Origin of the sequence: Sphingobacterium sp. B16(2022) (assembly GCF_012030425.1) — a bacterium.
Classification (GTDB): Bacteria; Bacteroidota; Bacteroidia; order Sphingobacteriales; family Sphingobacteriaceae; genus Sphingobacterium; species Sphingobacterium anhuiense.
The window spans coordinates 230,686-346,028 of sequence record NZ_JAAUVN010000004.1 but is presented as its reverse complement, the minus strand read 5'-3'; the positions used below and the strand labels follow the sequence as shown (position 1 = coordinate 346,028).

At 36.9% G+C, this 115,343-nt stretch carries 99 protein-coding genes and 1 tRNA gene (2 of these 100 only partly in view); 63 read left to right on the top strand and 37 right to left on the bottom strand.

The genetic code is table 11. From position 1 onward, the window contains the following. Positions 1-175, bottom strand: the beginning of a protein-coding gene (locus HCX49_RS19805) for a helix-turn-helix domain-containing protein (RefSeq protein WP_168127957.1). Its footprint begins 722 nt before the window's first position; the window shows 175 of its 897 coding nt (coding positions 1-175); the start codon lies at positions 173-175; its stop codon lies off the left edge, out of view. A 166-nt stretch (positions 176-341) separates the two neighbouring features. Between HCX49_RS19805 and HCX49_RS19800 the strand changes: the two genes are divergently transcribed. Next, positions 342-3,395 carry a SusC/RagA family TonB-linked outer membrane protein gene (locus HCX49_RS19800; RefSeq protein ID WP_168127956.1) on the top strand — a complete coding sequence of 1,018 codons (3,054 nt, stop codon included), beginning with the start codon at positions 342-344 and terminating at the stop codon, positions 3,393-3,395. A 10-nt stretch (positions 3,396-3,405) separates the two neighbouring features. After that, complete coding sequence (locus HCX49_RS19795) at positions 3,406-4,917, top strand: SusD/RagB family nutrient-binding outer membrane lipoprotein (protein WP_168127955.1); 1,512 nt, start codon at positions 3,406-3,408, stop codon at positions 4,915-4,917. A gap of 102 nt (positions 4,918-5,019) precedes the next feature. On the opposite strand, the gene HCX49_RS19790 is transcribed toward HCX49_RS19795, so the two are convergent. Further along, entirely contained in the window at positions 5,020-5,367 is a 348-nt protein-coding gene (locus HCX49_RS19790; RefSeq protein ID WP_021190846.1) for a phage holin family protein, read from the bottom strand. Positions 5,368-5,570: 203 nt separating this feature from the next. Between HCX49_RS19790 and HCX49_RS19785 the strand changes: the two genes are divergently transcribed. The 10 genes from HCX49_RS19785 (at position 5,571) to HCX49_RS19740 (ending at position 21,394) form a co-directional block, all read left to right on the top strand. Next, positions 5,571-5,999, top strand: coding sequence for a DUF2147 domain-containing protein (locus tag HCX49_RS19785; RefSeq protein WP_132771687.1), 429 nt, complete (start codon positions 5,571-5,573; stop codon positions 5,997-5,999). A gap of 138 nt (positions 6,000-6,137) precedes the next feature. Continuing rightward, the gene (locus HCX49_RS19780; RefSeq protein ID WP_132771686.1) at positions 6,138-7,385 is read left to right on the top strand and encodes an ABC transporter permease; all 1,248 of its coding nucleotides are present in this window, start codon (positions 6,138-6,140) and stop codon (positions 7,383-7,385) included. A 115-nt stretch (positions 7,386-7,500) separates the two neighbouring features. Continuing rightward, positions 7,501-8,691 (top strand): glycine C-acetyltransferase, encoded by a 1,191-nt coding sequence (gene kbl / locus HCX49_RS19775; RefSeq protein ID WP_132771685.1) that lies wholly within the window; start codon positions 7,501-7,503, stop codon positions 8,689-8,691. A gap of 78 nt (positions 8,692-8,769) precedes the next feature. Continuing rightward, complete coding sequence (typA, locus tag HCX49_RS19770; RefSeq protein ID WP_132771684.1) at positions 8,770-10,569, top strand: translational GTPase TypA; 1,800 nt, start codon at positions 8,770-8,772, stop codon at positions 10,567-10,569. Between the two features lie 262 nt (positions 10,570-10,831). After that, complete coding sequence (locus tag HCX49_RS19765; RefSeq protein WP_168127954.1) at positions 10,832-12,436, top strand: M20/M25/M40 family metallo-hydrolase; 1,605 nt, start codon at positions 10,832-10,834, stop codon at positions 12,434-12,436. 143 nt (positions 12,437-12,579) lie between these two features. Next, positions 12,580-15,381, top strand: a complete 2,802-nt coding sequence (gene uvrA, locus HCX49_RS19760; RefSeq protein WP_168127953.1) for an excinuclease ABC subunit UvrA — start codon at positions 12,580-12,582, stop codon at positions 15,379-15,381. A 33-nt stretch (positions 15,382-15,414) separates the two neighbouring features. Further along, positions 15,415-17,055 (top strand): alkaline phosphatase PafA, encoded by a 1,641-nt coding sequence (gene pafA, locus HCX49_RS19755; protein WP_168127952.1) that lies wholly within the window; start codon positions 15,415-15,417, stop codon positions 17,053-17,055. Positions 17,056-17,219: 164 nt separating this feature from the next. Then, entirely contained in the window at positions 17,220-17,669 is a 450-nt protein-coding gene (locus HCX49_RS19750; RefSeq protein WP_021190852.1) for an RrF2 family transcriptional regulator, read from the top strand. A gap of 145 nt (positions 17,670-17,814) precedes the next feature. Continuing rightward, the gene (locus HCX49_RS19745; RefSeq protein WP_168127951.1) at positions 17,815-20,601 is read left to right on the top strand and encodes an outer membrane beta-barrel protein; all 2,787 of its coding nucleotides are present in this window, start codon (positions 17,815-17,817) and stop codon (positions 20,599-20,601) included. A gap of 1 nt (position 20,602) precedes the next feature. Further along, positions 20,603-21,394: a GLPGLI family protein gene (locus HCX49_RS19740; protein ID WP_168127950.1), complete on the top strand. Its 792-nt coding sequence runs from the start codon at positions 20,603-20,605 to the stop codon at positions 21,392-21,394. Positions 21,395-21,441: 47 nt separating this feature from the next. Here HCX49_RS19740 and metG read toward each other — a convergent pair whose 3' ends face one another. After that, positions 21,442-23,511 carry a methionine--tRNA ligase gene (gene metG, locus HCX49_RS19735; RefSeq protein WP_168127949.1) on the bottom strand — a complete coding sequence of 690 codons (2,070 nt, stop codon included), beginning with the start codon at positions 23,509-23,511 and terminating at the stop codon, positions 21,442-21,444. Between the two features lie 99 nt (positions 23,512-23,610). Here metG and HCX49_RS19730 point away from each other — a divergent pair, with 99 nt between their 5' ends. Together HCX49_RS19730 and HCX49_RS19725 are read left to right on the top strand one after the other, a co-directional pair. Next, positions 23,611-24,516: an LD-carboxypeptidase gene (locus HCX49_RS19730; protein WP_021190857.1), complete on the top strand. Its 906-nt coding sequence runs from the start codon at positions 23,611-23,613 to the stop codon at positions 24,514-24,516. Between the two features lie 5 nt (positions 24,517-24,521). After that, positions 24,522-24,929: a DoxX family protein gene (locus tag HCX49_RS19725; RefSeq protein ID WP_168127948.1), complete on the top strand. Its 408-nt coding sequence runs from the start codon at positions 24,522-24,524 to the stop codon at positions 24,927-24,929. A gap of 83 nt (positions 24,930-25,012) precedes the next feature. Here HCX49_RS19725 and HCX49_RS19720 read toward each other — a convergent pair whose 3' ends face one another. Further along, positions 25,013-27,523, bottom strand: coding sequence for a family 20 glycosylhydrolase (locus tag HCX49_RS19720; protein WP_168127947.1), 2,511 nt, complete (start codon positions 27,521-27,523; stop codon positions 25,013-25,015). Positions 27,524-27,649: 126 nt separating this feature from the next. Between HCX49_RS19720 and HCX49_RS19715 the strand changes: the two genes are divergently transcribed. From HCX49_RS19715 to HCX49_RS19705, 3 genes are all read left to right on the top strand, one after another. After that, positions 27,650-27,721 (top strand) — tRNA-Glu (locus HCX49_RS19715). Positions 27,722-28,052: 331 nt separating this feature from the next. Further along, positions 28,053-30,023 carry a beta-N-acetylhexosaminidase family protein gene (locus HCX49_RS19710; protein WP_168127946.1) on the top strand — a complete coding sequence of 657 codons (1,971 nt, stop codon included), beginning with the start codon at positions 28,053-28,055 and terminating at the stop codon, positions 30,021-30,023. Positions 30,024-31,325: 1,302 nt separating this feature from the next. Further along, positions 31,326-31,949 (top strand): hypothetical protein, encoded by a 624-nt coding sequence (locus HCX49_RS19705; RefSeq protein WP_168127945.1) that lies wholly within the window; start codon positions 31,326-31,328, stop codon positions 31,947-31,949. A 95-nt stretch (positions 31,950-32,044) separates the two neighbouring features. Here HCX49_RS19705 and HCX49_RS19700 read toward each other — a convergent pair whose 3' ends face one another. Further along, on the bottom strand, positions 32,045-32,851 hold the full coding sequence (locus HCX49_RS19700) for a LuxR C-terminal-related transcriptional regulator (protein WP_168127944.1): 807 nt from the start codon (positions 32,849-32,851) through the stop codon (positions 32,045-32,047). 215 nt (positions 32,852-33,066) lie between these two features. Here HCX49_RS19700 and HCX49_RS19695 point away from each other — a divergent pair, with 215 nt between their 5' ends. The 10 genes from HCX49_RS19695 to HCX49_RS19650 all read left to right on the top strand — a co-directional run bounded on the left by HCX49_RS19695 (position 33,067) and on the right by HCX49_RS19650 (position 39,142). Beyond that, positions 33,067-33,513, top strand: a complete 447-nt coding sequence (locus tag HCX49_RS19695) for a hypothetical protein (RefSeq protein WP_168127943.1) — start codon at positions 33,067-33,069, stop codon at positions 33,511-33,513. Between the two features lie 214 nt (positions 33,514-33,727). Continuing rightward, entirely contained in the window at positions 33,728-34,126 is a 399-nt protein-coding gene (locus tag HCX49_RS19690; RefSeq protein WP_168127942.1) for a hypothetical protein, read from the top strand. A gap of 35 nt (positions 34,127-34,161) precedes the next feature. Further along, the gene (locus HCX49_RS19685; RefSeq protein ID WP_168127941.1) at positions 34,162-35,445 is read left to right on the top strand and encodes a hypothetical protein; all 1,284 of its coding nucleotides are present in this window, start codon (positions 34,162-34,164) and stop codon (positions 35,443-35,445) included. 17 nt (positions 35,446-35,462) lie between these two features. Next, positions 35,463-35,903, top strand: coding sequence for a hypothetical protein (locus HCX49_RS19680; protein WP_168127940.1), 441 nt, complete (start codon positions 35,463-35,465; stop codon positions 35,901-35,903). A 9-nt stretch (positions 35,904-35,912) separates the two neighbouring features. Further along, entirely contained in the window at positions 35,913-36,521 is a 609-nt protein-coding gene (locus HCX49_RS19675) for a tetratricopeptide repeat protein (protein WP_168127939.1), read from the top strand. Positions 36,522-36,546: 25 nt separating this feature from the next. Further along, positions 36,547-36,753: a hypothetical protein gene (locus HCX49_RS19670; protein WP_168127938.1), complete on the top strand. Its 207-nt coding sequence runs from the start codon at positions 36,547-36,549 to the stop codon at positions 36,751-36,753. 11 nt (positions 36,754-36,764) lie between these two features. Further along, the gene (locus tag HCX49_RS19665; protein WP_168127937.1) at positions 36,765-37,169 is read left to right on the top strand and encodes a hypothetical protein; all 405 of its coding nucleotides are present in this window, start codon (positions 36,765-36,767) and stop codon (positions 37,167-37,169) included. A gap of 26 nt (positions 37,170-37,195) precedes the next feature. Continuing rightward, positions 37,196-37,678 (top strand): hypothetical protein, encoded by a 483-nt coding sequence (locus tag HCX49_RS19660; protein ID WP_168127936.1) that lies wholly within the window; start codon positions 37,196-37,198, stop codon positions 37,676-37,678. A gap of 41 nt (positions 37,679-37,719) precedes the next feature. Then, positions 37,720-38,310 carry a hypothetical protein gene (locus HCX49_RS19655; RefSeq protein WP_168127935.1) on the top strand — a complete coding sequence of 197 codons (591 nt, stop codon included), beginning with the start codon at positions 37,720-37,722 and terminating at the stop codon, positions 38,308-38,310. A 52-nt stretch (positions 38,311-38,362) separates the two neighbouring features. Next, complete coding sequence (locus tag HCX49_RS19650) at positions 38,363-39,142, top strand: helix-turn-helix transcriptional regulator (RefSeq protein WP_168127934.1); 780 nt, start codon at positions 38,363-38,365, stop codon at positions 39,140-39,142. A gap of 31 nt (positions 39,143-39,173) precedes the next feature. Here HCX49_RS19650 and HCX49_RS19645 read toward each other — a convergent pair whose 3' ends face one another. From HCX49_RS19645 to HCX49_RS19615, 7 genes are all read right to left on the bottom strand, one after another. Continuing rightward, entirely contained in the window at positions 39,174-40,535 is a 1,362-nt protein-coding gene (locus HCX49_RS19645) for a Gfo/Idh/MocA family protein (protein WP_168127933.1), read from the bottom strand. Positions 40,536-40,882: 347 nt separating this feature from the next. Further along, positions 40,883-41,848: a transporter gene (locus tag HCX49_RS19640; protein ID WP_132843454.1), complete on the bottom strand. Its 966-nt coding sequence runs from the start codon at positions 41,846-41,848 to the stop codon at positions 40,883-40,885. Positions 41,849-41,875: 27 nt separating this feature from the next. Further along, complete coding sequence (locus HCX49_RS19635) at positions 41,876-43,600, bottom strand: amidohydrolase (RefSeq protein WP_168127932.1); 1,725 nt, start codon at positions 43,598-43,600, stop codon at positions 41,876-41,878. Between the two features lie 241 nt (positions 43,601-43,841). Continuing rightward, entirely contained in the window at positions 43,842-45,287 is a 1,446-nt protein-coding gene (locus tag HCX49_RS19630; protein ID WP_168127931.1) for a TolC family protein, read from the bottom strand. Continuing rightward, positions 45,280-48,447: an efflux RND transporter permease subunit gene (locus tag HCX49_RS19625; protein ID WP_168127930.1), complete on the bottom strand. Its 3,168-nt coding sequence runs from the start codon at positions 48,445-48,447 to the stop codon at positions 45,280-45,282. Before HCX49_RS19625 ends, HCX49_RS19630 begins: the two co-directional genes overlap by 8 nt. A gap of 21 nt (positions 48,448-48,468) precedes the next feature. Next, the gene (locus HCX49_RS19620; RefSeq protein WP_132771647.1) at positions 48,469-49,557 is read right to left on the bottom strand and encodes an efflux RND transporter periplasmic adaptor subunit; all 1,089 of its coding nucleotides are present in this window, start codon (positions 49,555-49,557) and stop codon (positions 48,469-48,471) included. Positions 49,558-49,722: 165 nt separating this feature from the next. Next, positions 49,723-50,118 carry a hypothetical protein gene (locus tag HCX49_RS19615; protein ID WP_168127929.1) on the bottom strand — a complete coding sequence of 132 codons (396 nt, stop codon included), beginning with the start codon at positions 50,116-50,118 and terminating at the stop codon, positions 49,723-49,725. A gap of 337 nt (positions 50,119-50,455) precedes the next feature. Between HCX49_RS19615 and HCX49_RS19610 the strand changes: the two genes are divergently transcribed. Next, complete coding sequence (locus HCX49_RS19610; RefSeq protein WP_237682855.1) at positions 50,456-51,568, top strand: MBL fold metallo-hydrolase; 1,113 nt, start codon at positions 50,456-50,458, stop codon at positions 51,566-51,568. A 2-nt stretch (positions 51,569-51,570) separates the two neighbouring features. On the opposite strand, the gene HCX49_RS19605 is transcribed toward HCX49_RS19610, so the two are convergent. Then, the gene (locus tag HCX49_RS19605; protein WP_168127928.1) at positions 51,571-52,809 is read right to left on the bottom strand and encodes a glycosyltransferase; all 1,239 of its coding nucleotides are present in this window, start codon (positions 52,807-52,809) and stop codon (positions 51,571-51,573) included. 282 nt (positions 52,810-53,091) lie between these two features. On the opposite strand from HCX49_RS19605, the gene HCX49_RS19600 reads away from it, so the two are divergent. The 4 genes from HCX49_RS19600 to HCX49_RS19585 all read left to right on the top strand — a co-directional run bounded on the left by HCX49_RS19600 (position 53,092) and on the right by HCX49_RS19585 (position 58,250). Continuing rightward, positions 53,092-55,686: a phosphatidylglycerol lysyltransferase domain-containing protein gene (locus HCX49_RS19600; protein WP_168127927.1), complete on the top strand. Its 2,595-nt coding sequence runs from the start codon at positions 53,092-53,094 to the stop codon at positions 55,684-55,686. 64 nt (positions 55,687-55,750) lie between these two features. After that, the gene (locus tag HCX49_RS19595; protein WP_168127926.1) at positions 55,751-56,377 is read left to right on the top strand and encodes an AcvB/VirJ family lysyl-phosphatidylglycerol hydrolase; all 627 of its coding nucleotides are present in this window, start codon (positions 55,751-55,753) and stop codon (positions 56,375-56,377) included. Between the two features lie 169 nt (positions 56,378-56,546). Further along, positions 56,547-57,584, top strand: coding sequence for an LLM class flavin-dependent oxidoreductase (locus HCX49_RS19590; RefSeq protein ID WP_021189383.1), 1,038 nt, complete (start codon positions 56,547-56,549; stop codon positions 57,582-57,584). 84 nt (positions 57,585-57,668) lie between these two features. After that, positions 57,669-58,250: a tRNA-(ms[2]io[6]A)-hydroxylase gene (locus tag HCX49_RS19585; protein WP_021189384.1), complete on the top strand. Its 582-nt coding sequence runs from the start codon at positions 57,669-57,671 to the stop codon at positions 58,248-58,250. A gap of 58 nt (positions 58,251-58,308) precedes the next feature. Here the strand turns inward: HCX49_RS19585 and HCX49_RS19580 are convergent, their stop codons facing one another. Continuing rightward, the gene (locus HCX49_RS19580; protein WP_132771642.1) at positions 58,309-58,791 is read right to left on the bottom strand and encodes a GNAT family N-acetyltransferase; all 483 of its coding nucleotides are present in this window, start codon (positions 58,789-58,791) and stop codon (positions 58,309-58,311) included. A gap of 322 nt (positions 58,792-59,113) precedes the next feature. Here HCX49_RS19580 and rlmN point away from each other — a divergent pair, with 322 nt between their 5' ends. Then, positions 59,114-60,178, top strand: a complete 1,065-nt coding sequence (rlmN, locus tag HCX49_RS19575; RefSeq protein ID WP_021189386.1) for a 23S rRNA (adenine(2503)-C(2))-methyltransferase RlmN — start codon at positions 59,114-59,116, stop codon at positions 60,176-60,178. Between the two features lie 131 nt (positions 60,179-60,309). Further along, positions 60,310-61,005 carry a ComF family protein gene (locus HCX49_RS19570; protein ID WP_132771641.1) on the top strand — a complete coding sequence of 232 codons (696 nt, stop codon included), beginning with the start codon at positions 60,310-60,312 and terminating at the stop codon, positions 61,003-61,005. A gap of 72 nt (positions 61,006-61,077) precedes the next feature. Here HCX49_RS19570 and HCX49_RS19565 read toward each other — a convergent pair whose 3' ends face one another. Continuing rightward, the gene (locus HCX49_RS19565; RefSeq protein ID WP_132771640.1) at positions 61,078-61,461 is read right to left on the bottom strand and encodes a VanZ family protein; all 384 of its coding nucleotides are present in this window, start codon (positions 61,459-61,461) and stop codon (positions 61,078-61,080) included. A 180-nt stretch (positions 61,462-61,641) separates the two neighbouring features. On the opposite strand from HCX49_RS19565, the gene HCX49_RS19560 reads away from it, so the two are divergent. The 3 genes from HCX49_RS19560 (at position 61,642) to HCX49_RS19550 (ending at position 66,219) form a co-directional block, all read left to right on the top strand. Continuing rightward, positions 61,642-61,995, top strand: coding sequence for a PadR family transcriptional regulator (locus HCX49_RS19560; RefSeq protein WP_132771639.1), 354 nt, complete (start codon positions 61,642-61,644; stop codon positions 61,993-61,995). 12 nt (positions 61,996-62,007) lie between these two features. Next, positions 62,008-63,696, top strand: a complete 1,689-nt coding sequence (locus tag HCX49_RS19555) for a PspC domain-containing protein (RefSeq protein WP_132771638.1) — start codon at positions 62,008-62,010, stop codon at positions 63,694-63,696. Positions 63,697-63,819: 123 nt separating this feature from the next. Continuing rightward, complete coding sequence (locus HCX49_RS19550) at positions 63,820-66,219, top strand: TonB-dependent receptor domain-containing protein (protein WP_237682854.1); 2,400 nt, start codon at positions 63,820-63,822, stop codon at positions 66,217-66,219. 369 nt (positions 66,220-66,588) lie between these two features. Here the strand turns inward: HCX49_RS19550 and HCX49_RS19545 are convergent, their stop codons facing one another. After that, the gene (locus HCX49_RS19545; protein ID WP_132771636.1) at positions 66,589-68,025 is read right to left on the bottom strand and encodes an MFS transporter; all 1,437 of its coding nucleotides are present in this window, start codon (positions 68,023-68,025) and stop codon (positions 66,589-66,591) included. Between the two features lie 596 nt (positions 68,026-68,621). Here HCX49_RS19545 and HCX49_RS19540 point away from each other — a divergent pair. Further along, positions 68,622-69,923, top strand: coding sequence for a UDP-N-acetylmuramoyl-tripeptide--D-alanyl-D-alanine ligase (locus HCX49_RS19540; protein WP_132771635.1), 1,302 nt, complete (start codon positions 68,622-68,624; stop codon positions 69,921-69,923). A gap of 67 nt (positions 69,924-69,990) precedes the next feature. Here HCX49_RS19540 and folP read toward each other — a convergent pair whose 3' ends face one another. The 4 genes from folP to HCX49_RS19520 all read right to left on the bottom strand — a co-directional run bounded on the left by folP (position 69,991) and on the right by HCX49_RS19520 (position 72,766). Beyond that, positions 69,991-70,836, bottom strand: a complete 846-nt coding sequence (folP, locus tag HCX49_RS19535; protein ID WP_132771634.1) for a dihydropteroate synthase — start codon at positions 70,834-70,836, stop codon at positions 69,991-69,993. Between the two features lie 97 nt (positions 70,837-70,933). Beyond that, on the bottom strand, positions 70,934-71,341 hold the full coding sequence (locus tag HCX49_RS19530; protein ID WP_132771633.1) for a DUF4920 domain-containing protein: 408 nt from the start codon (positions 71,339-71,341) through the stop codon (positions 70,934-70,936). Positions 71,342-71,348: 7 nt separating this feature from the next. Next, the gene (locus HCX49_RS19525) at positions 71,349-71,927 is read right to left on the bottom strand and encodes an L-threonylcarbamoyladenylate synthase (RefSeq protein WP_132771632.1); all 579 of its coding nucleotides are present in this window, start codon (positions 71,925-71,927) and stop codon (positions 71,349-71,351) included. Positions 71,928-71,947: 20 nt separating this feature from the next. Further along, positions 71,948-72,766, bottom strand: coding sequence for a 2,3,4,5-tetrahydropyridine-2,6-dicarboxylate N-succinyltransferase (locus HCX49_RS19520; protein WP_132771631.1), 819 nt, complete (start codon positions 72,764-72,766; stop codon positions 71,948-71,950). Positions 72,767-72,881: 115 nt separating this feature from the next. Here HCX49_RS19520 and HCX49_RS19515 point away from each other — a divergent pair, with 115 nt between their 5' ends. Beyond that, positions 72,882-73,295: an RNA-binding S4 domain-containing protein gene (locus HCX49_RS19515; RefSeq protein ID WP_021191880.1), complete on the top strand. Its 414-nt coding sequence runs from the start codon at positions 72,882-72,884 to the stop codon at positions 73,293-73,295. A gap of 38 nt (positions 73,296-73,333) precedes the next feature. On the opposite strand, the gene ytxJ is transcribed toward HCX49_RS19515, so the two are convergent. From ytxJ to HCX49_RS19490, 5 genes are all read right to left on the bottom strand, one after another. Beyond that, entirely contained in the window at positions 73,334-73,666 is a 333-nt protein-coding gene (gene ytxJ / locus HCX49_RS19510; RefSeq protein WP_132771630.1) for a bacillithiol system redox-active protein YtxJ, read from the bottom strand. A 1-nt stretch (position 73,667) separates the two neighbouring features. Further along, on the bottom strand, positions 73,668-74,411 hold the full coding sequence (locus HCX49_RS19505; RefSeq protein ID WP_132771629.1) for a hypothetical protein: 744 nt from the start codon (positions 74,409-74,411) through the stop codon (positions 73,668-73,670). 200 nt (positions 74,412-74,611) lie between these two features. Next, positions 74,612-75,100: a 6,7-dimethyl-8-ribityllumazine synthase gene (gene ribH, locus HCX49_RS19500; RefSeq protein WP_021191877.1), complete on the bottom strand. Its 489-nt coding sequence runs from the start codon at positions 75,098-75,100 to the stop codon at positions 74,612-74,614. 238 nt (positions 75,101-75,338) lie between these two features. After that, entirely contained in the window at positions 75,339-76,016 is a 678-nt protein-coding gene (locus tag HCX49_RS19495; protein ID WP_132771628.1) for a tetratricopeptide repeat protein, read from the bottom strand. A 79-nt stretch (positions 76,017-76,095) separates the two neighbouring features. Beyond that, positions 76,096-78,021, bottom strand: coding sequence for a polysaccharide biosynthesis protein (locus HCX49_RS19490; protein WP_168127925.1), 1,926 nt, complete (start codon positions 78,019-78,021; stop codon positions 76,096-76,098). A gap of 128 nt (positions 78,022-78,149) precedes the next feature. Here HCX49_RS19490 and HCX49_RS19485 point away from each other — a divergent pair, with 128 nt between their 5' ends. From HCX49_RS19485 to HCX49_RS19475, 3 genes are read left to right on the top strand one after another with little or no spacing between them, the layout of a single operon-like run. Next, entirely contained in the window at positions 78,150-79,361 is a 1,212-nt protein-coding gene (locus HCX49_RS19485) for an alanine dehydrogenase (protein WP_021191874.1), read from the top strand. Positions 79,362-79,364: 3 nt separating this feature from the next. Further along, on the top strand, positions 79,365-80,216 hold the full coding sequence (locus HCX49_RS19480; protein ID WP_168127924.1) for an alpha/beta hydrolase: 852 nt from the start codon (positions 79,365-79,367) through the stop codon (positions 80,214-80,216). A 12-nt stretch (positions 80,217-80,228) separates the two neighbouring features. After that, entirely contained in the window at positions 80,229-80,744 is a 516-nt protein-coding gene (locus HCX49_RS19475; RefSeq protein ID WP_168127923.1) for a TlpA family protein disulfide reductase, read from the top strand. Here the strand turns inward: HCX49_RS19475 and HCX49_RS19470 are convergent. The 6 genes from HCX49_RS19470 to HCX49_RS19445 all read right to left on the bottom strand — a co-directional run bounded on the left by HCX49_RS19470 (position 80,734) and on the right by HCX49_RS19445 (position 85,980). After that, positions 80,734-81,774, bottom strand: a complete 1,041-nt coding sequence (locus tag HCX49_RS19470) for an ABC transporter ATP-binding protein (protein WP_183916349.1) — start codon at positions 81,772-81,774, stop codon at positions 80,734-80,736. The genes HCX49_RS19475 and HCX49_RS19470 overlap by 11 nt on opposite strands. A gap of 70 nt (positions 81,775-81,844) precedes the next feature. Beyond that, positions 81,845-82,639: an outer membrane beta-barrel protein gene (locus HCX49_RS19465; RefSeq protein WP_021191871.1), complete on the bottom strand. Its 795-nt coding sequence runs from the start codon at positions 82,637-82,639 to the stop codon at positions 81,845-81,847. Between the two features lie 22 nt (positions 82,640-82,661). Next, entirely contained in the window at positions 82,662-83,399 is a 738-nt protein-coding gene (locus HCX49_RS19460; protein ID WP_132771623.1) for a hypothetical protein, read from the bottom strand. Next, on the bottom strand, positions 83,396-83,848 hold the full coding sequence (locus HCX49_RS19455) for a sigma-70 family RNA polymerase sigma factor (RefSeq protein ID WP_231577178.1): 453 nt from the start codon (positions 83,846-83,848) through the stop codon (positions 83,396-83,398). Before HCX49_RS19455 ends, HCX49_RS19460 begins: the two co-directional genes overlap by 4 nt. A 154-nt stretch (positions 83,849-84,002) precedes the next feature. Further along, positions 84,003-84,413, bottom strand: coding sequence for a tRNA (adenosine(37)-N6)-threonylcarbamoyltransferase complex ATPase subunit type 1 TsaE (gene tsaE / locus HCX49_RS19450; protein ID WP_021191868.1), 411 nt, complete (start codon positions 84,411-84,413; stop codon positions 84,003-84,005). 13 nt (positions 84,414-84,426) lie between these two features. Beyond that, the gene (locus tag HCX49_RS19445; protein ID WP_168127921.1) at positions 84,427-85,980 is read right to left on the bottom strand and encodes a bifunctional response regulator/alkaline phosphatase family protein; all 1,554 of its coding nucleotides are present in this window, start codon (positions 85,978-85,980) and stop codon (positions 84,427-84,429) included. A gap of 295 nt (positions 85,981-86,275) precedes the next feature. Between HCX49_RS19445 and HCX49_RS19440 the strand changes: the two genes are divergently transcribed. The 7 genes from HCX49_RS19440 (at position 86,276) to HCX49_RS19410 (ending at position 92,752) form a co-directional block, all read left to right on the top strand. Further along, a complete protein-coding gene (locus HCX49_RS19440; RefSeq protein WP_168127920.1) occupies positions 86,276-87,526 on the top strand; it encodes an HD domain-containing protein in 1,251 nt (416 codons plus the stop codon). A gap of 33 nt (positions 87,527-87,559) precedes the next feature. Beyond that, the gene (lpxD, locus tag HCX49_RS19435) at positions 87,560-88,603 is read left to right on the top strand and encodes a UDP-3-O-(3-hydroxymyristoyl)glucosamine N-acyltransferase (protein WP_021191866.1); all 1,044 of its coding nucleotides are present in this window, start codon (positions 87,560-87,562) and stop codon (positions 88,601-88,603) included. A 40-nt stretch (positions 88,604-88,643) separates the two neighbouring features. Next, on the top strand, positions 88,644-90,038 hold the full coding sequence (locus HCX49_RS19430) for a bifunctional UDP-3-O-[3-hydroxymyristoyl] N-acetylglucosamine deacetylase/3-hydroxyacyl-ACP dehydratase (RefSeq protein WP_183916341.1): 1,395 nt from the start codon (positions 88,644-88,646) through the stop codon (positions 90,036-90,038). 8 nt (positions 90,039-90,046) lie between these two features. Next, positions 90,047-90,835, top strand: a complete 789-nt coding sequence (gene lpxA / locus HCX49_RS19425; protein ID WP_021191865.1) for an acyl-ACP--UDP-N-acetylglucosamine O-acyltransferase — start codon at positions 90,047-90,049, stop codon at positions 90,833-90,835. An 11-nt stretch (positions 90,836-90,846) separates the two neighbouring features. After that, on the top strand, positions 90,847-91,470 hold the full coding sequence (locus tag HCX49_RS19420) for an ATP-binding cassette domain-containing protein (RefSeq protein ID WP_132771620.1): 624 nt from the start codon (positions 90,847-90,849) through the stop codon (positions 91,468-91,470). Between the two features lie 75 nt (positions 91,471-91,545). Then, positions 91,546-92,106: an elongation factor P gene (gene efp, locus HCX49_RS19415; RefSeq protein ID WP_021191864.1), complete on the top strand. Its 561-nt coding sequence runs from the start codon at positions 91,546-91,548 to the stop codon at positions 92,104-92,106. 73 nt (positions 92,107-92,179) lie between these two features. After that, positions 92,180-92,752, top strand: a complete 573-nt coding sequence (locus tag HCX49_RS19410) for a 5-formyltetrahydrofolate cyclo-ligase (protein ID WP_237682853.1) — start codon at positions 92,180-92,182, stop codon at positions 92,750-92,752. A gap of 35 nt (positions 92,753-92,787) precedes the next feature. On the opposite strand, the gene HCX49_RS19405 is transcribed toward HCX49_RS19410, so the two are convergent. Both HCX49_RS19405 and HCX49_RS19400 read right to left on the bottom strand, forming a co-directional pair. Next, on the bottom strand, positions 92,788-94,080 hold the full coding sequence (locus HCX49_RS19405; RefSeq protein ID WP_021191862.1) for an HAD-IB family phosphatase: 1,293 nt from the start codon (positions 94,078-94,080) through the stop codon (positions 92,788-92,790). Positions 94,081-94,115: 35 nt separating this feature from the next. Continuing rightward, on the bottom strand, positions 94,116-95,081 hold the full coding sequence (locus HCX49_RS19400; RefSeq protein WP_021191861.1) for an NAD-dependent epimerase/dehydratase family protein: 966 nt from the start codon (positions 95,079-95,081) through the stop codon (positions 94,116-94,118). Positions 95,082-95,189: 108 nt separating this feature from the next. Between HCX49_RS19400 and HCX49_RS19395 the strand changes: the two genes are divergently transcribed. Both HCX49_RS19395 and rmuC read left to right on the top strand, forming a co-directional pair. Further along, on the top strand, positions 95,190-96,374 hold the full coding sequence (locus HCX49_RS19395; protein ID WP_021191860.1) for a formimidoylglutamase: 1,185 nt from the start codon (positions 95,190-95,192) through the stop codon (positions 96,372-96,374). A gap of 46 nt (positions 96,375-96,420) precedes the next feature. After that, positions 96,421-97,785: a DNA recombination protein RmuC gene (gene rmuC, locus HCX49_RS19390; protein ID WP_168127919.1), complete on the top strand. Its 1,365-nt coding sequence runs from the start codon at positions 96,421-96,423 to the stop codon at positions 97,783-97,785. Here rmuC and HCX49_RS19385 read toward each other — a convergent pair. Then, on the bottom strand, positions 97,687-98,808 hold the full coding sequence (locus HCX49_RS19385; RefSeq protein ID WP_168127918.1) for a DUF4407 domain-containing protein: 1,122 nt from the start codon (positions 98,806-98,808) through the stop codon (positions 97,687-97,689). The genes rmuC and HCX49_RS19385 overlap by 99 nt on opposite strands. A gap of 173 nt (positions 98,809-98,981) precedes the next feature. Here HCX49_RS19385 and HCX49_RS19380 point away from each other — a divergent pair, with 173 nt between their 5' ends. Then, entirely contained in the window at positions 98,982-101,093 is a 2,112-nt protein-coding gene (locus HCX49_RS19380; protein WP_132771618.1) for a M3 family metallopeptidase, read from the top strand. Between the two features lie 153 nt (positions 101,094-101,246). Continuing rightward, a complete protein-coding gene (locus HCX49_RS19375; protein ID WP_031286983.1) occupies positions 101,247-101,567 on the top strand; it encodes a hypothetical protein in 321 nt (106 codons plus the stop codon). Between the two features lie 205 nt (positions 101,568-101,772). Here the strand turns inward: HCX49_RS19375 and HCX49_RS19370 are convergent, their stop codons facing one another. Next, on the bottom strand, positions 101,773-103,158 hold the full coding sequence (locus tag HCX49_RS19370; protein ID WP_132771617.1) for a nucleotide sugar dehydrogenase: 1,386 nt from the start codon (positions 103,156-103,158) through the stop codon (positions 101,773-101,775). 136 nt (positions 103,159-103,294) lie between these two features. Between HCX49_RS19370 and dnaG the strand changes: the two genes are divergently transcribed. Genes dnaG through HCX49_RS19355 form a run of 3 tightly spaced genes read left to right on the top strand, consistent with a single transcriptional unit; the run spans position 103,295 to position 106,706 of the window. Then, on the top strand, positions 103,295-105,289 hold the full coding sequence (dnaG, locus tag HCX49_RS19365) for a DNA primase (protein ID WP_132771616.1): 1,995 nt from the start codon (positions 103,295-103,297) through the stop codon (positions 105,287-105,289). Between the two features lie 3 nt (positions 105,290-105,292). After that, a complete protein-coding gene (locus tag HCX49_RS19360; protein ID WP_132771615.1) occupies positions 105,293-105,655 on the top strand; it encodes a YraN family protein in 363 nt (120 codons plus the stop codon). Positions 105,656-105,668: 13 nt separating this feature from the next. Further along, the gene (locus tag HCX49_RS19355) at positions 105,669-106,706 is read left to right on the top strand and encodes a glutaminyl-peptide cyclotransferase (protein ID WP_132771614.1); all 1,038 of its coding nucleotides are present in this window, start codon (positions 105,669-105,671) and stop codon (positions 106,704-106,706) included. A gap of 639 nt (positions 106,707-107,345) precedes the next feature. Here HCX49_RS19355 and def read toward each other — a convergent pair. Beyond that, on the bottom strand, positions 107,346-108,572 hold the full coding sequence (def, locus tag HCX49_RS19350) for a peptide deformylase (protein ID WP_132771613.1): 1,227 nt from the start codon (positions 108,570-108,572) through the stop codon (positions 107,346-107,348). A 111-nt stretch (positions 108,573-108,683) separates the two neighbouring features. Between def and ruvX the strand changes: the two genes are divergently transcribed. Further along, entirely contained in the window at positions 108,684-109,097 is a 414-nt protein-coding gene (gene ruvX, locus HCX49_RS19345) for a Holliday junction resolvase RuvX (protein WP_132771612.1), read from the top strand. Position 109,098: 1 nt separating this feature from the next. Continuing rightward, entirely contained in the window at positions 109,099-109,533 is a 435-nt protein-coding gene (ybeY, locus tag HCX49_RS19340; protein WP_168127917.1) for an rRNA maturation RNase YbeY, read from the top strand. 59 nt (positions 109,534-109,592) lie between these two features. Here the strand turns inward: ybeY and HCX49_RS19335 are convergent, their stop codons facing one another. Continuing rightward, the gene (locus HCX49_RS19335) at positions 109,593-110,012 is read right to left on the bottom strand and encodes a nucleoside-diphosphate kinase (protein ID WP_132771610.1); all 420 of its coding nucleotides are present in this window, start codon (positions 110,010-110,012) and stop codon (positions 109,593-109,595) included. Positions 110,013-110,162: 150 nt separating this feature from the next. Here HCX49_RS19335 and HCX49_RS19330 point away from each other — a divergent pair, with 150 nt between their 5' ends. From HCX49_RS19330 to galK, 5 genes are all read left to right on the top strand, one after another. Continuing rightward, complete coding sequence (locus HCX49_RS19330) at positions 110,163-111,011, top strand: 4-hydroxy-3-methylbut-2-enyl diphosphate reductase (protein WP_168127916.1); 849 nt, start codon at positions 110,163-110,165, stop codon at positions 111,009-111,011. Between the two features lie 81 nt (positions 111,012-111,092). Beyond that, positions 111,093-112,121: a ferrochelatase gene (hemH, locus tag HCX49_RS19325; protein ID WP_132771608.1), complete on the top strand. Its 1,029-nt coding sequence runs from the start codon at positions 111,093-111,095 to the stop codon at positions 112,119-112,121. Positions 112,122-112,139: 18 nt separating this feature from the next. Next, the gene (locus HCX49_RS19320) at positions 112,140-113,414 is read left to right on the top strand and encodes a metallophosphoesterase (RefSeq protein WP_132771607.1); all 1,275 of its coding nucleotides are present in this window, start codon (positions 112,140-112,142) and stop codon (positions 113,412-113,414) included. Between the two features lie 181 nt (positions 113,415-113,595). After that, positions 113,596-114,645 carry a UDP-glucose--hexose-1-phosphate uridylyltransferase gene (locus tag HCX49_RS19315; RefSeq protein WP_132771606.1) on the top strand — a complete coding sequence of 350 codons (1,050 nt, stop codon included), beginning with the start codon at positions 113,596-113,598 and terminating at the stop codon, positions 114,643-114,645. 3 nt (positions 114,646-114,648) lie between these two features. After that, a protein-coding gene (gene galK / locus HCX49_RS19310) for a galactokinase (RefSeq protein ID WP_206368610.1) crosses the window boundary here: on the top strand, positions 114,649-115,343 show its 5' portion. 457 nt of this gene lie beyond the right edge of the window; the window shows 695 of its 1,152 coding nt (coding positions 1-695); its start codon is at positions 114,649-114,651; the stop codon falls past the right edge of the window.

The window sequence follows — 115,343 nt, the reverse complement described above, 5'->3', positions numbered from 1 at the left end:
TAAGCTCAATCTCTTGTTGGTCCAAAATTATAGTGCTGGTTTTAGCCATAGAAATAATGAGAACCGAACTGGTGTCATCAATTTTGAGACGAGAAAATTCATCATTTAAAGCTAAAAGCTTTACTTCATAATCTATGTTATTGTATAAGGAGATGTTTCTATCCTCTTGATTCATATTGTGCTTATTATTATAGTTGCCACTTAATTTCGGATTGTTAAGCTTGTTTTTCGGATCTCGTCACTCCACTATTTATAATTAATCTAATTTTGCACTCAGTTATTTAGACTGGTTCTAAAGACAAAGATATAAATTTTTACATGTATTAACTAAAAAGTGAAGGATGATAAAAAATTACTTTTCAATTTTACTGCTATTGCTGCTGGCCACATATTCTTTGGATTTGTTGGGACAGACTCATGTTACATTAGCTGGACGTGTTTTAGAACAAGAAAGTGACGAGCCTATTAGGGGCGTTTCTGTTTCTGTAAAAGGGAATGAACGTTCAGGAAGTGTGATAACAGGTTCCCAAGGTAGCTTTAGGATTCAGGCACATCAGGGACAAAAATTAATTGTTTCCCACTTAGGATATTTGCCGACCGAAATTTTTATTGATAAAGATTGGTCAGATCGTGTTATTTACCTAGCAAAAGATAACAAACAACTCTCAGAAGTAGTTGTGACAGGAGCACTTGGTATTAAAAGACAGTCCAGAGAGCTTGGCACTTCTGCTCAGTCTGTCAGTAATGAAGAGCTTAATCTAGGTAAAGTTGTAAACCCATTACTTGCTTTGTCTAGTAAAGTTGCCGGGTTGCGTATCAATGCAACAGATCTAACAACTGGTAAAACTGATCCAGGAATTCAGATCAGATTAAGAGGTACACGGTCTTTAAACAGATCTAAAAATGATCCTTTATATGTTGTAGATGGAGTTCCTTTACCAGATATAACACGTGTTAACCCAAATGATATACAGGATATTACTGTTCTTAAGGGTGCAAATGCTGCGGCACTTTATGGCTCTGAAGGTGTAAATGGTGCTATTATGATCACGACAAAATCTGGAAAATCAGATCGAGGTCAAATTAATTTTAGCAATAGCACAACTTTTTCTAATGTATTTTTATTACCTCCGGCACAAGTGGAATTTGGACAAGGACAGAATGGGATTTACAGTCCAGTAGCTAATGAATCTTGGGGTGATAAGTTTAATGGAGAAGAGAGAGACTTTGGTCTTCCAATCAATGGTGTACAACCGACTAAGCGATATGAAGCTCCAAGTAAAGATAATCGTTTAGGATTTTTTGATACAGGTATAACGACCCAAAACGACATATCGTTTTCGGGTGGAGATACTGAAAGCTCATATTTTATGTCCTTACAGGATGTTCGTATTAAGGGAATTATTCCAGGAGATAAATCCAGTCGTACTGGAGCACGATTTAACGGTTCTCGTCGTTTTAACAAACTAAATACTTCATTTAATGTGAACTATGTTTTTTTCAAGAACAATACTACGAGCGACGGACCTTGGCTTTCTGTTTATACTCAGCCAGCAAATATTGACTATAAAGACGCTAGAAATTGGCAAAATCCAAGTTCCCCAAATCATCCTTTAAATTGGTATAATCCTGTTGCAAGTACGAGAAACCCAATCTTCATGGCTGATAACAACAGAAATACATCCGATCAACATACCTTAAATTCAAAATTAGAGTTTAATTATGAATTTGCAGATTGGTTTGATGCGACTTATAGAACAGGCCTTTATTTCCAATCTGAGCCAGGTCGTATAACAAATCGGAAATTAACATCTAGCGTAGCAACAAGGAATATCAATGGATCTGTTAATGATACTCATTCCGGATTTACAAGATTTAATAATGACTTGATTTTAAATTTCCATAAGGATTTTGGTGATTTCACTACTAAATTACTAGTAGGTCAAAATGTCAGAATGGATGAAGGAAAACAAATAAATGTAAGTGCATCAAACTTATTATTTGAAGATATTTTTAATCAAGGATCTAGAACAGGAGAGTTGACAGGAGGCTCTACAATAACAAAATACCGATCATTGGCTACATATGGAGAGTTTACTGCAGGTTATAAAAATTATTTGTTTTTGACTTTGACTGGTAGAAATGATAAAGTTTCTGTGTTAGACCCCAATAATAATAGTTACTTCTCGCCAGGTATAAGTTCTTCCTTTGTATTTACAGATGCAATTGAAAGTCTGAAAAATAACAGCGTATTAAATTATGGACGTGTTTATTCATCTTATAATAAGACTGGGAATGTTACATTGGATCCTTACAGATTAAATTTAACATATAGTCAGACAGCAGGATTTCCGTATGGAAGTTTGGTTGGATTTACACCCTCTCTATCAGAACCCAATTTATTAATTAAGCCCGAATTTGTAAAATCTTATGAGGTAGGTCTTCAGCTGGGATTCTTTAATAATAGATTGAGTACAGATATTGCTTATGCACATTCAGATTCTGATGGACAGATTTTTAATGCCGGGATATCAAGTGCAACGGGATTTAACTCTACAATAGTCAATGCAGGACGGATGATCAATAAAACGCTCGAAGTTATGATCAATGGAACTGTAATTAAAAATGATAAAGTGAAGTTGGATTTGGGTTTTAACTTCAGTTATACAGACACTAAAGCTAAAGACCTATTTGCAGGAGATGAATTTAACATCTTTAGACAGGCTTATGCGCTTAAAGATCATCAATATCCGACGCTTAGAATGACAGATTTCTTAAAAGAAGGAGGTAAAATAGTACTAGATAAAGATGGTAATGTTATTCCTTCAGAAGAAGAAGTTGTATTGGGTACAATGGTTCCTCCATACCTTTTTGGTTTTTCAACAAAACTCTCCTATCAGTCCTTTACATTAGGTTTTCAAATAGACTCAAGATTAGGAAGCTGGATGTACTCAGAAGTATTTCCAAGAATGTATGCCGCAGGAACACATATTGAGACTGTGAAATATGATAGACAACCGTTTATTATGCCAAATTCGATGGTTCGACTTACGGATGGAAGTGTTGTAGAGAATACCGATGTATATTCTAAAGGAGACAAAGCTTGGTGGACCGCTTATGGAAATATTCAGACAACTACTGCTGCAAAAGCAGACTTTTTAAAATTAAGAGAACTTTATGTTGGATATGAATTGCCGGCAAAGTTTTTGGCCGGACAGAAATTGTTTAAAAAAGCAAGCATAGGTTTTGTTGGCAATAATTTGTTCATTATTAGACATTCTTCCAATAAAATTGGTGATCCCGAAGCCCTGTACAATCAAACGGATGGTTATGCGAGTTTCAGACAAATCCCAACCTCAAGGTCAATGGGCTTCAATATTAATATGACTTTTTAAAAATACCGTAATGAAATACAATATTAGAAAAATAGGATTAATGAGTTTTGCATTTTTCACATTGACTTCTTGCAAAGATTTTTTAGATGTAAATGTTAACCCCAATTCCCCAATAAAGGAAAATTTAAGTTTGAATGCTAAACTTCCTGCAGCATTGGTGACATCAGCGGCATATGAAGCTACTCAATTAAACCAGATAGGAGGTCTTTGGGGAGGATATTGGGGTACTTCAAATGAAGGAATTAATTCTTTTGGAGCTCTCAAGATATATAATGGCCCAGGAATTAGAGATACTCGTGATGGATTGGCTGTTTGGGAATCGACTTATAATAATTTGTTTTATTATAAAGAAATATTAGAACAGGCGGAAATAGAAGATGCTAAATTTTATTCAGGAATAGCAAAGATTATGATGGGATACCATTTTTTTATACTTGTTGATTTCTATAATAATGTGCCTTATGAGGACGCCCTAAAAGGGTCTAAGATTTTGCACCCAAGTTATGAGTCCGGAAAAGATGTATATAAAAAATCTGTAGATCTGATTACTCAAGGTATAGAAGAAATTAAAGTTGCCTCTTTGCTTCCTGCAAATGATGATGTTGTATTCAAAGGAAATAAAACGAAATGGGCAAAATTTGGAAATACGTTGAAATTAAGAGCATTGTTAAGACAGTCTGAAGTTTCGAGTCAAGCATCTTATATTACAGAGGAAATTGCTAAAATTACAAAAGAAGGTTCTGGCTTTTTAGAAGAAGATGCTAGTGTAAACCCAGGTTTTTTGAATACAGCATCTAAGATTAATCCATTCTACGAAACCTACTATCGTAATAATTCTGGAGTAGCTGTAGCTAATTATGCTAATATACGTCCTACTCAGTATCTTATTGGAAAATATAAAGAATTTAATGACCCGAGATTGGCTCAAAATTATGTGAGTATAAACGGAGACTTTAAAGGGGTTATTTTGGGAGAAAATATGATAAAAGATGAGTATGCAGCAGTTAATACTTCGTCTTTAAAAGGACCAAATGAGAATGGAAACCAACCAGCAGGAATAATTAAATCTTTCAATCAATCTATTGTTTTAATATCATTAGCAGAATCTAATTTCTTGCGAGCAGAAGCAGTTGAAAGAGATTGGATAACAGGTATAGCAAGTCAATTATATCAAAGTGGGATACAAGCATCATTTAATTATTTGTTCAATGTTAATAATTATAATGTACAATCTTATATCAACCAGACTAATGTGAACTATGCGACTGCAACGAATAAGATTGAGCGTATCATCACACAGAAATGGTTAGCTCTAAATAATATTAATAACATTCAGTCATGGAATGATTTTAGAAGACTCGGATACCCTAACTTTCCTAACTCTGTGTCTTCTCCAGTGCCTAATGGGTATCCATTGCGGTTTATGTATCCTGAAACAGAAATCAATACGAATAACCAAAATGTGGTAAGCCAGGGTGATAATGGAGTTTTAACCAATAGAGTATGGTGGGATGCTAATTGAGTTCTTTTGTTACAGAATCTTAATGAAACAAAAGACCTCATCATCAATACAAAAAAGCCAATCTTTTTGGATTGGCTTTTTTGTATTTTGAAAAGTTTTATTTTAATCTTTGCTAGGAAACATTTTTCCAATGATCATTTCTAGCACCGCTACTACAATTGCAAAGAGCGCTGCTGTCCAGAAGCCGGAAACATCAAATTTAGATCCGAGTAATGAATCTGTTAATAATATCATGAGCACAGTGATGATAAAAGAAACTAGTCCCAGTGTTAACCAATTTAATGGAAAAGTGAACAATCTTAAAATCGAACCAACGGTAGCATTAACAAATCCAATAACAAGACCTGTTATGATAGCCCAAAGAAAGCTGGCAACATGTACTCCTGGAGATATGTAGGCTGCTAGTGCAATCACTACACCTGTAATAAGTAGGCTAATAATGAATTTCATGATATTTATAATTTTAAGTTAATCTTACAAAATTATCATCAAATGCGGTGCCAAATTCTACTCCTAAACGATCGTTTGCTATTCGTCTCTCCCAAATTAAACTTTTGGTACTTTAATCTGTTTAATATAATTAATTGCATATATGTTATGCTTGCATAATATAAATTTTGTAAATTCACATAAACAATTATAACAGAGACAATATGAAAAAGATGATCATGACACTGATGCTGGTATTTACGTCAGTATTAATTTTTGCACAATCTGACCCTATTATTGGAAAATGGCAGAATCCTAGTGGAGAGGGTAGAATAGAAATCTACAAAAAAGGTGAAAAGTATTTTGGTAAACTATATTGGTTGAAAGAACCAAATGATGCACAGGGTAATATTAAAAAGGACGTTAAGAATCCCGATAAAAGTTTGCAAAGCAGACAGGTTCAGGGCTTAGAGATTTTGACTAACTTTTCAAAAGATGGTAATGTCTATCAGGACGGTAAAATATATGATCCAAAAACAGGAAAAACCTATAGTTGTAAAATGACCTTACAGGGAACAGATAAGTTAGATATCAGGGGCTATGTGGGCGTCAGTTTATTCGGACGTACTGAATCATGGAAAAGGGTGAACTAAAGCTTTGGTAAAAAAATGGAAAGCGCTACTTATTTATAAGGGCGCTTTTTCTTTTAGGGTCTTTAATTATTAAAAACATTGTAAAATTAATTTAATAGCAGTAATTTCAGCAATCTAAATATTAACGATAGAATTGCTATGGCTGTTAAAATGTCCTATTCAGAGAATATAAAACTTGCTCTCCAATCCATTGTAGGCAATAAGTTGCGCACATTTCTGACAGCACTGATTATCGCAATAGGCATTACGGCACTTATAGGTGTTTTAACATCTATAGATGCGATTAAATCGTCTTTAACAGACTCCTTTTCTTCAATGGGATCCAATTCATTTAATATTCGGAATCGCGGTCTGAATGTCCGCATTGGAAATAGCGGTGAGCAGTCGAAGGTATATTCATCCATTACATACCGTGAAGCGGTCAGCTTTAAAGAACAATATAAGTTTGACGCCGTCACCTCGCTCAACGTGAATGTTTCATGGGCAGCAACCGCAAAATATAAATCAGAAAAAACAAATCCTAATATCGGTGTCATCGGATCAGATGAATCCTATTTAAAAACATCCGGATATAACTTGTCTATTGGTCGTAATTTTACGAATCAGGAAGTTTATAAAGGAAGTCCTGTTGTCATTATCGGTGATGAAATATATCAAAAATTATTTAAAGGCACCATCAATCCGATAGGTGAATTTATGACAATCGGTGGGGTGCGTTATCAAGTAATCGGAGTATTAAAAAATAAGGGATCAAGCGCTGGTATGGGCGCTGATAAGGCCTGTTTGATACCTTTGGTAAAAGCAAGAACAGTAATGGGTGGTGTTGAGCCTTCTTATACCATTACGATATCGGTTAATGATCCGGTCCGCTTAGAAGCCGCAGTAGGGGAGGCTACTATTGTGTTCCGTAATATACGTGGGTTGACAGCTAAACAAACATCTGATTTTGAAATCACGAAATCTGATGCGGTTGCGCAGATCTTACTTCAAAATATGGTTATCATTACAATGGGAGCAATCGTGATTGCATTAATAACATTAATAGGAGCTTCCATCGGTTTAATGAATATTATGCTGGTTTCTGTAACAGAGCGGACGCGCGAGATTGGAATCCGTAAGGCAATTGGAGCAACCCCTTCGGTGATACGTAAACAGTTCTTAATAGAAGCAGTTGTTATCTGTTTAATTGGTGGGGCAGCAGGAATTATATTGGGTATCGTTATCGGCAACCTGCTGGCATTACAATTGGGTGCATCATTTATTGTTCCTTGGAATTGGATCATATTAGGTTTTACTGTATGTGTTCTGGTGGGTATGCTCTCAGGCTATTACCCTGCATCAAAAGCTTCAAAATTAGATCCTGTAGAAGCATTACGTTATGAATAGTAAAATTGTGCAAACGGTTTCACATACTTTTGAGGCATTAATAACATAAACTTCATTTATAAGTGGAGTAAATGCTCTTATAAAATCTTATTATTGTAGAAAATTTTGAATTATTATGTATAAAACTCTTCAACCTGCATTGCAGAAAGAATTAGCAGCTATCAAAGAAGCTGGTTTGTATAAAGAAGAACGCGTAATTACTACGCCTCAAGGTGCTGATATTAAAGTAAGCACTGGTGAAGAAGTCATCAATTTTTGTGCAAATAACTATTTAGGATTATCATCACATCCTAAAGTAACTGAAGCAGCAAAAAAAGCAATTGATTCACATGGATATGGAATGTCATCAGTACGTTTTATTTGTGGAACACAGGATATTCACAAAGAGTTGGAAGCAAAAATTTCTAAATTTTTAGGAACAGAAGATACTATTTTATATGCGGCGGCATTTGATGCCAATGGCGGAGTATTCGAACCTTTATTAGGTGCAGAAGATGCGATCATTTCAGATGAATTGAATCATGCATCTATTATCGATGGTGTCCGTTTGTGTAAAGCACAACGTTTCCGTTATAAAAACGCGAATATGGCAGATTTAGAAGCTCAGTTACAAGCGGCTTCTGGCGCGCGTCACCGTATTATCGTTACAGACGGAGCATTCTCTATGGACGGTTCCGTAGCCCCATTAGATCAGATCTGTGATCTAGCAGATAAATATGAAGCATTAGTGATGATCGATGAGTCACACTGTACAGGTTTTATTGGTAAAACTGGACGTGGAACACATGAATTATATAATGTAATTGATCGCGTTGATATCATTACTGGAACGTTAGGTAAAGCATTAGGTGGTGCATCTGGAGGTTTTACTTCTGGTCGTAAAGAAATTATCGATATGTTACGTCAGCGTTCCCGTCCATACTTGTTCTCCAATACTTTAGCGCCAGCCATCGCAGGAGCTTCTGTAGCAGTCTTAGACATGCTAAGTGAAACGACAGACTTACGCGATAAATTAGAAGCAAATACAGCTTATTTCCGTGAAAAAATGACAGCAGCAGGTTTTGATATTAAACCGGGATTTCACCCTATTGTGCCTGTTATGCTGTATGATGCAAAATTAGCACAAGAATTTGCAACCAGAATGTTGGCAGAAGGAATCTATGTAATTGGTTTCTATTACCCTGTTGTTCCACAAGGAAAAGCACGTATCCGTGTTCAGATTTCGGCAGGTCATGAGATCAGTCATTTGGATAAAGCAATAGCAGCATTCATAAAAGTTGGAAAAGATTTAGCTGTAATCAAATAAAATACACATAGTTATATGAATTTATGATGCAAAATACTTATCTTTGCACCCTGAATTTAAAACAAATTTACTTGCTGGATGCAAAATATTAGAAATATAGCGATTATCGCTCACGTCGATCACGGTAAAACTACGTTGGTAGACAAAATCTTACACTTCACAAATCTTTTTAGAGATAATGATGGTACAGGTGATTTAATTTTAGATAATAACGATCTAGAGCGTGAACGCGGTATTACAATCGTTGCTAAAAACGTTTCTGTTCAATACAAAGGTGTGAAAATCAACGTTATTGACACTCCTGGTCACGCCGATTTCGGTGGTGAGGTTGAGCGTGTCTTGAAGATGGCTGATGGTGTTGTGTTATTAGTAGATGCTTTTGAAGGTCCTATGCCTCAAACTCGTTTCGTTACACAAAAAGCTTTAGCTTTAGGCTTGAAACCTTTGGTAGTTGTTAATAAAGTAGACAAAGAAAACTGTCGTCCTGAAGAAGTATATGAAAATGTATTTGATTTATTCTTTAGCTTAGATGCTACTGAAGAGCAATTGGCGTTTCCAGTATTATACGGTTCTTCTAAAAATGGTTGGATGTCAACAGATTGGAAAGAGCCTAAAGAAGATGTATCTGAATTGTTAGATGCTATCATCTCTCACTTCCCACCATCTCCTTTTAATGAAGGTACTTTGCAAATGCAAATCACATCTTTAGATTACTCTACTTTCGTAGGTCGTATCGCTATTGGTCGTGTTGCACGTGGAACAATCAAAGAGAACCAACCTATTTCATTGATGAAACGCGATGGTAAAATCGTTAAATCTCGTGTAAAAGAGTTACATACGTTTGAAGGTTTAGGTCGTCGTCGTGTTACAGAAGTTGCTTGTGGTGATATCTGTGCTGTAGTTGGTATCGAAGGTTTTGATATCGGTGATACTATTGCTGATTTCGAAAACCCAGAGCAATTAGAGGTTATTCATATTGATGAACCTACAATGAACATGTTGTTCACGATTAATAACTCTCCTTTCTTTGGTAAAGAAGGTAAATTAGTTACTTCTCGTCACATCCATGATCGTTTACAAAAAGAATTAGAGAAAAACTTAGCATTACGTGTAGTTCCTACTGAATCTCCTGATGCATGGTTAGTATATGGTCGTGGTATTCTCCATTTATCTGTATTGATCGAAACAATGCGTCGCGAAGGTTACGAATTGCAAGTAGGTCAGCCACAAGTTATCTTGAAAGAAATTGATGGTAAGAAATGTGAGCCAGTCGAAGTATTGGTCGTAGATGTTCCTGCTGAAGTTTCTGGTAAAGTAATCGAATTGGTAACACAACGTAAAGGTGAGTTATTGATTATGGAGACTAAAGGTGAAATGCAACACTTAGAGTTCGAAATCCCTTCTCGTGGTATCATCGGTTTGCGTAACAACGTATTGACTGCTACTGCTGGTGAAGCTGTTATGGCTCACCGTTTGAAAGGTTACGAGCCTTGGAAAGGTACAATCCCTGGACGTCAACATGGTGTATTGATCTCTTTAGATAAAGGTACTACAACAGCTTATTCTATCGATAAATTACAAGATCGTGGTAAATTCTTCGTTGATCCAGGAGTAGATATCTATGAAGGACAAATTTTAGGAGAGCATATCCGTGATAACGATTTAACAATCAATATCGTTAAAGCGAAACAATTAACGAATATGCGTGCTTCTGGTACTGATGATAATACGCGTATTGCACCAGCGATCAAATTCTCTTTAGAAGAATCAATGGAGTATATCCAAGGTGACGAATATATTGAGGTTACTCCGCAGTCTATCCGTTTACGTAAGATCTACTTAACAGAAGGTGAACGTAAAGTGAACAAAAAAGTTTAATGATCTCATTAGATTTAAAATAATATAGAAGCCTCCGATTTATCGGAGGCTTTTTTTGTAATATCCCTTTTTCAAACAGTGATTGTAAATTCTCCTTTATCTGTTTTGAAGAATTCTTTTTGGAATTCTTTTTAGATTTTCCAAATCATTTGGATCGTTAATAATCTGTCTTTTTTGTAATAAAATCAGTGCAAAGTCGTGAATGTCAATATAAATTTCGATTTTTAAGTGGCCTTATTAAAATCCTTACATATTATATTTTATGAAAAGAACTTATCTCACGTATATTTTCTCAAAAAGAGTCTTAGGTTATACCTTGTTTTTTAGCTTTTTTACGCTAGATCATGGATTTGCACAAAATCGATCACAGCAGGGATCGCAGGTATTAGAGCCTATTGTGCAAAAAATTGTAGCAGAAGCCAATCATAACTCTCAGCTGGAATCACTCGCGTTTGAACTGTTAGATGTAGTTGGTCCCCGCTTAGTGGGAACTCCAGGTATGACCCGTGCAAATGAATGGGCAGTTGCTAAATTTGAAAGTTGGGGCATTACAGCTCAAAATCAAAAATTTGGTGAATGGCGAGGATGGGAACGCGGTATTTCACATATCGATATGATTGCACCCCGTGTCAAATCATTGGCCGGAACACAGCTTGCATGGAGTCCGAGTACAAAAGGGAAAAGTATACAAGCGGAAGTTATTAGCCTACCAGATTTAAAGGATTCCTTGTCATTTCATAAATGGCTTCCATCTGTTAAAGGTAAATTTGTGATGATTTCAATGCCACAGCCAACCGGTCGTCCGGATCATAATTGGGAAGAGTATGGGACCAAGGAATCCATTGAACGGATGAAAGTTTCTCGGGACTCTCTTGCAGTTTTATGGAACAACCGTATCAAAGCTTCTGGAGTATCTGCAAATTCTATCCCAGCCATGTTGGAAGATGCAGGTGCCGTAGGGATATTGACCAGCAATTGGTCAAAAGAATTTGGAGCGAATAAAATATTTGGAGCACGGTCATATAAGGCGCCATCGCTCGATATCTCCTTAGAAGATTATGGTATGTTATACCGTTTAACCGAAAAGGGAATCAGTACAAAGATCAGTGTCGAGACTGCTTCAAAGGATCTAGGAAACGTACCTTCCTTTAATACTATTGCTGAAATTAAAGGAAGTCAATTTCCGAACGAATACGTTATTCTTTCAGCTCACCTTGATTCCTGGGAGGGAGGTTCGGGAGCAACAGACAATGGAACCGGAACTATCGCTATGATGGAAGTCGCACGTATTTTGAAAAAGATATTGCCAAATCCTAAGCGAACTATACTAATCGGTTTGTGGGGAAGTGAAGAACAGGGGCTAAACGGCTCGCGTTCGTTTGTCTTGGACAATCCAGAGATTATAGAAAATACACAAGCTGTTTTCAACTTAGATAACGGTACAGGCCGTGTCGAGCGAATTAATGGCTCAGGCTTTGTACATGCTTATGACTTTATATCCCGTTGGATGTCTGCTGTGCCTGCACATGTTACAAAAGATATCAAAACAGAATTTCCGGGATCACCAGGAGGCGGGGGATCAGACCACTCATCTTTCGTTGCTGCTGGAGTACCTGCTTTTATGTTAAGTTCATTGTCTTGGGGTTACTTTTCAAATACATGGCATACCAATTTGGATACTTATGATAAGTTAGTGTTTGATGATCTCAAGTATAATGTAATTCTTACTGCTGTAATGGCTTATAAAGCCTCTGAGGAGGCCAAGTTGGTTAATCGGGAGCAAAGGGTGCTTCCGGCGGGAAGTGATGGTAAACCGGGTATTTGGCCTCCTATTAGACAACCAAGGAGAACAGGAGTTGGATATTAGGTAACATTTGAAATAGATTCTTTATTAAGAATTTGTAAAATATTGGGCTTTTCTTAGTCCATATTATTAATAAGGATTTTTAAATCCTTATTTTTGTTTTTATCTGTATGTCAGATTGAAACAAATTAGATTGGAATTTATAAATGGCGAAGACACAGAATAATAGTCCGAAAAATTATATTCAAATAAAAGGGGCAAGAGTCAATAATTTAAAGAATATTGATGTCGATATCCCTAAAAACAAACTGGTAGTTATTACAGGTATGTCAGGCTCGGGCAAATCTTCCTTAGCATTTGATACACTCTATGCCGAGGGGCAACGTCGTTATGTCGAAAGTCTCTCTTCCTATGCTCGTCAGTTTATGGGAAGGATGAATAAGCCTGAAGTTGATTATATTAAAGGTATAGCACCGGCAATAGCGATCGAACAACGCGTTATTACAAGCAACCCACGCTCTACTGTTGGTACATCGACTGAGATTTATGATTATCTGAAACTATTATATGCACGTATAGGCAAAACCTATTCTCCAGTATCTGGACAACTTGTTACGAAAGATACAGTCTCCAGTATTGTAGATTTTGCAACAGCTTTAGAGGAGGGAACATCTATTACCATTTATGCTCCATTAATTCCCACGAACGACCGTAAGATAAAAGAGGAACTTTCACTTTTATTACAGAAAGGTTTTGTTCGTATCAAGTATAAAGGTGAGTTACAGAAAATAGAAAGTATCATCGATGACAAGAAAGTCGATAATAAAGCAATTAAAGAGGGTGAAATAGAAATCGTTACGGACCGTCTTCGTATCGACTCGGATGACGATACCTTAAATCGTCTTTCGGATTCTATTCAAACAGCTTTATTTGAAGGAAAAGGTAATTGCTCCATAGCCGTAGGAGAGGAATTACATCATTTCTCAGATCGTTTTGAGCTTGATGGAATCTTGTTTGAAGAACCAACAGCTAATTTCTTCAGTTTTAATAATCCATATGGAGCATGTCGCCGTTGTGAAGGATATGGGAAAGTGATTGGTATCGATCCAGATCTTGTTATTCCTGATAAAAGCCGATCGGTATATGATGGTGCTATCGCACCATGGCGAGGAGAGAAAATGGGCGAATGGTTACAGGCACTGATCAAAGTTTCATTAAAGTTTGACTTTCCTATCCATCGTTCTTATTCTGATTTAACAGCCGCACAGAAGAAAGTTCTTTGGACTGGTAACAAATATTTTTCAGGTTTAAATCAGTTTTTTCAAGAGCTTGAAGAACAGACCTACAAAATCCAGTATCGGGTCATGTTATCCCGCTATCGTGGTAAGACAGATTGTCCAGAATGTCATGGTTCCCGTCTTCGTCAGGATGCAACCTACGTTAAAGTTGGCGATAGGTCCATTACCGATATCGTGCTGATGCCTTTAGATAAAGCATTGGAGTTTTTCCAAGGGTTAGAACTAAAAGGGAATGATCTTTTAATTGCGAAGCGGTTATTATCTGAAATTGAAAGCCGGTTACAGTTTTTATGTGATGTAGGATTGAGCTATTTAACTTTAAATCGCTTATCCAACTCTCTTTCTGGAGGTGAATCGCAACGTATCAATTTAGCGACTTCTTTAGGAAGTTCTTTGGTTGGGTCAATTTATGTCTTGGACGAACCGAGTATAGGTTTACATCCTCGAGATACACAAAGACTTATAGGAGTTTTAAAATCGCTAAGGGATATTGGCAATACGGTTATTGTGGTCGAGCATGAACAGGAAATGATGGAGGCTGCCGATTATTTGATCGATATTGGTCCGGAAGCAGGAATAAATGGCGGTGAATTGGTATTTGCGGGTCACTACGATGATATCATTAAAGATAAAAAAAGTTTAACAGGACGTTATTTAAGCGGACAAGATCAGATCGTCATTCCGGCTCAACGCCGTACATGGAACAATTCCATTACAGTTAAAGGAGCGCATGAAAATAACCTGCAGGGTATCGATGTGACTTTTCCACTCAATAATTTTACTGTTGTCACCGGTGTTTCCGGTTCTGGGAAAACATCGCTTGTAAAACGGATTTTATATCCGGCTCTGCAAAAAGCGATCGGGAATTATTCCGGTGAGCAGACAGGAGTTTACGATGGAATTGAAGGAGATATTGATCGCGTTGAACAAATTGAAATGGTTGATCAGAATCCGATCGGTCGTTCTTCACGATCAAATCCCGTTACCTATGTAAAAGCTTGGGATGAAGTTAGAGCTTTATATTCAAATTTACCGGCAGCTAAAGCTGCAGGACTAAAACCCGCCGCCTTTTCATTTAATGTGGAGGGTGGTCGCTGTGACGTATGCCAAGGCGAGGGAGAAGTAAAGATTGAGATGCAATTTATGGCCGATATTGTGCTGCCTTGTGAAGCTTGTGAAGGAAAACGCTTTAAACAGCATGTACTTGATGTCCAGTATAAAAGTAAGTCGGTTTCAGATGTTTTGGAATTGAGTGTTGATGAGGCTATTGTTTTCTTTGCTGATCAACCTAAAATCTTATCTAAACTTCAGCCTTTACAAGATGTTGGACTAGGTTATGTGAAATTGGGACAATCATCGAGTACACTATCTGGTGGAGAAGCACAGCGTATCAAACTGGCTTCATTCTTAATTAAAGGAAATAACAGTAAGAAAACACTTTTTATATTTGATGAACCAACAACAGGTCTCCATTTTCATGATATTAAGAAGCTCTTGAAATCTTTTGAGGCACTGATCAATTTAGGGAATAGTATTTTGGTTATCGAACATAATATGGATATGATCAAATCGGCAGATTGGGTCATAGATATCGGTCCTGAAGGGGGAGATAAAGGAGGGAAATTAGTTTTTGCAGGACTTCCTGAAGATTTGGTCAAATGTAAAGATTCTTATACAGGGCAATATTTACAGACTCATTTAACGAATTAATTTTACATTTATAGCCTAAACAAAATAAAAGACATGATTAAAAAAATGTTAATAATGATGTGCGTAGGGTTGAGTAGTTTGACAACCTTTGCACAGTCGCCAGAACGTCCTAAATTAGTCGTGGGTCTTATGGTTGACCAGATGCGTTGGGATTACCTGTACCGATTCGCTGAACGTTATGGCGAAGGTGGTTTCAAAAGATTGTTGAATGAGGGATTTTCATGTGAAAATACGCTGATCAACTACATTCCAACGTATACTGCTATTGGCCATAGCTCTGTTTACACAGGATCAGTACCTGCTATACATGGTATTTCGGGTAATGATTGGATTATGGAGCAAACTGGTAAACCAATGTATTGTACTCAGGATGACAATGTCGTTGGGGTAGGTACAACAGAGGCTGAAGGAAAGCAGTCTCCACGCAATTTACTCGCTTCAACCATTACAGATCAATTGAAATTGGCGACCAATTTTCAATCAAAGGTTATCGGTATTGCCATTAAAGACCGTGGCGGGATTCTACCTGCTGGTCATTTTGCTGATGCAGCCTATTGGTTTGAATCTAAGTCAGGTAATTGGATTACGAGCAATTTCTACATGGATAAATTACCAAACTGGGTAACAGATTTTAATAAGAAAAAACTTGCTGAAAAATATTTAAAACAAGATTGGAAACCATCTTTTCCGTTATCGACCTATACATCAAGTATTGCTGATGATAATATTTATGAAGGAAAATTTGCTGGAGAGGCAAGTCCAACTTTACCAAGGGCAACTTCCAAATTGATGGCTACTGAAGGGTACGAGTTGATCAAGACGACGCCTATGGGAAACACCTTGACATTAGATTTAGCTAAAGCGGCTATAGAAAATGAAAAACTTGGAAATAACCCAACGAAAAGTACGGACTTTCTTTGTGTAAGCTTATCTGCTACTGACTATGTGGGCCATCGCTATTCCCTTTCTTCTGTAGAAATTGAAGATATCTATTTAAAGCTGGATCATGAACTTGCAGATCTTTTCAACTATTTAGATAAATCAGTTGGTAAAGGTAATTACACATTCTTTTTAACAGCAGATCATGCCGCATCTTATAATTCTCGTTATTTCATGGACATGAAAGGGAACGGGGGATATTTTCCAGGTAGACAGATCTTAACAGCTTTGAATGATAATTTGAAAGCTAAGTTTGGTCAAGAAAAAATAGTTAAAAGCTTAATGAACTACCAGGTTCATTTGGATAATGAAAAGATTGAAACTTTAAAACTAGATGAAGAAGCCATTAAAACAGATATCATCAAGTATTTGAAAAAACAGGATGGTGTTGCTTTCGTATTCGATATGTCCAAAGGTGATGTTCTTCAAGCTCCACTTGCAATTCGAGAAAAAGCAATTAACGGATATCATATGAAGCGAAGTGGTGTTATTCAGATTGTTGTTGAGCCACAATGGTATGAGGGATCTCCTCGTTCTACAGGTACAACGCACGGTACATGGTCAAGCTTTGACTCGCATATACCATTAGTATTTATGGGATGGGGTATCAAACATGGCGTTTCTAATAAAGCTGTAAACGTTACTGACATTGCTCCAACTTTAGCCGCGTTGTTGCATGTTATGGAGCCAAATGGTAGTATCGGTACTCCTATAGTAGAAGTGTTAGGACAGTAATATCGCTTTTAAATGCTATATTACAGGTAAAATTTGTTAGATTTCTGCTATATAAATTTACTGATTGAAGAGAAGAGGGTGGTAAAATTGTTTTATAAGCAATGCAATAAGATTGTAAATAAAACAATTTTATCTAAGTTTGTAGATAAAATTGAATAAATAATATGCTTTCTAAAAAGACAAAATATGCCATTAAAGCCTTAATGGTTTTAGGTAGGAACTACGGTAAAGATCCCATGCAGATTGTAAAAATTGCAGAGGAAGAAAACATTCCGAAGAAATTTTTAGAACAGATATTGTTGGAAATGCGTAATGCAGGGATTTTGTATAGCAAGAAAGGTGCAGGAGGTGGTTACAGTCTAAATAAAGCACCAGAAGATGTTTATTTGTCCCAGGTGATGCGATTGATCGACGGACCTATTGCCTTATTACCTTGTGTCAGTCTTAATTTCTATCGCTCATGTGATGAATGTACCACAGAGCATGCCTGTGGTATACGCGATACTTTTGTTGAGGTTCGTAATGCAATGTTACAAATACTAAACGATACGAGTGTTGCGAGTCTAATAAACAAGGAAAAACAATTAAACCTAGACACTACAGAAGATAGCTAGATAAATTAAACTTTTTACTGAAAGGGCCGAATTATTTGATTAATTCGGCCTTTTTTATTTTTAACGAAAATTTAACAAAAAGCATACGACTTTATCGTATTAAAACTATATCTTTAGTTTTTAATATCATTATAAACCGAACCTAATGGCCAAATTCTATTGGAGCATATTATTACTATGCTCATTTATGCTGACCAATGCAACACATGCACAAACAAAAGTATCGGGAGAGATTGTAGATTCGAAGGATGGGGGGAAACTTGGTAAAGCGGCTGTTGTATTATTAAATGCGAAAGATTCCGTTCTTGTCAAGTTCGTGAGAACAAATGAAAATGGATCCTTTTCTTTTCCTAAAATTGATACAGGAACTTATCGGTTCATTGTATCCTTTCCTCAATATGTGGATGTTGTCAAGGATGTTACTGTAGGTCAAGAGCCCATTGCTTTTGGAACTATTAAATTATCAAAAGCCGCATTGCTTTTGGAAGAGGCACAAGTAACAGGCAGAATCCCTGTCGTTATGAAAGGGGATACCATTGAATATGATGCAGGAAGCTTTAAAGTCGAAAAAGATGCTAAAGTGGAAGACCTCTTAAAAGTATTGCCAGGAATGACCATGGATGCAAATGGTAAGATTACGGCAAATGGAAAAGAAGTGAAGAAAGTATTATTAGACGGAGAAGAGTTCTTTGGCGATGATCCAACACTTATTACCAAGAATATCCGTTCGGACATGGTTAGTAAGGTACAGGTGTATGAAAAAAAATCGGACTTAGCAGACCGTACAGGTGTTGATGACGGAGAACGCACACAGACTATTGATATCAAGTTAAAGGCCGATAGTAAGAAAGGAATGTTTGGGCAAGCTACCGTGGGTGGAGGTACCGATAACTACTATGGGGGCAAAGTGATGGTCAATAAATTCAAAGGGAGCCAGAAAATAGCTGTTTACGGTATTGCGGCCAATGATGGTATGGTGGGACTTGGATTTGAAGATGGACAGAAGTATGGTGTAGGTGGATCGGGTAGCATGGAAGTTATGGATGGTGGCGGTATTATGATCTCTTCTGGTGGTGACGGCTCCGAAGGTGGATTTGACGGAAGGTTTTATGGAGGTGGAGTACCCAAAGCTTTAAATTTTGGGGCCAGCTACTCAGATAAGACTGCAAATGATAAGCACAAAATTAACGTTAACTATAGAAGGAATCAACTAAACGTAAATAATACCAGTACTTATTCTGCCCAAAATAACATTCCAGAACAAGCACGTATTGATAATTCGGTAACGAGCTCGGACAACGAGACTAAGACAAATGCAGCCAACCTGAGGTATGATTATAAATTGGATTCCTTAACCGATATGACTGTGAAAATGGGGTTCAATAAGTCGCAAAGGGATAATTTTTCAGAAACATTTGCTGATCAAAAAACTTTGGAAGGGCAGGGAATTACGGAAACATATTCTAAAAATAATTCGAGAACTGATCAGGAGCAATACAATCTGGACGTTTTACTCACGAGACGTTTTAAGAAAGTAAGAAGATCATTGACTTTGGCGGTCAATACGAATTCGGATAAAAATGATGGTAATATAAATTATTTCTCAAGTACCCATTTCTTTAAAAACAATCTTACCGATACCATAGATCAGTATAAGAAAAATATGAATAGGAATACGAATTTAGGAGCTTCGATGACCTTTACAGAACCTATTTCTAAAAGGTTGACCGCTGCTCTGGGATATTCATTCCTAAATAATAAGTCGGAAACATTAAATCAATCTTTCGATAGAGATTCGTTGACAGGCGAGTATACCGTATTAGATCAGGCGATCCTGAATGATTTTGATTTTACGAGTATGAAAAATGGATTGAGTACTTCACTCAATTATAAAGATAACAAGTTAACGGTTAATCTAAGTAACCAACTGGATTTTGAAAATGTGAAGCGTGATTACAATAATTTGGAAACTGTGCTTCAGCGTGATCAAACGTCAATTCGTCCAAGCTTATCGACTAATTATCAGATTACGAAAAGTAAAAGTATTAATTTCAGGTACTCGGGAAGAACATTGCAACCGTCACTGACGCAAATCGAACCATTAAAGCAAAACTCACAACAATTGGTAACCTATCTCGATAATTTTGATTTAAAAGCTGGTTTTAGTAATAATTACAGTTTAAGTTTCAATTCCTATAAACAGCTGAAAGATCAAAGTGTTTATGCATATGTAAGTGCAACCCAGGGAATCAATAATATATCCAGCAGGGTGAGGTATTATGAAGAAGGTCGTCAAGATATTCAATATGTCAACATCGACAAGACAAACTGGCGGATATATGGGCAATCTGGATATCGATTTGTTGTACAGAAAAAATGGGGACTGAACCTAAATTTAGGAGCTAATGTGGAATACAGTAGTCAATATAGTTACTTATCATTAGGAATAGAGGAACCGCGTTTAAATCAGAATGAAACTTGGAGTTTAGCCCCTAGTATCGGATTAAGTCGTTATAAGGCAAATAAGTTGGATTTCTACTTAAATATTACTCCGGGTGTTGAAAAACTAAATTCCTCTTTACAGCCTCAATTGAGTAGAACAACTTTTACAATGAATTCTTATGGCAATGTAACTTATTACCTGCCGAAAGATTTTAAAGTAGGGCTTAACGTTAATCAAAGCTATCAGAGTTCGACTCAAACCTTGCAGTCTATTAATATCGTTAATATGAATGGTTATATTTCAAAGAAATTCTTTAAAGATAAATCGTTAGAAGCACAGATTTATGTTAACGATATCTTGAATAAGAATAGTGGTATAAACCGCTATCAGAATGGATCCTCTTTTATTCAGTCCAGTAATGAAGTGTTGCACCGTTATGGCATGTTGAAAGTGATTTATAATTTTACAACTATGAAAGGAGGAAAATAAGATGAAAAAGTATATTGTAGTAATGTTTTTATTTGTGGGTTTTATGATGCATGCGTCTGCCCAGTACGCTTTTTTTCCGAGTAGTGGAACCGTTACGTTTGAACGGAAATTTCATTTACATAATTATTTGAAACGCAATTTCTTGAATAAACCAGATCTGGATGGTTGGGACAAGATTAGTGTGGAGCAGGCCATGAAATCTGGTCCTGTAGAGATGATTACGCATCATAGTTTAAAATTCTTTGATGATGAAACCGTTTTTGAGACTGTGCAGGAGGATTATCCGCCGAATTATCGTAATTACTCTTGGTACAGCCCCTTTATTACTGATTCCAAAACCTATATCAATGTTAAACAGAGCAGCTTTCTAAAGTTATTGCCTTTCGGAGATGAAGAATTATTAATGAAAGATTCATTGCCCAATGTGAAGTGGAAGTATACGGATGAGTACCGAAATATTGCAGGGTACGATTGTCGTAGGGCGAATGGTATTATTCAGGATTCAATTTATGTGGTGGCATTTTTTGCAGGGCAGATTCCCATTCCAACAGGTCCAGAACTTATTCATGGTTTACCGGGGATGATTTTGGGTGTATCCATTCCGAGCATGAACATTAATATTTTTGCAACAAAGGTTGAATTAACCAATACGCCAGTTTCCAATGTGTTAACCAAGAAAAAGAAAGTGGTAGCGGAGCCCAAGACTGCGATTGTCGCAAAACTAAAATCTTCTGTCTACGATTGGATGGACGAAAAGGAATTCAATAAAAAGCTGAAAGCAATATTATTTTAAATAAGAAAGGGAACGATAAGTTCCCTTTCTTATTTAAATATAGTTCTTTATCGAATGGTACTACCCGGTTTGATTGCCGAGGTTGGATTTACAAAGTCCAAACGGCCATCAGCATCCTCAGCCATTAAGATCATCCCTTGAGAGGTGATTCCTTTGATATCGCGAGGCTCCAGATTTACTAAAATAGATACCTGTTTGCCGATGATTTCTTCTGGAGTGAAGAATTCTGCAATTCCAGATACAACCGTACGTTGGTCAATACCAGTATCAATTTTGATTTTTAATAATTTCTTTGTTTTAGCAACTTTCTCTGCTTCTATGATCGTGCCTACACGAATATCAAGTTTCGTAAAATCTTCGAAAGCAATATTTGCTTTAGCCGGTTCAGTTTTTACATTTGCCGCTGCATTTGCAATTTTTGCCTGAGTCAATTTGTTCAATTGAAATTCAACTTGCTCATCCGTGATTTTTTCGAATAAGAGTTGTACTTCACTCAATTGGTGGCCATCAGCAATTAAATCAGCTTTACCAGCATTTGCCCAATTCGTACTTGGGAAATCAAGCATCTCAAAAAGTTTTGTAGCAGTTTTCGGAAGGAAAGGCTGTGCCAATACCGCTAAGTTTGCGACTATTTGTGTGGCCACATTCAGAACCGTTTTTACACGTTCCTCATCCGTTTTGATTACTTTCCAAGGTTCTTCATCTGCTAAGTACTTATTTCCTAAACGAGCAACATTCATAAACTGTGCTAATGCCTCGCGGAAACGATATTGCTGTATAGAACCGGTGATCGCGTCAGGGAATTTTGCTAATTCAGCAAAAACATTTTGATCTACTTCATTTAACGGAGAACCGCTAACTACTTTACCATCAAAATATTTGTGAGAAAGTACCATGACACGGTTGACAAAGTTACCAAAGATGGCAACCAGTTCATTGTTAACTCTAGCTTGGAAATCCTTCCATGTAAATTCACTATCAGATGTTTCAGGAAGAATAGAAGTCAATACATAACGTAATTCATCTTGTTTTCCTGGAAACTCTTCTAAATATTCATGTAACCAAACAGCATGATTACGAGAGGTCGATAATTTGTCTCCTTCAAGATTTAAGAATTCATTTGCTGGTACGTTATCCGGTAAAATATATTCACCATGTGCATGTAAGATCGCGGGGAAGATGATACAGTGGAATACGATATTATCTTTTCCAATAAAATGGATCAGGCAGGAGTCATCTTCAGGATTTTCTTGTTTTTTCCAATAATCTTCCCAGTTTTTACCATGATCAATAGCCCATTGCTTGGTAGCAGAAATGTAGCCTATCGGAGCATCTAACCAAACATAAAGTTTTTTACCAGCAGCCTCTTGAAGCGGAACATCTACTCCCCAGTCCAAATCGCGGGTCATAGAACGAGGTTGTAAACCCGATTTCAACCAAGATTGGCACTGACCAAAAACATTTGATTTCAACACGTCTTTTTTACCTTCGATCAACCATTTCTCTAACCAAGGTTGGTATTTATCTAGTGGTAAGTACCAGTGTTTTGTTTTTCTTAATACCGGTGTTTTTCCGCTCAATGTCGATATTGGATTGATTAAGTCTGTTGGACTTAACGAAGTACCACATTTCTCACATTGATCACCATAAGCACCTTCCGACTTACAGTTAGGGCAAGTACCAACAATATAACGATCAGCTAAGAATTGATGAAAATCTTCATCATAGTATTGTTCTGAGAATTTCTCAACGAATTCACCTTTATCGTACAAATTCGTAAAGAATTCTTGAGACAACGCATGGTGGATAGGTTCGGAAGTGCGGTGATAGATATCAAATGCAATACCGAACTCTTCAAAGCTCTCTTTAATTTGTGAATTGTACTTATCAATAATTTGCTGCGGTGTGATACCTTCTTTTTTTGCTCGGATGGTAATCGCCGCTCCATGTTCATCAGAACCACAGACATAGACAACGTCTTTATCGTTAAGACGTAAATAGCGCACGAAAATGTCGCCAGGAATATATGCGCCGGCCAAGTGACCAATATGCAAAGGACCATTAGCATAAGGCAATGCAGATGTAATGGTGTAACGTTTTTTGGATAAATTACTCAATGCTATACAGTAAATTAGTAGTTAGCGAAATAAAAAAACACTATAAATGTTTGTTTCTTTGACAAAGATAATTCAATTTGCGGTATTAAAATAAAGATTATGACGAAAATACCTGAATTTCTTAAAGCAGGCGATAAAGTCGCAATTGTCTGTCCTGCAAGTTTTATTCGTGGAAATATAGACGCCGCCGTTAAAATTTTGGAATCATGGGGCCTGGAGGTCCATTTGGGAAAGACTGTCACAGCCGCTTACCATCAATTTGCGGGCGATGATCATGAAAGAGCTGCCGATTTGCAATGGGCTTTGGACGATGAGTCTATCAAAGCTGTTTTTGCGGCGAGAGGTGGATACGGTTGCGTGAGGATTATTGATCAACTTGATTTTTCGCTTTTTCAAAAACAGCCTAAATGGCTTGTTGGGTTTAGTGATATTACTGTTTTACATAGTCATATTCAACAGCAATTTGCCATTCCTACCATACATGGGCAAATGCCAAAATCTTTTGAAGCAGGTACCAAAGCTTCTTTAGATACATTGAAGGCCGCTCTTTTCGGGCAGTCGGTAGATTACAGCTATGAGCAGAAAGAATTTCCAAATAGAGTAGGAGAAGCAACAGGAATACTAATTGGAGGAAATTTAGCTATTCTACTATCCGTACTGGCATCTGAGTCAGATGTCAATTACGATGGTAAAATCTTGTTTATCGAAGATGTTGGAGAGACTTTCTACAGTGTCGACCGGATGTTATGGGCATTGAAGCGGGCTGGGAAATTTAAAAAATTGAAAGGCCTGATTGTCGGCGGTTTTTCCGGAATGAAAGATGCTGATCCTTCATTTGGACAGTCTGTCTCTGAAATTGTGATGGAAAAAGTAAGGGAAGCAGATTTTCCAGTAGCATTCGCTTATCCTGCCGGTCATATTGATGATAATCATGCATTAATTTTTGGGAAGAAGGTGAAATTAAAGACCACAAAAAATAAGGTTTCATTAACATATATCGATTAAGTATTATGGCACTATTTCAAAATTTAGGAAAATATAAAGATTTCGGTTTATTGATCATGCGTGTTGGTTTAGGCGTGATGATGATTGTGCATGGATTCCCGAAAATGATGGGTGGAGTAGAAACATGGACTAAGCTTGGGGGTTCTATGGGAGTATTAGGCATTCATTTCTTACCCATTTTTTGGGGATTTATGGCCGCAGTTGCCGAAGGAGTAGGAGGTCTGTTTTTATTGATCGGCCTTTGGACTAGACCTACTTTACTTTTTTTAGCGTTCACGATGATTGTTGCGGCTCTTGTTCATTTCGGAAAAGGAGATGGCATTAAAGGAGCCTCTCATGCCATTGAATTATGCTGTGTTTTTATTGGTCTATTATTTATCGCTCCGGGAAAGTATTCTGTTGATAAGAAATAAGACAGTTGAACTTATTGTAATAAGAGAAGAGGCTTAACACATCATGCGTTAAGCCTCTTCTTTTGTTCTGTGAACGTTCTATTTTAGTATGTCGAAACAATCCCCAAGTCTCCGATCTGAGTGATTACTCTAAACTTGTAGGTCGACTTGCTATTAAAAGGAATAGCTCCTTTATATTCTTTTGATTTTAAAGTAGGTTCCGTGTTATCTTCACTGTAGTAAATTTTAAAACCTGGGTAGTCGGTGTTGGCTGTTAACTTTCCATCGATCAATTTTACTCCGACAGCAGGTACACGATAATGATACCCTTTATTTAATTTATCTAATTTCTTCAATTCATCATTACCTAACTTCTGCATAAATCCAGCATAGCTTTTTTGGTAAGTCTGATGATCAAAATTTTCGCCATTTTCCCAGCTTTGTTCCGGAGCCCATCCACGATCGGCAACTGCCAATAAGCGTGGAAAAATCATTTCTTCAAGACGCGTATCGTTATTTATTTTTTCAGACCAAAGTCCAGCTTTAACACCCAAGAAGTTTGCTTTGCCTTTTTCCGTTAAATGCACCTTATTTTTTGCGAAATCTTTCGGTAACTCGTTTCCTGAATTGTCTTTGAACAGGTTAATAAAATAGTTTTCCGGAGCAAACGAGTATGTTTTGTTAATATCAACCAATCCTACCCAGCTATGTCCCGGCTCAGCAAAGTTATGGTCCCAGGTCATGTCCAGATAGTTGTTATAGGCAGAAGTAAAGACAACTTTGTAACCTGCATTCGCTAGGCGGTACGCTAAATCTTCCTGTCCACCACCGATCAGGTTATTCCAGACGTTTAAGTTGATGTTATGGTCTGCTAGTGCTGGATTTACATCCATTCCCTTTCCGAAATTTTTCATCCCCATTTCTTCCCAGCCCGACATGATCAAACCTTTAGAGTGGCATAATTCATTAATACGGTTAATGTAATATGGCCACACATCATGTACGGATGTGATGTTATTTTCTTTCATGAAAGCTTCGATCTTCGGAGATTTTTCCCAGACGCCAGCAGGCGTTTCATCACCACCTAGATCGATGATCTTTAAAGGTACGCCAGCTTGTTCATGCATTTTTTTCACTTCATCGATTACCTTACTTAAGAATTGGTATGAAGAAGGTAAGGCAGGATTTAAAACGTTGTCGTTCCAGTTCTGTGCAGAGTTGTATACCGATAGGTCTTCTGGATCATGTAATAAATATTCTTCCGCACCTTTAAGGTCTCCTGTTTTTTTAAGTTTATTGTAACGCGCTTCCATTGATTTTATCGCAGCACGTGCATGTCCAGGAGTTTCAATTTCTGGAATGACATCAATATGTCTTGCGGCTGCATAACGTAAAATCTCGATATAGTCCTGCGTGCTTAGATATTGTTTTTCTTTTGCTACCGCTCCAGATCCATAGGCCGGTTGTATGGCTTTTCCATCTTTAAAGTTGGCAGAGCGTACACTACCGACCTCAGTCAATTCAGGTAATCCTGGAATTTCTAAACGCCAGCCCTCATCATCGATGAAGTGGAAGTGAAATTTATTCAGTTTGTACTGCGCCATTGCATCCAAAATACGAAGTACCTCAGCTTTGCTATGGAAATTACGTGCCACATCCAGCATGAGACCACGATACGGGAAACGGGGCTGATCTTTTACCTGAGCATATGGGAAATTCAATGATTTATTCGTCGGGCTCCATGCTGCGGCAGGAATTAAAGATTTTAATGACTGTAAACCGTAGAATGCACCCGTAGGAGTACTTGCTTTAATTTCGATTCCTTTGCTATCGATATTCAGTGCATAAGCCTCGTCTTCAAAGCCTACAGTTTTAACGATCTTGATTTGGGCGTCTTTACTCGTGCTTTTCTGTGCCTGTATTCCTGTTTGATCTTTTAGAAATTGAATGAATAAAGCGGCTTCATTATTAAAATCATTATCGCTATTGATTGAAATAGTATTTGTCAATTTAAATGACTTTGTTTTATCAAAGCTTGCTTGCGCAGGTAGCGGTAGAATATCCTGCTGTGAGCCTTTAGAAAGAAGTTCATTGCTCGCAAACTTCTGCTCTAAATAGGCTTTACGCTGTTCTGCTGTAAAGGTATTGCGTTGCGCTTCATAGTTTTTGATGTCCGCATAGGTGTCTTTACCATCATAGCTTACGTAAAGCCCGATTGGTCCATCCGTATAATTTATCAGGCCACCGAGTGTTGTAAAATTGATTTCAATGGTATCTTTGGGCTGTAGTGTTAGATTGTTTTTTGCAAATTCGATCTGGAATAAATCTCCATTACGATGTGACAATTTAAAACGGGAATCAACAGATTTTGCATCTATTCCACGGATGAAATTAAACCATAGTGACCAATCTTTAAGTGCAATTTGCTGACTGTCTGTATTTTTAATGATTAATTTTGACGTAGGGTTCTTCTTTAAACTTATTCCTGTTGGAACTTCCCAGCGTACTGAAATCTTATTTTCAATGTTTGCAGGAGACTGGGCAAAGAGATTTGCTGTCAATAATGCCATTGTAGTAGACAGCCAAATGGACTTTTTATACGGTTGATAACTCATGAATCTATAAGTTGTTTAGTTTGTTGTGTGATCTAAAGATACAATTTTTAGAGAAATAAATAATTTTTCATTTTTATTTTGAAATATTCAATAACCTTTCTATATTTGCACACCGAAACACAAAAAGGCCCGTTCGTCTAGGGGTTAGGACGTTAGATTTTCATTCTAGAAACAGGGGTTCGATTCCCCTACGGGCTACAAAAAAGCGACTTCAAAAGAGTCGCTTTTTTTATGCGCTTTATTTGGCATATGTCCTATTTTATGCCAAAGTATTTTGTGTGATTTCTATAAATTAATACCCTATTTAATTCCATTTTTTTCATCAATTAATCTATCCCCAAAGAAGCAGATGTAGCATCTTTTTATTCTCTATCTGTGGCATCGTTGTCATACTAATCAATTTAAATTTAAGATGTGCGTACGGGGAGTTTGATTATGTAATAAATCACATACATGGAAGTTATATGGGTGAATTATATTATTTTTGAAATTTATGCTATTAATTAGCATAGAAATTAAACTTAATTTAATGATGAATAAAAAAATTATATATGGTTTATTAGGGGCAGTTATTTTAAGCGGAAGTTTAAAATTTGGGTATGCTCAGCAAAAGAATTTTGAAACTGCTACGGTATCAACCCTTCCCTCTATATTTCCCTCACCTGTGTTTATGGAGCTTCAAGGCGAGAGCTTTCCTCTTGGACAGACCATTACTTTAGTTGCATTACCAGAGGTTAGTGAGTATACTAAGACCACAGTAGAGAAGATGCTGAACAAGGCAGGAGTGAAGAATGTGAATACAACCCAAAAGATTCCAAAGTCAATTCGAGGTACAGTAGTGGTTCTAGGGGAGAGCAAAAGTGGGGACGGAACAGCACTTCTTAGCAACAACCAGGCAATTTTAGATTCTCATAAAGAAGGTTATGTAATTTCTAGTGGAAAAAAAGATCAAGGTTTTTTAATATCACTAATGGGGCATGATGCGCATGGTCTATTTCATGCCACACAAAGCTTCGCACAGTTAATCACAAGCGCTTTCTTTCCATCACTATTGATTCAAGATTACCCCGCTCAGCCTATCCGCGGTTCGGTGGAAGGGTTCTACGGGAAACCCTGGACTATGTTAGAGCGCGAGCAACATTTATTATTTTTATCCTCTGTTAAAGCCAATACCTACGTGTATACGCCAAAAGATGATCCTTACGCTAGAGATAGATGGAGACAGCCTTATCCAGCGGACACATTATCAGAACTTGGCCGTATAGCAAAGATTGCAACCGATAATCATATCAACTTTGTTTATGCAATATCGCCTGGTCCAACGATTTGTTTTTCATGTAAAACAGATTTTGATCTATTAAAAGACAAAGTAAATGCGTTAAGAAGCGTGGGTGTGCGTAGTTTTTATTTGGCATTAGATGATATTGAGTATCAAAAATGGAACTGTAATCAAGACTCGATCACTTTTGGGAAATCAGGCCCCGAAGCTGCTGCGGTAGCACAATCATCATTATTAAATAAATTGCAGGACTATATCAAGGGAGTAGATCCTGAGGCGCCAAATTTAATTATGGTTCCCACCGAGTATTATGATGCTAAAGAAACCCCGTATAAAGCTGCATTACGTAAAAATTTAAATCAAGATATCGTTGTTCAATGGACAGGAACTGATGTCGTTCCGCCATCAATTTCAATAAATGATGCAAAAGCGGCTACTAAGGTGTTTGGAAAACCAACATTGCTCTGGGATAATTATCCTGTAAATGACTATGCAGAATCTAAAGGAAGGCTTCTTTTAGCACCATATGATAGAAGGGAAGCAGGGTTATCAAAACAGCTTGCCGGGATTTTGTCCAATCCAATGAATCAGGAAGCTTCTAGTAGAGTAGCAATATCGGGAGTGGCTGCTTTTGCCTGGAATGATCAGGATTACGATGCTTCTCGTACTTGGACATTTGCTGCACGTCAATTAGCTGGAAATAATCCAAAAACCACTCAGGCACTATTGCTGTTTTTCGATACCCAGCACTTAGCCCCAACATTTGGAACACACCCTTGGCAAGTGCAAGCACCTGCATTAAAATCAATTTTAGATAAGTTTAGAGATGCTTTTTCTTATGGTAATAAAGATGATCGTGCGCAGGCTATTAAAAGTCTAATAAATCATGCTCATGAATTTAGAAATGCTCCAAATATTATTCGTTCAGGAACAATTGATAAGGGTTTTGTCCGTGAAGCTGGACCGTGGTTAGATGCGATGGCAATATGGGGAGAGGCTTTAGAATCAGTTGTCTTAGGTTTGCAGGAGGTAGAAATGGGTAAAAGTAATAGTATCGGTTATTTTGATAAAGCTCAAGAACTCGCTAAAAAGGCGGCGGTTATTCCATCAACACCAGGTGCGACTCGCTTTGAAGGGCCAGTTAAAATTGCAGACGGAGTATTGGATGTATTTATTAAAGATGCACCCAAATTACTTTATATAGCAAAAGGTAGTAAGTAGATCATACTTTTTGGTCAGATTAATCTAATGAGAAGATATCTAATCTATCATTGAAAGAACAGCTAAAGGTAATTCCTTTAGCTGTTCTTTTTTGTTGTAACTTGATTTCAGACTCGATATTAAATGGGTTTTAAGATAGAAATAAGAAAGGAGCGGAAGGTCGATATTTGTAAAATCTGTAATACTTTAGTGAAGCCTTATGTTGATTAATAATCAGCAAATTAGATAGTTTGTTACTTATTTTTTGTTCACTATTTCACACATGTTCACGTTCCATGAACATGTGTGAAATAGTGAACATGTGTTTGTTTTATCTTTCTCATGGGGCATTTACCGGCCAATGGAATAACTCTTAAAAATCTTATCAGAAGCCAATTTGTGGAACATGAGGCAGCTCTACCAAGTATTCCCTGAATTTGCCACATTCTCTACGTAGCGAATCTTAGCTGGACAAATATCCGTTTGATTATGCATATCGATGAACCCAGCGAATAGGACTATTATATCAAGGATGCAACAGGTGAACAATAAGCTAATGATGACTTGACAACGAGATATGCAGTAAGTAAACTGCGATAAGAAGTAGTAGGACGAAGTGTCAAATAATGAAGAATTGACGCATTCTAGGCAAGCTGGGAAATCGTCAGTTTTATGGGGAGTGTGCAACGGAGCATGTCTTCGCGCTATGGCGTAGCGGTTTCGACGATGGAGAAAAGCATTTATACCTAGGTCGATGTGATTTAGAGCGGAGAGGAAATGTTTTGATCACCCGGGGAAATGCAACACACCGTTGACAGTGTGGTCTCGCAATATGTCAAAGAGCTTTTGGGCTTCATGAAGAGGGGAGGAGGAAGGACTAAGTGATTCACCGAGATGACGGATTAATATGGATACTCGGGAAAATGCATCGGAATGGTGGCTGTATGATTTCGCCACGTGGTGAAATGGTCAAGTGAGTCCGGAGATTCCTTTCGCCATATCGCGAAATTGACCATGTTCAATTTGATTAAAGAGTGATTTTTAGCTAAAATCTGTTGATATCACCAAATGGAATACAGCTAATTTTAATATTTATAAAAACGAAAGTTGAATCTTGGGAGATAAAAGATATTCATGGAAGTTGGAATTATTTAATGGAATAGTCTTGTGAGCGGGATTTTGTTATAAGTTTGGCAAAAACTAGCGTAAGTTGCCAAACTTATATTTGATTGTTATCAGGGATTTAATTTTAAATGCTATTATAGGATTATACAGTGACCAAATAAATATTGCCATCATATTAAATAAGCTTATATTTATCGAATGAAAAAATATTTAGTACTTATAAGTCTATTTTTTTTCTCCGTAATGTCAGTAAGAGCACAAAATGCTAAGCTAGTTGGAGAGCGGGAGATTTCAGTTTATAAAGTTATAGCTAAGACATCTGATGGAATTATCAAAGGTATTTTGCAAAAAGCTACACCCGATCAGGTGGAGATAATGACTGATAAAGGGATCAATGCAATTAAGCCTGAGTCCCTTAAGTCCTTAAAAATTAAATTTGATAAAAAGAAAAATGTTCCCGTTTTTCGGCACATAGCACAATCGGCTGTTGACGTAATCGCTGATCCAAAGTATACAAACACAGTAAATAATACTGGAAAGAATATATATGGCAATCAGATAGCGATTGATGAGCAAGAAACTCCATTAGGCGATAGATTATTAGTGGGGAGCGCTATGATGGCAGGTGCAGTTCTTGGGAATGAGCTGGTAAAACTCGTTCCTCCGGCGACCATTGAAACATTCAAAATAGCTTATTCAAAAGAAAAGTATAAAAACCTGTATGATGATCTGTTAATGTATACTGTCGACATACAGTCCTCATATGAGTATGAACTTTTAATGAAAGAAAAGTTAATAAAAGCAATGAATAAAATACGGTAAATTAAGGATTCTAGAGACCTCCCGAGATTATATTCCTGTAATTATCCAAAAGCGAGTTTTACCAAGGCTTATTGACTACCGTATATTGTTGTGATTCAGAGCTCAATAGTATAAAAGTATATAAGTTGAAGAAGCCCCCATTCGATACATTTTCGAACAAATTCGGCAACACAGTTTACATTGGACTTTCTAAATAAATTTTTTCTGTGTGTCCGTACTGTATCTGGTGAAATAAAAAGACTTTCTGCAATCTGTGTGCTGGAATGCCCTTTTGCAATCAGAGACAATATTTCGCGCTCCCGTTTGGTCAGTTCAGGTACACAGGGCTTATGTTCTACTAATGACAGATCGATCTGACAAAAGTAAGTTTCTTTGGTACCAATGTTGGTCACCAAAACTATTTTATTATTTGTGCAGGTAATGTGCTGAATATCGGTATGGATATTAAGTGCAGTTATTAATCGTCCATCTTCATCCTTGTTCAGATGAATGGCTTGATGGTGAAACATATGGTAAGAGCCGTCAGCGATGCGCATCCGGAAGCAATATGAACTTTTGAGGTACAATTGATAGTTAAAGCCAATTTCTTTCATTTTTTCTAAAGTTGCTTTTTCGGCCATGAGTACAAAATCTAAATCATCGGGATGGATCTGATCAATAATATCTGCTACGCTTACTGGATAATCTGATAACCCATGTATTCTCAAAGTACTTTCAGATACTTGAAGTAACGAAGAGTCGGGAACATAAATGACATAGGAGTAGTACGGACCTACGACAAAAACATCGGCCAATATAGTCGTTAAATCATCTTTTTTTCTAGGTAAAAAATCTTTTGAATAAACATCCTCATAGCTATCCCAAAGATCAGAAAGAAGATGTCGAGTTTTCTTCTGCTCCATAAGTATAAAAAATGGTTTATAATTAAAAGGTTAATATAAATGTTGAGGGGTTCGGCTAAAAACAATGGAAGATACAATAATTTTTTATTGTCAACAACCATTTTGTCTTTCTCTCTGAAGAAAGATACTTTAAATATCAGAATACCTCAATTGGGGTATATAGTTATCCAATAATTTGTTTTATTTTGGAATGAACTTATCGTAAAATGGATTAAATGGAACAGGGGCGTTTTAATGACCAGAATAAGAGGTTAATAGAGTTTCAGACTGATGTATTGGTCGTCTGTCCATCTTGTAGGAAACAGGCTTTGGCACGTGTAGATTATCTGATGCAAATAGCACGGTTACTATGTTCTTCCTGTGGCTATAGTAAAGAGAAGACAACTGAGAAACGCATGCTAGGCGTGAAGGGAAATATTCAGGTTGCTGCTCATGTTTACTTTAGTGCAGTGCTATGGTTGGAAAAGCCCTTTAAAGGCGATGTGGTTTGGGCATATAATTATGCACATCTTGATTATCTGGAAGCTTATATTGCAGCTACATTGCGCGAACATAAAGACCGGACTCATTTTACTCTATTGGAAAAACTTCCTAAGTTTTATCATGATGCCAAAAATCGAACTGCATTACTGAAATTGATCAACAAGATGCGAAATCTGTAATTTGAGATTTCCCGTTATCCGATTCCAATCATTTGAAAAAAGCAACATATGAGAAAAATGGACTATTTTTTTGATTAGATCAATCTTTCCCGTTTAAAATCTAACATTTCGAAATTTTCCTCCCTATTTATTTGAAAAATACCCCAATTGGGGTATTTACCTGCATGCTCCAATTTCTGAAATTTGTGTTACAGTATTACCTAAAAAATTGGTTATGAAAATTATTATAAGAATGATGTGTATCATGTTATTTATAAGCATCGTAGGAAAAAGCCAAGCTCAGCCAAAGGAGGAAACAGTTACGCATTACTATTATACCTTAGTATTTCTGAAGGGAAAAAATGTTGGAATAACACCAGTTGTGATTAGCACCGTAAAAAAATACACCTATCTGTCTACTTGTATGCGCGGTCTTGAAATGTATTTAACGGACTATATCCCAGCTGAAACAAATCATAAAATAGACCATAGTCTAAGTAAACCACTTCTTTCAGGATCCGGTACCACCTATTCTGATGCAGATAAACGTCGATTATTGGATATTAAAAATTACAAAGAGAAGGGATACAATATTGTCCATTTAAATGATATTGGTTACAGATGTGCAGGGTAAAGTCGTTAAGGAGAACCATTTTAAAAACTTAAAATATGAAAAAGTATTTAATTACAATACTGCTGTTTGGTTGGATGGGGGTAGTGTGGGGGCAAGGAACTTTTAATTTATCGTTCGTTAAAGATAGTATAGTAATCTCAAAAAGTAAAGACAGTGATATAATTATTGCGATCCCCTATACCTATAAAACTACAAAAGGTGATACTTTAGCAAATAAATATATTCTGACTTTCTCAGTTAACGAATCTACTTTACCCAATTCAGATTATTCGATAGACTTTAGACCGCGTTTGCTTTCTTCCTTACAGGAAAATGAGACAGTCTATGTTAGATTAAAAAAAGATATCCTGACAGACAGGGAGCGAAGATTGGATTTAAAGATTAACATAAAAAATGACGATAAAGACGTTAACGATCACAACTTAGGAGATAAGAAAAATTTCACCTTAATTGTAAAATCTTCTGTTGATGTTTCAGATGACTATACTTTACTTTCCTATTTAGGGACGAACTTCGACATGGCAGATGGTAAGACCAAAGCAAAGAATCTATTTTTTGCGACGAATGTATTTGTTCCTCCAATAGAAAGTAAAAATCGATTTGGATTTTATTTGAGTCTGTATGGCAATAGAACGATGAGTAATACTGATAGCAGTCGCTATAGTAATCGTGCTTTTAAGGTACAACCTGTTAATGATTCTCTTTATTATAGAGTTAGAGGCTCAGGAAGTATTGTAACCACCACTACAGCAGATAATATGGGGGTACATTTTAGCCCATTGATAAAAATTAATAAGCGAGGGAATCACCATTTCAATTTATATTACGCTCCTTCATTAGAATTTGTTTGGCGAAGGATTAATACACTACGTACTTATGGAGCTCCAACTGAACTTGATACTGTCTATGAGTCTGGCTTCATTCCAAATCGTGTTGATTTATCACAAAATATACAAACTCAAAAAAATGAATTCGATTTTAGTGTTGGACTTGTTGGAGCTTTTCTTACATATGAAACAAAAGCTGTAAGTGTAAGAATACATAGTTCGGTAGGATATTTAGGTAGATTTCATAAAAATTCGCGTCGAAGCGTTGTAAACGAGGTTTTAGGTAGTGAAACAATTGCACCAATGGATAAAGCTCATGATATTTTTTATACAGGTAGAGCGTGGATTACCGAAGCCGTTACAGGAATAACATTACAAGCTGAAATTACGAACCAGTTTTTTAAGCCACGTCCATTCTTTGGTGTTACTTTATCAAAAGCATTTAAGCTTAAAGATATTGGATCTATTCTATCCCCATTAGTTAACAAATAAAGAATAAAATGAAGATTATGAAAACAAACAACATTTTAGCAATATTGACAATTTTCATTCTATTCTTAGGTTGTCATTCAGCGACAAGTACACCTGACGATAAATTATTGGACAAGAAAGAATTTCAGATACCTAAAGAGTTCTTGAAAGCAAAGGAGAAAGTATATAGCTCCCAAGTTGATTTCGAAGAAATGAGTGCAAGGTTAACCTTCAATATCATTACACTAGAAAAAGATTCAGCGAATGCTGTTTTAAAAGAAATATCGGTTAAATTGGATAAGGGGGTGAATAATGTGGAATTCGTAGCTAAGATCAATGATAAACAGATTAACACAGGTACAAAGCATACGTTTTACACCTATTCTCTAGTAACGATCACTTATTTCACTACTGATCAAACTAGAAAGATAAGCAGAGCAAAAACATACACCATTACCTCCAATGGAGAAATCAAATAAATAAATGCTATGAAAAAACTACTTATACTTTTCGCATTATTCCTTGGATTAGTAACAGCGGAAGCACAAAAAAAAGAAAGTGGCGAAAACGATCCTGATCTAAAAAGGTCAAGAGAATTAGTTGCAAAAAAAGATTATGAACAGGCCATCATATATTTAACCAGATCTGCAGAAAGGGGAAATGTGACTGCAATATCTACCATAGCCTATATGCATTATGGTGGGTATGGAGTGTCCCAAAATTATGGAACAGCATTAGAATGGTATAAAAAAGCGATCGATATAGAAAAAAGTGAAAAGACCGCTGAGGTGATGTGCATTATAAGTGGGATGTATTATGAAGGGCTGGGAACGACAAAAAATAGTAAGGAAGCGATGAAATGGCTGAAAATGGCAGCAGAATATAAGGATGCGGATTCAATGCGCCGCATTGGCGACTTTTACATGTCTGGTAAAGGGGAAGTCAAAACGAGTGTTTCTGAGGGAATCAAATGGTATGAAAAGGCGTATAATGCTGGAATTAAAGAATTACAGGGAACTATTGCTGAAATTTATGAATTTGGGTACGGAGACGTGGAAAAAAACTCAAAGTTAGCAAAAGAATGGAAGAATAAATGATATCTAGTAAGCTTACTTTACTACAATGAAGAAGTTATTGCTACTAGCCATGCTATTTATCATCTTTGAGATTACAGAGGTGCAAGGGAAATTTCCCTGTCGGCAGAGACCTACTGTAAAAAGTTGGAGGCTTCCTTATAATACTTCAAAAAAATATACTGGAAAAGTTGTCAAAGGCTTCAACCATCTTCGGAAGCTCTGCGGAGTACCAGAACCGATTTCTTTTGATTAAAAATAAATGCCATGAAAAAACTCATTCTATTACTTGTTTTTGTTGCTTCGCTGACAACAACGCTTGCGCAGAGCACTACCTATCAGTTTGTCTATTACAAAACTGGTACAAATGCCAAACCAATCTACTACTTTTCTGATCTGTTTACTAGTTCTGATTGGTCTAGCAATAAAGATGAAATCAGATCAAAATTTAAATCTTTACTAGCGGAAGAGGGAGTAGAAGTAAACTCACTCCTTATTCAAGAAGGATTAAAGGGAGCAAACTCAGCAGATTCGAAATTTAAGGCTAACGCGTTTAAAGAGACGCTCATCAAACTGGATAAAGATAAATTCGAACGCAACCAAAGCCAATACCCAGCAAACAAAAGAGAAGTGTTTAGTCCAAGTAAGAATACCATTAACTTATACAGATGATAGGAAAGTGTCAAATATTATATACCATGAAAAAACTATTAATACTGTTCTCGTTTTTCTTAGGAATAGGATCTGCAAATGCGCAGACGGCAGAGCAAACTATCGAATGGCTTCAAGCAAAAGTTCCTTCATTGCAAAAAGATAGTGATTTTGCAAAGGGTATTAAATTTAAAGATGAATTCTGTGAGTCAGCTTCCTCTATGATTACATCATCTGTACCAACAAGATTTAATGAATTTCATGTATTTAAGTATTCAAAAATAAAAAGTATATCCTCTCTACAAAAGGAAATTATGGGTAAATTATGCTATAAAATAATTATAACCGGTAATTTTCAGGCAAACGAAATAGGAGATAACAACGACGTTATATCCACAAAGAGTATTGAAAGTACAGATTTTGTATTCAATCCTACTGTAGAGAAAGATGAAATCCTTCGGATAGTAAAAGCGTTGAAACATTTGGCGACTATAAAAGGAGCCAAGCTTTTAGACGATAACTTATTCTAGAGATAACTATTATTTTCAATATTATCTTTACGACTTACAGCATGCGACATATCATCATTATATTCTTGCTGTTATCTTTCCTGAGTCTTAAAGCTCAGGAAAAGGTAACGCTCTACAAAGGGAAAAAAGCACGAATCTTCCCTACTATCGAACAGAAGGATAGCTCGGGCATTGATCCTTTTCTGGTAGCTGTAAGAGTAGAATTGCTGTTTTATATCAGTAATCGTATTTCCTGGAAGGGTAAAGCAGGAAAGAATTTAGAAGAGCTGTTTACCAACAGTCATTTAAATATTCCAGCTGACAGTATTGCAGGAAAGGTCCAATTGGACTCAGCACAATCGTCGGATTGGCAATACACTTTGTATCAAAGTCAGCTCTGTGAACAACTGATGGTGGCGGGGTGCTATGAACCACGGCATTTGCTCGTTTTTTACGGAGAAGACAATAAGATTTTTGGCACCATAGAAATTTGCGTTAGCTGTTCGGGAGCTTGGATAAGTAAAGGATTACGATCTTTTATCGTCTGCCCCGAGCGCATGTCAACCTTGGAAAGTATGGTAGCCCAAATTGCAAGGGAAAACTGTATCACAGTTGGACAATCGAATAATACAAATAGTACTAGAAAAATATAACACCCTAGTAATACTACATTTTCAGAAAGTCAGAGTACCAAATGCACTATAGATGAAAAATAAGAATAATAGGATGTTGATCACAACGGATGGTTATGCGGAATTGCTCATTTCTGAAAAAGGAATGCATCAGCATCTCAATCTGATTGACCTCATTGCCGATTTCCTATATACGGGTGATTATTATTATTACTTTGTGGATAGCCCTAGACAAACGCTATCCAACCAGCATAAGAATATGCTCAAGGTGCATGGAATGAAGAAAATGCCCGAGTCGTTACAAGAGATCATTGATTTAATCCATCCTGATGATATTGAATTTGTTATTAGGGCAGAGGAGGCTGCTCATCGATATATTGTGAGTATCGGTATAGAGTACATACGATCGCTTAAATGTTGCTATTGTTTCCGTATGCAAATTTCAGATGGAACATATCGATTGTTTTACCATCAATCTATTTGCGTCGCGGTCGATAGCAAATTTAGAATTGTCAAAAGTTTGAATATTCATACAGACATTGAACATGTCACTAAGGTGAACAATCATGTTGTGACTATTATGGGTATAAATGGCAATACTGAATTTCGCCAAATCTCAATAGTGGACACTAAAAAAAACAGTGCTTCGGAACTAAATCTTACTGTGAGTGAAAAAGAAATCATCTGCTACATTTCAAAAGGACTTTCAAGTGATAAGATCGCTGATATTTTGGGCATAACTTCAAATACCTGCCGTACACATCGCAAAAACATATTTCGGAAAATAGGCTGTCACAGTGTTGCAAGTCTGATAAAAAAAGCAACTGATCTAGGGTTTCTATCTCAACCGTAAATCTTTTTTTGGAGAATTAAGATCTCTTACTTTATCCCAAAAACGGATGTTTCCAAGGTGCCCGATAAGGTCTTCTTAATAATTTGGTTGCTTCAGGATCATCAATGCATATTTTTTTAATAGGGTCGTAGACCAATGGTCTGTTCAATAACATGGATAGATTGGCCAGAATACAACTTGCTGTTGAGATATGTCCTTCTTCAATATCAGCAATAGGGAGATGGTCATTTTCAATCGCAGATAAAAGATTCAGCATATGTTGGCGGGTAGCAGGAGCGGTGTGCAGTTCGATTCTGGGTTCATTGAGATCTGCGGGAAATTTTTCTTTCTCATAAACAACATCCATCGCAATACGCTCTCCCTTACCAACAGGAATAAACTCATATTTCATGACACTGCCTTTTAAAGTACCTTTTTCTCCATAGATAACAAATGCCCAAGGGTATTCTGGATCTGCAGGAGTTCCCCAGGACCGCATCTGCCAAACGCAATTTAAGTCAGGATATTCAAATATAGCAGTCTGCGTATCCACAATATTGGATTTTCCGCCTTTTTGCACAAATATACCGCCTGTTGAAGTAATCTTTTCTGGCCATTTAAGTCCTAAAAGCCAACGAACAGTGTCGAACATATGCATACCCATATCGCCGGTAATACCATTACCATACTCCATGAAAGTGCGCCACCAGCCACCATGTGGTAAACCATCATAAGGACGCAATGGAGCGGGGCCTGTCCACATTTCATAATCCAGAAAGTCAGGAACAGGTTCTACTGCAGGATTTCCATTTTTACGCATATGATAATAACAGCACATCTCGACATGTGATATTTTACCAAGCAGTCCTTGATCTATGATGCTTTTTTTAGCATCTATAAGGTGGGCTGTACTTCTTCTCTGTGTACCTACCTGTACTTTTTTATTGTGTTTTCTTGCTGTGCTCAGTATCGCTTCGCCTTCAAGAACATCAATGCTAATGGGTTTTTGGAGATAAAGATGTGCCCCTGAACGTATGGTGTCGATTGCTTGTTGCGCATGCCAGTGATCGGGAGTTCCGATGAGTACCAGATCCAGTTTATGTGCGTCGAGCATTGCTCTGTAATCTTTGTAAAGTTTTGGTACTTTTCTGGATATTTGGCGTTCACTGATCAATTTTCCAGCTTCTTCCAGATGTTTGCTGTCCACATCACAGATTGCTACAACATCAATATCGCGTACCTGCATGAGTCTAAATAGATCGCTTTTCCCGTACCAACCTGCTCCAATCAATCCGACCCGCATATTTTTAAGTGTACTTGTAGAGGAAACCCCTTTTGCTTGTAGAGCAGATAAAGTTAAAACAGCAGTAGCACCTTGAATAAATTTTCTACGGTTCAGGTTGAAATCAGGCATAATTTGTTGGTTTAGGGTTTATTAAGAGAAAACAAAGAACTGGTCAAAATGTTTATTTTATTATTAATTTGCAATAAATTACAACATTCTCCGATCCCTAATCCGTCCATTATATGTCCGTGTAAAACCAAATATAATCTTAGTCTATGTTTTAATAGATCAGTCTCGTTGTTCCCTGTGTAACATGATAAGAAGGTATAAAATTGATTACGTTTTTTAACGATCAAGAGTATATTAATAAAAAAGGTTGAACGGGATAGAAATCACCTGTTCAACCTTTTGTTCAATCACTTTTTTACAAATAGATCCTTTAAGGCGATAGTATCGTCAATCCGGATTCAAATTATCTAGTGAGATGCACTTTTTGAAGGTATTAAAATATTAACACCAGCCTGTACAGCCATACCTCCGAATCGGCTTTCTGTTGCAAAGTTCTGGGTTATACGTGCCATTGCTCCAATTTTTTTAGGTACAATCCAGTAGGAAACAAAGCCACCAACTCCTGCTGTCTGATCTGACAAGAAACTACCTTCAGTTCCTTTATCATCGGAAACCTGTTTGGTGTAGTGACCGAATACACCAACTTCATCGCCACGGCTGTTGAGCAGATAAGAACCTCCGAGATCGACAGTAAGATGGCTTCCCTCTTTGAAGTCAGTATCTTTTTGCCATTGATTGATCTCGAATGTTGGCGCAATACTCAGATTGATTTTGGGTTGCGGTTTGTATTGTAAAGCCCCTCGAATATTGTGAGACCAGTAACCATGACCGCCGTTGTCTAAACTATTGTGTTCATATTTTCCGGTGGGAGCCCACACGCCGTAATTTAACGCATATTTGAATTTTCCATCTTTCCATGAGAGCCAGATCGGCTGGATATACATATCACCAAAACCAAGACTTTTATTGGTGAAGTTATAACGGCCAGCGCCTGTCTGTTGCGAATAATAATCTAAAGCAATGCTTGCCGTGGGGCTATTAAGGGTTGGAATGATCATCATACCCCAGTCTGCATTTAAGATTTTACCTTTGCCGCCATAAATAGCCATTAAGATAAATGAATGGGTCTTGACATTTTGCTCGATATTAAGAGTCGTCGGATTGTTCGGTGTCGGATTGATCAGCTGATCCGATTTATTCCCCTGCTTATTATAATAGTTCATATTGGCATAGCCATACCATACCGGAATGATAAAGCCCGCATGTGGGGCAAAATAATCATTTGGATTAAAGGATGAACCATTGTAATGTCCTTGAGCAAAGCTACTGGTACTTACAAATAGCAACAGTAATAAATTGATTATTCTTTTCATTGGTATAAGTTTTCTTAATATGCGTAGCTATCGTTTAAATACTGTCTTACCTTCCTTGATTGTTTCTATGACCTGAACAGAGCGTAATTCTTTCGGATCAATGGTCAAAGGATCTTTATTTAAAATAACAAGATCTGCAAGTTTTCCTGCTTTTAATGAACCCTTTATATCCTCTTCTTGGTATTGATAAGCGGCATTGATGGTGATCGCTTTTAGCGCATCGATAACCGGAATACGTTGATCTGAACCCAGGACCATACCCGAGCGTGTTATTCTATTGACAGCAGAATATACACCTGTTATCAGATCCGGTGGCGTTACAGGAGCATCATGGTGTATGGTAAATGTGATACCAGCATTTTTTGCAGCGTTTGCAGGACTTATAAAAGCAGCTCTTTCAGGCCCGAAGACACTGCTATAATGCCAATCACCCCATAAATAAACATGCCCAGAGAAGTATGAAGGTATGACACCCACTTCTTTAATTTTGGCAATATGGTCAGGTCTGCTATTTTGCACATGAATGAGTGTGGCACGGATTTCCGGTTTATAAATACCTTCTTCTTTTAATTTTCCTATTACACGCAGTGCCTGATCAATAGCGGCATCGCCGTTCACATGTAGCTGAGCGGTGATGTTTTTTGAGAAAATCGTTTTTAAATCTTCATAAAGAACTTCATCCGTAAAAATTGGGAAGCCTTTATAATCTTTGTTTTGTCCTTCAGGAGGAACTAAGTAGGGTTGTGTCAACCAAGCTGTTTTACCTTGTGGAGAGCCGTCATCCGAAAATTTGAAACCTCCAAATTTGAGGTTATTTTCATATTTCATGTAATGTGGTAAAAATGATTCCCACTCCTTTTTGTTGGCTTCAAAATCAGGAAAATAAACGATATCTGCCTTTATTAGCTTCTTGGCCGCTGCTTCTCGAAGTAAGGTAAGTCCTACACCCATAGTTCGACCATCACATATCGTGGTTTGTCCATAACTAAACCATTCATCCTGCGCCGCTAAAAAATCTTTAAGGGACTGTGATAAACCATCTGTTTCGGTCGGCTTTGGTAAAAGTGAGGTTAACTTTATTAGTGCTGTGAAACTGGCATTTTCTTCCAATTTCCCATTTAGACTATGGGTTTTTGGATCGCGTCCGTAATGTCCTCCCTGCGGATCTTTAGCATCTTCAGGAATCTGTAGTAACTTGAACATAGCCGTATTGATAACGCTGGCATGACCTGAAGTGTGAATCACGATTATGGGATTTGTTGTACTTACAGCATCCAGTTCAGCACGTGTAGGATGTCTATGCTCACTAATAATCGCGTCGTCATATCCATTCCCCATCACTGGAGTAGTTGGATCCAGCTGATGTTTTTTGATATAATCCTTTAGTGTGGTCTGCAGTTCTGCAATACTGTTTACTGTACCGTAAGGAGTTGGAGAAAGGTCAACAGCCTGAGACATGCCTGCTCGCGAAGTAACATGACTATGTGCATCAATAAATCCGGGCATTAACGTTTTGTTTTCTAAATCTACTTCAGCGGTTTTAGAACCAGCATAATTCATGGCTTCTTTCTTCGTACCTGCAAAAAGAATTTTCCCATCCTTAATAGCAAGCGCTTCTACTTGAGGATTACCGTCTTCCATGGTTAAGATCGGACCTCCGTAATAGAGGATGTCCGCATCATTCTTAGTGCTTTTACAACCTGTAAAGATCAAAGCAAAAAAGATGATGTTTATATTGTATTTCTTCCACATAGCGTTAGTATTAGTAAATTAACTTTTTCTAAACCTTTATTGAATTTAATCAATAGTTTCTACTATAAACTGTTTTTTGCTTTTAAAGTTTTAAAAATTATTGCTGAAGCACAATAAAACAGCGTCGTAGTTGGAGAAGAGAAGTGGCTCTTAATTTCATGATAAAAAACTATAAAGCAAAAGGGCCTACAGATTAACTGTAAGCCCCTTAATGTCTGCTTTTTTACCTTAAATATTCATCTTATTTCCAACCCCCGCCAAGGTCACGATAGGTATTTGCGACAGTATTCAACTGATCTTTTTTTGTTTTAATCAGCTCTAACTTTGCTTCTAATGCATCTCTCTGGGTCATCAGTACTTCGAAATAATCAACCCGGGCAGACTTAAACAAATCATTAGAGATATCGTTTGATTTTGTTAAAGCGTCTACCTGCTGTGATTTAAGATCATAGCTTTTTTGCAGATTGCTGATCTTGGAAAGATGGTTTGAAACCTCGGCATAAGCACTTAATATCGTCTGCTGATAGTTGTACATCGCTTGTAGCTGCAGTGCACTAGCCTTGCTAAATTCAGCTTTAATACCATTTTTATTTATCAAAGGCATGGCAAGTTCTCCAGCAAGAGAATATAACATAGACTCGGGCATTTTTACAAAATAGGAGGGTTTGAAGGCCTCTAAACCTAAAGTTGCAGAAATGTTAAAAGAGGGATAGAATTCTGCACGGGCAACTTTAACATCCAATTTTGCAGCCGCTAGATCCAATTCTGCTTTTCTGATATCTGCTCTATTGGCTAATAACTGGGAAGGAATACCACTATGAACTGCAGGTGATATCATCGTTAGAAAGCTGTTCTTATCCCGTGGGATCTTTTGCGCAAATCGTCCCAATAAAAGATTAACCCTATTTTCAGTTTCCTGAATATCCTGCTTAATCTCGTACGCTAAGCTTTGCGAATTGAGCATTTCAGCTTTGAATTTCTGAACCGCAAGTTCGGTTGATCTTGCGGCCTCTTTTTGTGCTTGGATAACCTCTAATGCACTTTTTTGGAGCTTGATAGTTTCTTGTACGACGTCGAGTTGGTTATCTAAAGCAAGTAACTCGTAGTAGCTGTTGGCCACTTCAGCAACTAAATTTGTCAAAACAAAGTTTTTCCCTTCCATCGTGGAGAGGTAGCGGGCTATAGCGGCCTTTTTTTGATCATGCAATTTACCCCAGATGTCTATTTCCCAGTTTCCGGTAAGAGCAGCTTCATAATTCATGAGCGGATCAGGGAATTTCTTTCCGGGTGCGATATCAGTACTCGCATCCCCTGCACCCTGACTTGTATAGCGTCCAACTTTTTCGACACCGCTTCCGATTCTCGCTTCAACAGTAGGAAGTAATTGTCCCTGTTTAAACCGAACTTCGCTCTTCGCAATTTCTATCTCTTGCAAAGTGATCATAAGCTCCTGATTGTTTTTCAAAGCTGTATCAATCAGACTGCTCAGGTAATGATCTGAAAAGAAGTCACGCCATGGCGTAACAATCATGTTTGAACTGTCTTGAGATGAAGCTGTCGAGTCATTAAACGCTACAGGAAGTACCTTGTTCTCTTTTACAATTGGAATAGCGGGTACTTTACAGCTTGCGACTATAAAGCACATAACGGCTATTCCGATCCACTTTCTTATCTTAATATTATACATTGTGATCGATTTCTTCTGATAATGGATTCTCGTCTTCGTAAGACGTTAATTTACTTTTCGACGCAATTTTTCCGAAAATATAGTATAGTCCGGGTATGATGAGTAGACCAAATACGGTTCCTATGAGCATACCGCCGGCGGCAGCACTTCCTATGGTTTTATTTCCAATAGCTCCAGGTCCTGTAGCAAATACCAGCGGAATAAGACCCGCAATAAATGCAAAGGATGTCATCAAGATCGGACGGAATCGCACCCCAGCTCCCTCGATTGCCGCAGCAAGAACCGAACTACCGGCATTGTGCTTTTGTACCGCAAATTCAATGATCAGTACCGCATTCTTACCGAGCAAACCAATGAGCATAACCATGGCTACCTGCGCATAAATATTGTTTTCAAGACCTAATACTTTCAGTAAGAAGTATGCGCCAAAAATACCTGCAGGTAAAGAAAGTACAACTGCAAGTGGCAAGACAAAGCTTTCGTACTGCGCTGCTAAGATCATGTAAACGAAAGTAAGACAGATCAGAAAGATATAGACCGCTTCGTTTCCGCGGGAAACTTCATCTTTTGAAATCCCTGCCCATTCGATACCGTATCCTCTTGGAAGGGATGCTTTGGCTACTTCAGTAACAGCCTTAATCGCCTCACCACTGCTATATCCAGGGGCTGCAGAACCGCTGATCTCTGAAGAGTTGTACATGTTGTGTCTTGTAATTTCGGAAAGACCATATACTTTTTCCAATGTCATAAATGCCGCATATGGAACCATCTCATCCCGATTATTTTTCACATACAGTTTCAGGATATCATCCGGCTGTGCGCGATATTGCGGCAATGCCTGTACCATGACCTTATACTGCCGATCATATTTGATAAAACTGGTTTCGTAATTACTTCCTACCAATGTGGATAGTGTACTCATCGCATTGTCGATCGTAACTCCTTTTTGTTCGGCTTTTTCGTTGTCGATATGCAACATAAACTGAGGGAAACTAGCGCTGTAAAAGGTAAAGACAGATGCCAGTTCGGGGCGTTTACTCAATTCTTTTACAAGATCTTTACTTACAGTTTCCATTTTTTTGAAGTCACCAGAACCTGCTTTATCCAAAAGGCGCAATTCAAATCCACCTGCGGCACCGTATCCGGGTACTGCCGGAGGTCCAAAAAATTCAATCGTAGCTCCGGTAATATCTTTTGACTTTTCTTCGAGTTCGTGCATCACGTCCTGAACAGAGTTTTTACGGTCTTCCCAACTCTTTAAGTTGATCAGACAGGTTCCAGTATTAGCTCCAGTACCTTCAGTTAGAATTTCATAACCCGCCAGAGAAGAAATCGATTTTACACCTTCAATTCCCATACCTATTGCCTGAAGTTTTTCGGCAATTTCATTGGTACGTTCTAGGGTAGACCCTGGAGGAGTTTGAATAATGGCATAAAACATGCCTTGATCTTCATTTGGAATGAAACCAGAAGGTAGGCTATTGTTTAAAAAGAAGATCGCAGAACAAAATGCTGCCAAGAGTACGAATGTGACCAGTCTTTTATTAACGATCTTACGAAGTAGATCTTGGTAACGATTAGCTCCTTTTGTGAAAAGATTATTGAAGCTTGTCAAGAACCTATTTAATGGCGTTTTTTTCTTTGGATGTCCATGTCCATTTTTTAGGATCATGGCGCAAAGCGCAGGTGTAAGTGTTAGCGCAACCACACCAGATAAAATAATGGCTGTGGCCATGGTAATGGAGAACTGCTTGTAAAAGATACCAACAGGTCCTGACATGAATGCTACTGGAATAAATACTGCCGCCATAACCAGTGTGATGGCTACGATAGCCCCGCTTATCTCATGCATCGCTTCTTCCGTCGCTTTGAGAGGTGACAGATTTTTTTCCTCCATCTTGGCGTGTACAGCCTCAATGACGACAATGGCATCATCAACCACAACCCCAATAGCCATGACCAGTGCAAATAGGGTAATGAGATTGAGGGTAATTCCAAACATGGACATAAACGCAAATGTGCCGATCAAAGAAACTGGAACTGCCATGGCAGGAATAAGGGTAGATCTCCAATCTCCTAAAAACAGAAATACCACAATACCAACGAGGACGAAGGCCTCAAGAAGGGTATGGATGACCTTTTCAATTGATGCATCAAGAAATTTGGAAACATCATAACTGATCTCGTAATCCATGCCTTTTGGAAAGCTCGTTTCTTTGATTTCTGCTAATTTGCTTTTTATGTTTTTAATAACATCACTCGCATTACTTCCATAAGACTGTTTAATAACAATTGCTGCGGAAGGTCTACCATTTAGCGTAGAATAGATATCATACATCGAGCTTCCAAATTCGACATCAGCAACATCTTTTACACGCAGTACTTCACCGCTAGGATTTGATTTCAGGATGATGTTTTCATAACCCTCTTTGGTATTGAATCGACCTGGATATTTAAGTACATATTCAAATGCTTGTGATCTCTTTCCAGAGCTTTCGCCCGTTTTACCAGGAGAAGCTTCCAAACTTTGTTCATCAAGTGCTTTTAGTACTTCATCAGCAGATATTTTGTAAGCCAGCATACGATCTGGTTTTAACCAGATACGCATGGCATATTCTCTGTTACCTAGAATGTCGGCAACTCCTACACCATCAATCCGTTTCAGCTCGGACAGGATATTGATATCACCGTAGTTGAAGAGGAAGTTTTGATCGGCTTTGGGATCCTTACTGAATAAATTGACGTAGACGAGCATGTTAGACTCTTCACGGGTTATTTTTACACCTTCGCGAACGACTAAAGGCGGTAATTTATTGATAACAGAGGAAACCCTATTTTGTACATTGACTGCAGCGAGATTGGGATCTGTTCCCAGGTTGAAAATAACCTGAATAGAAGCCTCTCCGTCATTACCTGCATCTGAGGTAATGTATTTCATGCCGGGTACACCATTGATCGCACGCTCTAGGGGGATCAATACCGATTTTACCATCAGCTCGCCATTTGCTCCGGGATACTCCGCCGTTATGTTTACTTTAGGTGGAGAGATGGACGGAAATTGCGTGATGGGCAGTTTGAGCATCGACAATATTCCAAGAAACACAATAATCAAGGAAATGACGATGGACAGAACTGGTCTATGAATGAATTTATTAAACATCGTTAATTTTTTAGAGGTGAATTATTGAGCGTGTATTTGCAAATGGGACATAACCTCCTGCGGCGCTACAAATTCGAATTTTATCTTATCGTCATCTTTAACCTTCTGAACGCCATCGATCAATATTTTATCTGTGGGCGCCAGTCCCGAAGAGATAACATATAGATCAGGAAGGTCATTGCTAATGGTGATGTTTCGAGATTTAACAACTCCATTTTTGTCAATGACAAAGACATAGGTTTTATCTTGAATCTCGTAAGTAGCTTTTTGTGGAATTATCAAGGCATGTTTCAGCGGTACAAGCATTTGTACACGCCCTGTCTCGCCGTTTCTAAGAAGTTTATCTGGATTAGGAAAGCGTGCCCTAAAAGCAATACTTCCTGTTTCATTATTAAATTCGCTCTCTATGGTTTCTACTTTTCCTTTGTATTTCAGTAACTGATTGTTTGCAAGAAGTAAATTCACTTCATTGTTGGCTCTATTTTCCGTATTCGTCTGGTAGTCGAGGTATTCAGATTCCGATACATTAAAATAAGCATACACCTGACTGTTGTCGGATAAACTGGTAAGAAGTTCACCTTCGTCGACCAAACTACCAAGCTTCAAGGGAATCCGGTTGATGGTTCCTGCGAAAGGAGCCCGAATCTCGGTTGCCGTTACATGAAGTTTTGCCAATGACATTTCTGCTTTGGCCTGATCAACTTTCGCTTGTGCCAACGCCAATTCATTTTTAGAAACGATGTTCTTATCTGCTAATGCTTTCGTATTTTCAAGTTCTATTTCTTCCGCTTTAACTTGTGCCTGCGTTTTGAGATACTCAGCTTCGTAGAATTTAGGCATTATTTTAAATAAAAGCTGACCCGCTTGTACAGTCTGGCCTTCATCGACATAAATCTGTTGTAAGTATCCTTTTTCAAGACCTCGGATCTCGATATTACGGATCGATTGAATCTGGGAGACATAGTTTTTAGAGAGGGTGGTATCAATTAATATTGGATTGGTTACTTGATACTGGACGTTCTCAATCTTTTCTTCTTTTTTTTGGGAACAGCTTGTTAGGACCAATAAGGCATACAGACCTATAAGCATGCCTGTGCTAATTCTTTTCATGGATGAAATAGTTATTAATATATTGTAATAAATTGGGTAATATTCCAGGACGGAAGAGGCTCTTCAGAACACAATGCTAAACAACAGTACAGATAGCGATTGGAAAATATACCATGCTATGATGCCTATTTAAGCTATTTTTTTAATGCTGAAGAGTGGGAGATATCACAGGCGAAGGACGCGCTGTAAAATGTATTTGTTTGTAGAAGTAAAATGCTGTGTCTTAAAAACCGATAGGAGGTTCTTTAAATTTTTAAGAACAAAAATCAGTGCCAGTGCATAACTGAGCAAAGCAATGTTTTTGAAAACAGTAATCGTATGCGATTCAAAAACAAGTTCATCTTCGACATCATCTTCTGTCATTTCATATGTGCGTTCATTTAACGCTTTACTGAAGATAGAATGGATATGTGAACTTTTTATTTTTGTTTCAGGAGACTTACCTAGGAAGGAAGAAACAGAGCCTGTGCTGCTATGAAAATGACTGTTGGTCAAAACAATTCCATCTCCCTGTAATAGGAATAAATTGAAGATCAGGACCAGTAAATACAGCGCTCTCATATTTGCGGTAAAAGTAGTATCAAGAACGACATGTTACACCATATTAACACTTTTTAACTGTCAGCTTTTTGTAAAAATATAATCATATGATTTCGAGATAAAGTATAATGTTGGGTTATCCGTTTAATATGCTATGGGATTTTATTCATGATATCAAGTCAAAGATTGAATTTCAGATTCTATATTTCCGCTTTATCATCATTCTAGATCGTGGTAGCTGGATTTATAAGTGGATCACGATCATGACTTCAAATAAGGAAGTTTCCAGTAAATGAATTTGTATCGTGTCATTCAATAATAACAGGAAATAATACAAATTTATCTAAGTTTGGTTGAAATGAAGATCGGTAAACGTTTAAAGATAGTTCTTGCTAGTGTAATTATATTAATTGTAATGGGTAATGTTTATTTAATGAGACCTCTTTTTGGAGGAAAAATCACCGGAACACGTCTGGAACGTGTTATGAAGTCTCCGAATTTTAGGGATTCGCAGTTTCAAAATTTGGAATATACTCCATCATTGAAAGAGGGCGAAAGCTTTGTCGGAGCGATGTATGCTTTTTTATTTAAAGATCGTGCTATTCGAAGCCCTAAGATGCCACTTCCGGTTATGAAGCAGGATCTTAAAAATTTACCTGATGCTGATTTGCTTATCTGGTTTGGACACTCTTCTTACCTCCTGAAGATTGACGGTAAGATCATTGTTGTAGATCCCGTCTTTTCGGATAATGCTTCTCCTGTTCCAGGGAGCAATAAGCCATTCAATCTATCGTATGTTTATCAGGCTGATGATTTTCCGCCGATTGATCTTTTGTTAATTAGCCATGATCATTATGATCATCTGGACTATAAAACCATAATACAGTTACGTTCAAAAATTAAAAATGTGATCTGTGGTCTTGGTGTTGGCGCCCATTTCGAGCGATGGGGATTTGCTGAAAATCAGATTACGGAATTGGACTGGTATGATGAGGCATCTTTTGAAAAGGAGTTTAAGATAGTAGCTACACCTGCACGTCATTTTTCAGGAAGAAAGTTTAAGCGTAATACAACACTTTGGACATCATTTGTTTTACAAACAGAAAAGTATAAGCTCTTTTTAGGTGGAGACAGCGGCTATGGGAAACATTTTAAGACTATCGGCGATAAATATGGCCCTTTTGATTTAGCGATCCTGGAAAATGGTCAGTATAATGAAACATGGCGTTATATCCATTCCATGCCCGACGAACTTTTAAAGGAGGTTGTTGATCTTCAGGCTAAACATTTTCTACCAGTACATTCTGGCAAGTTTGCATTGGCACTGCACGACTGGAAGGAACCGCTTTCTCTGGTCAGTAAGTATGCGGAAGAAGCAGAAATTCCTGTGTTAACACCCAAAATGGGGGAGATTGTTTATTTGCAACAGCTAGATAAACGATATGATAAATGGTGGGAAGGGCTTAAATAAGCTTATTTCTTATTCTTTTCAGCTATCCACAAGGATAAGTATTTCGTGCTTAATAAAGAATGGTGGAGCAGCAGCTGTCCCATAAAATTCTGCTGTCGATGGGCCTGAAGCTGTGCTTTGATGAAACGGATGGTCATTAGAAAATCGTCTTCAAACCTCGTGCGTGAATAGCGCTGATTAATGATGGTGATACCGTTTTGCTGTGCTTCTAACCAGATTGTTTTATTGTTATAAATTTCGATTGCTTTTTCAACAAATAGTTGCGGTTCATTTGCGATAAACCCGTTCCATGGCAGGTCTCCTGACATTGCTTCAGCTCCAATAGTTGTTGTAACGGAGGGGGTTCCTGTTTGCATAGCATCTATAAATTTACCTTTAACACCGGCACCAAATTGAATAGGAGCTAATAGGACACGGTGTCTGGACATGGTATCTTGGGCATGGTCTGCTCTTCCATGAACAAAGAATCGTTCCTTAGGATTGTTAAGTTGAAGTACCTTTTGACTTGGATAGGCACCGTAGATATTCAGACTTACTTTAGGAAGCCGCTTCCTGAGCAAGGGCCAAATTTCGGTTTTTAAATACTGTACGGTGTTCCAATTCGGCTCATGTATAAAGTTGCCGATAAACATAAAGTCAGCACGGTTTTCATAAGTCTTCCAGCTCGCTATACATGCTTCATCAATTTCTTCTTCCAAAAAGGGGAGGTAATAGAGGATGGATGGATTGATCGCAAACTGATTCGTCAATAATTGCATCTCAAGTTCGGAGATAATGAGCGAGATATCCGAGCGTAAGATTGCGGCAACTTCCCGTTTAGCAATATCGGAATACAATAAGGTTTGATCAAACTGTTCGCCATTTTTAGCATTGGATTGGCGGGCGTGTCTTAAGAAGTGTAAATCTTCGGTATCGAGTATTCTGACAGCATCTGGACACTCTTGTGCTACTCGCCAGCTGTATTGCTCCTCGGTCATAAAGCGATCAAAAACAACAATATGAGGTTTAAGATCTCGAACGAAATCATTGAAGCTAGCATCATTGAGTTTGATCTCCACTTCATTAATACCCATAGCGACTAGATCGGCACTATATGGAGATTTAGATGCGGCACTTGCAAAGGTGATGGTGTTATCATTTTTTTGAAAACTTTTTAGTAGCTGTACCATACGAAATCCAGCCGCAGAAGAACTTGGTTCCGGCCAGACTAAACCTATAAAAAGTATTTCTTGTTTTTCCATCGATGGAAATTTACGCAAAAAGCACAATACTCTATTCATTATATTTTCAATTGATTGTTTTTCATCTTGTAATATTATTTACAAAAAGAAACTTAGCTCAAAAGGATAATAAAAGGATGGTGTTGAATACATTTTTTTCTACAATTTGATTCTTGCCGTTATCAGGCTATCTGTTGTCATATGGACATAAATTTATCTACGTTTAAAACAATGGTCACAATTTATTTATTTAAAGAGGATAAATACTCGTTATATTTATCATAGATAAAATAGCATACTCATATGAAGAAATCATTGCTAAGTGGTATCCAAAAGCTGTCTCCAAAAACGTACTGGAAGGAGCTATTGGCTATTTTTATTGTATTGTTGGCCTTTGTTTTTTTTAGAAGCGAACGTAAAGAAATAGCCTCCATAGGTCCCCAGCTGGCTTCAGCAGATTTTAATTGGTTAATAGTTGGGTTTGGAATCACTTTATTATATATTTTGTTACAAGGAGTGATGTATATTTTTAGTTTCCGATCTATCGGATTGAAACTGAATCTATGGGATGCGGTTGAACTCTTTTTAAAAAGGAATCTACTGAGTGTATTCCTTCCGGCCGGAGGGGTCAGTTCATTGGCCTATACCACTTCGCAGTTACGAAAGAAACAACTTAACTCGACCAAAATTCATCAATCAGGCGCCATATATGGGTATGTCGGGTTACTGACTGTTTTTATTATTGGTGTCCCTATTATTCTGTATACTGTTTTTGATCATAAAAACTTTGATAATGCCTGGATATCTTTGGTCGTACTTGGTTTGTTACTCGGTTTATCCTTTCTGTTTTTCTGGTCGATTAGAGTAAAAAATGGATTGTATAGATGGCTGGAGACTAAATTTCCGAAGCTGATCGGTAATATTCATGAGCTGTTTTCTGCACATATTCACAAAGGATATCTATGGATGACCATTCTGGTTTCTGTCGCTATTGAGTTCTGTGGTATTGCCCATGCATTTATTAGCATGTATGCGCTACAGACACATGTTTCGTTTGAAGCTGCAGCTGTGGCCTATACCATTACAGTCGTTCTGATGATGGTCTCTCCCTTTTTGAGAGGCTTAGGCGCTGTAGAATTTACGATGTTATATATCTTTACTTCTTATGGTTATAGTAAAGAAGAAGGCTTAGGGCTGACAATTATCTATCGGTCATTTGAATTTTGGTTGCCCTTAATTTTTGGAGTTTTTTCTTTTATCTGGCGTGGAAGGCAGATCATTGCACGAATTTTACCCGCCATTGCCATTTTCTTTTTAGGGATCATCAACCTCATCTCGGTAGCAACACCGCCACTGGTGGAACGGATGCGGCTTGAAAAATATTACCTTCCTATCGAAGCGATGCATGCATCTAAGTTGATGGTATTGGTTTTAGGACTTGGGTTGATGGTCAGTGCCGCTTATCTGATTAAGGGTTACAGATCGGCTTTTTGGATTGCTCTCATATTTTCTTTTCTATCCTTACTGGGACATATTGGTAAGGCACTAGATTATGAAGAAGCATTGGTGTCCTTATTTATTATTGTATTACTGGTTACGAACCAAAGGCAATACCGGATTAAGACCAATAAAAATTGGATGCGTATCGGTTTTGCGACCTTTTTCATTGCCTTGACAGGCGTGTGTTTGTTTGGGTTTGTCTGTTTTTATGTGATTGACAAAAAGCATTTTGGCATTGATTTTACCTGGCAGCAGTCTATATATCATACCATGCAGAGTTTTTTGTTATTTAATGACGAACTCAATCCGTTAACAACTTTTGGTCAGGAGTTTTTGAATATTACACACTTTCTGGGTCTGTTTTCATGGATGTTGTTGATCTATACTTTCTTGTGTCCTAGGATTATTCATGAAGAAGATCATGAGCAGAACGTGCTGGATAAGGCGAAGCGTTTACTCAAATTGTATGGAGGGTCGCCGATGGATTATTTTAAAATCGCTCCAGATAAACAATTGTATTTTTCTGAGCGTACAGATGGTTTTGTCTCTTACCGTATCAGTCAAGCTTTCGCGATTGTTTTAGATGAACCTGTATGTGCATTTGACGATAAAGATGAAGTAATTGCAGAGTTCGAACTTTATTGTACCTCTTTGGGGTTAAAGTCCGTGTATTACCGCGTTGATGAAAACAGCTTGCCTTATTTTCTGGAGCTTCGAAAGCGGAAGATCATTATAGGGCAGGAGGCCTTGATGGATGTTGCATCATTTTCTTTAGAAGGTAAGAATAGAAAATCGCTTCGGAATTCTTTAAATAGCTTAGAAAAAAAAGGGTATGCGACTGTTTTGCTCACCGCCCCGCAGTCGGATGCGATTGTAGCTGAACTGAAGGCTGTTTCTGATGAATGGCTTACGGTGTTCGATAAGAAAGAAATGATCTTTTCGCAAGGACAGTTTGATGCAGCAGTAATTGCTGAACAAGATGTGATAGCGTTAAAAGATGATCAAAATAAGATTGTCGCCTTTTTGAATATTATACCAGATTTTACTGAAGGGGAGTGTACGTATGATCTTATCCGTAAAGTGGAGCATGCTCCCGGAGGATGTATGGATGCTCTAATTATAAATCTGGTTGATTATGCCCGGAAAAAAGGTGCTAAATATATCAATCTGGGAATGGTACCGATGAGCGGGATTGAATCTCCAGATAACCCTGCAGAGCAGATTATGAAATTTGCGGCCGACAAAGTGGGCTCTTTTAAACATTATCAGAGTTTGAGAGATTTTAAAGAAAAGTATGCGACGATCTGGGAAAATAAGTATTTAATTTTTGGCAATGATTTTGACCTATTACAGTTGCCTCAAGCTTTGTCTAAAGTAATGAAGCCAGATAATGGATAGGATACAGATGGTACGCAATAAATTAGGGTTATTTATCCTCTTGTTTTTGTTAAAATTAACAGTAATGGGACAGCAGAAAGATATCCCGCTTAAGATTTGGAACAGTAATGCGAATAGCCCTACTGTCCTTTATCTAAGTGGTGATGGCGGTTTTAATAGTTTTTCAACAGGTTACTGCGAGCTCTTGGGGAAACAGGGATATACAGTTGGAGCTGTAAACTCGAAGAGCTTTTTTTGGGATAAGAAATCCGCAGATCAGATTGCGAAGGAACTAAGCAGCAATCTTGAAAAATTATTGGTAGGTAAAAAGAATCACCTCGTTTATTTTGTCGGATATTCCTTTGGTGCAGATGTTATTCCTTTTTTGGTTAATAAATTAACCGCAGAATGGAAGGAGCGATTGCAGGCTGTGGCACTTCTGGAACCATCAACTTCTACAGATTTGGAGATCCATGTTTCAGACCTGTTTGGGAGGAGTGAGGTTAAAAGAAGTATGGATGTTGTTGCCGAGATCAATAAAATGGTCAATGTTAGAACGGCTATTTTGCTTGGTGAAGATGGAGTGAGTTTCCCGATTAAGAATATTCGGTTAAAAAATTTAGAAACTATTTATATGAAGGGGAATCATCATTTTGATGGTCATGTGGCAGATGTCGTAAAAGCAACAGTAAAGCATTTTGCATTAAAGTGATCAGTCTCAAGAATGTGTTAAATAATGGTTATGCTCATTTTCTTTTAGTTTGATGGCTGTACTGTCATCATGTTTTCAAAAAAGTATTTTCTAGTTTTTTCTTGTTGTAGATCAATTTTTAAGAGTTAGAAAATTGATAAGTTTGTTTAATCATAAAAAAAAGAATAATATGGAATTAGGAATAGGAATGTTTGGCGATTTGCATATTGATCCCAAAACAGGGCAAATACAATCTTCACAGGAAAAGTTACATCAGATTATTGAACAAATAAAATTGATGGATGAAGTAGGGCTGGATTTTTTTGGAATGGGTGAGCATCACCGTCCGGACTATGCTGTTTCAGCTCCAGAAATTATATTAGCGGCAGCCGCTTCTGTTACTAAAAATATAAAATTAGGGAGTGCAGTTTCCGTGTTAAGTTCTGCAGATCCTGTTAAACTTTTTCAAGACTTCGCGACAGTTGATGTTTTATCAAATGGACGTGCGGAGATTATGGCAGGTAGAGGATCATTTATTGAATCATTCCCTTTGTTTGGTTATAATTTAAATGATTATGGAGCATTATTTGAAGAAAAATTGGACCTATTGGTCAAACTAAATAATCAGGATACGATTAATTGGACGGGTAAATTTCGTCCCACATTAGTAAATCAACAGATCTTTCCAAGACCTGTTCAACCTAAATTACCAATTTGGGTTGCGGTAGGAGGTACAACTTCATCTGTTATTCGCGCTGGGAAATTAGGTTTACCCGTTATGTTTGCTATTATTGGAGGAACGTACGAAGCTTTTAAGCCACTGGTAGAAATGTACCAACAAGCTTATGCCGATAACGGTCATGATATGGCTAATTTTCAGGTAGGTGTACATATGCATGCTCTTTTTGGTGATCATTCACAACAAGTTGCCGATGCTTACTATCCTATTTATGCAGCACAAATGAACCGCATAGGCGGCGATCGTGGATGGCCACCATACCAACGGACTCAATATGACTTTGGACGTTCATCACATGGTCATTTAATTATTGGAGACGCGGACTATGCTGTAGATAAAATCTTAAAAATACAGGAATCTTTAGGATTGACGCGCTTTTCTGCACATATGGATGTTGGTGCACCAAATCATCTTGATATGATGAAAGCAATTGAGGTTTTTGGAACAAAGATAGCTCCTCAGGTTAGAGCTGCTCTTAATAAGGGATAATAAGACCTTGGTTAAAGTAGTATTCAACATTTTTATATCGGAGAGATATGCTTAACTTTGTGTTTTAAAAATAGAGAGGACAAAATGTTAGGATTGAAATTGTTAACGGATCCAAGGTGGGCAAATATTGCAGAAGGAAATTTAGAAGAGATTCTGACTGATCATGCTTGGTGCGAGCAAAAAGCAGCTTCAAATGCTATTTCATTAATTATGTACAATTCGGAACATGAAGAATTGGTACATGAATTGACAGCGATTGCTATTGAAGAAATGCAACATTTCCAAATGGTCATTGATATTATTAAAGAAAGAGGCTATACATTGGGTAAAGAACGTAAAGATGATTACGTGGGACAACTGATGAAATTCAATAAAAAGGACGGTTCCCGTAACATGGCTTTTATAGATCGTTTGTTATTTGCAGCCATGATTGAAGCTCGAAGCTGTGAACGCTTTAGAGTATTGTCTCAAAATATAAAGGATGAGGAATTAGCGAAGTTTTATCATGATCTAATGGTTTCTGAGGCTAATCACTATACAACGTTTCTTAATTTCGCACGTCAATTCTCAACGGATGTCGATGTTGATAAGCGTTGGAAAGAATGGTTGGAATTTGAAGGAAATTTGATCCAATCGTATGGAACGAAAGAAGCCATACATGGATAATAAATAGTAATCTATTGTGCAAGAGCCCCATTTTTCTAATAAAAATGGGGCTCTAAGTTTATATTAGTGCTGACCGCCGCTCTAAAATGCAGTTGTCCATCCAAATTCCCTTTAGCTGGGCCGCTTTTTGCTGCGTGCCTAATAATTTAAATCCGAATTTTTTGTGCAACAAGATACTTTTATCATTTTCAGGAAAAATAAAGGACATGATCGTCCATATGCCCGCGTTTTCAGAAGTGTCAATAATATGCTGCATCAATACTTTGCCAATTCCTTTGCCTTGATGACCCTGATCGATATAAATACTTAATTCGGTTACACCATGGTAGCCTGTTCGCTGTAGTACAGGAGATAATGCTACCCAACCGATTATAGTATTGTTCTCAATGGCAACAAAGCGCATATTTTCGAGATGATCTTTATCCCAATCTTTCCAAGAACTAGTTTTTGTCGCTAAAGTGATGTTTCCTGCATCGATTGCCTGCTGGTAAATGCGGGCAACATCGGGATAATGCTTGTGTTCTAGTTTCTGTATTTCCATCTGTAGCGTGAGCTTAAGGTATTATATTCTAATACTTCTTTTGAAGTTGATCAAAACTGATGATTCAAAACTAGGAAAAGTTTTGCATCCATTCGAGCGGGAATGTATATTTTATCTGTGATCTAAATCTCGTATGCACACATTATAAACTTGTTTTTCATTTAGTTAAGAAGATTTTTTTTAAAGTTGGTCAAGAACGATGTTGGCTCCGTTAACATTTGTATCCCGTTGATAACAAGTAATAATTTATAATTCAGCGAGTTCTGATTTTTATGACATTATAAAAATAAGTTTTTTATAGAAATAACCTTACCTTTGCGCTGTGACTGAGAAAAGTAAAATAATTGATATTCGTAGTCTGTCGATAGATCAGATTAAAGAGAAGCTTACTGAAATGGGTGAGCAAGGGTTCCGTGCAAAGCAAATTTACGAATGGATTTGGGCAAAATCCTGTGTGGATTTTGATTTGATGAGCAACCTAAGTAAACCTTTAAGGGAAAAGCTAAAAGAGAATTTTGTTATTCGTGCTGTTAAAGTCAAACAATCACAGGTCAGTTCTGATAGAACGATCAAAAGTAGTTTTACTTTGTATGATGGAAATGTGATTGAGGGTGTATTGATCCCTGCTCCAGAACGTATGACTGCTTGTGTGAGCTCTCAAGTTGGATGTAGTTTGACCTGTAAATTTTGTGCCACGGGTTATATGGATCGTAAACGTAATCTGAATGCAGATGAAATTTATGATCAAGTTGTTTTGATCGCAAAACAAGCCGAAGAGAAATATCAGCAACCATTGACCAACATTGTTTATATGGGGATGGGTGAACCACTCTTGAACTATGCGAATATGATGAAGTCGGTAGAGCGTATTACCTCGCCAGATGGTTTGAATATGGCGGCAAAACGGATCACAGTATCTACCGCTGGTATTGCTAAAATGATTAAAAAATTAGGGGATGACGAAGTCCGATTTAATTTAGCATTGTCTTTACATGCCGCAAATGATAAAAAGCGTAATGAGATTATGCCCATCAATGAGCAAAATACATTAGAAGCATTAGCAGATGCATTGAAGTATTTTTATGCGAAGACAAAAAGTCCAATAACCTTTGAATACATCGTTTTTGATAATTTTAATGATGAGCTGGAGGATGCTAAAGAGTTAGCAAGATTTTGTAAAAATGTTCCTTGTAAGGTTAATATTATTGAATACAATCCTATTTCTTTAGCAAGTTTTGTCAATGCCGATGCCGATAAGATTGAGGTATTTGCTAATTATCTGAAAAATCAAGGTATTATTACGAATGTGCGTAGAAGCCGTGGTAAAGATATTGACGCCGCTTGTGGTCAGTTAGCAATTAAAGATAAAGAAGCTCAAGAGGCTTAACAATAAGGGATTATACTATACCTCTTCTCAATAATATTATTGATGATAGAGACTGTGATAAATTTGTTTTATTTATAATTTTAATTGTAAATAGAACAAATTTACTTAAGTTAGTATAGGCATAATCAAAAATGAGAAACCAATTATTTCTTTATTTATCAGACTTTTTAGCCTTATTTTTCCCAAAAATTTGTGCAGGCTGTGGCCATGTTTTAGTTAGTCAAGAAAGGTATATCTGTACTTCTTGTCTATTTCATTTACCGATCACAGATTTTCATTTAGATCTTAATAATCAAGTTGCGCGCCAATTGTGGGGGAAATTTCCATTTGAGCATGCTTCGGCTCTATTTCTGTTGCAGCAGGACTCGCGGGTAGAGCGAATACTTTATCAAATCAAATATGCCAATCAACCTCAACTTGCATATTTCCTTGGAAGGAAATATGGTGAGACGCTGTCTAACAGTCACACTTTTCAGGATATTGATGTCATTGTGCCCGTTCCTTTGCATAAAAAGAAGTTGAAGAAAAGGGGCTATAATCAATCCTTTTATTTAGCAAAAGGCCTTGGTATTGCATTGTCAAAACCCGTTTTGGAACATGGATTAACGCGAGTTGGTGAAGGGGCAAGTCAAACCAAAAAATCAAGATTGGAACGATATGACAACGTTCAAGATGTGTTTTTTTGCCCAGATGAAACTATGCTAGCAGATAAACATGTGCTCTTGGTAGATGATGTATTGACCACAGGAGCTACATTAACCGCCGCCGCGGAAAAACTTGTTGCGGCGGGTTGTCGCATTTCTGTACTGACCTTAGCCCGAGCTTAGCATATCTCAGACAACTACTTCGCCGTTAAGTTCTAAGCAGTATTTGATCTAGAATGTTAAATATTTGATCTGTTACTTTTTACGTCTCACGTAAAAAAGCAAGTAAGCAAAACCCGACATACCAATGCCTACACTATCTGCGAAGAGATCCCACCAATCACCAGATCTATAGGTGAATATATACAATTGCAATGCTTCAGTCAGTAAGGCGAAAAGGATACCTAAAATACTTACAACAATAACGGGAAGCCATTTTGTAGGGCGACCTTTGAACTGAACCAATACACCATTATAAATTAACGTACAAAATACGAAAAACATACCTGCGTGAACGAGCTTATCCATCCCCGGATAGGAAGGAACTTTCTCAAAACTTTGTCCTGGCATACAACACAGTGCTATAACCACTACAGCCCAAAGCATTACCCACTTATAATCTAATAATAATCTTATCATGCACTCCTTATAATCAATTTTCGTGCTAAAATAGTGATAAATATAAGAAAAGTGAAATAATGTATTTAGACGTATATAAAAATTATTTATCTGATTTACAGCGTTTTAATTTTATTTTTGAAATTTATATAGTACTATGTATTGCATAGTACATAATAAAACATATATCTTTGTATTGTTATGATAGCTGAAAATACACAAATACAGATGCGGAAAGGAATACTGGAATATTGTATTCTTTCTATTATTTCCCGAGGGGAAATATATGCGTCGGATATCATCAGCGAACTGAAAAAAGCACAGCTCTTGGTTGTAGAGGGAACTTTATATCCTTTGTTGACTAGGCTTAAAAATAACGGTTTGCTGAGTTATATATGGAAGGAATCAACTTCTGGACCTCCACGTAAATATTATGAAATCACAGCAGAAGGAATACAGGTTCTTGAGCGATTGGATGTTACATGGAAAGAACTGGTTTTTGCAGTGGAGACATCTCTAGCGGACAGAATTAATACAATTGACAAATCAATATAACCTATAAATACCATGAACAAGACTATAATTATCAATATAAATAGTATCGTTTTTCATATAGAAGAGGACGCATATGATGTGTTGCGCAATTATATGATTGATATTAAAAAGCATTTCGGAAGTTCGGAAGACAGCAAAGAGATTTTGGAAGATATCGAAAATCGTATTGCAGAGATGTTTACAGAGAAGATTCAACTTGGAATCAAAGAAGTACTGAATATGGATGATGTCAATGCCGTCATCGCACAGATGGGAAGTGTGAGTGATTTTGAGATCAACGATACGGATCAACAGTATTCAGATCAAAAAACAAATCAGGCATACAGCACTTTTCGTACGGGTAAAAAGTTGATGCGTGATCCAGAAGATAAGGTAATCAGTGGTGTGTGTAGTGGTCTGGGACATTATTTTGGCATAGAGGCTCGATGGATTAGACTTTTATTTGTGTTATTCGTTGTAATCTTCGGTTCAGGATTTCTGGTGTATATTATCTTGTGGATTGTAATGCCAATCGCAATTACCAGAGCAGATCGTATGGAAATGCGCGGAGAGTCGCCTAATATCCAGAATTTTAAACGAAGTTTTGAAGAGGAATTGAGCGGTCTAAAAGAGAATTTCTCTGGTGCCGGCAACACATTCAATAGAGGTGTAGAAAATGCTGGAACAGCATTTGGAGAGATCATTAAAATCTTTGCAAAAGTGATCGGTCTGATCGTTGCTTTTTCAATAGGCTTAAGCTTAATATCGCTGTTAATTGCCTTGATCTTTTTTAGCTTGGGTATAGCAGGCGTAACGGACCGAGGGATTATTGAACCGTTAAATTTGATCGATCCTCAGCAGGCTCCATGGGCATTAACGGCAGCATTCTTGGCAATTGCAATTCCATTTGCAGGTTTATTTTACCTCATTATTCGCTTGTTGTTTGACCGCAAGCCGATGAATAATTACTTAACGACTTCTTTATTTCTAGTCTGGTTAATTTCTTTAGGTAGCATTATTTATTATGCAGGTTCGGTGGCTAAAGATTTTAGAGAAGAAAGTATGATCGTAGAAGAAAAACCTTTGGCTCCAAGATCAATCTATCGTATCAATGCCCGTGATGTTCGTGTCATCAAAATAAATGGAGATCACGGCCGTTCAAATCTAAAAATCAGAGGTACTAACTTATCCGAATATCTTCAGGATGATATCCGAATTCGATTTGAAAGGGTAGATTCAACGCAAATGCCTTATATCAAATATGAGTATTCGGCAAAAGGAGCTAATTATAATTTGGCAACTAAACGTGCGTCTGCAATCAATTATAAAGCCGTTCAGGATAGCGCGAACATTATTTTTGATAGCCACTTTAAATTAGGTGAGAAAGAATTATATAGAGATCAAAAAGTGAATGTTACGATCTACCTTCCTGTTGGTGCAAAAGTAATGCTGAACAGGGATTTAGAGCGCAATTATGCCGATATATCTTACTGGGAATGCTATGATCGTTATGAAAATCATGATATCAAAGAAACGGAATGGGTGATGACAAATTTGGGTTTGAAATGTGCTCTTCCTGAAAAATCTGAACCTGAAACTGAATCGGATGATGTGACGGACGAAAATGTGATAACTGTAGACACAGCAGTTATCAGAAAAGATACCATTATCAGTATTTCTCCTACTGGTGTGGTGGTTGAAACAAAAGGAAAGAAAAAATAAATAATAGGTGCTAAGCACCTATTATTTTAATAAAACTCGCAAACTGTAACATTATACGATAACCGCATACTAATTATTCATTACACCTATTTTGAATATAACAACCTAAACAATACAATGAAAATGAAACTAATATTAACAATCTTATTTGCAATCAGTAGCCAACTGCTTTGGGCTGCTATTGGAATATCGGGTAAGATCGTAAATGAAAAAAATGAACCTATGGGCGCAGTTACAGCCTATCTGATCAATAGTACTAATGATATTATCTTAAAAACAGCAATTACGAAAGAAGATGGGCAATATGCTTTTGAAAATGTTGCTGCAGGATCTTATTATGTGGAAGCAAGAATGATCGGGTACAGTGTATCCCGATCTGCAGTTATTGCTTTTAATAAAACACAGCAACAGCTTGCAGATTTGAAATTGAGTCCCAGTACAAATGCCTTAGCTGAGGTGACGATCGAAGGCAAGAGGCCATTAGTCGAAAATAAACAAGGGAAATTGATTTTAAATGTCGAGAATTCGCCTTTAGCTGCGGGTAATAATGGACTCGATATCGTACAGCGCGCTCCTGGAGTTAGTTTGGACAACGACAATAATCTGCAGTTAATGGGGCAGTCTGGAGTAAAGGTTACTATCGACGGCCGACAAACTTATATGACTGGAGAACAATTGACTACGCTTTTGAAAAGTACTGATGGAAATCAGATCAAATCTGTTGAAGTAATCAAATCACGTAGTGCGAGGGACGATGCAGAAGGTGCTGTGGGAACGATCAATATCGTGATGAAAAAAAATAAGATGGAGGGATTTAATGGTAATTTCTCTGCCACAGCAGGATTAGGACAGAAGTTTAGAGGTAATTCGGCCTTATCTTTAAATTACAAAAAGAATAATACAACCTATTTTGGATCTTATTCTTATAGTGATGATAAATATGTCAACAGACTAAATATAGAGCGTATCATTTCTAATGACGGCATCGAGACTTTATTTGATCAAAAATCAAATCTGCATATTAAAGATCGTACGCATACATACAAATTTGGCATAGAGCAGAAAACTTCCGATCGGAATGTGATGTCTTTACAATTTAACGGAAGCAATAATGTGGAGCTTAATGATAACGATAGTAAATCTCTCATTGGACCTTTAACGACAATTGATTCGACGTTGATCTCTATGACACAGTTCAAAGAGGGTTTTAATCGTTATTCACTTAATTTCAATAATGAGTTTAAGATCGACTCGACAGGTAAAAAATTGGTACTGGATTTAGATTGGAGTAAATTCAAAAATAGTAAAAAGGCTGATTATGATAATAGATTGTTTAATCAAAACGATCAATTGATACGTGATCCAGAACTATTGCGAAGTGAGATGCCAATAGGAATTGATATATACGTCGCAAAACTGGATTATAATCAACCGCTGAATAAAACCTCGAATATAGAAACCGGCGTGAAGTATTCAAATGTGAAATCTGATAATAATCTTCTGTTTGAAGAGCAACTGGATAATGTCTGGACAAATATCGTCAATAGATCAAATCATTTTGTTTATAAAGAGCAAATTGCCGCAGGTTACTTTGATTATGATAACCAGATCGGTAAATGGGGTATTAAGGCCGGTTTAAGAGGGGAATATACCCTGTCTGATGGACACTCCATTACAGAAAATAAACAGGTTAAACGTAATTACTTTGATCTATTCCCATCAGCTAATTTGAGTTACGATGCGCATGAAAACCATATTTTCTCTTTGGGATATTCACGTAAAATCACAAGACCTAATTATCGTCAACTTAATCCTTTTGATTACTTTATCGATAAGTACACTTCTGAGCGTGGTAATCCTTACTTAAATCCACAGTATGCAAATGAGTTGAATTTGAATTATACTTTATATAAGAAATATACGGTTACATTAGGTTACAATGCGCAGACCGATGCTATCGTGGAAAGTATGGGCCAAGATTCAATTAAGAAAACAACTTGGGTAACGCGTGAAAATCTAGGGAAAAATAATTCGGCATTTTTGAATTTAAGTATGCCAGTTCAGATTGCAAAGTTCTGGTCTTCCTACAACAATATCACGGCTGTATATATGAATTTTGATGGAGCTATTGCAGGAGCGGTGGTTAACAATTCAAGTTTCCTTTTTCAGGTGAATTCAATGAGTACATTTAAGCTGTCACCTTCATTGTCTGCAGAGATGAATCTACGCTACTTTTCACCTTTTACTTATAACATTTATAAATTGGAAAGTCGTTGGGATGCACAAATTGGCTTTACTAAAAACTTTAAAGACAAAAGAAGTTCGCTTAAACTCGCAGTCTCCGATGTCTTTAATACAAGTAATCAAAACCTATCAACGAATTTCTCATCTTTCAATACAAAGATTCGACAGAATCAGGACCGAAGAGTGGCACGTTTAACCTACTCTTATAAGTTTGGAAATTTGAAAAATGTGAGTAAGAAGAAGAGCACAGATAATGAAGAAAAACAGCGTGCCCAATAATAGATAGTTTCAATGTTTATGTAATATGTTGACCGTAAGTATGAAAATACTTGCGGTTTTTTTTGCAATATCATCACTCAGATGATACCTGTTTACAACAGTATTCGGATAATCTCACTATTCTATCTCGCTATTAAATATAAGTTAGGGTAAATATAAGATGGCTTGCTGCTATTTTGAGAGAAAATTAATGAGCTGATGTGTGCTTGATACATGGTCAATTTAAGATATGTAGGGAGTTCGTGTTGGTAGACTTATTTCAGATTGAAAAAAATACAGGAGGGATATTCTATCCCTCCTGTAAATAATATGCTAATATTGAATTTACGGAGTATCTCTCAAGGTTGATTCCACTGTTTGTGTTATTTGTTATAATTCTACAATTTTCATTTTAGGAACTAATGCTTTCATTCCTGCCCACGCAATAAGATAAGCGACCGCACAAAATGAGAAGATAATGAAATATCCAGCTGGTTCACCTTCAAATCCCATGAATTTCAGTTGAGTTTCTTTAGCATAGTCAAAAAGAACACCTGATATTTTATTAATAATAAAGGCTCCTAAGCCTCCTGCTAATCCTCCGATACCGGTAATAGTGGCAATAGCTTTTTTCGGAAACATGTCTCCAACAGTAGAAAAGATATTTGCAGACCAGGATTGGTGTGCAGCACCAGCAATTCCAATAAAAATGACAGGAACCCAATAGGAGATATAACCTAAGGGCTGTGCAAATAAAACGATCAAAGGAATAAATGCGAAAATTAACATCGCTTTCATTCGACCTTCATACGGATTCATGCCCTTTTTTTCGACAAATAGGGTCGGAAGATAACCTCCGTAGATTGAGAATAAAGTAATGATGTATAAAACAAAAATTGCTAATTGTCCTTCTGTATCAGATGATTTTATATTATAAACAGCACTTAAATAGGCAGGCATCCAAAATAGGAAAAACCACCAGACACCGTCTGTCATAAATTTTCCAAAGGCAAAAGCCCAAGTTTGTCTATGTTTAAAACACTCCAAAAAAGATACTTTTAATTTCTCATTAGATTTTTGTTCTTCGGTATGATGAGCTGAATCCTGTAGAATATAGCGCAGCTCACTTTCATTAACCTTAGGGTGCTCTTCTGGTTTTTTGTACATGAATACCCAAAATCCCATCCATACAAAACCCAAAGCACCAATAATAATAAAAGACATTTCCCATCCATAATACTTTGCAATGGTTGGGATCGTGATGGGAGCCACCAGTGCACCAATAGTCGCACCGGCATTAAATATACTGGTCGCTAAAGCCCGGTCCTTTTTTGGAAAGTACTCTGCAGTTGCCTTTATGGCGGCAGGAAAGTTTCCAGCTTCACCTATTGCTAATACAAAGCGGGCAAAAATAAATAGGGTAACACTCGTACTGATTACTAAACCGACATCATTAATTGTTCCAATTACTGCTTTAGACTCCTCAAAATTTAGAAACCAGTTACCTGTTAACTGGCCCGCAGTAGCGATACCACAAAAAGCATGAATAATAGCACCAACTGACCAAATGCCGATCGCCCAAAGAAAGCCTTTTTTTGTATCCATCCAATCGACAAACCGACCTGCAAAGAGCATACTTACGGCATAAAAGATTGAGAAAAGTGCTGTTATATTACCGTAGTCATTGTTTGTCCAATGAAATTCAGGGCTTATAAAATCTTTCCATGTTAAGGATAAGACTTGTCTATCTAAATAATTTATAGTGGTGGCAAAAAATAGGAGAGCACAAACACTCCAGCGGTACTTTGTTGGTTTATTATTGTTCATATTTGGTTTACTCTATTCTTTCTATTTTGATAATAGAAATATAAGTTTGTTGTTACTGTAACTTTATGAATCTATATGATCATCTTTATGCAACTGGATCAGTGCTGTATGTGTCGAAGAATTATAATAGATATATTTTAAAGTTAATGCTTATAATAATAGGTAGAGCAAAATCAGCATCTTATTTTTACGCAAACGTTTTCAGAGATTGATTAGATTTATACCAGCATTTTGTGCCTAATGGTAAAAACAGGAAGCATGATCAGCTGTTGTCTTACGGTTGCGTACTATAATTGTGTCAATCCATCTGGATCATTTCGTACATCCTCATTTTCACTGTTATATCAGCATAAATTATAAGGAATCAGTTGACATTCCCATTAATTTCCAAAATAGTCCCACAATACTCATATATGTAATTATTTGGATCTCCATCTTTTGAGTATGCGCATGTTTATGCTGCAATTAGCTCAATAGCCTACGTTGATTGGGATTAAGGATTATTTGAAATTTTTGTGCTTATTTATAGAACTCTAAATTATTATATTTGTTTGATGATTGCTACTATTGAGGTAATCAAGTAAAAGTTTTTAAGAATGGAACTGCAAGCACTGTATAACTTATTCAAACAACACCCCAGTGTATCCACGGATACACGAAATATTCTACCTGATTCGATTTTTTTTGCTTTAAAGGGATCAAATTTCAATGGAAATGAATTTGCGGAGCAAGCCTTGATTTCGGGTGCCGCTTATGTCGTCATTGACGAAGAGAAATATAAAAAAGATGATCGATTTATACTTGTAGAAGATGCTTTAGAAACTCTCCAAGCGTTAGCACATGTTCATCGTAAACAATTGAATATTCCTTTTATTGGTGTAACGGGCACTAATGGTAAGACAACGACGAAAGAGTTGCTGCATGCCGTTCTGTCCAAAAAATATAAAACTTATGCTACAAAAGGAAATTTAAATAATCATATTGGTGTTCCATTGACTTTGTTGGCGATAGACGATGATATTGAAATTGCAATCATCGAAATGGGAGCTAATCATATTGGTGAAATTGATTTTTTATGCAGGATTGCCGAACCCACTCATGGTCTGATTTCAAATGTAGGTAAAGCACACTTAGAGGGATTTGGTTCCTTTGAAGGGGTAAAGAAAACAAAAGGTGAACTCTATGACTGGTTGGAAGCTAATCAAGGAACGTTATTTTTACAGGGAGATAATCCTTTTCTTAAAGAAATGGCAGAGCAACGGCATATTAATAAAGTAGTTAAATATGGTTTTTCCGAGTCAAATGCTATTATTGGAAGGCTGATTAAAGCAGATCCATTATTACAGATTGAATGGCATCTTCAACAATCTGAAGAGATCTTTCATGCCGATACGCAGTTAGCAGGTTCTTATAATACGGAGAATTTTTTGGCAGCGATAGCTCTTGGACATTATTTTCATGTGCCTCTTACCCTTATTAATAACGCTATTTCAGAATATAAACCAACAAATAACCGTTCTCAGATAACAAAGACAGATCGTAATACAGTGATCTGTGATTATTATAATGCTAATGCAACGAGTATGGAAGCGGCATTAACAAATATGCGTATCATTGAGGCTACTCATAAAGTTGTTATACTGGGAGATATGTTTGAATTAGGTGAAGAATCTTCTTATGAGCATAAAAAAGTGGTGGAACTAGCGAAAACCATTTCTGGAGCGCGTTTGATCTTTGTCGGTAAAGCATTTTATGAGCATCAAGATGTAGGTGGAGAATTTTTCGAAACAACAAGTGATGCGAAAGCCGCTTTATTGAGCAATCCGATTTCGCATGCAACAATATTACTGAAAGCATCCCGTGGAATGGCTTTTGAAAAGCTGATGGATGTTTTATAGATTTTTGAAAAGATATTAGAAAATAAAAAGGAGCTGATCGGCTCCTTTTTATTTTCTAATCAATTTACTATTGAAATAATAGATCGACAATCTGTTTGGCTTCGTTTACATCATGCACACGAAGTAACTGTACACCCTTAGTCAGGAGAAGTGTATTGAGAACTGTTGTTCCATTTAGCGCTTCTTGTGGAGTTAGACCAAGTTTTTTATAGATCATTGACTTTCGGGATATACCACCAAGTATAGGAAGCCCATAATAGTGAAGTTCATCTACCCGATATAGCAACTCGTAGTTTTGTTCAATTGTTTTTGCAAAACCATAACCCGGATCCAGTATAATATCTTTGACGCCCAATTTTCTTAATGTAGCAATCTTCTCACCAAAAAATGTAGCGACATCTGTGACGATATCCTGATAGGCAGTTAATTGTTGCATATTTTCGGGAATGCCACGCATGTGCATCAAGATATAAGGCACTTGCAATTTTGCAACTGTCGGGAACATTTCCGGATCAATTGTACCTCCGGAGACGTCATTGATCATATGTACGCCGGCATGTACGCAGGCCGCAGCAACATCGGCACGGAATGTATCTATTGAAAGTATCGCATCAGGAAATGTGTTTGAAATAGCGTGGACAGCAGGTAGTGCTCGATCTAGTTCCTCCTGTGAAGTAATTAACGTGGCTCCAGGTCGAGAGGAATATGCACCGATATCAATGATGTCGGCTCCAGCATCTAAAAGGGCCTGAGTCTTGATCAGTATTTGTTCAATATTCTTATTATTTTGCCCACCATCAAAAAAGGAGTCCGGAGTAACATTTAAAATTCCCATGATGACGGGACGGTCAAATGTCATGATGCGACCTTTTAAATTGATGGATTGCGCAGGGGTAGTTTTGATCATTTTCATCTTGTACAAATGTATCAAGCTTATTTAATAAATGCTAAAATTAAAAAGAGGTCAATTTTCGTTAATGAAAATGACCTCCTTTAATTTATTAAACGATCTATTTAACAACTAATACGCCATCAGCAACAAAAGTGATTTCGTTTGTCGTATCTTTTACTTTGGCATAACCATCTACAATCACATTTTTACCAACTAAATCAGCAGGTACAAAATAACTGTAATCAGTAAAGCGTACTGTAATAGGCTCTTTGTCACCCGTTCTTTGAAGTGTCAAGAAGCACCCTTTTTTGGTGCAGACCTGAATAACTTTTCCAGTGACTTTACCGGTGAATTTAGGTGATTTTTCTAATGATTTTTCAAGTTTGTCAACTGTAATAGCATTAGACTTATCCACTTTTTTACCATATTGTACACCAATTTCTGCAGGAGTAATTTCTTTTTGTTGAGCTTGGCCGTTCCAAGAAATACCAAAGGCTAAAGCAACAAGTAATAGTAATTTTTTCATACTGATCTTATTTTCGTAGAAATTCAAACTTCCCGCTAGGATCTAACTTCATCACACTTGATGACTTCCCGTCACTTTTAGTATGTTGTCCAAACTGAACAACATAATCCACTTGATTTTTAATCTCTTCAGAGATATCATCAAAACATTTTGGCGAATCTTCGCCACTAATATTCGCAGAGGTAGATACCAACGGTTTTCTAAAACGTTGTAAAAGCTGTTGACAAAAGTCGTGATTAACAATACGAATTCCGATTGAACCATCTTCTGCTATAACATTTGGAGCTAAGTTTTTAGCTCCAGAGTACACGATAGTTAATGGTTTCTCTGTGTATTCAATCAATTGGTAAGCTACTTCTGGAATTTCAGTAACGTAACTTGCCAATTGATTGTCATTATGTAGTAGAATAATAAGGCTTTTTTCCTTTGCTCTTCCTTTTAACTGAAAAACCTTCTCCACAGCCTCAGGATTTGTGGCATCGCAACCAATACCCCAGATCGTATCTGTTGGGTATAAAATCAAACCGCCATTTTTGAGAACTTCTAAAGCTTGATTAATATCGTTTCTATCTACAAATTGACTCATTTTTTATTTTAATTAGGAAATTATACAGCTACGTTGTGATCACGTAAAGCATCATTTAAAGATGTTTTCTTGTCTGTAGACTCTTTACGTTTACCAATGATAAGTGCACAAGGAACTTGATATTCACCAGCAGGGAATTTTTTGGTGTAAGAACCAGGGATAACAACCGAACGAGCAGGTACATAACCTTTGTATTCCACTGGCTCAGGGCCCGATACATCAATAATTTTAGTGGATGCCGTTAATACCACATTAGCACCTAAAACAGCCTCAGTTTCAACACGGATACCTTCTACAACGATTGCTCTAGAACCAACAAAAACATTGTCTTCGATAATAACCGGAGCAGCTTGTACCGGCTCTAATACACCACCAATACCTACACCGCCACTTAAGTGAACATTTTTGCCAATCTGTGCACAAGAACCCACAGTAGCCCAAGTATCGACCATAGTGCCTTCACCAACATATGCTCCGATATTGACATACGAAGGCATCAAAATTACACCTTTAGCTAGATATGCACCTAAACGAGCAGATGCTCCAGGTACAACACGAACACCAATTTCTTTGTAGTTCGTCTTTAATTTCATTTTATCGTAGTAAACGAATGGACCTGCAGAAGACTCACTCATTTCACGGATCGGGAAGTATAAGATTACAGCTTTTTTAATCCAGTCATTAACATGCCATCTCGTACCGATTGGCTCAGCGACTCTCAATTCACCAGCATCAAGTTTTAAGATCACAGTACGAATTGCTTCCGCATATTCTTTATATTCTAGAAGTTGTCTATCCTCCCAGGCATCTTCGATAAGTTTTTTTAATTGTTCAGGCATCTTTTATAATTCAAAAATTATCAGTTCTTTTTATTGAAGACAAATATGTTAAAATTTGTTCAATTTATAATGGATAATGAGCAGATTTTAAGTCAATATGACTATTTTTGTACAAATGGCAACAGAAACTGAAAAACTTCGAATCGATAAATATTTGTGGTCAATACGTCTTTTTAAAACACGTAGTCTGGCTACCGAGGCCTGTAAGGCTGGGCGGGTAAAATTGAACGGGCAGAATATTAAGCCTTCCTACGTTGTTAAAGTAGGGGATATCTATCAGGTTCAAAAAGGAATCGAACGTAAGATCGTAAAAGTTCTAGGACTTCTTGAAAGAAGAGTTGATGCGAAGACGGCCGTACAGTTTTATGAAGATCAAACTCCGGAAGAGGAGACAACCGCTTATAAATCGGCATTCCATGCTCCAATTTTAACTCGAGATCGGGGAGCTGGCAGACCCACTAAAAGAGACCGTCGTGAGATTGATGATTTGAAAGAAGATTGGTGGGAAGATGATGGACAAAGTAAATAAATACATATAAAATAGAAAAAGCTACTTAGTAGCTTTTTCTATTTTATATAAGTGACAAGATCATCGAAATCAATATCTCCGTGCGATGCATTGAAAAGGCATGCTTTGCCTTTTATAATCAAGAGCTGCGGCGACTGATGTTCGATATGCCAAATGGAAGCAATCTGATTCGAAATTTCTCGGAAAGCTAATAAATCTAAATAATAAACATCGTAAGACTTATCTGTTAAATTAGCAAAGCGTTCAAAGTTTTTCTTCGCCATACCGCTAATGCCACAGGTAGTACTGTGTTTAAAAATTGCAGTGACCTGCTCACTACCCAATATTTCCTGTAGTTGGTCTAAACTATTAAGAGGAATCCAGTTAATCATATTATAATTCAGTAAATTTTGAAGCTTCTACGTGTTCGAATGTAGAAACAGTTGTAAATGTACAGCTTTTCTTTTTATTGTTTAGTGCGATAAACGAAGTTGGAAGCTTTAGGCCAGAACCTGCATCTTTATATTGATCAACCTGATAATTGACCATACTTATGGTGTTTTCAAAAGCTTTTATCTCACCCGTATTTTCATTGATGAGTAAATTTCCTTTTATAGGACCGTCATAGAAACTCCCATCATAGCTAACAAACATGCTCAACAATTTCTCATTATTCAAAAGTTTTACTTTTATATCAGTGAAGTTTATACCTTTTAATTCTGTTATTAGTGGCAATAACAAGAGCTTTAGGTCTTCATTGACCTGTTGCTGAATGTCGCGTTGCAGAGCCGTCTCTATGGTTTTAATCTCAACAGCATTAACAAAGAGTTTAAGGGGCTGCTTGCGTTTGAAATTGAATAAATAAACCAGCTTCTCATTTTTTGTTGATTGTCCTTCAAAGCGGCATTCTCCAGTTTCTCTATTCCATAATAATGATCTGTCGGAAGAGCTGTTAAGCAGATTCGCATTATCATTCCCTGTGCAGGAGAATAAGAGAAATTTAGTATTCTGCCAGTTTTCAATTCCTCCTATGGAGGATTCCAGCTTCATTTGTATATTACTTTCTTGTGCTATTCCCAAGACAGCATTCATTTGCATGATGATGTATAAGAAAGCAATTTTTAGTATAGTCTTCATTATATAAAATATAGATCTTTATAAAAGATAAAATCGACTTCAATATCTTATACAAGACACTGAAGTCGATCAAATACTATAGTGATAACAATATTATCTTATTCTTGTTTGCATTTCGCTAGCCAAGTTTTGATCTGAATAGCTTTTGTCTGGCTCTCGTGTTTAGAGCTCTTGTTTTTTTTAATTAAAAAAAAGACATATTAATACTGCGCACTAATATGTGCCATCTGAATAGCAGTGATTGCTGCTTCTTCACCTTTATTCCCATGCTTGCCACCCGCTCTGTCCAATGCTTGCTGTTGATTGTCAGTTGTCAATACCCCAAAAATAACAGGCTTGTTGTATTTTAATGCGACGTTACTGATGCCATTGGCAACCGCGTCACAGATGAAATCAAAATGACGTGTTTCTCCTTGAATCACACAGCCTAAGCAAATGATTGCATCAAATGAATCATCGCGTAACAAAATATCTGCACCCGTTATTAATTCAAAACTACCCGGTACTTCGATGATTTTTATATTTTCTTCTTGTGCTCCATGCTTTTCTAGACCAGAAATTGCACCATTTAAAAGAGCCCCAGTTATTTCCGCATTCCATTGTGCAACAACAATTCCAAATTTAAAAGGATTTGCGTTTGCAACTGTAATGTGTGAAAAGTCCGATAAATTTTTAATACTACTTGCCATATGTAGAACAAACTTAGATAAATTTGCTTAGAAACACAATATAATTGCGCTCATATCAACGTAAATTTATGCATTGGGAATTGTTTCCAGGAAATGCTTTGTAGTTATTTCAATTATAATTGGAGTGATGTTATTGCACCGTATTTTAGCTGTCATAATAGCTCATATGAGAAATATATAGCATAAAAAAAAGGCTGCCTTTTTGGGCAACCTTTTTTTTTATGTATTTGAGTCAATTCTACAAATGCGCTTGAACACGGCCGATAAGACCATCGATCATAGCTGCTTCTTGACTTTCAGGGAAATCAGTCTTTATTTTTTTATACGTTTCTTCAGCTTGCTTGAACTCATTCTGAGCTTCGTAAACTAAACCTAATTTTTTCAAAAATAATGGAGTAGTATAAGAGTTCGCCGATTTATCAGCTGCTTCTTTGTAAAATCCAGCTGCTTTCTTATAATCTTTCAATTCTGAATGTACGTCACCTTTCAATCCAGTAACCAATGGGTCTAGAATTGGACTTCCGGTTGCCGAATAATTTTCTAAAGCTTCGATCGCTTCATTATACTTTCCTTGACGTAAATATAAGCCACCTAGGTATGCATTTGCAATGTTTGCAGATTTTGTATTTGAATATTCATCTGAAATTTCTTTAAATCCTGCAAAAGAACCGTCTCCTTCAATAGCGCGATTTTGTAATGAATCTATTGCAGCATATTCTTCAGCTTTAAATATTTCGTTCGCTGCTTTCTCAGCTCTCGGTTGTAGATAAAGTTTTTGATATCCAAAATACAATATAATTAACACAAAAATACCACCGACGATAAAAGTGATGCTTTTTTGATTGTCCTGAAAAGATGAACCTTGTGAAGGTTTATTCGCTTGTCCAGCGTTATTTTGGTTTTGATTTTTAGACATTATGATTCAATGAAAAAATATAGATTGCAAAAATACAATTTTACGGTAAATATGCAAGCTTTTGTAATTATAATAAACGTTAAACTCTATTAATTAAGTCTTTCTCTGCCTCAATTTCTTTATCTATCTGTTCGTAGATTGAATTTTGGCTTTTAAATTCTGGCACAATCCTTTTCATTTCTAAAACAACATTATGCTTATTTTGCTGTTTAATACCGGTTACTAAGTTCTCAAGGTGATGATTAACCTGTTGAAAATCGTTTTCCCGAACTTTTGCAATCATAATTTTTTTATGATGCGTTGGCATTGTGTTCTCTAAATCATTCAGTAGCTCCTCGTAAAGTTTTTCTCCGGGACGTAAACCTGTGAACTTAATTTCGATATCTTGATTTGGAATAAAGCCAGAAAGTTTGATCATTTTATTCGCTAATTCGATGATTTTAACAGATTTGCCCATGTCAAAAACGAAAATCTCACCACCTTCTCCCATCGATCCAGCCTCTAATACCAATTGGCAGGCCTCTGGAATTGTCATAAAATACCTCGTTATTTCGGGATGAGTAACGGTTACGGGACCTCCTTTTTCAATTTGATCTCGAAAACGCGGTATAACAGATCCATTTGAGCCTAATACATTACCAAAGCGCGTCGTAATAAACTTAGTTTTAGCATTGACTTGCTCATTACTTTGTAAAAAGTGGTTGAAGGATTGGACATATATCTCAGCAATCCTTTTCGTTGCACCCATAATATTTGTCGGGTTTACCGCTTTGTCTGTTGACACAAACACGAATTTTTCCGCACCATATTCAACAGCAAGATTTGCGATATTTTTAGTGCCAACAACATTTGTGTGTACTGCCTCTAAAGGATGGTTCTCCATCATCGGAACATGCTTGTAAGCTGCAGCATGATAAACATAATGCGGTTTGAAAGTTTCAAACATGAGCTTCATACGGTCAATACTACGTACGTCACCAATAAATGAATGATAAACCTGTAATGGAAACTCGTCCTGTAAATCCAGCTGTAAGTTATGCAAAGGTGATTCTGCTTGATCGCACAAAATAATCATCTGTGGTTCAAATTTGCCCAACTGCCTCGCGATTTCACTTCCAATAGAACCAGCAGCACCGGTTACCAGAACACGCTTGCCTTTTAACTGATTTAAAATGTTGTCATTGCTTATCTTTATTGGAGCTCGTTCAAGGAGGTCTTCAATTTTTATTTTTTGAATCTGATTTGGATTTAACTCCCCATTCATGATTTTCTTGACAGAAGGTAAAGTCAATATGGTCACCTTCTTCTCAAGGCAGATGTCAATGATATCATTTTTAGATTCTAAGGGGATATTGTGAGAAGCAATGATGACCTCTTCAATGTTCAGATTGATAATAACCTGTCCTAGTTTCTTCGGGTCAAAAATTTTAATTCCATCAATTACTTTTCCGATTTTTTGTTCATTGTCATCTAGATAACCGACAATGGCATTTTTGGAACGGGTATCGTGATCTAACGTTCTTTTAACGGCAATACCAAGGTCGCCAGCGCCGTAGATCAACGTATTGCGTCTGTCACTTCTTATATTTTTTGTATAAACAAAGAATATTTTAATAAATGTTCGGTATGTCGTGAGCAATAAGAAACAAAATAAGGCATATAAAATAATGAGTGAGCCAGGTAGAGTGTGTTGATCTCCAGTTGCGAGTAATACCGTTTTGATAACGAAGAAAACAAGTACTGCGAATACAATTGCTGTAAGAATTCGAATGGAATCAACAGCACTGGTATAGCGTATAATGCCCGTGTGCATCTTAAATAAATAAAAGGAAGTTGCTGTGACACCCATTGCATAAATCAGTCTGATCGCAAATTCAGATGTATTTATGAAAGCAAAATCAAAACTGTAATAGATGATATTTGCCAAGGTAAAGGCAAATATTGCCGTAAAGATATCTAATACAAAAATAATCCAACGTGGAACAATATTAAGTTTATTAAACATAGTTTTGTTTTAGTGCTTAGTTGGACAAATGTAACTTTTTTTCTAAACAGCTAGGCATATAAGTGCTTAATTTCTTTTGCTTAGCTTAAATAAAAGTAGTAAATTTAAAAAGTAATGCATGAAAATAAATGAGTGACTTAAGTAAATTGGCAAGTCAAGCAATGATACAGCCACAAGAGACTTTATCAGCGACTGCTTCTAGGGAAAAAAGATTGTTTATTGGTATACCCAAGGAAATTGCATTTCAGGAGAGAAGGATTTGTTTGACACCACTGTCAGTCGGTCTTTTGGTAGAAAATGGCCATGAAGTTATTATGGAAACCGGTGCCGGTTTAGGATCTAATTTTTTGGATCATCATTACAGTGAACAAGGTGCTCGTATTGTCTCATCTGCCGAGGAAGTTTATCAAGCGGATTGTATTGTGAAAATATGCGCACCCACTTTTGAGGAAGTTGGAATGATGAAGCAAAATCAGATATTGATGTCTTCACTGCAGCCTTCATTATTAGAGCTACCTGTTCTGAGAGCGCTTATTCAAAAAAAAATTACTGCTTTATCTTTCGAATATCTGCGCGATGAGGGGGGCTGTTTGGCAGTAGTCCGAGCAATGGGAGAAATTGTTGGGGCTACTTCAACTTTAATCGCTTCTGAATATTTAAGTAATAGTTTTGGTGGTAAAGGCTTAATGTTGGGAGGTATTACAGGTGTTCCGCCGACAGAAATGGTCATTATAGGTGCCGGAACAGTTGGAGAATATGCGGCAAGGACAGCTATTGCACTGGGTGCACAAGTGAAAGTTTTTGATAATTCCATTTATAAATTAAGACGTCTCCAAAATAATCTAGGAAGTCGGGTATACACATCTATTATCCAACCTACAATTTTGAACAAAGCTGTGAAAACCTGCGACGTGGTCATCGGTGCTTTACGCTCAAAAAATGGGAGAACTCCTTGTGTCATTTCTGAAGAAACAGTTTCAGAAATGAAACCTAATTCTGTTATTATAGATGTAAGCATTGATCAAGGGGGATGTTTTGAAACTTCAAATATCACATCACATGATACACCGACCTTTAGAAAATATGATGTCATTCATTATTGTGTCCCTAATATTGCTTCTCGGGTGGCGAGATCTGCAACCTATGCATTAACAAATATTTTTACACCAATACTACTTGATATTGCTGAGCAGGGAGGTGTCAAAAATGTCATTTGGAAAAGTGCAGGAATTAGAAGTGCAACCTACTTATACCAGGGAATATTGACCAATAAGGATATTGCTTCAAAATTTGAAATGACAGCCAAAGATCTGGATTTAATTATAGTGACCAATTTGTAATTCATGAAACTTACTTTAATGATTATTCTTTTTTCAGTTGTTTTTCAAGCAACAGCGCAAGAAAAGTTTGTCTTATATAATGACAAGATCCCAAATTCTATCAATACAGATACGGCCAGATACAATCGAAATATTCCAGAAATATTTGTTTACAAGCCAAGTGCCGCTTTAGATAAGGGTATGGGTGTGTTGATTATTCCAGGTGGTGGCTATGCACATATTGCTATGGATCATGAAGGACACGATGTTGCAAAAGAGTTGAACAAAGCTGGTTTTACGGCTTTTGTTCTTAAATATCGATTACCTTCGCCCAATATCATGGTCGATAAGAGCATTGGACCAATACAAGATGCGCAGCGTGCCATGCAGTACATCCGCAGTGGTTTTCCTTTATTGCATAAAGTCGGAGTTATCGGTTTTTCAGCAGGAGGGCACCTTGCATCTACTTTGCTGATCAGTTCAAAACGTGGTTTCATTGCTAATCCGTCACAGTTATCTTTAGCGCCCGATTTTGCCGGATTGATTTATCCCGTTATCTCCATGACTGACGCTATTACGCACAATGGTTCTAGAATCAACCTTCTCGGAGAGAATCCATCTCCAGAGCAGATTGCCAAATTTTCATCTGAACAGCATGTGACCTCAGATCTTTGTCCTGTATTTTTTGTTCACGCAAAGGATGATAAAGCGGTTCCGATTGAAAACAGTTATGTGATGATCAAAGCACTGGATAAAGCTCATGTTAAAAATAAGCTATTGACTTATGAGGAGGGGGGACACGGTTTTGGTTTGATTAATAAGACAAGTTCAGTAGCTTGGTTAGATAGTTTTGTAGATTGGGTAAATCATTTATAACATATTATTGAAATGAAACATATTTTAGGACTTATTTTTAGTTTTTTGTTTTTAATAGCCGAAGCACAAACCTCTGATGGAGGATGGAAAGTGCCTCTTAATGCAGCAAGTCCTGCATTTGCAGTTCCCAAGAAAGATGGAACTTCTATTGCCAGTTCCGATCTGAAAGGAAAAGTAGTGTTGCTTAATTTCTTCGCAACCTGGTGCCCTCCATGTCGAGAGGAATTGCCTCGCTTGCAGAAGGAAATATGGGAAAAATATAAAGATAACCCCAAATTTGAATTAATGGTACTGGCGCGTGAGCAGGATTGGAATAAAATTGATCCCTTTGTTGCCGAACACAAATATTCCCTACCATTTTATCCAGACTTGAAAAGAAATGTATTTGGTTTATTTGCAGACCAAGGTATTCCACGCAATGTCGTACTCGATGCCCAGGGCAATGTTATTTACCAGTCCCTTGGGTATGAGAAAAAAGAGTTTGATCAATTGATTGCTCTTATTGATCGTCTTTTACTTAAAGACTGATATATTGCGCGATCTTGACGGTTACAGGTTGTCCTATTTGGATTGAAACAGGAGTCGTACTGATGGCATGTAGTTGTAAGGCATGATTTGTAATTACTAATTCATAATAAAAACCTCTAAAGCGGATATCGGTTAATGTGAAATCATGCGTTGTCTCCGATGCCGTTATAGATACCCATTCTTGATGAATGATGACGGTTGTATCACTTTGTATTTGAAGCAATTTCGCATCTGTGCTACTCAGAATATTGCTTTTAGCTAATAAAAGTGCTGTGTATGGATTAGTTGGTCTTTCGTAAAGTTCCCGTGGATGGCCTTGATCCAATATCTTACCATCTTTCATTACAATAAGATCGTCGGCCAGTGCCAATACTTCTGTCGGATCATGGGAAACAAGTATAATCGTAAGGCCTGTCTCGACCACAATTTGTTTGATGTCTTGTTGCAATGTGTCTCGGAAAGAGGCATCAACCTGATTGAAGGGTTCGTCCATCAATAGTACTTGTGGATCATTTACCAATGCTCTGCAGATCGCAACACGTTGTTTTTCTCCACCGCTGATGTCAGCAATTCTTTTCTTTGCAAGATGATCAATTCGCAGTCTTTTTAGGATTGCAGCAGTTTTTGTTTGTTTGGCTTCGATATTTGTATTTGGCAATTGGGACGCGACATTATCCCAAACATTGGCAAATGTGTTTAAGTCATCAAAACCCTGGGAAACCAACTTCATGTCTTGATGCCCTGGGATTAGTTTATCTTTTCTTGTCGGAACTAACCAGCCTTTGTAACGAACTTCACCGGTTAATGGCTCTAATAGACCATAGATGAGACGAAGTAATGTGCTTTTCCCACTGCCGGATTCTCCGATAATAGCCGTGATTTTACCTTCTTGGATTCCTATATTTGCTTGCTGTACGGCTAAACTTTCCGAATTTTCTGAAAATGAAAAACTAAGATTTTCAAGATGGATGTAAGGAAGTCCAAGGACCTCTTTATCAAAGGGAACATACTGACAAGAAGATTGTGACATATTTTGCAAAATAAAAAAAGCCGAATGTTATAATTCGGCTTAAAATTAAGCATTTTAATATTATTCTACCCTAAAAACCTAGCGTCAGGCCAAAAGTAAAATTATTTAAACCCTGTTGATCAGGACTATTTTCGAACATATCATTGAAATAATATTTGACAAAAACGCCCATTGAATCATATCCGAGCCGCGCAAAGGCACCATACTGGAAGCTGGCCAAATTGTAATTATCTTTAAATTTTTGGCTGCCTTGTTCATTACTTTTTAAACGTTGACTACCTTTTATTAAAATTCCGGTCATTGCGCCGACAGCAAGTTTCGCACGCTCACCATTTTTAAACCTTTTACTTCTGAACTCAAATGTTAACGGAACACGTAGGTATGTTGATGTAAATACATTCTTCTTGTAAGTGATGTCATCCGGGTAGGAATAGTCCAAAGGAGTAGCGTCCTGATCCAGCAAAACATTATGTTTCAACCTCAGATAGTTCCATTCAAAACCTGTCGATATATACGTTTTGAATCGATCATTGAACCTAAGGCCAAATTGAGCAATATCGAAACCAAAGTTTGAAGCTTTTTTATATTCTAAAAATTCGTTATTCTCATTTAATGTAAAGCTACCATCATTAATTAACCTTGAAAATCCCCAATCTATGCGAGAAAAAGTGATGCCACCAAATATTTTTGGATATTTTGAAACAGCAGGTGTGTTTTTGTCATCAATTTTATCACTGTCTTCTTTGCCTAAAATGCTTGTTGAAATATTAATTTTTTTAGTGCTGTCCTGTTGTGCATATGCTTTTACTAGAAGGCAGGATGTTAGGATACCGATGATTGCGAACGATAGAAAATATTTTTTCATATGGAAAGAGTTTATTTAGGTTTTACTTTTTTCTTTTTTTATTTTTAACGAAACTATTAAGTAGATCAATCTGTAATGTTCCCTCGTCATCATTGCTGAACTGAACTTCTGAACCATTCCCTTGATTGATGGTTTTGCTCAAAATGTTGAGCACCTTAGTAACAACATTCTGTTTGCTTTCGCTGGTTGAAGCCATCATACTTTCTTCTTCGTCCGGGTTTTCAATAATGGGTTTGATCGGGATGTATTCCATTGCATGTGCTATTTGTGCTTGTGAATCCACAACTACTAGCATCGGTTGTTCTGCTGTTATTTTTAGTTTTTTAAGCGCTACCGCTTCATTGATCTGTGCAATTTTCGGTGGCATTGATTTTATTTGATAATCAGTTTGCGTATCCTGAGTTTTTTCGGGTACAGTTTTGACGGCAAATCGGACAGGCTCTTCTTTAGTTTCTATCAAATCTTCTACTGGCTCCTTTTGTTCTTTTTGGGTAGCTGTATCTTTTTTCCGATTAACAATGTTTGTGGTTTCCACGGTGCTTGCTGACTGCTTCATGACCAATAGACTAAAAATCCCAATACAAATGAGGGTCGCGGCGATGCTAACAAGCGGTTTTAACCACTTTATTTTTTTCTTGATTGGTACAATTTTCTGTTCATCAAGATCCGCTTCTATTTTATTCCAGATATCAGCGCTAGGCTGTATATCAAGTTTGTCAATATGATCGCGGAATAATTTGTCGATTTCTTCATTTTTCATAACGTAAATGCCTCAATTTTTAATAATCTTGTTTTCAGCCACTGCCTTGCTCTTGATAACTGTGATTTTGAATTTCCCTCACTTATGTTGAGCATTTCGGCAATTTCTTTGTGTGTATAGCCTTCTACAGCATAGAGATTAAAGACTGTACGGTAACCAATGGGTAATTGATGAACGATTGACATTAAATCTTTGTAATGTATCTGATCGGTAGCGTTGTTATTCGGAATTTCATGGATAATGTCGTTATCGAGAGACTCTACATAAACAATTTTGTTTTTTCGCTGTATTTCAATAGCCGTATTGACCATAATTCTTCGTATCCAGCCTTCGAGAGACCCATTTTCTGAAAACAGGTGTCCTTTAGTGAAGACTTTTACAAATCCGATTTGCAGTATATCCTCCGCTTCTACGCTGTCTTTTGCATAGCGTAAGCAAACAACAAACATTTTTTTAGAAAAAAATTGATATAGATGGTACTGAGCTTTTCTATCTCCAGTGAGACATTTTTTCCATGTTGAATCTATACTTACGTTTTCCAAAATTTAATCAGTTTATATTAGGAAGACGTAAGATATTTAGGAAAGGTTGCATGGGGCGCAACTATTTTATAATTATTTTTCGACTTGTAGGTGATGTAATCTCAATTTCAATTGTTTTTGCATCATCAGGCAGTAAGTTTGGGATTTTATTCGGCCATTCGATAAAACAATAATTTCCAGAATAAAAATAATCCTCATAGCCAAAGTCATAGGCCTCTTCTTCTTCTTTTATTCTGTAAAAGTCGAAATGAAAAATTGTGCCCTGTGGTGTGCTATATTCATTTACAATTGAAAATGTGGGACTTGAGGTGTTGTCTTGTACTTGCAAAGCTTTGCAAAGTGCTTTTATAAACGTTGTTTTTCCCGCACCCATATGACCGTAAAAGAGAAATACACGATCATCAGGAAAAGACTTTAAAAGTAGTTCTGCAGCATGATCTAATTCTGAAAGTTGATTGACTTCGATTATCATGCTGCAAAATTACTTATTTGGAAGTATAAGTAGCGAAAGGAATAATCATTTCTTCCAATGAAATACCCCCATGCTGAAAAGTTTCATTAAAATAATTGACAAATTGATTGTAATTGTTTGGGTATACAAAGTATGAATCCTCTTTTGCAAAGACAAAGCAGGAGCTCATGTGCAACTTTGGTAATTGAGCGTCATGTGGATTCTTAATTAAGAACACGTCCTTGTCAATAAAATTTAGATTCTTCCCCTGTTTATAGCGTAAATTGGTATTTGTATTACGGTCACCAACAATCTTGCTCGGTTTTTTTACTTTAATTGTTCCATGATCTGTTGTGATGATCACTCGAACATTACGCTGGGACAGCCATTTCAAGGCTTCAAATAGGGGCGAGTGTTCAAACCATGAAAGGGTTAAAGAACGGTAAGCCGCTTCATTGTTTGCCAATTCGCGAATCATAGCCATATCTGTTCTTGCATGCGAAAGCATATCGACAAAGTTGTAGACTAATATATTCAGATTGTTCTGGATTAAATTGCTCAGATTGTCCACGACATCTTTCCCCTGATCTAAGGTTAAGACCTTTGTATAGGAGTGTTTTATAGGTTTCCGGTAAACACGGTTGATTTGGTCTTCTAAAAATTTGTCTTCATATAAATTTTTACCACCTTCATCTTCATCGTTCTGCCACATTTTTGGAAATCGCTTTTCCATTTCTAAAGGCGTCAGTCCACTGAAAATTGCATTTCGGGCATATTGCGTCGCGGTCGGTAAAATACTGTAGTAAGTATCTTCTTCCTCTAGTCTAAAATAATCGGTGATTACTTCGTTGATCACTTTCCATTGATCGTAACGCAAATTGTCAATTAAAAAGAAAAATGTAGGTTTATCTTCCGTTAATTGCGGAAATACCTTTTTCTTAAATAATTGATGCGAAAGTATTGGAGCTTGATCTGGAGCTTTCATCCAATTCAAGTAATTCTTTTCGATAAATTTGCAGAATTGAACATTTGCTTCCGATTTTTGCATTGTCAAGATTTCATGCATGCCCGCATCTTCAAGTTTCTCGAGCGAAAGCTCCCAATAGATCAGCTTTTTATATGCCTCGGACCATTGTTGATAATTCAGATCATCATTTAATACCATACCAAGGTTTCTAAAGTCCTGTTGATATGCCATCGATGTTTTCTCGTTAACAAGTCTCTTGTTTTCCGTCAGTTTTTTGATAGTCAGGAGAATTTGCTTCGGGTTAACGGGTTTTATAAGATAATCGTCAATTTTAGAGCCTATGGCATCCTCCATGACATGTTCTTCTTCATTTTTTGTGACCAGTACAGTAGGTACGGTAGGATTAATGGATTTTAAGATTGCTAATGTCTCTAAACCTGTTAAACCCGGCATATTTTCATCTAAAAATACTAGGTCGAAAACACCTTCTTTAAAAGCATCCACCGCATCATTTCCATTATTTACTGTTTTGACTTTATAGCCTCTTTCTTCTAATAAGAGTATATGAGGTTTTAAAAAATCAATTTCATCATCAGCCCAAAGTATATGTGTTTTTTGCATATTGTAATATTTGCTATAATCAAAATCGATTAAATTCCAATTGTTTTAGTGTTTAGGTAGCTGGAGTAATAATCACTTTTTTTGATATTTTCATTTAAACTATACGAACTTAAATAAAAAAGGAGCTTTACCTATTATTTTTAACACTTGTTAACCACTTAAACTAATTATATTTGTATTTATAATTTAACTCCTAGGACAGGAAAATAAACTGGCTCATCTTTAACTCATTTGATGAACAATTAAAGTTAGCTATTGTTTTGGCGCTATATGTTAGAAGAAATGCATTCATAAATTGAATAAGAAAAAAATATTAAATGATCCTGTCTATGGATTTGTTTCCATTCCATCGGGATTGATTTTTGAGCTTATACAGCATCCTTATCTGCAACGACTTCGCTATATTAAGCAAGTCAGTATGACCCATTTGGTGTATCCTGGAGCGCTGCATACCCGCTTTCAACATGCGATAGGAGCTATGCACTTGATGTCGTTGGCGATTGATACGCTAAAAGGTAAAGGTGTCGATATCAGTGAGGAAGAGAAAGAGGCGGCACTTGCGGCTATTTTGCTGCATGATATTGGCCATGGCCCCTTTTCTCATTCTTTAGAACATACGATTATAGATGGGGTTTCGCATGAATTACTATCTTCTCTTTTAATGGACCGTATCAATAATGAGTTCGGAGGAAAGCTTGATCTGGCCATTACTATTTTTAATAATAAATATCACCGAAAATTTTTCCATCAGTTAGTTTCCAGTCAATTGGATGCTGACAGAATGGATTATCTAAATAGAGACAGCTTTTTCACAGGAGTATCAGAAGGCGTTATTTCATATGATCGAATTATAGCTATGTTAGCTGTGGTTGATGATCAGATCGTTATAGAAGAAAAAGGAATTTACTCGGTTGAAAAGTTTTTAATAGCGCGTCGATTAATGTACTGGCAGGTATATCTCCATAAAACCGTAGTGGGAGCAGAACAGTTATTAATCAAAATACTGCAACGGGCAAAGCAATTAGCAAGTAGTGGCAACACATTGTTCGCGACACCAGCATTTAACTGGTTTTTGACTCAAAAAATTGATAAGAACAATTTTTTAGAAGATGCTTTACACTTGGACTGGTTTACACTTTTGGATGATACTGATATTATGTCTGGTATTAAGACATGGGCCCATCATGAAGATTCTATTTTGCGTATGATGTGTCAGAAATTGATGAGCCGTGAATTGTATCGGACCATTATGAGTAATATGCCTTTCTCAAAAGAATTGATGGATGAGGTTTATCGTCGCGTTAAAGAATATTTTCAGGTAAGTGATGACGAATTGCAATATTACGTTTTCACCCAGGAAATTCAGAACAGTGCTTATGATAGCCACAATGACCCGATTAAGATATTGATGAAGACAGGTGAGATTAGCGATATTGCTGAAGCATCAGATTTGTCGAATTTAGAGGCGTTAGCAAAAAAAGTGCAGAAGTTTGTACTGTGTTATCCCAAAGAGCTTGGATATATAGCAATTCCAGCTAAAAAATAATTAAAATATAATAAAAAAACATAGCTTTGTAGCATGCAATTTACTGCTCAACAAATAGCATCCTTATTAAATGGATCGATAGAGGGGAATCCTGATGTAGAAGTTTCAAATTTAGCGAAAATAGAAGAAGCTTCTTTAGGGGATCTTTCATTTCTATCGAATCCTAAATATGAGCAATTTTTATATGAGACTAATGCCTCTATTGTAATTGTTAATGAAGATCAACAATTATTATCAGCCCCCAAATCAACTTTAACGTTGATCCGCGTAAAAAATGCTTATACGGCATTTTCTACATTATTGAACATCTATAATGAAGTTCGCCTGGATAGAAAAGGCAGAGAAGAACCGTCATATATACATGATACTACTACCATCGGTGAGGATGGTTATATCGGAGCTTTTGTCTATATTGGCAAAGGTGGAAAAATCGGTAAAAATGTTAAAATTTACCCGCAGGTTTATATTGGTGATAATGTGATTATCGGTGACAATACGACCTTATTTCCTGGCGTTAAGATATACCAAGATTGTGTGCTGGGAAATAATGTTACTGTGCATTCTGGAACTGTAATTGGTTCTGATGGTTTTGGATTTGCTCCGCAGGATGATGGTACCTATGCTAAGGTTCCTCAAATTGGTAACGTGATTATTGAAGACGATATCGAAATTGGTGCCAATACGGTTATTGACCGTGCTACAATGGGATCTACAATATTACATAAAGGTGTTAAACTGGACAACTTGATTCAAATAGCCCATAATGTAGAATTAGGAAAGAATACTGTAATTGCCGCTCAAACGGGTGTTTCTGGAAGTAGTAAGATCGGTGAAAACGTAATTTTGGGTGGCCAGGTTGGTATTGTAGGCCATATTACTGTTGCTGACAAAAGTCAGGTACAGGCTCAAGCCGGAATCAATAGATCGATTACCGAAGCGAATAAAAAGTGGGCGGGGAGCCCTGTATTGGGTTTTCAATCCAATATGAGATCGCAAGTCATTTATGCGAAATTACCTGATCTTGAAAAACGTGTCAGGGAGTTGGAGCGATTATTAAAGGAAAATTTGAAATCTTAAAAGAACCTTTTGGTCGTTTTTGATTAAATATATGTTAGAAATGAATGTAAAACAAAGAACCATCAAGCAAGATGTGGTCATATCTGGAGTCGGTTTACATACAGGTAAAACTGTATCTATGACAATAAAGCAAGCTCCTGAAAATCATTGGTATAAGTTTAAAAGAATTGATTTAGAAGGTCAGCCAGAAATACTGGTTGATGCTGATAATGTCACAGATACATCGAGAGGTACAACGATTTCTCAAAATGGCGCAAGTGTGAGTACTATTGAACACTTAATGGCTGCTCTGGTAGGTTTACAGATTGATAACGTATTAATTGAAATTGATGGACCCGAAGTACCTATTTTAGATGGTAGTTCAGCCATATTTATTGATAAATTTGAGGAAGCTGGTTTCGAAGAGTTAGAAGCTGATCGTGATTATTTTGAAATTCAGCATGCCATACATTATATAGAATCTGAACGTAAGGTAGAAATCATGGCAATGCCACTAGATGGTTACCGTTTAACGTGTATGATTGATTTTAATTCGCCTGTATTAGGAAGTCAGCATGCTGCTATTAATACCATTGAAGATTTTTCAAAAGAAATATCTTCTTCAAGAACTTTCTGTTTTTTACATGAATTAGAAATGTTGGTTGATAATGGTTTGATCAAAGGTGGCGATTTAAGCAATGCGATCGTTATCGTTGATAAAGAAACATCTCCTGAGGAATTGAAGAAATTATCACATTTGTTCAACCGTGATGATGTTACTGTTGCAAAAGAAGGTATCTTGAGCAATATTCAGCTTCGTCATCAGAATGAGCCCGCTCGTCATAAGTTATTAGATATGGTGGGTGACCTCGCTTTAGTTGGTCGACCATTGAAAGGACATGTTATGGCAGCAAGACCTGGTCACGCCGCTAACGTTGCTTTTGCAAAGAAAATCAAAGAGCAAATCCGCAAGGATAAAAATACAAAAAAGATTAAGGTGTACGATCCAAATATGACTCCTGTATATGATACAGTGCAGATTATGAAGATTTTACCTCACCGTCAACCGATGTTAATGGTTGATAAAATATTAGAATTAACAGAAAATCATGTAGTTGGCCTGAAAAATGTTACAATGAATGAAGACTTGTTCATGGGGCATTTTCCTGGGGCGCCAATTTTCCCTGGGGTATTGCAAATTGAAGCGATGGCACAGACAGGTGGTATTCTAGTATTGAATACTGTTCCTGACCCGGAGAACTGGTTGACGTTATTTTTAAAAATTGAAAACGCACGATTTAAAGTGCAGGTAAGTCCAGGTGACACGATTATTTTTAGATGCGATTTGACGGAACCTATCCGCAGAGGCATTGCTAAAATGAAAGGTGTAGCTATGGTAGGTGAAAAAGTTGTTTGCGAAGCTGAGTTAATGGCTCAGATTGTGAAAGTAAAATAATAGTAGAGATGATACAGCCGTTAGCTTATATACATCCAGAAGCAAAGATTGCTCAAAATGTTGTTGTAGAACCATTTGCTACTATCCATAGGGATGTAGTTATTGGGGAGGGAACGTGGATCGGTTCCAATGTGACAATTATGGATGGGGCACGTATTGGTAAAAATTGTAAAATTTATCCAGGAGCAGTTATTTCAGGTGAACCTCAAGATTTGAAGTTCGACGGTGAAATTACAACTGCTGAGATTGGGGATAATACTACTATTCGCGAATGCGTTACTATCAATAGAGGAACAAAAGATAAATTTAAAACAGTAATTGGAAAAAATTGCCTTATTCAGGCATATAGTCATATTGCACACGATTGTACAATCGGTGATTACTGCATATTTTCAAATAGCAGTACACTAGCGGGACATATTACCGTAGGAGATTATGTAGTTTTGGCAGGTATGGTAGCAGTTCATCAATTCTGTACCATTGGATCGCATGCTTTCGTGACAGGTGGTACATTAGTAAGAAAAGATGTACCTCCGTTTATCAAAGCGGCACGTGAGCCTATTTCTTATGCAGGTATAAATTCTGTTGGATTAAGGAGAAGAGGCTTCTCAGAAGAGCAGATTGCTGAAATTCAAAATATTTATCGTGTTCTATTTGTTCAAAATAGAAATTTAACAAAAGCGGCGGCGATCATTGAGGCTGAATTTCAGGCAACTGAAATTCGTGACGAGATATTAGGTTTTATCCGCAACTCTAATCGAGGTGTTATTAAAGGATTTAATCAAAGGGCTGTCTAATTTTAGATCATTTGAAAATTATTTTAACAGATGTAGGTCGGCGTTATAATCGGGAATGGATTTTTAAACATATTACATATGAGTTTGAATCCGGAAAGTCATACGCCATACTTGGACCTAATGGTTCAGGAAAGTCCACTTTGTTAAAAGTGCTTTCGGGAAGTTTAGCGCCTTCCGCTGGAAGTATTTATTATGAAATGAATGATAAAGCAGTGGATGTTGAGTCGGTTTTTCAATATCTTTCGCTCGCTACGCCCTATGTAGAATTAATAGAAGAATTTACGTTACGAGAGCAAATACAATTTCATTTTAAATTTAAGAATTATCTAAGCGGATATAGTGAACCTGAGGTTGTACACTTATTAGGCCTGGAAAATGCAATAGACAAAGAACTGAAATTTTTTTCCTCAGGAATGAAGCAACGTGTCAAATTGGCTTTAGCTTGTTGCAGTGATTCTGCTTTCGTGTTATTGGATGAACCAACTAGTAATTTGGATACCGCAGGTGAAGGATGGTACTTAGAATTGGTTGATAAAACAAAGCGTGCAGATCGATTGTTTATCATTTGTTCCAACCAAGAGAAGGAATATAATTTTTGTGACCAGACCCTGTCTATTTCAGATTATAAAAGTTGATAATTATTAGATTTTTATTAAAAGATTAGATTTTGTAGTTTTGTGACTCAGAAAATAATTATAAAAGTTTAAATCATGGCAAAAGCATCAGACGTTAAGTCAGGAAATGTTTTAAGATTCAACGGTGAGTTAGTCGCTGTTGAGGAATTTATACATCGTACACCAGGTAATTTACGTGCTTTCTATCAAGCGAGAATGCGTAATGTGAAAACTGGTAAATTAGTAGAATACCGTTTTCGAGTTGACGAAAGTGTTGAGATTGCTCGTGTTGAAACAAACGATTATCAATATTTATATGAGGAGGGAGACTTTTTCGTTGTAATGGACAATACCACTTACGAACAGTTTAATATCCCTAAGTTCTTGTTTGGAACTTCGGCACGATTCTTGAAAGAGGGTATGAACGTAATTGTAGCATTTGAAAGTGATGAAGCAATTATGGCGCATGCTCCTAAAAGTGTTGAATTAGAAATAACATACACAGAGCCTGCAGTAAAGGGAGATACTTCAACAAATGCATTAAAAAATGCAACAGTGGAAACTGGAGTTGAAATTAAAGTACCTCTTTTTATTAATCAAGGAGATAAAGTAAGAATTGATACGCAAACAGGTGATTACATCGAGCGTGTTAAATAATATTAAGATTTAGGTTTAGGTTGATTATTCGGTCTTGTTAGCACCCAGCTGCAAGGCCGTTTTTTTTTCTATTATGATGACCAAAAATGAACTCAGGACATATTATCGGCATTTAAGATCGCGATTAGCTCCGTCTGAAGAGATTGATCTAAATTTGGGTCTGTTAGAAAATTTAAAGCGTTTGGAATGGCAAAACGTGAAATTTTGTCATGTCTTTTTGCCAATACTGAAATTTCATGAACCTAATACGCTGCTACTCATTTCATATTTGCAGGAAAAGTTTCCGGAGATTCAAATTGTTATCTCCAAATCGAATTTACAGTCTAATGTGATGAGTCATTATATTTATGATGATAAGTTGGCATTAGCTCATAATCAATGGGGCATACTCGAACCGGTAGAAGGAGTTTATGTTGACGAAAAGAGTATTGACATGGTGCTGGTTCCCTTATTAATTTCAGATAAGGCTGGGAATCGGATTGGATATGGAAAAGGTTATTACGATCGCTTTTTATCTTTATGCAGACCTGATGTTAAAAAGGTCGGTCTTTCATTTTTTGAACCTATAGCGATAATCGAGGACATCGATCCGCACGATATTCCTTTGGATGTCTGTGTGACACCAAAAACAATATATTATTATTAAAATAAAAGCGGGAACTATAAGTTCCCGCTTTTATTTTAATATAAAATTCGAAATTTTATGGTATTCTGAACTTTTTTAAGTTGTTTGATTAAATCCCGGTCATATTCACCTTTGATATCCGTGACAGCATAGCCTATATCAGCCTTAGTCATCAGAAATTGAGATATGATATTGATATCATTTTGAGCATAGACAAGATTAATCTGCGCCATGATACCAGGTACATTTTTATGGATATGAAGTAAACGTGTAACATCTTTTACTTTAGGAAGCAATAGATTTGGAAAATTGCGACTCATGTAGGTATCTCCATTATTAATGAAGTCGGCCATTCTTCTCGGAATAAATTCGGCGTTTCTCTTTTTGTCTTTTTTGTCATCAAAAACAACAATGCCTTTTGCATTGCAAATATCTTTGTTAAGATGATTTTTTGCATCACCTAAAACGCCAATCGTTTTGAGCTTATCGGCACGGGATAATTGATCTTCAGAAACAGAGATATCTTTTCCAAGTAAAAGCATGCCGACGTCTTTTGTATACTTTTCTTCAAAAGTGTCTTTTGTGCGCACAGAAAATCCATCTCTTTTTAATATATGAGAAGCAATTTCAGGAACCTCTCCGACGATCAGACAAAGAATCCGATTTTTAGGGTAGGAAATAGCGCGGGGTAAATTATTGACATATAGAAATTCATCAAAACTAGGTGTAATAAAATCCGCTTTTTCAGTGACAGTTTTTCTGGAAATATTTTCAGTAAATGCAAAGAATTTCTCAATAAGCCCGGATTCTTTTAATTGAAAATCAGAATACCCATCACCGATGCCGTAAATAGTACCATCTATTTTTAATTCCTGTAGTAATTTTACTTTACCGCCTTCATCCGATAAAGGATTTGATTCGTCAAATCCGATGATATTATCATGCTCATCAAATATAAAGGTGTTCGCGTAGATATTTTCCTTTTTGATATTATAAGGAATAACAACTGGCGTAATGAACTCTTTAAATCCTCCAGATACAATCCAAGCGGTGTCCGAATTTTTTTTAAAAAACTCTCTATTTCTTGAGAATGAAGTAGAGACTTTCTTTTTCAGGTGTGTAATAAGTTTGTCGAGATGACTTTTATTTGCTTGTAGTAATTGGACACGACCAGCTAATGCTTCACGAAATGAAAGTTTACCCTCCATTGCAAGATTGGTGTAGCGTTCAATTTCAAGATATATCTTTTCCCTGTCAGGATGATGTTCTAGCGAAATTTTTGCTAATTCGTCCAAAGCCTCTACTTGCGTAAAGGTACTGTCAAAATCAATGATGTAATAATTTTTCACGGTTTAGTTTGAGTTTAGGATTAGATTATTTATTGTCAGTTATAGCGTACAGCTATCTCTTTTAAGGTCGTTTCTAAAGGTTTATATTCAAAAGCTAATGCCTGTTGTAATTTTGCATCTGTATAGGCTAGCTTCTCGCTAGAAGCCCTAGCGCTATCTTTTGTAAGGGTCGATTTTTCCTTTTTTATCGATGCAACTGCAGTCGCTAGCGTAGCTGCGATCATCAGTACAGCAGGAGGGATTGCTATTTTAGGAGCTGCTTTACCCATCAAGGCACTTGCCTTCTCCAGTAGTTCCTTATTGCTGAGGTTCACATTGTTGATAATAAAACGCTCTCCTGAAATATTTTTTAGTGCCATTAGATTGCGCATAATGGAAGCCACATCTTCAACATCAACCACACCAACAGTACCTGTTGGGTAGTATTTTAATCCTTTATTGATTAATGAAAATATTGCACCGGAACCTTTTGCACCAGAGGAAGCTCCAATGATAACAGATGGATTTACGATAACAGCATTTAAACCTTCCGCAATACCTCTCCAAACTTCCATTTCACTTTCATATTTTGAAATTGCGTAGTTGGATAACGAAGACTCATATTCCCAATAGTCTTTTTCACTAACAGGAGCTTGATTTTTACTGGATCCTAATGCAGCAACAGAACTGACATGAACAAGTCTGGCCTGATGTGCTAGACAAAGGTTGACAACATAAGCGGTCCCTTCAACATTTACTTTTTTCATGTTCACCGCATCTTGTTTTTGGTAAGATACGACAGCGGCACAGTGGTACACCTCAGTGATATTTTGGAATGCTTCTTCAAGATCAAAGTAGTTACAAATATCAGCGTCAATCCATTGGATTAAAGACGATGATAATAGCTGTTCTGGAATTATCGAGTTTGAGCGTTTCGTAGCTATCACATCAATTCCTAAATCGATCAATTGCTTGATCAATGTAGCCCCTAAAAATCCGGTTCCTCCTGTTATTAATATCACATGTTAAAGATAACGTTAAAAATAATGTTTTCAAAAGTAAGTTAATAAATGGATATTTGTCTAAGGCAAGGTTTTAATTTTTGATTACCGTCAACACAAATTCATCATATGTCATTATCCGTTTTTTTTAGTCCGATTGTTACCCAAAAGCTATTTCCTGAAGAAGGATTTTTTCGTTCGCAACTTGGCAATGTTGTTCGTTTTTATGACAATCAATTTCCGACTTGGGATAAAGACGATAAGCCACAATTGGCTATAATTGGCGTAGAAGAAGATCGTGCTGCTGTTAATAATCAGGGCTGTGCAAAATCTCCTGATGCGATAAGAAAACATTTGTATCAGCTTTACCAAGGGGATTATGCAATCAACGCTGTTGATCTCGGTAATATTAAAGAGGGGGCAACGATAAAAGATACTTACGCAGCACTTAGAGCAGTTGTGGAAGAATTATTAGCCGATGATATCGTTCCCATAATAATTGGTGGTGGTCAGGATCTGACCTATGCACAATACTTAGGCTATCAAAATCTGGGGCAAAAGGTGGAAGTGGCCGTAATAGATGGTCGATTTGATCTGAACCAGGAAAGTGGTGAACAGGTTGCACTGGATTCAAGATCATATTTGAACCATATTATTCTGCACGAACCCGATTACTTATTTAATTTAAATAATATTGCATATCAGACCTATTTGGTAAGTAAAGAATCGTTGAATATGTACGATAAGTTATTCTTCAATGCTACTAGGCTCGGTGCAATAGCCGGTCGAATGGATCAATCTGAACCGCTGGTGCGAGCCGCTGATATGGTTAGTTTTGATATTGGAGCTATCCGTGCTTCTGAAGCTTCGGGCAATGCGAATGCAATGCCAAATGGTTTATTTGGCGATGAAGCCTGCCAGATTGCACGTTACGCAGGGATGTCAGATAAATGTTCTTCAATCGGGTTCTATGAATTTAACCCATCTTATGATCCCATGCAGCAAACAGCCATGTTGGTATCCCAGATGATCTGGTGCTTTATAGATGGCTTTTATAACCGTAAGCAGGATACCCCTTTATTACCAAAATCGTCTTATATTATCTATAGAACGACCCTGGAAAATGAGGAACATGAATTGGTATTTGTTAAAAGTAAAAAATCAGATCGCTGGTGGATGCAAGTTCCATATTTTGGGTCACGTTCTGTTAATGAAAGGTATCATTTGGTTCCTTGTCGATATGAGGACTATCAGATGGCTGTTACAGGTGAAATGCCTGACCTTTGGTGGCGAACTCATCAAAAGTTACAGTAGTTTTAATGGTCTGAAAAGACCATTTTTTATTTAGTTAAGTGAATTTATGGAAACAGTGTATATTATTATCGTTATCATTTTATTAGTTGTTCTAATTGTAATTTCTTTGAAAAAGAAGGATTCACATCAAGATGATAATCAGTGGAGACAGGAGAAGGAATTAATGGCAATAGAACTGGCAAAAGTGCAGCAACGTGAACAGAGTTTATTGCAAGAGCGGGCGATGTTGCGTGATGAACTGGAAAAAGAACGGGAGCATGTACTGATCGTTGAACGTTCTTTAGAGAGCACGCGTTCTTTTTATGAGGCGCAGCAAGATAAGTTTCAGGAGCAGAAAGTGGAGATTGCTGCTATTAAAAGCCAATTTAATACCGAGTTTCAGGTCATTGCCAATAAAATTTTAGAAGAAAAGACACTTCGATTTACAGAAACCAATTCGAAGTCCATTGGATTGATCTTAGATCCTTTAAAAGAAAAAATCAAACTTTTTGAAGAGAAAGTGGATAAAACTTATTCGCAGGAAGCCGCAGAAAGAAACTCTTTGAAAGGTGTGGTGCAACAGCTGATGGAGCAAAGTTTGCGGATTAAGGATGAAGCGACCAACTTGACGCGTGCTCTTAAAGGTGACGCAAAGAAACAGGGAAATTGGGGCGAGGTAATCTTAGAACGTGTTCTGGAACGCTCGGGGCTTGTGAAGGATCGTGAATTTAGATTGCAGGCATCATTTACAGATATTGATGGGAGACGAATGCAACCCGATGCCATTATTGATTTGCCCGAAAATAAACATCTGATTGTCGATTCGAAAGTTTCTTTGATAGCTTACGAGCGTTGGGTAAATGCAGAAGATGATATCGATCGTGCTGTTTTTGCAAGACAGCATATTTTATCTGTGGAAAATCATGTCAAAGACCTTTCTGCAAAAAATTATCATGAATTGTATGGTATTGAATCTCCAGATTTTGTCTTACTCTTTATGCCGATAGAATCTGCTTTGAGTATGTCGGTTTCCGAAAAACCAGATCTTTTTAGTGATGCATGGGATAGAAAGGTCGTAATTGTAAGCCCATCTACGCTTTTAGCAACCTTACGTACCATAGCTAGTATCTGGAAACAAGAAAGACAGACACGTAATGTTATTGAAATTGCCAAGGAAGCCGGAGCACTTTATGACAAATTCCACGGATTTTTAACAGATATGGATCAAGTACAGGCACAATTGCAAAAAGCATTGAAAAGCCATGAAGATGCTTCTAAAAAACTATCTTTCGGCGCTGGTAATGTGATTAAGCGCGTGGAGAATCTGAAGAAATTAGGTGCTAAGGCAAATAAGCAAATTGATTCCAAATATTTCTTCGTTCATTTTCTTAAGTCTTTTATTGATCGATATATCGATAGAAGCATCTTTTAAATGGTCTATAGCAGCTTTCTCCGTAACGGTATAAGCATCCGATTCATATTCATCGATTATGCGTTGATTGTAGATCGCCTTATCATAAGCATCTCTTCCTGAAAGAAGCTTAACGAATACCGGTAAACACTCAAGGAAAATAAAAAGTAATCCGATGAAAGTAACCGCATTTGCAGTTGCTTCATCCACTTGTCCGTTAGCTTTAAACTTAAGGTTTCCAAGGGCTGAATTTCGGTCAGCAAATCCAGCCAGATTAACAGCGCTATCCAAACTGGCATTTGAAAGCCCTTTTTGATTTAATATACCTTCCGCTTTTTGTTTGTCAAGTATTAAGCGCTCTTTAGCTATAATTGAGCTACGTAAACTGTCAAGATATACTGTTGATTTTTCTAATTCAAGTTCTTTTCGTTTTGCATATGGTCCGTATCCTACTACACCAGATGTTTCGGTTGTTTTATTACCGAAGATTTCAAAGTTGAGCTTTTGTCGATCGGCTTTGATTCTTGCATCAAGGGAATCTCTTTCTGTGGTAAGTGATTTAAGTTGAGTGAGATCAAACGTATATTTTTTGTTAAAAATAATATTTAGACTGTCTATCTTAGCTCGTTCATTGGCAATATAGGTTGTCTTTAAATTTTCTCTTATTTCTTTGTCGAAAATTTTAAGCTCTAAAGGTCTTGAAATAACGATACCAATTAATATGGCAAGTAATATCCGTGGTAAAGCCTGTAAGAATTGAAAGCCACCTGTTTTCGATTTATTAATACTCAATACAATATAACGGTCCATATTGAAGATCATTAGACCCCATATGATACCAAATACAATTGCTAAAAGCCAATCTAGATAGGTTCCACTAAAAACAAAATACATAGCATAGCCACCAGAAAGGGAGGCAAAAAGACCCGTGAAGAAAATGGTAGCACCAATAGCCACATACTTATTATGTTCTTGCGGATATTTTTTTAATGTCTCTTCATGTACACCTGCGCAGTACAAGAAAAAATGATTGATATTATTCATTAATGAAGATTTATGCTATGAGACAACAAAATTATAAAATAGTTTCAGTACTTTTCTGGTTATTACAATATTGTGATAAATATACAATACTTATTTTGATCTTTCTAAAAAGTATTACTTACACAAATATTTGTAACTTTGCCCAAATTATTGCGAGAATAAAAAGATATATAATGAAGAAAAAACGACTTTTGCCATTTTTTTTAATTGTGGCAACAGCCTTTGTTGGTTGCGAACAAAATAAACAAATGACAGATAACCCGCTATTATTAGCATACGATACTCCATTTAATGTTCCTCCATTTGATAAAATTAAAGATGAACATTTTAAACCCGCTTTTGAAGAAGCGCTTAAGGTGCATAATTTAGAGATTGATACAATTATAAATAATTCCGAAGATCCATCATTTGCCAATACCATTGTTGCATTAGAAAATGCTGGAAAATTATTGGGTAATGTATCTACCGTTTTTTATAATTTGAATCAGGCAAATACTAACGATAGTATAAAAGCAATTGCTAAAGAATTAGTGCCCATTATGTCTGCACATAATGATGAAATTTCTTTAAATGCGAAATTATTTGAAAGAGTAAAAGCTGTTTGGTCTAAGAAATCATCGTTAGGTTTAGATAGTGAAGATAATAAATTGTTGGAAGAGACCTATAAATCGTTTGTTCGTGCGGGAGTTAACTTAAAAGATGCTGATAAAGAGAAATTGAAGAAAATTAATTCTGAATTATCGTCATTAACATTACAATTCGGACAGAATTTGATGACTGAGTCTAAAGCTTTTGAATTGGTTGTCGATAGTGCTTCACAATTAGAAGGTCTATCAGAGGCTTTAAAATCAGCGGCTGCTGAAGATGCAAAAGCTAAGGGTAAAGAAGGAAAATGGGTTTTTACTTTGCAGAATCCTTCTATTATGCCATTCTTGCAATACGCTAAAAACAGAGAATTAAGAAAACAAATCTGGGAAGCATACCAAACACAAGGAAATCATGATGATGCTACTGATAATAAAGAAAACTTACGCAAGATTTCAAATCTTAGATTAGCAAAAGCTAAATTATTGGGTTATGCATCTCATGCAGCGTTTGTTTTAGAAGAATCTATGGCTGAAAATCCCGCAAATGTATATGCATTGTTAAATAAATTATGGACTCCGGCACTTAATAAAGCAAAAGGCGAAGCTGCTGATATCAATAAAGAGATAAAAGCAGAGGGGGGTAATTTTGAAGTAGCCCCTTATGACTGGAGATACTATACAGAGATTATCCGTAAAAAAAGATTCGCATTAAACGAAGATGAAATCAAACCTTACTTTAGTTTGCCTACAGTAAGAGAAGGCGCATTTGCTGTCGCTAATAAATTATATGGATTGACGTTCGTTGCTTTAAACAACGTTCCTGTATACCAAAAAGATGTTGAGGTGTACGAAGTAAAAGACAAAGATGGCTCTCACTTAGGTATATTATATGCCGATTTTTTTCCTCGCGAATCTAAAAGAAGTGGTGCATGGATGACATCTTACCGTAATCAAAGTAAAACAGAAGGAAAGCGTAATGCTCCTGTAATCTCGATCGTTTGTAATTTCACAAAACCTGTTGGTGACCAACCGGCATTATTAACTTTTGATGAAGCGAGTACTTTGTTTCATGAATTTGGACATGCTTTACATGGTTTATTATCGAATGTAAAATATAAAAGTCTAGCAGGAACATCTGTTTCAAGAGATTTTGTAGAGCTCCCATCTCAGATTATGGAAAATTGGGCTGCAGATCCACAAGTATTGAAAGAATATGCAAAGCATTATAAAACTAAAGAAGCAATTCCAGATTCTTTAATTGCTAAAATGGAGAAGGCTGGAACGTTTGATCAAGGTTTCGCGACTGTAGAGTATTTGGCAGCTTCTTTATTAGATATGAACTATCATGCAACGACATCACCTATTACTGGAGATATCAATGATTTTGAAAAAGGAGCTATGAAGAAGATTGGTTTAATTGATGCAATAATACCACGTTACAGAAGTACCTATTTCCAACATATTTTTGCCAGTGGGTACTCGGCGGGCTATTATGCCTATATCTGGTCGGAGGTATTAGACTCAGATGCTTTTGCAGCTTTTAAAGAAAAGTCATTGTATGATCAGCCAACAGCAGATTCATTTCGTCGTAATATCTTAGAAAAAGGAAATACAGGAGATCCTGCACAAATGTATAAAACATTTAGAGGAGCGGATCCAGATCCGAAATATTTGTTAATTAAGCGTGGCTTGAATTAAACACAAAAAAAAACAAAAAAAGGAGCAAAATTATTTTTGCTCCTTTTTTTGTTTTTTTATTCGTCAGATTCGGAATTAATCTTTACATTTGATTATTATTTATAATTAGTCTAAATACATACAAGGTGTCATGTTTTAAATAAAGCGAATCATATGTGTCAATCAGTCGTTCTCAGCCATAAAGGCAAATCTCATATCAGTTATTGCACGAAGTGTAAAACATTTTATATCTGGCAAGACTCTTTCCTATTAAGTTTAGGTTATCTTCAGTTTGAGTCCTTTGTTTCCGCAACGATGAGAAGTAATGTGAAAGGGAACTATTTTAGCTTTCCTGATGGTGATATGCGCGTATTGATTGATACACCTTGTCCAGAAATTGTTTTTGTTTTTAATGAAACCGAATGGAATGATTTTTCGGATGCACTGTCAGAATCCACTTACATGAGCGAAATATATCAGATGATGTCCAGCTAAAGATAAAAAGTCCTGTAGGCCTTTTCCACTTTCTTCTTCTATTCTTTTAAAAGGCTTTACAGGCACTATTAAAGTCCGATGTTAATTTATATACGAATCAAATAAATAATATTCGGACTTCTCTCGAACCCAATACATAAAAAATTGGTAAATAAAAAAGGGTTGTTTTCAAACAACCCTTTTTTTATTACAGAAATGCATAGACTTATTCACCGATAGCATAATATTTAAATCCTAGATCTTCCAGGTACTTTCTGTTTAACAGTTTTCTGCCATCAAATATAAAAGCGGGTCGTTTCATTTGGTGTTTTATGGTGTACCAGTCATAGTTTTTAAACTCCTCCCATTCCGTTAACACAGCAATAGCATGGGCGTCTTGGCATGCCTGAATGGGATCATTTACGACCTTTACAAGTGCTCTATTTTCTTCAGGACTTCTTGTATTTAAATAATCGAGATCAGCGTAGATACGTTCGGCTGTGACTTTAGGGTCGTATATCGTGATTTCAGCTTGTTCACTTAATAAGTAATCAGCAACGTAAATAGCTGCAGATTCTCTAGTGTCATTTGTATCCTTTTTAAAAGCCCATCCCAAGAATGTAATTTTCTTTCCTGATACTGTATTGTACAAAGTTTGGATGATATTATCTGCAAAGCGCTGTTTTTGGTGATCATTCATGATGATGACCTGATCCCAATAATCTGCGACTTCATTCAGACCATAACTTCTTGCAATATACACAAGGTTTAAAATATCCTTTTGAAAACAGGAACCGCCAAACCCAACAGATGCCTTTAAAAATTTTGAACCAATACGGGTATCCATGCCAATTGCTTTAGAAACTTCATCCACATTGGCACCTGTTTTTTCGCAGAGTTCAGAGATCGAATTTATCGATGAAACGCGTTGTGCCAAAAAGGCATTTGCCGTCAATTTAGATAATTCCGAAGACCATAAGTTAGTCGTCAAAATGTTAGTGTCAGGAACCCAATTTTGGTAAATTTTTACGAGCGTATCAATTGCTTCTTGATTTTCTCCACCAATTAACACGCGGTCCGGGGCTAATAAGTCTTGAATAGCAGTACCTTCGGCTAAAAATTCTGGATTGGATAGGATATGAAAATTAACACCATTGCCTGTATGGTCGAGAATACTTTTTAATGCTGCTGCAGTACGCACAGGTAAAGTAGATTTTTCGACAATAATCTTATCTGTTTTTGCAACAGAAGCAATTTGTCTCGCACATAATTCAATGTATTTGAGATCAGCAGCCATCCCTTTTCCTTTGCCGTAGTTTTTGGTAGGGGTATTGACAGAAATAAAAATCATATCTGCTTCATCTATAGCTTTATCAACATCAGTAGAGAAAAATAGATTACGACCCCTTGCCTCAGCGACAATCGCTGTCAGCCCTGGTTCGTAGACCGGAAGGTTATCCAAATTTTCGTCATTCCAGGCCGCAATACGTTCGACATTGACATCAACAATGGTGATTTGGATATGAGGACATTGTTGGGCAACAACAGACATCGTCGGTCCGCCTACATATCCAGCACCGATACAACAGATTTTTTTGATATTAAATGACATAGCTTTCTATTTCAGCATTCTTATGGTATTGCAAAAATAGTAAAATATTTAGTTTGGATAGCAGAAATGCCGATGAATTTGATGTTGTAATTGCTTATATATTTATTAAATTTACTGATTATAAAAGGATACGAAATTGATCAAGCAAGAGATAATAGATAAGGTGTTGGATGCTGCTCGAATAGAGGAGGTTGTAGGTGATTTTGTAGACTTGAAAAAGAGGGGTACATCGCTTATTGGTAACTGTCCTTTTCATCATGAGAAGACGCCATCTTTTCACGTTTCTGTTTCCAAAGGAATCTATAAATGTTTTGGATGTGGGGTTGGAGGAGATTCGTTGAAGTTCGTGATGGAACTAGAGAAATTTTCTTATCCGGAAGGCATTAAATACCTCGCTAATAAATACAGTATAGAGGTTGAAGAGGTTGAACGCTCGCCAGCACAGTTAGCGGCTCAAGATAAGAGAGAAAGTTTATATGTGTTGAGCGCATGGGCCAGTAAATTTTTCAAAGATGAAATGTGGACCACAGAGATGGGGCAGGTTATTGGCCTGCACTACTTTAAGGAACGTGGCTATCGGGAAGATATCATCAAAAAATTTGAATTGGGCTATTCCCCCGATAATTGGACTGCACTTGTTGATGCAGCGACCAAAGCGGGTTTTCATCCCGACTATCTGAAGGAAATTGGGCTTGCGATCGAGCGCGATGATAAAAGCTTATACGATCGTTTCCGCGGACGTGTTATGTTTCCTATCCATAATTTGACTGGAAGAGTAATCGGTTTCGGAGGAAGGACATTAAAGACAGATAAGAAAGTTCCCAAATATGTAAACTCACCAGAGAGTGATATCTACCATAAGTCAGATGTGCTTTATGGACTCAATTTTGCGAAAAAAGCAATTATGGAGGAGGATAACTGCTATTTGGTAGAAGGATATGCAGATGTAATATCTACCCATCAAGCAGGTGTAGAAAATGTGGTATCTTCATCAGGTACATCATTGACGACAGCACAGATTCGACTTATTGCGCGCTTCACAAAAAATGTAACAATTCTTTATGATGGAGATGAAGCTGGGATTAAAGCTTCTCTTCGGGGAACGGATATGTTGCTGGAGGAAGGTTTGAATGTTAAGATTTTGCTTTTCCCAGATGGTAATGATCCCGATTCGTATGTAAAGACTTATGGTTCTTCCGTATTTAAGTCCTATATCAAAGAGAATCAACAAGATTTTATTTTTTATAAAACTAGAATTTTACTTCGCGATACCAATAATGATCCGATAAAAAGGGCAGAGGTGATCCGTGATGTCGTTGAGAGTATCGCATTGATTCCGGATGAAATTAAAGTTTCAGTTTTTATACGGGAGTGCAGTAATTTATTGGATATTGAAGAGCGAATCTTACTTTCAGAATTAAATAAGATCCGAATTTCAAAATCTAAGAAAGCAGATAAGGATTTCACTAAGAAGAGTACTCCGGTTATGGGGGCAGGGGCTCCACCAATGGATGGACCTCCTGCAGATTTTTTCATGACCGATGAAGAAAGAGGTGGTGCCGCGCCGCTGGCACCAGAGACACCTGCGCAGCAGATTACTTCAGAAATACTTCAAGAACGTGAAATTATACGGATTCTTATCAATTATGGCGACTATCTGGCGACCTGGGAAGGGGACGGAGATATACCAGTAGCAGGGGTTTTACTAAGTAATATCGCTGATGTCAATTTTGAGGACAAGGCCGCAGCTTTTATCTTAAATGTTTATCGTGAGGCGGTTGAAAAATTTGAAATACCGGAGGCTAAGCAGTTTTACTCTAATCAAGACGCTGCTGTTGCTGAGCTTGCTATTAACTGTGTTGCGTCCAAGTACAATCTGAGTGAAAACTGGAATGATGATAAACGTAAAATCTATGTAACTCAAGAATATGAGCATTTAAAAGTGCTTGTTATCACTTCGATTTACCGCATCAAAAAACGTAAAATAACCCGTGAAATGGTCAAGATCCGTGAAGAGCTAAAGACGGAAAAGGATGACGCGAATGTCGAAGTTTTAATTTTCAAATATCAAAAACTTAAAGATGCCGAGAAGATGTTAGGAGGATTACTCGGAAATACCGTAGTCAAGTAAAGTATGGCCAAGCATCTTGAATTCGGCAAATTAGGAGAGTCTTATGCGGAAAAATTTCTGCAGGATTTAGGGTGTGAAATTTTGTTAAGAAATTGGCGATATAAGAATTTAGAAGTAGATTTGATAGTCAGAGATGCCGGTATTTTAGTTTTTGTTGAGGTAAAAACTCGTCGTAAGCTTGATTACGGAGAACCGTTTGAGTTTGTTGACTGGCAGAAGAAACGAAAATTGACAAGAGCTGCAGATGTATATTTGAAAAAATATGATGTGACTGGAGAAATTCGCTTTGACATTATATCAGTTCTCATCACAGATAAAGATAACATACAATTAGAACACATCAAAGATGCGTTTTGGAATGAATAAAAGTAGATTTAATATGAAAAAAACAACCTATATCCTCTTAGGTTTAGTACTTGGTTTAAGTGCCTGTAAAACGAAGAAGTCAGGTAAACTGGAGTTTGCTAAACCCGATGCTAGCCAATCAATTCAGCTAGGTGATCCAATTCAATTTCAGCTCAAATTTAATTCACCTGATCTGGACTCGGTTGTATATTATATCGATGATAAGATGGTTGCTTCTGGAAAAGATACTTCTGCAGTGCAGGTAGACAGTAAGAACTTAGCCTTGGGTACACGCAATATTTCTGCAAAGGTATATCAAGGAACAAGTATTGATAGTGCAAACGCATACATCACTATAGTGCCACCAGCTCCAAAAGAATATGGGTTCGAAATTGTCAATAAATTTCCACATGATACGACAGCATTTACCCAAGGGTTACAATATGAAAATGGGTTTTTGTATGAGTCAACAGGTAGTGGCGGAGGTACACTTACCTCCTTGAGACGCGTTGACTTAAAAACTGGTAAAGTGCTACAGAAAAAAGAGTTTGATTCAGAAAAATATTTTGGTGAAGGAATGACCATCATGGGAGATAAAATCGTGATGTTGACATGGAAAAATATGGAAGGTTTTGTTCTTAATAAATCAAGTTTTGAACTGGAGAAAACTTTTCCTTATAAGGATAGTAAAGAAGGTTGGGGCTTAACCTACGATGGCAAAAGATTAATTAAGTCTGATGGATCCAATAAATTATATTTTTTAGATCCGAATACACAGCAAGAAATGAGTTCTGTTGATGTTTATGACGAAAATGGTCAGGTGAATTTTCTAAATGAACTGGAGTATATTGATGGTAAAGTGTATGCCAATGTATATGAAAAGGATGTTATTGCTATTATAAATCCTGAAACTGGAATCGTAGAAGGTCGAATTAATTTAGTTGGGATCTATCAGCATGCACAATACGATAATGAGTTGAATGGTATCGCCTATGATCAAGCAGGTAAAAGATTGTTTGTCACTGGAAAACTTTGGAATACGCTATTTGAAATCAAGATGATCGCCCGTTAGGCTACCTACCTTGTCACATTAAAAAATATCTATTTTCAATCAGTAGCTTTGATGCGATGAAGATTGAAAAAAAGAGCATAAATAGATTTTATGCTCTTTTTTTTGTCTTAAGTTTTGGACGCATTACCTCTCTTAGATAGACATATAGATTTGCTGGGAATCTTATGAGAGACACCTTTGAATCTTGTTAGATTTTAGTAGGAATATTTAATAGCTTAAAGGCAGGGTTTGTAGAGGATTTATAGAGCTTTACCTCTATGAACCCTCTACAAACCCTCTATTATCACACTATAAAAACTTAAGGAAATTATAAGATGATCCCTATTAGATAGTAAGTTGTTTCAACTGTCATGAAGGGAGGTCATTTGTTTACGATTTACCAAATACAGGTGGTAGGAAATGTATTTGTTGCTATAGGGTCATTGCCTTTTCTAACAGGACTTAGATCGTTTGAATTAATAGCTAGGGATAATAAGTCATAGCTATTGAATTAATTCATTTTGCAAAATATTTTTCTTTTATCAAGCAGATCTCTATGGTAAAGGAGAAATTTATGATTGTATGCCAATCGGTGATGCTCAAGTAACAATGGATCGCTATGGATATTTTTAATAAGATCCATAGCGATCCATTTTTTTATTAAGGGCGTAACGTATTTGGCTTAATATAAAACTGCATTTTATCACTTAGGGGTTCAAATTCTTCTTTTTGAGCCTCTTCCACACGGTCTGGGTAAAGTATTCCATATAAATGATCTACTTCATGCTGAAAAATAACGGCAGTAAACCCCTCAATATTTTCCTCCTTTATTTTGCCTTCTTTACTAATATATTGTAAGCGGATGGTATTACTGCGAAGTACCTCTTCCCGACGATCAGGTATTGATAAGCATCCTTCAACTCCCTTTCTGATGAATTTTGATCGCCAAATAATTTTAGGGTTAATGTAACTTTCAAAAGGTTCACCTACTTTATCAAATCGTTGTACAACAATTAAGTTTTTATTTATTCCTATTTGCGGGGCCGCGATGCCAACGCCAGCATGCTCTGGATCTTGGACTGTGCTAAACATTCTTTTTTCTAAGATTGCGATCGATGGGTCATCAAATTTAAGGTCAACAGAAGTGGTCGTTAATACAGTCAGATCTTTCTCATTTGTAATTTGTAGCACACGTAATTTTTCTGTTTCTGTACCATTATTGATGATCTTAAGATCATCTGCGCTAAAATTTTGTCCTGCCTGAATATCTACTGGTCTTTCGTTTTTTTGTTTATGAAAAGCTTTTTCTCCTGCCATAATCTTTGTCTCTAAAATGTTTTCTTGAGGTGGTACAGGGCAGCGATAGCCATTGCTGTACGCACAGTAAGGGTTGTAAGCGGTATTAAAATCTATAGTTGCTTTGCCATTTATGATGTCCTCCGTTGATAAATCAATATAACGTCCTCCACTATAGCTTTCCTGACCGTTTGTTAAATCTAAAAAGGGTAGAAAGAGGTGGTTTTTGTATTGTGGATTTTGAAATAGCGCCGCACTTTGATAAACTGTCAGTTGATAGGGTTTATTGTTTAAAGTGAAATTTAAAATAGCATAACGTTTATAGGGGTTGCTAGTTCCATCGTAAGTGGGCATTTTGAACGTTTCTTCTCCTATTAATAAGGTAACGTCCGCCGTCACTTGGTATGCTTTATCTACTGGGAAATAATCTAAAAACTGTACCTGGTCTGCCGGTAAAGGACCGAATTTTGACTTGGAGAGACTCAAAGCTTTTTCTTGGCGATCTTTTAGAATAAGCGCCTGGTAATCTTGAGCATTTGCTTTTATACTTACAGTCATTAAGAAAAGCCCAATTAATATGGTGTATTTCATTCATTTTAATTTAAAGTCTAGCAAATTTATAGATTTTTTTTGATCAATAGGGAATCTATTTTACAGAAACAGAATCGTATTTTTGTCAAAATATTTAAGATAGGCATCGTTATGAGATTAATGGCTTTTGATTATGGAACAAAAAGGATCGGTATTGCAGTGACAGATCCGATGCAAATAATTGCAACAGCATTAACGACGGTGCATCCGGATAAAATTTGGGAGTTCTTAGAAGATTATTTTAAAACAGAGCAGGTGGAGACGTTTGTATTGGGCAAGCCTTTGCAAATGGACGGGACGGATTCGGAGTCTGCGATTCATATTTTAGGATTTGCAAGACGGTTAAAGAAAACATACCCTTTGATCCCTATTATTGAAATAGACGAACGGTTTACGTCAAAAATGGCCGCTGCTGTTATCGCTCAAAGCGGTAAGAAAAAAAATAAAAGACAAGAAAAGGGTATTGTGGATACCATATCAGCAACCTTGATCTTGCAGACATATATGGAAACTAAAGCATTTTAATATGGCATTAAAAGATATTCTATTCTTTGTAGAAGATATTGATTTTAAATTAAAGGAAAAGGCAAAAATTCGTCAGTGGATTGTGGATACAATCAAGGCTGAAGGATTTAAACGTGTTGGTGAACTAAGCTTTATCTTATGTTCAGATGCTTATTTATTGGAAATTAATAAGCAGTATTTGAATCATGATACTTATACAGATGTTGTTACTTTTGACTCCTCGGAAGATGATGATGTGATTGCTGGTGATATATTTATCAGTGTTGAGCGTATTACAGAAAATGCTGCTAAATTTAAAGTTGATAGTAAAGATGAGTTACAGCGCGTGATTATGCATGGCGTATTACATTTATGTGGATACCATGATAAAAAACCCGAAGATAAAACGTTGATGACGGCTAAAGAGAATGAGTATCTTGGGAAACGAGGTTTTTAGATATAAAAAAGGCTTGCAATAATACTATTGCAAGCCTTTTTTATATGATTTGATTAAGACTAAAATCTCTCGAATTGAGAAAAGAAAAATGCACCTTCGATTTGAGCGTTTTCATCTGAATCAGAACCATGAACCGCATTAGCATCGATAGATTTTGCATATTTGTTACGGATGGTACCTTCTGCAGCTTCAGCAGGGTTAGTAGCACCGATTAAAGTACGGAAATCTTCAATTGCATTTTCTTTCTCCAAGATAACAGCAACAATAGGACCTGAAGTCATAAAGTTTACTAATTCTCCGTAGAAAGGACGCGCGCTGTGTACTGCGTAAAAAGCACCCGCTGTTTCTGTAGTCAATTGAATATATTTCATTGCTACGATTTTGAAACCACCAGCAATAATATCATTCAAAATAGCGCCGATGTGACCATTTGCTACTGCATCTGGTTTGATCATCGTAAAAGTTCTGTTAGTTGCCATTAATGTTATTTTTTTTGCAAAAGTAATGATTTCCACCAATAACTGAAAGATAAGCATATTATATTATCATTACGACTATTTTTATGTAACTTTTTCTTTGATAAAAAGTATTTTCTTTGCGTGTCTAGAAATGATTAACTTTGTACTATTATGGCATTAAATCTAACAGTTGATATTGATAAGGATTCCGGTTTTTGCTTTGGTGTAGTCTATGCAATAGACATGGCTGAGGAAATTCTTGAGGAAGATGGTTATTTGTACTGTCTAGGCGATATTGTACATAATGATGAAGAAGTTGCTCGACTAAAAGCAAAGGGTTTGCGGATCATTGCTCATGATGTTCTTCCCACTTTACAACATGAAAAAGTCCTTATCCGTGCACATGGTGAAGCTCCAGAAACTTATAAGATCGCTCTAGAGAATAATATTACGCTAATTGATGCATCGTGCCCCGTTGTTCTCAAGTTGCAAAATAGAATTAAAACTTCTTTTGATCAGGATGAGAAGATCCTCATCTTTGGGAAGCATGGCCATGCTGAGGTTGTTGGTTTGCAGGGACAAACTAATGATGAAGCTTTAGTTTTTCAGGATATTGCTGAGTTGGATGATGCCGACTTGCCAGCATCCTTTACACTTTATAGCCAAACGACGAAGAGTGTAGATAAGTTTTATCAGATCAAAGATGAGTTGATCAAGAGAGGCTATGAAGTAAAAGCAAACGATACCATTTGTCGCCAAGTTTCTAATCGTTACGAAGATCTGGTACACTTCGCCAAGATGTATGACAAAATTGTTTTTGTTTCGGGTAAAAAATCTTCCAATGGTAAAGTTCTTTTTGAAGTTTGCTTAAAAGAAAATCCTGATACTTATTTTGTTTCAGAAGTTGGAGAGATTGATGTAACAGTTTTCAAAGAAGGCGATCGTGTGGGTATTTGTGGAGCGACCTCAACACCTATGTGGCTGATGAAAGAAGTCAAAGCTTACTTAGAAGCAATATAACCTCACAATTACGCGTCATAAATATTTCATATTGTCGTAGATAGCAATATCTACGATCTAATTTTCATACTTTTGTTTCAAATGAGTAAGAAAGCTACCAAAGGAATTTTATTAGTTCAACTGGGGACTCCGGATAGTCCTGCCACATCAGATGTAAGAAAATATTTAACAGAATTTTTAATGGACGGAAGGGTAATTGATATTCCATATATCAATAGAACACTTTTAGTTAGGGGAATCATAGCTCCTACTCGTGCTCCGAAGTCTGCTAAAATTTATGAAACAATCTGGGATAAGGAAACAGGTTCTCCTTTGATGCATTACAGCATTATACAGCGTGATCTCTTGCAGGATTCTTTAGGGGAGGATTATCATGTCGAATTGGCCATGCGTTACCAGAGTCCTTCTATTGAAAATGCTTTAAAAAATATGGAGGGAATGCTTCTGGATTCGATTCGTGTTATTCCTTTATTTCCGCAATATGCATCTGCGACCAGTGGATCTGTTATTGACCGCGTGATGGAACTGATTCGTAAATGGAATTATTTACCGAATATGAGTTTTGTAAGTAGTTATTGTCAAGAGCCACTCATGATTGAAACCTTTGCAGATCATGCAAGACAGCATGATATTGCTCATTTTGACCATATTGTATTTAGTTATCACGGGCTTCCTGTACGTCAATTGGGGAAAGTTGATCCAACCAGGCAGTTAAGTTGTCCGGAGGATGGTTGTGATTCGTGTAAAAATACGGTCAATTCTTTTTGTTATCTGTCACAATGTCATGCAACTACAAGAGCAATTGCGCAAGAATTAGGTCTTGAAAAGGAGCAATATAGCATCTGTTTTCAATCGAGATTAGGCAAAGAACCTTGGATTCAACCTTATACGTCAAGTTTATTAGAGGACTTGGCACAAAAAGGCAAGAAGAAATTATTGGTATTTAGTCCAGCATTTGTTGCCGATTGTATTGAAACAATAGATGAAATTGGCGTGGAATATGCTAATGAGTTTAAGCATTTGGGAGGTGAAGAGGTTCAATTGGTTGAAAGTCTAAACGGTGATCCTAAGTGGATTGAAGCATTGAAGCGCTTGGCTTTGAATGCTTAATACTAACTTAAAAATACGATGTTAATAGTAAATGTAATTGTACTTCTTCTATTGGACTTTTATATCTTTTTTGCATTAAAGGCAACAAAGATCAAGTTTGCAAAGACTAAAACTTTTGGGATTCTTTGGTGGGGTTATTCAATTTTGCTTTCTCTAGGAGTTATCATTTCCTTTAAATTTAATATTCCACTACTAGTTCGTTCCGTTTTTTTAGTTGCTTTTTTTCTCACAGCAGCTTCTAAATTCTTCTTTTTCTTTGTTCTCATTCTGGATGATTTGAGGAGAGGAGGACTTTGGCTAACGAGACTGTTGACCCCGAAAAAAACGATCAAACAAGCGGTCAATGTGTTGGAAATGCCAATCGCTGAAGAGCCAGTTAAAGGGATCACAAGGTCAGATTTCTTAACAAAGGCGGGGATTTTGGTTGGTGCGTCGCCATTGGTGCCTTTAAGCTGGGGAATTATTTCGGGAGCGTATGATTATCGTGTGCGTCGTCAAAAGTTATACTTGCCAAATTTGCCAGCAGCTTTTCACGGGATGAAGATTGGACAAATTTCTGATGTGCATTCGGGTTCTTTTTATAATAGAAAAGCCGTAAATGGTGGAGTTGACTTATTACTGAATGAAAAACCAGATGCTATTTTTTTTACTGGTGATTTAGTTAATAATGTCGCTTCAGAAATGCGTGATTATCAAGATATATTTTCAAGGGTAAAGGCTGATTTAGGTGTATTCTCAAGTTTAGGAAATCATGATTATGGTGATTATTATTTTGGGAAAGAGGATTCAGCGGCCAAAAGAAAAAATCTTCAGGACTTGATTGAGACACATAAAGTAATGGGCTGGGATCTTTTGAATGATGAGAATCGGATTTTGAAAGTTAACAATGAAGAATTGGCTATTGTTGGTGTACAGAACTGGGGTACCGGCCGATTCCCTAAGCACGGCGATTTGCAAAAAGCTTTGTTGGGTGCAGAAGAACAGTCTGTTAAATTACTTCTTTCCCACGATCCTTCGCACTGGCGGGCTCAGGTGCTAGATACAGATATCGACGTCATGTTCGCGGGGCACACACACGGTATGCAGTTTGGTGTTCGGCTTAAGAATGTTCAATGGAGTCCTGCAAAATATGTGTATAAAGAATGGGCCGGTTTATATAGAGAAAAAAACAATAAGCAACTTTATGTAAATGTGGGCTATGGATTCTTAGGTTACCCGGGTCGAGTAGGAATATTGCCTGAGATCACCATTTTTGAACTTATAAAAGGGAATGATCCGAAAGCACGCGTATAATTAAAGAATAACATTTATAAGGGATGTGGTATTTAAATATGCTTCTCCTACATGTTAGCTGATGACAATAAAAAAAATAAGCACTCAATCGAGTGCTTATTTTTTTATTGTCATTGTCATTTTCTTTAACAGTCTAATTACTATCTTTAACGATCAAAAATTATGAAATAAAAATTAGACCATGCAACAAACATTCGAAATTAATTCGGATCCTCATACCCGGTTGAATATACTTACTGGTGAACGTGTGCTCGTTTCTCCACATCGAAGTAAAAGGCCATGGCAAGGACAAGTCGAAGATGACAATCAAGAACAACGACCATCATACGACCCGAAGTGTTATTTGTGTCCGACGAACGAACGGGCTGATGGAGATGTTAATCCCGATTATAAAGAGAGTTTTGTATTTGTAAATGATTTTTCTGCACTCTTGAAGGATACGCCTACGGCAGATATCAATGAAGATGAGCTTTTTATTGCGGAATCTGAAAAAGGTATTTGTAAAGTTATCGCCTTTTCTCCACGACATGATCTGACACTTCCAGAAATGTCAGTTCTGGCAATAAAAGCGGTAGTAGATGTTTGGCAAAAGGAGTTTACTGCTTTGGCTGAACATGAGTGGATAAAGTATATTCAAATATTTGAAAATAAGGGTGCTATAATGGGGTGTAGCAACCCGCATCCACATGGTCAGATCTGGTCACAAAATCATGTTCCTGTGGAACTTCAGAAGGAGTCGAAAAATCAAAAGACATATTTTGACAATCATGGTGTTACCATGCTAAGTGCATATGTTCAAGCAGAATTGAGAAAAAATGAACGTATTATAGAAGAGAATGACAGTTTTGTTGCGTTAGTTCCATTTTGGGCATCATGGCCGTATGAGACGATGATCGTAAGTAAAAGACCTGTACAGAATATATTAGCTTTCACAGATCAGGAGAAAGAACAGCTGGCCTCAATTTTGAAATTGTTGACAACACGCTACGACAACTTATTTAATACATCATTTCCTTATTCTGCGGGTATGCATCAAGCTCCGGTGAATAGTGGAGACTTTCCGGAATGGCACTGGCATATGCATTTTTACCCACCATTGTTACGTTCTGCTACGGTTAAGAAATTTATGGTAGGTTATGAAATGCTGGCAAATCCACAGCGTGATATTACGCCCGAATTTGCAGCTCAACAATTAAGAAACTGCTCAACGACTCATTATAAAAACGTTTAATTTATGATTACTAAAGAATCTATACAGAATAAATTTACATCCATTTTTCAAGCTGAGCCTATTATTGTACGGTCCCCAGGTAGAATTAATATCATAGGAGAGCATACCGATTATAATGACGGGTTTGTGCTGCCAGCGGCTATCGATAAAGCGGTATATATTGCTGTATCTAAAAGAGATGATGAGTTGATCTCTTTATATGCCGAAGATTACAAGGCCGTCTACGAGATCAGTTTAAATGCTATTGCACCAACAGATTTACATTGGCCTAACTATATCTTGGGGGTTGTTGATCAAATCCAGAAAAGGGGTTTATTGGTTGGTGGATTTAATCTTTATATCGATGGTGATGTTCCCTTAGGAGCAGGTCTATCTTCTTCTGCCGCTGTAGAATGTGCTACGACTTTAGCTTTAAGTGAGCTTTTTGAGTTAAATATTCCACGTTTGGAGATTCCAAAAATTGGACAATTGGCCGAGCATACTTATGCAGGAGTAAAATGCGGTATTATGGATCAGTTTGCTTCAACGTTTGGTAAAAAGGATCAGGTATTAAAGCTCGATTGCCGTTCTTTAGAATATGAATATGTTCCTCTGATATTGGATGGTTATACAATCATTTTACTGAATACAAATGTAAAACATGCATTAGGAGATACTGCGTATAACAAGCGTGTGGAACAATGCAAGCAAGCTATTGA

Bases quoted from the DNA above. Each gene is read 5' to 3' on its own strand.
- HCX49_RS19800 (WP_168127956.1), top strand. From the start codon at position 342: ATGATAAAAAATTACTTTTCAATTTTACTGCTATTGCTGCTGGCCACA.
- HCX49_RS19795 (WP_168127955.1), top strand. From the start codon at position 3,406: ATGAAATACAATATTAGAAAAATAGGATTAATGAGTTTTGCATTTTTC.
- HCX49_RS19790 (WP_021190846.1), bottom strand. From the start codon at position 5,367: ATGAAATTCATTATTAGCCTACTTATTACAGGTGTAGTGATTGCACTA.
- HCX49_RS19785 (WP_132771687.1), top strand. From the start codon at position 5,571: ATGAAAAAGATGATCATGACACTGATGCTGGTATTTACGTCAGTATTA.
- HCX49_RS19780 (WP_132771686.1), top strand. From the start codon at position 6,138: ATGGCTGTTAAAATGTCCTATTCAGAGAATATAAAACTTGCTCTCCAA.
- kbl (WP_132771685.1), top strand. From the start codon at position 7,501: ATGTATAAAACTCTTCAACCTGCATTGCAGAAAGAATTAGCAGCTATC.
- typA (WP_132771684.1), top strand. From the start codon at position 8,770: ATGCAAAATATTAGAAATATAGCGATTATCGCTCACGTCGATCACGGT.
- HCX49_RS19765 (WP_168127954.1), top strand. From the start codon at position 10,832: ATGAAAAGAACTTATCTCACGTATATTTTCTCAAAAAGAGTCTTAGGT.
- uvrA (WP_168127953.1), top strand. From the start codon at position 12,580: ATGGCGAAGACACAGAATAATAGTCCGAAAAATTATATTCAAATAAAA.
- pafA (WP_168127952.1), top strand. From the start codon at position 15,415: ATGATTAAAAAAATGTTAATAATGATGTGCGTAGGGTTGAGTAGTTTG.
- HCX49_RS19750 (WP_021190852.1), top strand. From the start codon at position 17,220: ATGCTTTCTAAAAAGACAAAATATGCCATTAAAGCCTTAATGGTTTTA.
- HCX49_RS19745 (WP_168127951.1), top strand. From the start codon at position 17,815: ATGGCCAAATTCTATTGGAGCATATTATTACTATGCTCATTTATGCTG.
- HCX49_RS19740 (WP_168127950.1), top strand. From the start codon at position 20,603: ATGAAAAAGTATATTGTAGTAATGTTTTTATTTGTGGGTTTTATGATG.
- HCX49_RS19730 (WP_021190857.1), top strand. From the start codon at position 23,611: ATGACGAAAATACCTGAATTTCTTAAAGCAGGCGATAAAGTCGCAATT.
- HCX49_RS19725 (WP_168127948.1), top strand. From the start codon at position 24,522: ATGGCACTATTTCAAAATTTAGGAAAATATAAAGATTTCGGTTTATTG.
- HCX49_RS19720 (WP_168127947.1), bottom strand. From the start codon at position 27,523: ATGAGTTATCAACCGTATAAAAAGTCCATTTGGCTGTCTACTACAATG.
- HCX49_RS19710 (WP_168127946.1), top strand. From the start codon at position 28,053: ATGATGAATAAAAAAATTATATATGGTTTATTAGGGGCAGTTATTTTA.
- HCX49_RS19705 (WP_168127945.1), top strand. From the start codon at position 31,326: ATGAAAAAATATTTAGTACTTATAAGTCTATTTTTTTTCTCCGTAATG.
- HCX49_RS19700 (WP_168127944.1), bottom strand. From the start codon at position 32,851: ATGGAGCAGAAGAAAACTCGACATCTTCTTTCTGATCTTTGGGATAGC.
- HCX49_RS19695 (WP_168127943.1), top strand. From the start codon at position 33,067: ATGGAACAGGGGCGTTTTAATGACCAGAATAAGAGGTTAATAGAGTTT.
- HCX49_RS19690 (WP_168127942.1), top strand. From the start codon at position 33,728: ATGAAAATTATTATAAGAATGATGTGTATCATGTTATTTATAAGCATC.
- HCX49_RS19685 (WP_168127941.1), top strand. From the start codon at position 34,162: ATGAAAAAGTATTTAATTACAATACTGCTGTTTGGTTGGATGGGGGTA.
- HCX49_RS19680 (WP_168127940.1), top strand. From the start codon at position 35,463: ATGAAAACAAACAACATTTTAGCAATATTGACAATTTTCATTCTATTC.
- HCX49_RS19675 (WP_168127939.1), top strand. From the start codon at position 35,913: ATGAAAAAACTACTTATACTTTTCGCATTATTCCTTGGATTAGTAACA.
- HCX49_RS19670 (WP_168127938.1), top strand. From the start codon at position 36,547: ATGAAGAAGTTATTGCTACTAGCCATGCTATTTATCATCTTTGAGATT.
- HCX49_RS19665 (WP_168127937.1), top strand. From the start codon at position 36,765: ATGAAAAAACTCATTCTATTACTTGTTTTTGTTGCTTCGCTGACAACA.
- HCX49_RS19660 (WP_168127936.1), top strand. From the start codon at position 37,196: ATGAAAAAACTATTAATACTGTTCTCGTTTTTCTTAGGAATAGGATCT.
- HCX49_RS19655 (WP_168127935.1), top strand. From the start codon at position 37,720: ATGCGACATATCATCATTATATTCTTGCTGTTATCTTTCCTGAGTCTT.
- HCX49_RS19650 (WP_168127934.1), top strand. From the start codon at position 38,363: ATGAAAAATAAGAATAATAGGATGTTGATCACAACGGATGGTTATGCG.
- HCX49_RS19645 (WP_168127933.1), bottom strand. From the start codon at position 40,535: ATGCCTGATTTCAACCTGAACCGTAGAAAATTTATTCAAGGTGCTACT.
- HCX49_RS19640 (WP_132843454.1), bottom strand. From the start codon at position 41,848: ATGAAAAGAATAATCAATTTATTACTGTTGCTATTTGTAAGTACCAGT.
- HCX49_RS19635 (WP_168127932.1), bottom strand. From the start codon at position 43,600: ATGTGGAAGAAATACAATATAAACATCATCTTTTTTGCTTTGATCTTT.
- HCX49_RS19630 (WP_168127931.1), bottom strand. From the start codon at position 45,287: ATGTATAATATTAAGATAAGAAAGTGGATCGGAATAGCCGTTATGTGC.
- HCX49_RS19625 (WP_168127930.1), bottom strand. From the start codon at position 48,447: ATGTTTAATAAATTCATTCATAGACCAGTTCTGTCCATCGTCATTTCC.
- HCX49_RS19620 (WP_132771647.1), bottom strand. From the start codon at position 49,557: ATGAAAAGAATTAGCACAGGCATGCTTATAGGTCTGTATGCCTTATTG.
- HCX49_RS19615 (WP_168127929.1), bottom strand. From the start codon at position 50,118: ATGAGAGCGCTGTATTTACTGGTCCTGATCTTCAATTTATTCCTATTA.
- HCX49_RS19610 (WP_237682855.1), top strand. From the start codon at position 50,456: ATGAAGATCGGTAAACGTTTAAAGATAGTTCTTGCTAGTGTAATTATA.
- HCX49_RS19605 (WP_168127928.1), bottom strand. From the start codon at position 52,809: ATGGAAAAACAAGAAATACTTTTTATAGGTTTAGTCTGGCCGGAACCA.
- HCX49_RS19600 (WP_168127927.1), top strand. From the start codon at position 53,092: ATGAAGAAATCATTGCTAAGTGGTATCCAAAAGCTGTCTCCAAAAACG.
- HCX49_RS19595 (WP_168127926.1), top strand. From the start codon at position 55,751: ATGGGACAGCAGAAAGATATCCCGCTTAAGATTTGGAACAGTAATGCG.
- HCX49_RS19590 (WP_021189383.1), top strand. From the start codon at position 56,547: ATGGAATTAGGAATAGGAATGTTTGGCGATTTGCATATTGATCCCAAA.
- HCX49_RS19585 (WP_021189384.1), top strand. From the start codon at position 57,669: ATGTTAGGATTGAAATTGTTAACGGATCCAAGGTGGGCAAATATTGCA.
- HCX49_RS19580 (WP_132771642.1), bottom strand. From the start codon at position 58,791: ATGGAAATACAGAAACTAGAACACAAGCATTATCCCGATGTTGCCCGC.
- HCX49_RS19570 (WP_132771641.1), top strand. From the start codon at position 60,310: ATGAGAAACCAATTATTTCTTTATTTATCAGACTTTTTAGCCTTATTT.
- HCX49_RS19565 (WP_132771640.1), bottom strand. From the start codon at position 61,461: ATGATAAGATTATTATTAGATTATAAGTGGGTAATGCTTTGGGCTGTA.
- HCX49_RS19560 (WP_132771639.1), top strand. From the start codon at position 61,642: ATGATAGCTGAAAATACACAAATACAGATGCGGAAAGGAATACTGGAA.
- HCX49_RS19555 (WP_132771638.1), top strand. From the start codon at position 62,008: ATGAACAAGACTATAATTATCAATATAAATAGTATCGTTTTTCATATA.
- HCX49_RS19550 (WP_237682854.1), top strand. From the start codon at position 63,820: ATGAAACTAATATTAACAATCTTATTTGCAATCAGTAGCCAACTGCTT.
- HCX49_RS19545 (WP_132771636.1), bottom strand. From the start codon at position 68,025: ATGAACAATAATAAACCAACAAAGTACCGCTGGAGTGTTTGTGCTCTC.
- HCX49_RS19540 (WP_132771635.1), top strand. From the start codon at position 68,622: ATGGAACTGCAAGCACTGTATAACTTATTCAAACAACACCCCAGTGTA.
- folP (WP_132771634.1), bottom strand. From the start codon at position 70,836: ATGAAAATGATCAAAACTACCCCTGCGCAATCCATCAATTTAAAAGGT.
- HCX49_RS19530 (WP_132771633.1), bottom strand. From the start codon at position 71,341: ATGAAAAAATTACTATTACTTGTTGCTTTAGCCTTTGGTATTTCTTGG.
- HCX49_RS19525 (WP_132771632.1), bottom strand. From the start codon at position 71,927: ATGAGTCAATTTGTAGATAGAAACGATATTAATCAAGCTTTAGAAGTT.
- HCX49_RS19520 (WP_132771631.1), bottom strand. From the start codon at position 72,766: ATGCCTGAACAATTAAAAAAACTTATCGAAGATGCCTGGGAGGATAGA.
- HCX49_RS19515 (WP_021191880.1), top strand. From the start codon at position 72,882: ATGGCAACAGAAACTGAAAAACTTCGAATCGATAAATATTTGTGGTCA.
- ytxJ (WP_132771630.1), bottom strand. From the start codon at position 73,666: ATGATTAACTGGATTCCTCTTAATAGTTTAGACCAACTACAGGAAATA.
- HCX49_RS19505 (WP_132771629.1), bottom strand. From the start codon at position 74,411: ATGAAGACTATACTAAAAATTGCTTTCTTATACATCATCATGCAAATG.
- ribH (WP_021191877.1), bottom strand. From the start codon at position 75,100: ATGGCAAGTAGTATTAAAAATTTATCGGACTTTTCACACATTACAGTT.
- HCX49_RS19495 (WP_132771628.1), bottom strand. From the start codon at position 76,016: ATGTCTAAAAATCAAAACCAAAATAACGCTGGACAAGCGAATAAACCT.
- HCX49_RS19490 (WP_168127925.1), bottom strand. From the start codon at position 78,021: ATGTTTAATAAACTTAATATTGTTCCACGTTGGATTATTTTTGTATTA.
- HCX49_RS19485 (WP_021191874.1), top strand. From the start codon at position 78,150: ATGAGTGACTTAAGTAAATTGGCAAGTCAAGCAATGATACAGCCACAA.
- HCX49_RS19480 (WP_168127924.1), top strand. From the start codon at position 79,365: ATGAAACTTACTTTAATGATTATTCTTTTTTCAGTTGTTTTTCAAGCA.
- HCX49_RS19475 (WP_168127923.1), top strand. From the start codon at position 80,229: ATGAAACATATTTTAGGACTTATTTTTAGTTTTTTGTTTTTAATAGCC.
- HCX49_RS19470 (WP_183916349.1), bottom strand. From the start codon at position 81,774: ATGTCACAATCTTCTTGTCAGTATGTTCCCTTTGATAAAGAGGTCCTT.
- HCX49_RS19465 (WP_021191871.1), bottom strand. From the start codon at position 82,639: ATGAAAAAATATTTTCTATCGTTCGCAATCATCGGTATCCTAACATCC.
- HCX49_RS19460 (WP_132771623.1), bottom strand. From the start codon at position 83,399: ATGAAAAATGAAGAAATCGACAAATTATTCCGCGATCATATTGACAAA.
- HCX49_RS19455 (WP_231577178.1), bottom strand. From the start codon at position 83,848: ATGTTTGTTGTTTGCTTACGCTATGCAAAAGACAGCGTAGAAGCGGAG.
- tsaE (WP_021191868.1), bottom strand. From the start codon at position 84,413: ATGATAATCGAAGTCAATCAACTTTCAGAATTAGATCATGCTGCAGAA.
- HCX49_RS19445 (WP_168127921.1), bottom strand. From the start codon at position 85,980: ATGCAAAAAACACATATACTTTGGGCTGATGATGAAATTGATTTTTTA.
- lpxD (WP_021191866.1), top strand. From the start codon at position 87,560: ATGCAATTTACTGCTCAACAAATAGCATCCTTATTAAATGGATCGATA.
- HCX49_RS19430 (WP_183916341.1), top strand. From the start codon at position 88,644: ATGAATGTAAAACAAAGAACCATCAAGCAAGATGTGGTCATATCTGGA.
- lpxA (WP_021191865.1), top strand. From the start codon at position 90,047: ATGATACAGCCGTTAGCTTATATACATCCAGAAGCAAAGATTGCTCAA.
- efp (WP_021191864.1), top strand. From the start codon at position 91,546: ATGGCAAAAGCATCAGACGTTAAGTCAGGAAATGTTTTAAGATTCAAC.
- HCX49_RS19410 (WP_237682853.1), top strand. From the start codon at position 92,180: ATGATGACCAAAAATGAACTCAGGACATATTATCGGCATTTAAGATCG.
- HCX49_RS19395 (WP_021191860.1), top strand. From the start codon at position 95,190: ATGTCATTATCCGTTTTTTTTAGTCCGATTGTTACCCAAAAGCTATTT.
- rmuC (WP_168127919.1), top strand. From the start codon at position 96,421: ATGGAAACAGTGTATATTATTATCGTTATCATTTTATTAGTTGTTCTA.
- HCX49_RS19385 (WP_168127918.1), bottom strand. From the start codon at position 98,808: ATGAATAATATCAATCATTTTTTCTTGTACTGCGCAGGTGTACATGAA.
- HCX49_RS19380 (WP_132771618.1), top strand. From the start codon at position 98,982: ATGAAGAAAAAACGACTTTTGCCATTTTTTTTAATTGTGGCAACAGCC.
- HCX49_RS19375 (WP_031286983.1), top strand. From the start codon at position 101,247: ATGTGTCAATCAGTCGTTCTCAGCCATAAAGGCAAATCTCATATCAGT.
- HCX49_RS19370 (WP_132771617.1), bottom strand. From the start codon at position 103,158: ATGTCATTTAATATCAAAAAAATCTGTTGTATCGGTGCTGGATATGTA.
- HCX49_RS19360 (WP_132771615.1), top strand. From the start codon at position 105,293: ATGGCCAAGCATCTTGAATTCGGCAAATTAGGAGAGTCTTATGCGGAA.
- HCX49_RS19355 (WP_132771614.1), top strand. From the start codon at position 105,669: ATGAAAAAAACAACCTATATCCTCTTAGGTTTAGTACTTGGTTTAAGT.
- def (WP_132771613.1), bottom strand. From the start codon at position 108,572: ATGAAATACACCATATTAATTGGGCTTTTCTTAATGACTGTAAGTATA.
- ruvX (WP_132771612.1), top strand. From the start codon at position 108,684: ATGAGATTAATGGCTTTTGATTATGGAACAAAAAGGATCGGTATTGCA.
- ybeY (WP_168127917.1), top strand. From the start codon at position 109,099: ATGGCATTAAAAGATATTCTATTCTTTGTAGAAGATATTGATTTTAAA.
- HCX49_RS19335 (WP_132771610.1), bottom strand. From the start codon at position 110,012: ATGGCAACTAACAGAACTTTTACGATGATCAAACCAGATGCAGTAGCA.
- HCX49_RS19330 (WP_168127916.1), top strand. From the start codon at position 110,163: ATGGCATTAAATCTAACAGTTGATATTGATAAGGATTCCGGTTTTTGC.
- hemH (WP_132771608.1), top strand. From the start codon at position 111,093: ATGAGTAAGAAAGCTACCAAAGGAATTTTATTAGTTCAACTGGGGACT.
- HCX49_RS19320 (WP_132771607.1), top strand. From the start codon at position 112,140: ATGTTAATAGTAAATGTAATTGTACTTCTTCTATTGGACTTTTATATC.
- HCX49_RS19315 (WP_132771606.1), top strand. From the start codon at position 113,596: ATGCAACAAACATTCGAAATTAATTCGGATCCTCATACCCGGTTGAAT.